Here is a 115,343-nt window from a genome sequence, read left to right on the forward strand (position 1 = left end):
GATGACCCTGACGAGGAGTCCCTCCACGGGATAATCCAAGCAGAAGGATACCGAATGGCACGAATCGGCCGGCGAGACCAAATCACGTCTCGAGTTGTTTCCACCCACTATGAAGATGAAAAGACGGACCGGGCTCAAATTGTTGCAACGACGACCAACAGCGCAGATCGACTTGATCTGGCCCGATTTAGCTTGATTGTGGTTGATGAGGCAACGCAGGCGAGTATCCCGGCAACTGCAGTCCCATTTCAGCTTGGATCAAAGTTCGTGTTGGCTGGCGACCATAAGCAGCTCCCGCCGTACCATTCTGCTGAAACCGCGTCAGATGAAGCGTTCTATCCGTCATTGTTTGAGCATATATTGGACCGATTCGGAGACGATGCGAAAACCACACTTAGAAGGCAATACCGAATGCACGAATCTATCGCCAATTTCTCTAATAAGGAGTTCTACGATGGACTTTTGCTCCATGGTGAACCGAACAGATCGGCGACTATCTCCGGGTTACAACCGCTAGTTGGAATAAATATCTCCAACCCGGAATCTGATCAAGGGAATTCACGTGAAAATCCATCCGAGGCGGAGGTAGTCGTTGCACAAGTTCAGAGATCACTGAACGCCGGAGTTGATGCAAGTGACGTTGGAGTGATCACGCCATATACTGGTCAGAAAGGTCTCGTAGAGAGTGAGCTGGCTTCAGAATTTGATGCAGATACAGCAGAGAAAATCAAGGTGCAAACCATCGACTCCTTCCAAGGAGGTCAACGAGAGGTAATCATCGTCTCTTTTACGGTGAGTAATGATCGGAACAACTCTGGGTTCTTGGCGTTTCCAAATGAGGGGCCTCGTAGATTGAACGTTGCACTCACTCGTGCAAAGAAGCGACTCGTATTAGTTGGTGATTGGGATACACTCTCCTCAATCGCTCCCCACCGCGATACTTCTACAAGTTGTGCCGATCTGTATCGTCGCCTCTTGGACTATATCCATGAGCAAGGTAGGATGGTCGGGTAGACTATCTCTGGAAACGAATACTATACATTAGTGTCATATACCGATATGGGCAGCTACATTGGCTCTTCTACTTGAAGACTCATCGTAATTAGATGCTCTAAGGTTTGGATTGAGTAGACATCAGTAGAACTAGACTGCTCTATTGCCTCTGACATCGGTTCCGCTATAGTTTGTCCGCCTTCTCGTCCCATAATCAGGTTGTAGACGAGATTCAAAATCACTTCAGACATCTGCTTACACACCTCGCTATTCACATAATAGAGATTTAACTCAGCGTCGTAATGTCGGTTCCCCAGCGATTCTGTTTGGAGTCTAAGGAAAAAGAAGCCCCATTGATCCTGTTGTACAGCTTTCATGTCGTCTATTAGGTCTTCAACCTCGGTATCCAACTGTCCGAAAAGCCCCTCTTTCCAGAGCCACTCAATATCCGAGGTCGTGACTGGTAGAACGCGAAAACCGTGCTTCAAATCATTCAGTAGCGGTCGGAATCCTCGCCAAAAATTGAGGGCGGCATTCGCAGCTGCGATATGTAGGTCGGGATCTTCAACGAAGTCTAATTCATTTGTTTCCTCGTCGTAGACTGCGGAACATCCTAAGAACTCTCGTGCGATCATCTCCTGGTCTGTTGCATCTATTTCATCGATGACCTGCTCAAACTCAATTAGATCTTCCGGCTCCTCCGCTAAGCGGCTAACTGACACCATCTCGCCGTCATCAATCTCAACTGTAAGCTCATCAAGGACACTGGCGATATCCCGTGTATAGGTGTCCTCTTTCACCATCATCCAGGGTTGCTCTGGATTCCGAGCATTCACCGCGAACAGGTGGGCATATAGATCGGATAATTGAGCTAGAATATAGAGCGAGTCCATCCCGTCGTAGCGATTGTAGGGGTTGAGTTTCTTGATTCGGTTATCCCAGTAGCCAAATGCGAAATTGCGACGCCATAAGTCTGCCAACGGGTTCTCCAAATCGAGTTTCTTCATATTGGCCTCCTTGAGGTAGCCAGAACCAAAGGATATCGAAAAGTGACGATCCAACCTCTGCCTCTTGGTGTGAATACGATCCCTTGTCAGATTTGCTATCAGGCGAATTCACATACTCCCAAAGGTATACAACCGACACGGGAACAATTATGAATTGTTATGGGAAACAGTCCTCTTGAGGATAGACCAACGTCCCTAGGTGGCTATGGGAGTATTGTCCCCTATCATGCTCCGATGACATATGATCCCCTTCGTGGTGATGAAGGAGTCGTTGTCCATTTTCCTACAGAGGGTTACGAATCTCCGGCTCAGATACTGGATCGACTGACTCGGGCATCCCAAATGATCGATGTCAGCACAGAACCGGGGAGCCTCTATTACACAGCCATCTGCAAGGATTTCTCTTGGTATGGAACCGGGGTAGAGAATCTTCAGAGCGATCTACAATCCTCTTGGGAGCTATCTGAGGCTCTGCGAGATACATTAGAGGAGCGCCACAACTCAAACCTCGAGATTCACCGGCCCTGCTTTGTGATCCTCGCTCCTACCCGCTACGGGATTTTCTGGTCTACGTTACGTGGATTCAAAGACAGAGACGAAGATGGAGAAGACTACGAAACTGTGTATGACAGCCAAGCTGGCGTCTTAATGGAAAACCCGGTGCTCTCTTGGCCTGCGTTAGAAGACCTCGTCGACTCCGATGGACCAATCCCCCTTGTCACGACGGATGTAGAGACTGCAAATCGGAGTGGCAATGATCGGCCTTTAGAAGAAGTGATTCCGGTTAATCATGAGCGGACCGGCGATGCAGATATTCTATCTGCGAAAAATCTGTATCATAGCCTAGACGGGAATTCAAGCCAGGAAATTCAAGGGGCAATCGATAGGACTGATCGTCTCACCTATCGAGTTAATGGCGGAACAATCGGATTCGAGAAAGAACAGGAATTCCGAGCAGAAGGACTGTCGTTGCTACGTCCAAATGACATCACGCTTGGAGGATGGCCAATCGTAATCGGTACACCGACTTGTAAGGCTATCTCTGACGCCTAACTATAGGTTTCGCAGAATGGGTTTCAATACTCTCTCGGAAGCTGAATTGAGGTAGCGTAACAGAGATCAGCACTAGGTTTATACCGCTCGCCCGGCTTTCTTCCAATATGAGCCTCGAAGAGACGGTTGACTACCTCGCCGAGGAACTTGACCTCGAGCGAAGTGAACACGTCCGTGAGGTCGGTCAGTCGGTCGCCGAGCTTCGCGACTGATCAGAACATTTCTCTGAAGTCCCGTTCGACGAGTCCGTCCTCCAGATACGTGATGAACTCTTGTTTCGTTGGTCCTTGACGGTCGAGTAGATCGTCCCGCTCTGCACGTTTGAGGACTGCCTGAGCGAAGTCCGTACAGTGCGATTCGTGCTGCCTAGCGTACTCCGAGAGGGCATCTCGCCAGTGCATATCCAGCTCGAACTCGGCTAATCGGATTTGGATCCCATCTTTCCGTTCGACGAGGTCGACGTCCAGCTCTTCGAGCTGCTTGAATCGGAGGTTGTTCCGACGAACAGTAATAAGCCGCTTGGAATCGACGATGTAGGGATCAACCCACTCTCGCCAGGTATCGTCGTCGACGTGCGTTCGTGGCATCTCAAAATCCAGTTCCACACTCTCGATGCAGAATTGAAGCATTGCGATGCCAGTTCGATGATTCGCATTCGGCAGCGAATGCCGGAGAATCAAATTCGACATTACTTCACCAGCGACGTTTGGAAGTGGTGCTCCCCATGACACGTGATCGAGTGCCTGTTGGATCTTTAGCGGTTCGAACTCCTTGTACAGACGGAACTCATCCGCTTCTCGAACCTCTACTGCGGCTTCGAGCAACTCTACTAACCGGAATGCTACAACTTGCCCAGCGCGAGGAAGGTCACTAATACGTTCACTTAGCCACTCCTTATCGAAGTCGATATCATGTGCTGATTCGATCTCCGAATCACCTTCGTAGAGCACATAGACCGGTGTATCAAAGGGGTACCCGATCAGCTTCGTCGACTCGTCGGATTGCTCTTGCTGAGATCGGAGCTCTGTAACTGATGCCGAGCTAAATTTGAGCGAGAAATTTTCGGCCTGCGGGTGATGATAGAAGACGAGCCGAGCCATCGTAATGTGAACTCGTGGGGGAGTAGGTAAAGCAGTCCTGTTTTTATACCGGGATCTACTGACTCGGTTCTACGACGTAGTGGATACTTTGATGTTCTCAATATATTGGCTCTCCCACTCACGCCGCGCCTCGATTTCGCGTCGTCCACGCTGGGTGACCGTATACATATTCGTTCGTTTATCGAGTTCACCCTTCTTGAGGAGTCCTTTGTCGACGAGATCGTCGAGGTTTGGATAGAGCCGGCCATGGTTGATTTCCTGTTCGTAATAATCGTCGAGCTCGGCCTTTACTGCAAGCCCGTGCGGCTCCTCGAGGCCGATGATCACGTACAAGATATCACGCTGGAAGCCTGTCAGATCGTACATTCGTCCGTTTCTCTGTTTCTACTGGGTTGAATAAGTTCTCCCTGGTGTCCAACGCGTGTCTTAAAAGTGATAGCCATAATTCTGTGTGAGGAACTTAGAACCTTTATGTGGAGGACAGGAGAACTTGGAAATGAAATGTCTGACCTGATTGTCAAAGCAGCGGTGAAGGATGCACTATCGGAACAGAACGTATCGGCGGATTTCTATGACGCCCTCAACGAGGAAGTTTCCGAACTGCTCGAGGACGCCGCTCAGCGAGCTGAAGCGAACGATCGAAAGACGGTCCAGCCACGGGATCTGTAGCGGTCTGCAGGCATATTGAGAAGCTGTGGTTTTCTGTTCAGTATGCTCTTAGACAGGAATCCATCACCTCATACAGAATTAACCAACATTCTGGAATTAGTGGGAGATGGATGTTGGTTAAACGATGAAGCTGTTCTATCTATGCCGAGGGATTGTTATCACCGTCCGGCAGAAGTCGCTCTGGAGCAGCACTCACATTCGACCGAATTGCGTCTTCGGTTATACAGGATTCTACCTAATACAGATCAAACACCTGTTACAGCCAATCTACCGGTTTGCGCTGTATCGGCGGTTCGAAGGTTTGTCACTAACGGAGGGTGCATCGTCGGGTGTTGTTACGCGACGCCAGGACTCCCCCTCCAATGGTTCTAGCGGCGTCCAGTATTCGAGCACCGGTACCAGTGTGACGATGCTTCCGATTGGCTTGAGGTCAATCTGCAGAAGCAGTCTACGGACAACCGGGCGTTCCAACAACAGGTAGAGCAGTGGAACCGCAATACCAACTACAGCCAAAATATTGCTTACGGACGTCGGAATCCCAAGGGCGCCTTCACCACCAATAACGAGGACCATTTCGAGGGTAATCCAGACTCCAAAAGCAAGGAGTGATCCTCGACCGAGGAGATCCCACACGAGCAGTGATCGACGGCCCCCCCGTCGTGCTACCCACTCGAGTTTGATTCCAAAGGCGAGGAAGACAACCGGAAACGCCACGAGCACTATCGGGAAGCCGATCGCAGGCGTTCCCGTTATTGTGAGACCAGCGCCTACAGCAGCGGCGATTATACTGCCGAACAGTACTCTCGTCACCGGTTGTTCGAGAACGCTTGGTCTGGACCTATCTGCTCCTCCTACGATGTCTATGATCGTGTGGATCCGATAGAGAGCGTATAGGCCGAAGGAGAACGGTACAACAGCCCACATCATCGTGGGGATGAAGACGTAGCTGGCGCCGGCGATAAAGACGACGCCACCGATGATCGCCAACAAATAAACGAGAAACTCGGTGGTTTGAGCGAGTCGAGAGGGCACTGGTTTGCGGTGGATCTCTTGCATCGTTATGTGGCGTCGATACTGTATGCAAACTCCACACGGGAGTCGCCTGGTGTAGTGGTCTCTTCACTCGCTTCGGGGGCTTGTCGAACCAGCAGCGTATATTGTCCTGCGGGGAGTTGAAAGGAGATCTCCGCAGCTTTCGCACAGTACACGGTTCCTCGCTCGTAGCATTCGCAATCGAACCCGTCCGTATAGTACGCAAAGTTCCGATCGTCCATCAGCACACAGTCTACAGGTGGCCCGTCCAAGACCTCCATCGAATACTGGATTTGGCCATCAGTATCCAAGTGGATAGGAATGGGCTCAGGATAGCCCGATTTTAGATTATACGTATCCGTACCGGAGTCACGGAGTGCATTGCGTCGGAGCGATCGACGCTTGTACGCAGATCCCAGGAGATACCCTGCGAGGACTCCGCGAAGTACCATGGCAATATATCTTCATTCGATTGGCTAGACGCTTAGATTTTACCCTGCCAACGAACCCATTCCTACAAGGAATAGTCGATACTTCTCTTCTTGGTATGTCTGGGAAGCGAGGTGGTTCCCATTCACACTATGCCTTGATCTCTGTAGGATCCCGGGCCCGTTTACGATAGTAGTCATAGAGATCCTCTCCCCATTTGACTACAGCCTCGTTTGAGCTGAGGATCATCGCGATATGTTCTCCCTCTCCGGTATCATTGTACGCGCCAATCGCGATCTGCTTCCCATCGTAGATCCCAATACCGAGCGTCAGTGGCTCTTCGAGACTAAAAATCTGAAAGTTGCCGTAGTTTGAATCATCTAGGAAGTACTCCATTTCTTCTTCATGGAGTCGCTCGTAGAGCGAGGAATCGACGATTGCTTCGCCCTTGAGACCCAGTTTGAGCAGTTTATCGTATGCGCTAAAGAGTGTCGGGTTGAAGATTGACGTCAACACGCGGAAGTTGTCAAGCCGCGGGTCGCAGAGTTTGAGAGCCGTTGCGAGGACGATCCCAGGTGAGTGGGGTGAGGAGACATACAGCTCTGCATCAGCAAGGGCCCGAACTGGGATATCTGTTCTAATTGGACTGAGTCGTTGAAACCAGGGTGCTTTCTCCAGCACCTGCTCGATTGTCTCGGCCAGTTCCTCGTACCGTTCTAATGTATGCTCACCGGTGGACGTGAGTCTGTGCTTACCGTCTGCCTCTTCACACCACCCTTCAGCCTCAAACATTCGCAATGCTCTCCGAACAGTGGCACGTGAGGGAGACCCGTCAGCTGTACTTGTTAGCTCGCTTGGGCGGCTAGGCTGTTCCGAAAGCGTTTGTAAGAGCGGGATGGTGTGTTTTGACCGAGTTAGCTGGGTGAGTGGCTCGCGATCGAGACCATCAGGACACGCTTCGAAGGCTTCGAGAACAATTTTTCCACCTGCTGTAAGTTCATATCCGCCAGTAACAGCCGATTTCGTTAGCCCCCAGTCCGTGAGTTGAGCGAGATGTCTCGATGCAGTCTGTCGAGTGGTTTGGCTGGAGTCTGCGATGGTCGACGCCGTCATGGGTGCCTCGTCGAGTGAACGAAGCACATCCAGAGAGGTAGAGCCAGTAAGATCACTGATGAATTCACGGACGACAATCTGTTCGTCCGTAAGCGGGTTTTTGGCCACAAGTCCGGGGTGTGTCACTCAATCTCACCCATTTGATAAGCTATCGTTCCCAATGCTATGAATATATCGCACAAATCTGGTATCGAAACGAACTGATTGGATACACGCATCTCATTCAAAATCACAAATAGTTCGTTCCTTGCGACGGTACTTTTTACAGGTATTCCCACAAAGACCGACTATCGTGAGTTCCAAACTACCACCAGCGCCATCCGGGTATCCGGTTCTCAAAAACGCCGTGCAGTTCGCTCGCGATCCGTTTGAGTTTGTGGAGCGTGCCACGTCGGAGTGTGGCGACATCTATCGGATGGACCTCCCGGCAGTTGACGATGTATTTGTCTTTGCCCACCCGGATTATTTTGACCGTGTTCTCGTTTCCGACATCGACGCGTTCGGGAAGACTGAGGACTATCAGCGGGCATTCGGCAACGGCCTCCTTTCGGTTGAGGGACAGCAGTGGAGTCACCAGCGTGAGATGCTGCAACCGCTGTTCTACCGCAAGCAAATCAAGGGCTACACGGATCAAATGGTCGCATGTACTGAGCGACGCCTCGAGACGTGGAAGGAGGGAGAAACACTGGATCTGGAGCCGGAGATGAAGAACCTCACTCTCGAGATTCTCTTTTCCACACTGTTCGGTCGTGCATTGGTTCCTGGGGAGGATCAAGATCTCCGTGACGCTGCCGACGGACTCAACGAATGGTTCACACCGTCTTCATGGATTCTGCCACCGTGGGTACCAACACCTGCCCGGCGCCGGTTCGACCAATCAACGAAGCGTCTCCGCCAGGAGGTTCGAAGGCTACTCGAGGAAGGAAGCGACCAGACAGGAGTTTCCCCATCTATTAACGAGCCAAGCGGATCGAACGTACAATCAATCCCTGAACAGACAGCAACTTCCTCGACTACGCCAGATCTGCTGACACAGCTCCAACAAGCTCGTAATAGGGAAGATGGACCGCAATTCACAACTGAGGAAATTGAAGATCAGTTGATCACGATGGTTTTTGCGGGGCACGAGACGACCGCTGCTGCCCTCGCGTTCACCTGGTACGTGCTCGCGACACAATCAGACATCCGAGAGCAATTCCAAGAGGAACTGGACACGGTTCTTGATGGAGAGCGACCTACCTACGACAATCTCCAGAACTTGGAGTTCACGGATCGGATAATCACTGAGGCACTGCGCCTCTACCCACCGATTCATACAATCCCCCGTCAGACAATGACCGATGTCGAAGTCGGCGGGTATCGAGTTCCGGAGGGACATGAGATCCACCTGTCAATTATCCACGTCCATCGGGATGAGCAGTTCTACGAGGATCCACTAGAATTCCGCCCCGAGCGATGGACCAACGAGTTTGAAGAGGAACTCCACGACTTCGCGTACGCTCCCTTTGGTGGTGGACGTCGAACCTGTATCGGTCGAGAATTCGCTCTCTTAGAAGCTAAATTGGTGCTCGCGACGATCGGGCAGAAATTCCAATTTGAATGGGATGGGAGGAAAAAAATCGATCTTGAGCCCCGCGTTACAACCCGATCTAAAGAGGGGATTCCGCTACGAATTAATCGTTGTTAGACTATATATCGACACCTAAGGCGTCTTTGAATCGGTCGTACAACCTACGAGATATTTACCACTGATTGATTACGCGTGAACGAGTCATATCTTGTTAAGTACTGAGATGACCATCTGTGAATTCGAAACCAGTTTCAAAGTAGACAGGTACCGAACTGAAACTTGGGCGTGTACTGAAGAAGCCGATGGTCAGTCCAATTACTGTATCTGGCACACTCCCTCTGAAAAGAAAACAGTGGGAGAGCTTATCGAAGCACAGAAAGCTATAAATGGCACCGACTTACGATTCCCCGACTTCTCCGGACTTAATTTCGCGGAGAGAGATCTCTCCGGATGGTCGTTTATGTATGCTGATTTTGAAGAAGCAAACCTCTCTGGGGCAGATTTGGGCGGTGCGATGTTTGATCACTCTAGTTTTGTGGGCGCAAAGTTGGAAGGGGCAGATCTAACAAATGCTCGACTGAACGCCGCTGATTTTGAGAACAGTAATTTACGTTGGGCAGATCTGCGAGGTGCTATGGTTGCATTCGCCTATTTTGGTGAAGCTGATATGAGAAATATCCAATACGATGAATTTCAATCTTGCTTCGTCTCTGGAGCAGTACTTAGTGAGGGAGTGAACCCCGATGATTTGATGAACAGACGTGTTACTGATTTACCTCATAAGGCTATTGAAACGTTTCCAGGCCCTGCTGTTGAAAATTATAGAAGGGCTGCCGGTGGAAAAGCAATCAGGAGAACGAATTTCATTTACAGCGTAGTTTTAGAAGTTTGGAAAGCTGTTACAACCCTCATTTCTGCACATTGGATATATGAGCGAACCAAAAGAAAAAATAACCAGGAAAGCTCTGAATCAGACATGGTTTCGGAGTCTCAGACGGAACTCGACGAGTTTAGCGGGGACACAGAAAGATCCGAAGAGAGTCCGTAATACTGGTGATTCGATAATGGTGCTCTATAGAACCTATCTTGAGGGTATATTCTATAATCTATACCGGTGCGTCCATCACTAGATCTCGGACATCGACACTCCGACCGTTCTTCTCCTTCCAATTTCCGCCTTTTAGCACCTCCACGATCACAGACGCAAGATAATCAAGCCCGTTTGCATCGCTAGATAAGGAGAGATCTTTTGCTTCAGCAACAGTCCACTGTTCAAGAAGCGCATCAAGTTCATCTTGCGTGCAGAACGGGTCTGACCCATATAGACTGAGATCAACCTCATTGTACTGATCGAGAAATGTGGTTATTTCTCGCTGTCGAAGAGCGTTTTTGATAGTGTCAACAGGCGGAGATCGCCCTGCGTCTTTTGCCCGATTCACCTGCCAGTATAACGTCGATACATCTCCAAATCGAACCTTCACCATACCGCGAATTGACCACCTTCAAAGTAAAATATTCCCTCTGAGGGAGGACATCCTCTGGTTAGGGGTTTCGATGTTATCTTCGTGACTGTTCACACCGTTTGACAGTGTAATCACGGGTGAGTATAACACACCTCCCGAAGGTATTCGGCAAGTGTATGCTATGAACCGGGATTCAATCATCACAAATCCACGTGCAGACACATGAAAACCCGGCAGGTCACCATCGAGGAAATCGATCAGCTGTTCCTGGAGTGGTTTGACTACATCAACGCCTCCGCACTGTACCGGCAGGCGCTTCGCGAGGAGATGGCTGTTCGTGACATTGATCCCCACGAATTTCGGGATCTCCTTGAACGTGCACAGGAGCAGGGGTACTCGTTCGAAGACGTCGCCGAGGAAACAAACCGATTGAGCGACCTCCAAGCACTCGTCGACGATACTGCTGGGACTCCTGATGGAAACGTACCCGAGACATCGACCACGGAACGCAGCGAAACACCCCAAAACGAGACGCACCAATGAGCGACAACGATCCACCAGAGACCACTGAATCGACCTTTAATCGACCAGCCATTCGCCAGACGGTCACTGCAGTGATCGTGCTGAGCATCATCGCTGTCGAGCCCGCTCTGGCTCAGGATGGAGTCGTCTGTGATGCTGAGGGACTGCCGGACATGATCTCTGGCTTCTTCCAGATCACGACGGCTCTCGGGATCGTCGGACTTGTCGTCGTCTGGCAGGCCGATTCCCTTGCCGAGATGTTCACGATGAGCCCCGAGCAAAAGAAGGGATTCAAGCGACACAAGCGAACGGCCCTCAAATCCACCGTCGTCCTGCTCGTACTCGGCCCCTTGTACACCGTCGCTGGCTCCGTGATGGGGCTTCCACTCGCCGAATGTGTTGACCTAGTTCCCTGGTAATCGGTGAACCTTCCGCTTCACTCGTCACATCAACCATGCGCCGCTCGACACTTGGCCTCGCGCTCGCTCTCACCGTCCTCGTGGGAGGTCTTGTAAGCGTTGCCAGCGCCGATCATCCGCCACGCCCCGGAAGTGACGACAGCGGTCTCAGCGAAAACGAGACGGCGACGCTCTGGTCAAAAGCTCCCAACGAGTGCCTGACCGATGCAGAGTACGAAGAACGGTATGGTGAGGAGCGGACGTCCATGCACGCCCTCGGCAACTGCACCGATATCACGTTCAAAGAGCCACCTGAGACAGCCGAACACTGGACAGCCTACGATTTCGAATCTCTCGAGGCGGGTGACAGTGAGACGTCTGTATACCCAGATAACGCGGAGCTGAATGATTCGGTGTTCATCAAGGACGCTCATGCGACTATCTTCGCTGTGCAGCCGTCCACGATGGTTCACCTCGATGACGAGGAAACGTCGCTGTACCTCGCACCGGACGGCGAGCTCCGCGGTTTCGTCGATTACCGCGTTGCGGTACCAGATGATGAGTCGGAATCCAATCAATCAGTCGAGTGGTCGGTTGTCGACCACGAAGTGAGTGAGGTCCGGGTGAAACAAGACGGAGACGTGATCGCCGAGCAGGACGGCCAGCATACTCCTCTCTTCGACTACGAACTCGCTGGCGCAGGCTCATCCACACTAACCTTCGAAGCTGAGATCGAGGTCGAACTGGAGAAGGAGATTACTGAACAAGTTGGCAACGAAACCCGGACACGATACGAGTATCCGACAGATAGCGTAACCGTCTCACAAACACTCGATGTCGACGTCTACAACCTCACCGCGTACATCTACCACGCGGAATATCCGGACGGCGATTCCGGTGTTGCTATCCATCAGACGCAACCGTGGCATGGCTACGTACTTACTGAAGACGGGGATGCAACCGTCCGAGGCGTCTGGCGGTACTACACCGCTCGCGACACAGATTGGGATTATCTCGTCCACTCGAATCGGACAGATGAGGAGGTCGTCCATTCCGACGCGCTTCCAGTGTATACGCGGGCATTCCCGTCCGAAGTTGGGCCTAGGGCTGAACCGATTCGCGACGGCCCAGAGATCCGCGAAGTGTGGGGATTCGAAAGCGAATCACCAGCACCAACGGTGCACGAAAACGTCGAAATCGGAATCGTCGACGAGCCGTACGTCCGCTCATACGGGCTTGCCGTTCGGTACGACGAGATCGACCGGGATCATCTCGAAGTTCAGGGGATCGTCCGCGGTGAATCGGCAGATATCATCGAGCCCGATGGCGGAACCGAGCGAGAAATCCGTGAGAGCAACCTCACCGTCGAAACCGTCGAAGAGAACGAGACAGAAGCAACGCTCCGTATCGAACTCCGCGATGCCGAGACCGGTACCCCAATCGCCCTTGAGAACCCGTTCGAAGACCATCCGCGTGTTGCCCCAATCGGACATGAACAGCGTTCCGGTTACATCACGATCGGTGACCAGCGAGTCGAAACCAACGCCTCGGGCGTCGCGATCGTTACGATCCGCACACCGGGAAGCTACACTGCAGAATATCATCCGGGATCGTGGCGAACACACGACCCTGCGTACGTTGGAGATCGTGCGAGTGTCGGATGGCATCCGCTGTCGACGATAAGCGGGTGGCTGACGCTGATAGTCGACGTTGTCCGATTCTCGATTCCGTTCGTGGTAGCACTGTATGCGGGCCTCAAACTTGGCTCATTCCTGCGAATTCCGGAGGATCAACACCTATGACGAGAATCAACACCGTAACCAGACGAAAAGTCCTCGGAGGTATCGTTGCCAGCTCTGTCGCTAGCCTCGGTGGCTGCGCAGCATTCGAAGAGAGTAACGAAGAGCCGGAAGACACGGAGGGGTTCGAACGAGTCACAGTCGAGGGAACGGAGATCATCCTTGAATTCGAGGAGAACCACCCGTTCGATGCGGTGACGGTTGTGCAACCCGATGGGGAACTATTCGTCGAGCGTGAATTAGCCACGGGCGTTAGCCGAGAAACAGTCGAACTCGGAGTCGATTACGTTCCTGGGGAATACGAAGTGATTGGATCTTCAGAAGGAACGGAGCAGTCATCGTCAACGATCGAGATACGGCCAGATACTCAGATTACGGGACTGTTGCTCGGGAGAAACCATCCTGATGAAATGTATGACGGTTCCAGCGAGAGAACTATTCAGACGGAGGTAATCCTCACGCTCGAGAACACGGGCAGTGGTCCGGATACTGCTTCCGGACTCGTGTTCAGTGGAGATGTTCCTAGGCCAACTCCAGATGATTACGATGAGAGCGGGATCTACGATACGGAGAGTGACCTCGGTGGACACGCCGACCAGATCGGGTTGCCACCTGGAGGATCAGTCACGATATACAGTCACTCTACTCCGTTTAATCCAGCGAGTGACAACGTGTCCTGCTCACCTGATACGGAGCGAGGAGAGTTCGAGGTGGTGATCAGAACGGCTATTCAAGATCCCAATCCATCACAACAGTACTCAGTCGCGTATAGTGGAGAAGATTTAGTCGAGTGTGATATCGAAGTCGAGGTGACCCAGTAATGGATCTCGTCGATTTCGGACGTCAATGGTTCGAGGATGCGGTCGAGACGCTTATTGAGTGGTTCCAGACTGGTCTGAGTGACGGTTACAGAGAAATCACAGAGAGCTTGTTTGGGACGCCAGTCCCGGAAACCAGTGATACCTTCGTTTTTGGACGTCCTGAGAACGAGCCTTGGGTGGCATTGTATGAATCTCTAGTCGGCGGGGAGATTATGCTGTTAGCTCTGCTTCTACTCTTGATCTGCGTTCAGGGCCGTCACACCGTCCGTATTTTTGATATCGGGAGTTCCTATGAAGCTCGGAAAACGCGCCGGAGTGCATGGACCGGAGCGTTCCTGATCGTAGTATGGTATTGGGCCGCCGTTCTCTCGCTATATCTAGTGAATGGATTCACGATCGCCCTAGTCCCCGAGATCGAGGTCCTCATGGGGGCGATGATTGACTTTCTCGAGGTTTCAGTAACAAACCCTGCTCTCGCACTACTGATGGCCGCCATCGGTGGATTTGCGATGTGGGCTCTCCAAGCGTTATTCTTCATCCGCGAAATTCTTCTGTACGTCTACTTGTATGCGATGCCGATCGGTCTTGCAGTAGCCTTTGGCGGGATTCCGGTAGTATCTCGTGTTGCCAAAGCTGTTTGCATGAAGTTCGTCCCGCTTGCCATTCTGCCACTTCCGGTTGCGATTTTCTTCAAGGGGTATGAACTCCTGTTTTCCAACGGAACCGAGTCGGCCGTCGCTCCCGATAGTGCGTTCCTGAGCTATCTTGTGGCTGCCTCACTCCCTGTCCTCTCGTTGATCATTATCTGGAAGCTGTTCAAGTACGCGAGCCCCGTCACTGCAAAGCTCATCGGAGGGACCACCAAGGCTGCAGTCGGTGTTGGGGCGATCGCTGGCGCTGCCTACGTCGCAGGGCCCTCCATCGCTGCGACGGCAGCACGATGGGGGCCAAAGGCAGCTGCAGGGCACGCAGCCGCCCAACGTCTCGGAAACCACTGGGGAGGCCCTACATACCGAGGCGACGGAGGAGCCGGAAACAGCGGTGGAGGTGGGAGCAACAGAGTAGGTGGCAGTGGAACGACCCATGATAACGTCGTGACCGATGCGTACGGCCAGCAGGGTGTACCGCAATACAGACGCACCGAAAACGATCCCGGATACTACTGACCATGGCACCAGACAACGAAGCAGCTTCGCGACGGATTATGGACGAACTGGGCGAAGAAAACCGCATCCCCATCGTTAACGTCGACGAGGGCGACGTCTACGTGTTGTTCGGCTTCCCGATCGCAGGGCTGCTCCTCGCAGGCCTCGTCGGGAGCGATACACTCGTCCTCCCGTTCGTTCTTACGGGGATCATCCTCGGTGTGGCGGCCGTATACGCGAGCCCGTCCCATCTCGCAGCATCCACGTGGCTCGCGGACGTCTATCGCTACTACTGTAAACGGCCTCGATTTACCTATAGCGCTCCCGACCACGCCACAACCGACGAAGCGACCGATACGACGCGCAACGAGGGAGGTCTCATCAACTATACCCCCTTCACGCCGGACGAACGAACACAGGACCTCACGAACATCGAACGAGCTTGGCCCGGAGCCGGGACGATTCAGCGGACGGACCGTACCATGGAGGCGTTCCTCGAGGTCGACCCGGGAAACATGGATTTCGCCATGTCGGGTGACTGGGCCCACGTTCAGGAGGTCGCCGGCGAGTTCGCGAACACGGAACTCGATTACAGTCTGAAGTTCCACGCCACAACCCGTTCATTTCCGGTAGAGGACTTGCTCACGCAGATCGATACGCGACTCGGAGACGAAGACGTCGCGAACAACCCCGTCTTCCAGGAGCTGCTCACGGAATATCGAGAACAACGGCCACGAGAACTCGAGGGAACCCAGCAGATTCGCTACTTCATTGGCGTGCAGGTGACGCCGATGGACGTCTACAACCGGTATCGAGACGAACATTCACCCGCAGAGAAGCTGACCACCCTTCCGGTCATCGGATTCCTGTTCAATCCCTTCGTCGCGAGGCGTGAGAGTCTCCGTGACGCCGAACTTCGGGCAAAAATGTTCGAGAAACTCGATCAGCGATGTCGAGCCGTCCAGAGCGAACTCGTACAGAAGGCTCCCGGCTGGTCGGCTCGACGTCTGAGTACTGTCGAGTTGTTCCTGCTCACGATGGACTTCTGGAACGGCGAGGAACATGAGTACGACGACGCAGCCAACGCCATCCGCGAACAACCAGTTATGAGCCACGAACGGAGGGATGACGATGCATAGTACGGAAGTCGGCCTTCCGCTACAGAGTCTGAACATCCCGTCGTCTACTGGTGATCTCACCGCGACCCACGCCGCGATAGTGGGCGTCGTAGTCCTGATACTCGTTATTCTCGGCGTGAAGTTCTATCGTGACCGCCTTCGAGACACCGAAGAAGAGGTCGATCTATCGGAACTCCTCGACGATGAGACGCTGGCAGATGGTGAAACCGAGCGGGAACTCCTCGATGATCTCGCCGAGCGACACAAAAGCGTGATCGCACCGGCTGCTGTCGAGTGGGAGACCCGGGCCGCCCGTGTCGGGGAACAGTGGACCTCGACGTTGTATATCGCAGATTATCCAGATTATCCAAAGGACGGCTACTTGAACGAACTGTTCGAGCTAACCGACGTCGAGTTCGATCTCACGATCCATATCACGCCCAAGAATCAGCAGCAGGCTCGTGATGAGCTCCAGCGGGTTGCTGACGACCTTCAGGTCGATGCGGATCTCGAAAATAGCGTTCGTGGCGCGTACCTGCAAGGGCGGGCTAACGAAGCCGTCGCGACCTACACGGCCGTCGAGAACGGAAGTCGCGTGTTCGATCAGGGGATGTTCATTACGGTACGGGCAGACACTAAGGACGAGCTTCGGGAGTCCGTCCGTACCGTCCGCAGTCGGCTTCGCGAGCAACCGGCCGGTCTCTCGCCGAAAACCGCAATCTGCAAACAAGACCTCGCCATTCAGGCCGCTGCACCAGTCGGTCCCAATCCCTTCGGACGGGAGGCGATCGCGCTGGGCGACGCCGTCGGAGCCGTTCTGGCGTCGCCGCACAACGCGACCATCCTCGAGGACGAGGGCGTCGAGTTCGGCGTTCACTGGCGAAACGATAGCCCGGTCGTCATCGACCCGTACGCTCGGGAGAACGGCTACGCGATGTTCACGATCGGAGATCCCGGTTCGGGCAAGAGTTTCGGTGCAAAACAGAACTTCATCCGATCGATCGAGCAGAGCAAGGATCGTATCGGTATCATCCTGGAACCACTGAACAACTGGACTGGTGTCTCCGAGGCGCTGGGCGCGAAACGCATCACGGTCGGCGGGAATATGGGGTTGAATCCGCTCGAAATCAAGCCCACGCCTGAGCACGTCCAGCGGGCGATGGGGGAAGACGCCAGTCCGTATCGAGAAAAGCTCGACAGCGTGATGAGCTTCCTGTCGAACTACTTCGCCCTCCGAGGCATTCGACTCGGCGACAAACGAACCACGCTCGAAAACGCCATCGAAACGGCGTACGCTCGCAACGGAATCACCGACGACATCGCGACGCATCACAACGAGAGCCCGACGATGCGGGACGTCCTCGATATCCTCGAGGAGATGGTCGACGAGCCAGACGAATTCGTCGTGCGAACCGACGAGGAGTCCGGAAAGATCCAGACAGATGCCACCTGGTTGATCGACCAGCTTCGACCCTTCGCGGAGGATGGCCGCTATGAGAATCTCGGACGCGGAACGGAGTTCGACATTCGCGACGAGAAGATCATCTACCTCGATCTCGCCCAGCAAGAGGGCAGTCTTGGTGACAGCACCAGCCTCGTGATGCAGCTGCTGATCACGCTGGTATATGAGCGGGCCAAGGAGGTCGACGAGGTCGTGTTTGTGATCGACGAGGCACGGTACGTTCTCCAAGAAGCCGCGAATCTAGAGTTCCTCGAAACGGTGTTCAGACATCACCGCCACCACGATCTTTCGATCCGATTGCTGACGCAGACCGTCGACGAGTTCTTCCAGCACCCGGAGGCGGAGGCAATCCTCGATCAGTGCGCCATCAAGCAGTTCCATCATCTCGACGGAATGGACGAACACTGGGCGAACGAGTTTGGGCTCAATTCGGCGCAAATGCGCTTCGTCCAGGACGCTGTCCCGGGGAACGAACGAGCAGGCTACTCCGAGGCACTCGTCGGGATCGATGGTGAATGGCGTGGAATCGAAGTTCGAGCTCTGGAGAAGGAAAAGCAGGTCATCGACTTCGACGCGACGGAACAGTCATCTCAGGACCTCCCCGGTGCTTCAGGTTCCCAACATCAGGGGGAAGCAAGCACACCAGGCGCTGAGCCAATTCCCGACCTTCAACAAAACGGGCAACAGCATGAGCGCACGCAGTCGTTGGCCACGGAAACCGACGGCGGCGATCCGGAGGCAGAGTCGCAATGACGGAGTACGTGCGAGTCACGCCGACCTCCGAGCGTCTTCGGAAAGAGAACCTCCCTGCGGCGTTCGAAAGTCTGCACAAACTGTCCAACCCGGCGACGTCGAAGCTAGCGAACCGAGTAAATCCACTAGTCGATACATCTCCGCCCACATTCGAGTTCGTCGCGATAAGCGAGGGGACGGACGAACCTGTCGAATTCTACTACGGTATCGATCAGCCGATGCATCTGGACACGCTTGAAAAGCAGCTGAAGACGATCTATCCCGACACCTTCGACATCGAGCGCGTCGATCTCACACTCACAAAGAAGCTCATTCCTCCGATGGAATTTTCGCGGGAAGCGTTCCAAGACCGACTCGAACGTGGACAGTTACTCTATCAACCAGATACCGAGGACCTCTCACCCGTTGGAGTCAGCGATGACTCACGGGAGGGGCACACCTCAGAGCGGACAGATGGAGGTGATGCAGTAGCCGACTTCGACACTGAAGAAGCGTGGTCGCCACAGAGCGAGGCTATCGAACTCGAGGATGGGGTATTCACACCCCATCCCCCGGAGCGAATCCCTATAGATGATCCCCTAACGACACTCGATCGACCCACAGAGACGGAACGTGGAACGGTATTCGCTCGGCCGACGATTGACGATCTGGAACCGGTCGGGGTGCAGTGGTACGGACAGGCAGAGCGCAAGCGGGACTGGATGACGACGATCAAACCGTACGCTAAACGCGACCCAGATCCGAACGAGTACGATGCTGAACAACAGCCGATCGCGGTGTTGATCGACCATCTGACCGAAGCGGAGCATCCCATTGCGTTCCAGGTCGTCTGGCAGCGGAAATCCGACTGGTCGGACGATGCGGCACTTCGTAAAGAAGACCTGATGGAAGGTCGCGATACCTTCGCACAGCGGTATCTCGGACCGATGTTCGAGATGGAGAACCGGCCGGATGACGACCGCAACTACCAGGTCGGAAGCGCAGCGACCAATCGCTTCGATCGGATCGAAGCCAAACACCCCAAACGGACGTTCACCGTTAATGTTCGAGCGGTTGCACTCCCGATGGAAGGGACTTTCGAGTCCCTCGATCGACGGCTCGACCAACTCAGTCGAGCGCTCGATCCGCTCGATGGACCGTTTTATGGGCTTGACAGCGAGCGTATCAGAGCGAAGGGGTTCCGCCAAGCAACGAAGCAGAAACGGGCTCGGCGTCTCTTACAGCATGTTCGAGACTCCGAGATCGTCACAGGCCGGGGGAAGCGAAAGCCGGATCTCGTCTTCAACGCCGACGAGCTGGCCAATGTTGTCGTTGTCCCCTCCTCAGAGGAATTAACCGTCGAAGGGGGTCGTGGCACCCGATCGGAACAGCGCTCGCGAAATCCACTCCCTCGCCCACATCCCGACCTAATGGACGAGTTTCGGAACGGGATGACTATCGGCTATGCGCTCGATGAAACCGGTGAACCCGAAGATGAGCCGACCTGCGTCCCGCCGTCGCTGCTGACCACACATTTTGCACGGTTCGGAACGACTGGTGCCGGGAAATCGAAAGCCAGCATCAACGATGCCCTGTCCCTGTACGACTCCACCGATGGCCCAATCATCATTATCGATCCGAAGGGCGATGGGATGTGTCAGAACTATATGCGGGCCCACGCTCGCCGGTTTGGGACGACTGACCTCGAGGAGAACGTCCTGCATTTTCCGATCCCCGAAATCCTCCCCGGCTTCGCGTTTTTCAACATCGAACCCTCTCTGAGGAGTGGCGTCAATCGTGTCGACGCAGTACAGGACAAAGCCGACCACTATGAGACCATCATCAAGATGGTCATGGGCGAAGAGCGCTACGAGCAGGCGGTCGTCGCGCCGAACTTGATCAAGTACATCATCAAAATCCTCTACGACGAGGAATACGGCCTCGAAAATGGCCTCTATCGTGAGAGCGTCAACTACTTCAGCCACAATCAGCTCGAACACATCCTCGATCAACTCTGGCAGGCAGGTCCACCAGAGGTCGATGAAGGAGCTGCTCCCCGGTCCAGGAACCCGCAGGTCGCCCAGAAAATTCACCGACAGCTCCAGCTCGATCCCAATACGTTCGCAACGATAATGGGTGGTGTGAGCAACCGCTTCGACTACATCTCTCAGGACGAGCACTTACGCCATATTTTCAATAACACGGATCCGCAGTTCGACTTCCGAGAATTGCTTGATGACCGGATGGTTATCCTCTTCGAACTCGGCGATCTGCGCGACGACGCTGCAAAGGTGATGACCGGGCTGATCATGACGATGCTCTACGACGCACTCAAACAGCGCAAACAGGACATCGAGCAGAAGCCCGATGACTACGTTGTGAATCTACTCGTCGACGAGGCCTCCAGTGTCGTCGTCTCAGACATAATGAATACACTGCTGGAGAAGGGCAGAAGCTTTCAACTCTCGGTCGGCCTCTCGCTACAGTTCCCAGAACAGCTCGAAACGGAAGGTAACCGGAAGGTCTACCTCAACGTGTTGAATGACGTCGGCAGTCCAATCGTCGGAAAGATTCACGTCGACCAGGAGATCGCTCGCGTGATGGCCCACGAGGATATGGATCCGGAAGCGTTCGCGAACCGCATTCGGTCTCTTCCCCGCGGTGAATGGATCACCCGGCTCCCGAGCCCGACGTTCGGTGAAACCGGTCCGGAACCGTTCAGTCTCGCTCCACTCCCGATTCCACCGGGGCATCTGGAAAGCGAGTATTCACTCTCGGAACGGGAGGAAACGGACTTCCAGACGACCCTCGACGCGATTCACGAACGAACACGGGACAGCTACGGAGTAGCATCGGACTCGACGACGTCGACACCAGAACACACCCCGGCCGTGGCGACCGAGGCCGACGACGACCAACCACTCGATGTCGCCATTGCACAAGCGATCCGGACGGTCCAGATTAACGCCGGCGTTCGCGACGAGAACGGTTGGGTGACCGTCTCAGCAGTCGATGACGAACTCCTAGCTCGACTCGATGAGGAAAAGCTCGAGGATCACACTGTCGAAGCCTTCCCAGACATCAGGGAGCGCTCACCGTTGATCGAGGTAGATCTGGACGCCGAGACCGCCGAAGTCGTTTGTCAACTGACCCCAGCGGGCGAAGAGGCCGCGACACCCGATACCGACTCGCCGACTGGTGGTGGCGAGAGCCACGATCGACTGTTGTTTGCCGTCGAGGAGTTGCTGGGCGAGCTCGGCTTTTCGGTGCAGGTCTTGGATCAGGACGGGAGAGATCGTCCGGATGGCTTAGCGACCCATCCCGACGTCGACCCCAGCTTCACGATCGAAATCGAAACGACGACACACACGCGTCCGGCGAAGGTACTGGCCAACCTTCGGAAAGCACAGGCCGCAGAGAAGATCCCGCTCTTCGTCGTTGACGGACGGGATGACGATGTAGACGGGCGTGACCTCGCCCGACGGGTTTCCAACATCCTTGAGGAGCCCGTCAATCGACTCAAGTCTGGTAAGACGCGGCTGTACACAACGACGGAGCACATCACCTTCAACGGTGGTGCCAGCGCGTCAGATGGTGTGACTGCCGCACGTCGAGCCACAGACAACAGCCGACAGACCCGCTGGGTTAAACAGTCGGATGAATTCGCCCTCGAAGATAGCACTGGGGAGATCCACGTCCGGGTCACAGACTTCGAGACCGTCTCCAAAGATCAGTTCCCAGCAACCTACAGTTACGACGAGTCGGCAGGGACGTACACGGTATTCCAACCAGGTGAACTGCCCGCCACCTACGATTCAAAGGACGCGTTTGAGGCCGAGTGGGTACCTATCAAGCGACCTTTCGTTCCGACGACAGACCTACCTGTTCCGGACTACACGGACAGCTCGTACGCAATTGGAATCGTCACCGAGGACGGTCAGGATCCTGACCTCCAGCTCTACGATCCGACGGAAGAGACGATCGAGAGCTGTACCGAACTCGTGGAGGGGGTTCAGAACGGCGAGCTCTATCCTGCTGGAGCGGAACCCGATCAATCAGCCAACGGAGAACCCTCGGCAGGGGAAGACGAAGAGGACGATCCGTTCGGTCTCAGTACATTCGTTCACGATGCTCTTGTCGAGTGTGACGACGGGATCGTCCCGGTCGGCGACGTCTACGATGCCTATGAACAGTTTGCGTCAGCCGGAGAGTACGACGTGAAACCGAAATCCCGATTTACGCAGGCACTTCGCGAGCACGTTGGTTTCGAGCGCGACAAGAAGTGGTTGGACGGGAAGACCCAGCGCTGTTACGTCGGGATCGAGCTTCGAGACTCCTACACGGAGGGATCAAACGATGGAGAGGCGTAGTCGTTTGACTCCTACAGAGGAGGTGGACGTCAGATGACGCTCAGTAACTCCGTCATCAGCGAGCACTACCGCCGTGCGAAACCCGTCTACGAGGCGCTGGCGACCGTCGACGACTATCCCACGATCGGCCTGAACGACTTCGTCGGGTGGTACATCAAGCGTGACCACGACGACGTCGAGGCGATCAAGGCCGGGTATCCGCAACGCGGTCGAGTCACCCGTCTCGATCGCGACTACGACGAGATCCACGGCCGTCTCGAGCGAACGCTCTATGCCGTTACCACCTACAAGACGCCAACCGCCTTCCAGCGGTGGGAACCCTGTCGATACGACGAGTCGGAAGGAATGACAGTCTGGCAGGACGAGCCCCCGACGCCTGGTTACACCGACCTCCAGGCAGTTCCAGCGTGGGGCGATATCGACCTTGCCGACGACATCAAGCCCCAGCGGGGCGACCTCGACGCCGAAACTAAGCAACTCGTCGAGGAGACCCTCGACGCCTACATCGACGAGTACGCGACACTCTACGGGACTCGGGACGCGGTGTACGCGCTAGATTCGGTGGGAGGTGTGTACGTGTTCGGTGCTCCGGAGGCCACGCTCCCGATTGCAGATCACTTCAGTGACGATCCCGACGCGCTGGAACGGGTGTTCGACGAGTTCCTTGATCGCTCGAATGCGTGGCTCCAACAAGCGGAGGCCCGGGTGAATGAGCGCGTCGACGGCGCTGGAGAGGTCATCCAGCCCGACTGGGTGAACAACAAGAACCGCCAGTACAAACCGCCACTCTCGATTCACGCTAACCACGACGCCGTCGTCACGCCCATCGCGACCGACGACGTCCGCTACGAGCTATGTCCGTTCGAGGCAGTCGATGATAAGCTCGTCGAGGAAGCGATTACCTGGGCGAACGACCTCACTCGAGTTGAGCATACGGGCTGCATTGAATCGCTAGTTGCGACGCTCTGGTCTGACCTGTATGAGGATCACGACGGGTGGCAGACAACTCTGGAGGTGTGGATCGAAGCGGAGCGAGAGCGGGAACAGGAACGCCAGCGTAAGCGCGAGGCGGCACTTCAACGGCGGCAAGAGCGGCTGGACGAACTTGACGGAACTCTCGAAGGACACCCCATCACCCCATTCAAAGAGGACGTCTACGAGGCTGTCGAGAACATCGACATCACCGAGATCGCCCGCCATTACGCGAGCGATGCCTATGATACGGATCCGAACCAGCCGCGCCCGCAGTTCGATCCGTGCTGGCGCCACAGTGAGAGCGGACAGTCCTGTTTCGTCGACGAGCAGGCCAACACTTTCGGCGATTCAAAGGTGAATGCTGGCGGTGGATCGGCGAAGTTGATGGCGCTCGCGACGGGGATTCTCTCTGACGCCGATGCAGACCTCGATGGAGAGGACTACTGGGCTGCTGTCGATGAACTGCGTAGCGCTGGCTACGACATTCCCGTATGGGTTCCAGAGGCTGGCGCAGACCGTGTCGACGGCGGCACCTACGACCAGATGCCGTTCTGGGCCGTTCGAAAAGCGGCTGTCGCCCTTGAGGTTTGTCCGGAGGATGCGTTCGTCGATCGTGAGGGTAAAGATGGAACCTACGAGGGATTCCCCGGCTACGAAACCTACAACGAGACACTCGCGGCTATCGAAGCGGCCGGTCTGAAGCACAGACGCGAACCGGTCACGCCTGATGAGGAGACTGAGGATAAGGAACAGCACAAACAGGGTATCAAGGGAATTTCAATAGATAATGAGGGGTCCTCTAACATCGATCGAGCTCACCTTCGTGAAAAGAATCGACTCCTGTTGACAAAGGTCGAACATCTCGAAGCAGAATTATCTGAGAAAACCGACCGGATCGAGGAACTGAGGGCTGAAGTCGAGCGACTTCGGTCAGAACTCATCACAGTTCGCTCGGAACGTGACCGACTAGAAGTCGCTCTCAAAGACCGCGAGTTCGAGCAAAATCCAGACCAGGGAACAGAGACTAAGACCGCAGACAGCCGATCCGCGCTAGATAGAGCGAAACAGTTCGTTTTATTCGATCGGTAGAGAGTTTAGCTCTAGTTTCACTCCCAGTCGTTAATACGATCATAGAGATAGATTCAGCTGACTCTGTTGAAATCCTAAATAAGTGATACGTTTTGCTCCGGGTGCGGTAAATACAGGCCATTTTATACTATTCGTCTACTATGGGAGACACTATGAACAGCGTTGACGTACTAAAGATCGGGATCGGTGTTCTCATTGGACTTATATTCGCAATGATCGCAAGTCAGCTAACTGGTGTTGACCTCCAGCTTCTCACTTCAGCACTTGTAATGGCTCTAATTGTTGCAGGTGTCATCCTTTATCTACTCGGGAAAATCCCAGCCACTAGTTCATAAGCACTCTTCAGCGAGCGGCTGTTTCGTACTGTATTATGTCTGAAGAAGAGGATTTGAACAGCGCCATTCATCCGGATTCCTCAGTTGTGTAGTGTGTGGGTCAGCCTCTGTTGAAGAAGGCTGGTAGATCAAATGGCCACCAGTCTCGATTTCTGATTGCTACATGAACCTGCGCGATCACACCAAGGAGCGGAAGTTCCAAGAGTGGCCCGATAACCAGCGCCAGTGGAATGAGCGGTTCATGTGGGAAGGCAACAACCGCGATGGCGAGGGCGGTCGGTGAGTTCCGCGACAGAATTGTGTTATTGAAACAGACCATCTCCTTGTACGAGAACGAGAGCACTCGTCCGACGCCGAACCCGATGCCGAGGTTAATCACATAGAAAACGATCACAGGAATGGCAAGGAGTACGAGCAGTCCGGGATTGTCCAGTATCACCTCACCCTGCGAGGCGAACATTGCCCCGATGGCGAGGCTCAAAAATATGATTTGAAGCGGGCTCAACTTCGGAAGAAACTTCCGAGTGAACCACTCGTGACCCAGTTGGCGAGTCAATCCCCACCGAGCGATCCCGCCGACCACCAGCGGAACAACGAGCACGAGAACGACGCTTTCGACCAATAGCTCCACCGGTAACGCAACCAGTTCGCCGGCGAAGACGTACAGATAGAGTGGAAGCAGTATCAACTGGAGGACGAGATTGTACGGGAGAATAGAAGTTGCCAGCGGTACATCCCCGTCGGCGATGTCGGTGAAAATGAGATACCAGTCCGTACATGGTGTCACCATCAGCATGATAAGTCCGACCCACAGGGCAGGGTGATCTCGAAGGAAGATCGCACCGAGTGCCACCGCCAACAACGGACTCCAAATGAAATTAATCAGAAGACTCGACCCGACAACTCGACGGTTCCCGAATGCTGAACGGAGTCTGGAGAGTGGAATTCCAGCGAACGCGGCAAACAGCATTACCATCAAAAACGGGAGAATCAGATGGTCTGCGATGGGAGCGACGCCAGACACCTGCCCGAGTGCGAGACCGCCAAGAATAGCGATAAGAACGAAGACAGTCTGATACCTCTCAACAAAATCCATTCCATCCCTGACTAGCCACCAGTCATCTAAGTTTGTGGTGATTCAGGTCAGAGAAATGGCCGCGATACCTCACAAATCCTGCTACGTTTGCGCCTTTTATTCAACACGACCACCAAAATATAATGGCGTGAGTGTTTCAACGATATCGAGCGTCTCTCTGTTTTATCGAAAAGGCAACCTGACACCCCCGATTCTCACCTGACACCCGACGGAACCGATCCTCATCTGAACTACAAAATCGCAAGACTGCAGCACTAGACAGCTGTTTCTCGAACAAGTGTGCTCGCCAGCAGGCTACGAAATCGGGTGTCAGGTAGCTCCGTCTGGCGATTTGCGAGCAAATTCAGCCACCTGACAGCCGGAAAATCGACCAATATACGGTGGGGGTGGCGGCACAAACCTTTGTTCGCGGCCACAGGGGCCGAGGTGCAAGGCCGCAGGCCGATCGACGAAGGGGCCACCCAACTGCCTCATCATGGAGGGTTGGAGACACACCTGGATACTGTTTTGAATGTCCGGTGATGAGTCATCATGTACGATGGTCGAGGTAGAGAGGGTATCATTGTTGAGTAAACGACGGAAACAAACCTCATCTCGGTCATTTCCAAGTGATACGTTAGCGTCCATTCGATCCGCGGTCGAGCAGGTACCAGAGTATGTCTTCCGAAACTCGACGAAGAATACGGAGATTGGGGCATTTGATGCTGAAATCGCTGAAGGATTGCCACAGTACGAATATGAAGGCGATCGCGCTGGCGGGTATAACCCCAACTGCAAACTCTGGTCGCATTTGGGATTTAATTACAGCGTTGATCTGTACCAGCCTGACGAGCGCATCGCGATCGAGGTCGAAAAAAGCGAGCGGAAAAGCATTAGCGACGATCTGCTCAAGTTCCAGAAAGGCTACCGCACCCAGAAAGACGGGCGACCGAAGATCGAATTCGGCTGCCTGGTGGTGCCAGTAAACTACCGGGGGAAAGATAACCTGTATCGCCACAGCTTGACCAAGCTGGACTTTATGAAGGGCATTCTGTTCATCGACGACGTCGCCGTCATCGGGTATCGAATTCCGACACCCGACTGAGCCGTGCTGACACGGGTTTGTTTGTTCGCGCCGAGAAGCGTGCGGCGCTCGACAGCGTGCACGGCGTGATTCACCATGGCTGATCCCGATCCTCACGACGACACGAGTACCGACTACGAACAGCTCGAGAAAGAGCTTCTCGCCCAGGACCGCGACGCCAGCGGCGTCGCCACAGCGGACGTCGACAACGCGACAGCCCGCAACCTCGTCAGTGAGCTCGTCGACGCGGACATCGTTACACCCGTTCCTGAGGCTCAAGTTCTCTTCCACGAGCCGAGTAGCACTGCTTTCGACTCCACCACCCAGTTGGCCGTCTTCCACAACGGCTGGACCGCCGCCCGCGATAGCGGCGAGGAGGACAAGTAATGCAGCAGACGCTCGTTGGCTGTTCCTTCTGTGACGCCCCGCCCGGCACCGAGGCTGGTGAGGCGCATACCTGGGGACAGGACGAGCGGGTCACCCACCCGATCTGTGTCGACTGTGCCATCCAGACGCGGCCGGATCCCGACGAACGCGATTATCACGCCTGCGACGACTGCGGACTCGTCGTCGACGCGCTCGCAGCACTCACGCGGTTCCGGGTGGAACTCGGCCACCTCGAAGGACCCCTCCAGATGTGCGCACGTTGTAGCCCCGGTGGGCCTGCCACGTACTGGACGCGCGACCTCGAGGAACATGTCGTCGCGACGCCGAGAGCAGCGCTCGACGTCGACGTGCACTGAAGCAAACTCCGCGTCGTGACTCGACGAACCCTATCCTCTATCTTGAGACAATGTGCAAATTCTGCACATATGCCGAAACGGTTATCCTCCTGTGTGCAGAACTTGCACATAGAATGAGCGCGAGCGATGACCCACGCCGAGTCCATTTCCAGTCCCCGGAGTATCTCGTCGACCGACTTGACGCGATCGCAGATCTCTTCGACAAAGATCGGACGGATCTCCTCGTCGAGGCCATCCGCGAGTACATCGAAGAGACCGCTGACAGCGAGACGTTCCAAGAGCTGGTCGCAACGAAGTACTACGACGACCAACTCGAGTTCCAGACGGTCAAGCAACTGGTCGGCGCCGAGACGGCCCAGCGACTCCGCCTCCTCAAAGCCGATCTCGAGGACGAGCCACTCGATCTCACTACCCCCGACGACGTCGACGTCTACGATGGCGACGCGATAACGGTCGACACCGCGACCGACGACGATCGATGAGCGGTCGCCGACAGCTGCGAACAGTCGTGGCCGACACCAGCGCACTGGTCAGTTTGGCCGTGCCACGCGCCGATGCAGCGTACGATACTGAAACCGCCCCGGACCCCCTTCAGTATCTGCTCACCTCGTGTGACGTGTTCGTGCCACCCGAGGTCGTCACAGAGCTCCGCGACATTACGCAGTATCAGGATATCCACGGCGCCGCAGCAACGAATGTCCTCGCGGCTCGCGACCACTACGCAGTCGAAGATCCGTACGAGCGTGACGAGACACCGGACTCGCGGCCGACGTTCGGTCTCGACGACGGCGAAACCGATGGCATCGTCCTCGCGAACGCGCTTGATGTCGACAGCTTTCTCACCGACGAGTTTGGCGGCACGAACTTCGCGCTTATTCACGCAGTACTCCAGGGGCCGCGAATTGTCCCGACGCCGCGGCTAATCTGTGATTACGCCCGAAACGGCCATATGACCCACGAGGAGGCGCGAATACTATTTAGCGCGATCAGCCCCCATCGGAGCTGGGACAACAGCCCATACGTCGCCCAGTTGGTGGCACTTCTGGAGGAGTAATCTGTCCATGAGCGGTCTGTAGAAAGGCTTCAGACTGGACCCTCTATCGACTTGTTGGATACGTCAAGCAGCTAGCTGTAGAGACGACTCCTGAAAGCCCTCGGCCGCTCGGCATCCCGCGACCGCCGCTGCGCCCCTCGTTCCTGCGGTGCTTACGGGGTCGGGGGACGACCGAGACGGCCTCGCCCTTTCTGAGTCCACCAGGATAGCGGTTGTGTTGCTAAGCAGCGTGACCGGCTTGGCAGCTGCTTCGTACCGGCCCGCCCCGCTCGCCGCGTTCCGCCCTCCGCGTCGCTCGCGACCGACCATTCCGGGCATGCGGGCGCTCTCCGCACCGCCCGCGCCCGTTCCGGGCTAAAGTGCATGTGCCCTCGACGCCAGCGCTTCACCCGTTCGGGTCCTGCGGACCTCGGCGAAGCCGACCGCGACGGACGTAGTTGCGTCGCGGCGAACGGGGAATGCGCTGGCCGCTCGCTCCGGGCGGGTCGGCGCGCGGTGCTGGATGCGTCCCATCGTGTAGGCGCTCTCGCTCGCGCCCGCCAAGGGCGAGCGCGAAGGCGCGAGCGAGAGCGCAGATGACTCTGGTTGGTGACGGTCGTGGAAAACCCGCGGTGGAGACGCGGGTGGTGGCGCGTGAGCGCCTTCGGATCAGTGAGATCCAATGTCCAGTAAGAACGCAATCGGTAATGAAATTTCGGTCGATGAACAGGCCTACAAGCAGCCCGGCGAGACGGAGCTCGACGAGGACGGGTTCGAGGTCGTCGACGAGACCCCGGAGTTCCAGCCGACGGTCGACATGGAAATCCAGGCGAAAGTGGACGCCAATCATCCAGATGGGATCGCACAGGAAGTCGACGATCGCATCTACGGTGTGACCCTCGCCCAGGAGGAGCGCATTCGGGCCCGGGAAGCCGAACTCGAACACATCAGTGCCCAGGCCGAACTCGGAACGCAAGAGGGACGGGCGAAGCGCACGCGGAAGGTCGTCACCGAGCAGGTTCGCCGGACGAGCCGGGTGACGGTCGAAGAGACGGGCCGGCAGGACGTGGAGCCAGCGCCGGATCCCCGTGAGCGCCTCTCCCAGGACGAGCTCGCGACGGTGAATCAACACGCCCAGCGGATCGTTGAAAAAGTGAACGGTGGCCCGAGTCGTGCCGCAATCGGACGGCTGCTTGGTGAACGGATCGCAGATGGTCAGTCGACGATGGACGCAGTGTTTGACACGCTCGAGAGAGTCAAGCTGATGCCCAGTATCCTCCTGGAGGTTGCCGATGTGCCCGAACTCCCAGGTGGAGAGATAAACGTCGAAGGAACAGTGATCGAGCTGTGGGAACCCAGTAGTCCAGCAATCGCCCAAGTGGGCCTCATCGCAGATGATAGCGGGAAAATCAAGTTCACCTCATGGGCGAAAAGCGACCAACCCTGGGTCAAAGAAGGTGATCGGATCCAGTTGTGGGAAGCAAAGAAGAACTGGTACCAGGGACGCTGCAGTCTCGCGTTGACCTACGACAGTCGGATCGTGTTCCCAGAGCGCGAGCGCCGGTGGTGGAAGGACTGACAAGTCGGAGCAGCCTTCTTTTTCATATGTGCCGGACCGACCCAAGCCCCGCCACCCCACCCTCCGCTCCGTGCTCGCTGCGCTGCGCGCGCAGCCACGACCGAACCGACAATTCGGGCGGTGACGCGACGGGGGGCGAAGTCAGTTTGATGGGGCAGGACAAAAGAGGCGTATACGTCTGCAAAAGCGCCCATAACGGTCCCAAGCGTTCCGGTTAGGAACAAGAGGGCAAGCAAGACCAAGATCGGCAACAGCTTGTCGGCCGTTTCAGTCTCGGAGGTGAGAGTCTTCGACCCGGATCAGTTGCAGGGACGGGAACGGTGCGAAGGGGATTTCCTCCTCCACGAGTTCATTGAGTGGGATTGCAGCCTCCCGGTCGCCCCATCTTGGGATGTACTTTTCGAGCACATCGAGTGGGGTAACTACGATGATCTCGTCGTCATCCGGGTACTTCGGAGTCTTGTCCGCCAGCGTGTCTCCGTCCTCAAATTCCCACTCGTCAGCTTCGAGTCCGGGGATGTTCACCACGACCAGAGCGATCGGCTCATCGGCCTCGGTGTCGTGGACGATGTCTCCGTAGATGAACTCGGGTTCCTCTTCGTCGCCATCTTCGCGTTGGAGGGCCAGGTCGAGGGATCGTTGCAGGGGTTCCTCGGCTCCCGGTGGTTGCCATGGCTCTTCGTCGTACCGTTCTGGTGGGGCTCCACCGCTTTTCTTGGTCATAGGTAGTTGGTGAGTTCCGATTGCCAGTTGTTGAGCGCACTTACTCGCTTCTCCACGACTTCGGGGAGTTTGTCTCGCTGCGGGGTGCCGGTCGCGTCCTTAGTCTCCTCTCGGATGTTGTAACTCCCGGAGCAGGCCACGACGGACTTCGGGAGCATCCGGAGCCACTTCGGCGAGACGCACCCGTTGACGAAGATCCCTTTCGGCTCCAGAACCTTGTCGACTCTCTTGACGTGCTTGGCGAACTCGTACTCGGAGTCATACTGCGTTGCGTCGAATCCAACCCAGCGACTGATCTCGTCGACGAGGACTCGGCACCGCTCGAAGTGCCAGTCCTCCCACCCCATGATGGACGGATAGAGGGGCATGTCGATGCCTCGTTCCTCCATCAGCTCGTGGGCGGTCAGTTGTCGTTGGACGCTCTCGTCGATTTCCTTCACGACCTCGCGCCGATTCATAGACCCATACGTGAGTCGGTCACCTGCGAACGCGCCTTGGGCGACGCCGTCAAGTTCCTCAAATCGGTCGACAACGTCGACTGTATCCCGCCCAATGATGTGCCGGTCGTTCTCGTACGTCATCAGGAAGAGATCCTGATCCGGGCTCAGGAACGCAGCACGTGGGTTGTTGACGAACCAGGAGGATCGGTGGACCTTGCACGCGACGAACGGAACGGGATCCGGATTGTGTGCGTACAGTCGCTGGTGGATGTGATGGCTCGGGTGGATCTTTGCGCCAAACTCGCGGGGAAACGGGTCGTCCTGCATGCCGTGGCTCCAGGTGCGGTTGTGTCTCGGTGGCACCTATCTGACCACTACGAACCGCACAGGGATAAATATGTTGGATATATTTTCTACAAAATGCCTTAATTGGTGTATTCAGTCAGTTGGAAAGCCACTAAGCCTATAACTCTTCCCACGTGTCGATTGTATAACGAAGGTCTTTAGCATGAACCACAGACAGAGGGAATCATGACCGAACGAGTCCATTTCATCCCGGTCGGATTCGACTTCGATCGACTCATCTACCCAATTTCGAAAGGAGAACTGGAGGCAGACCGAGTTGTTCTCATCACGCACGAGGGCGATCCAGATGATGAGGCGACGGATCGTGCTGCCGATCTGGCGAACAATATGACTACTCGGCTGGAGAACTCTTTCGAGCTGATCGATGTCGAAGTCGAGCGGGAACCCATTGATATCGAGGAGCTGTACCAGTACGAGACGCTGTATCCGGTCGCGCACGAGTACATCCTCGACGAGCTCGAAGCCGGGAATGAGGTCTTCGTCAATATCTCCTCAATGCCCCGCACGACTGCATTCGCCTTCGCCACGGCTGCTGATTCCATTATTGCCGAGTACCAGTCCGAGGTTGAGGGTATCCGGGATATGCTCCACACATACTACGTCGCTCCTGACAAGTACCTCGTCCTCGAAATGATCGATGCCTTGGAGGACGCGAAGAACCTCTTCGAGGAGATGAGCGAAGACATCCGAGTCCATCCTCAGTACACGAATATCCGAGATTTGCTCAACAAGATCGATGAGAACGGCGTGACTGAGGGTGCCCGAGATCTGGATGGGCAGATGTACGTCGAGTTCCCGTCGTCGCCTGGCAGTGACGTCGAGGAGTTCGAGGAGACCATCCTGAACTTCCTCTTCAGGAAGGATTCTATTGCGTCGACGTCGGCGCTCGCCGAACAGTTGGCCGAAGAAGAGGGAGAGAAGTACGACGAATCGTTCCGGAGCCGGGTCCAGTATAACGTCTCGAAACTCGACGAGAAGGGCTATGTGGACCGGGAAAAGGTCGGGAACCGCCTCGAAACACAGCTCTCGACGATGGGGCGGATGTGGGTGGAAACTCACCGGGGGTGAACTGGGTCCTCGCATGACGGACACTCAGCGTAGACCGCTTGGTGGCCGCCCTTCTCGTACTCGATGAGGAGCATACCTGCGGGTATCTCGGTCTCGCAGGCCGGACAGATTCCAAGGGTCGAGCGTTCAGTGGACATCGGGTAATGGAGCGCTGGAGCGTGTGACACTGGATTCCAGGCTGCAAACCGATATTGATCGCATAAGTCCAAAAAGTCGAGCCAACCGAGGTGAAAGTGGAACCTGAACTATAATCCCGAGATTGTTGGCTTCCATCATTAACCAACAATATGAACAAGAGGATCGACGATGTTGGTTAAGGGGTGACTTTTTTGCGACTCCAAGTGGGTGGAGTCGCATCGAAATTCGAACACGGTCCTGGAAAACCTATGTCGTGGACAGAAACCTATGAGACCGAAGAACAGACCGACCAGCCGACCGATGCTCGAGTACCCACTCGAACCAACGGCGAGCAACCCCCAGAAGAAGACAACGCGAGCGAATCCGTCTCCTCAATTGGATACCCACTTGAAATGACGCAGTGTCCAGTGTGTGACGGAACGGAGTTCGTCACGAAGAAATTGGTGTATGAAGAGATGGGGTACACCGAAGACGGCGAGAGAGATTACCATCAAGCCAGAGTGCGAGCAGAATTCGAACTCACCTGTCAGACCTGCGGACAGCGATATCACGAACTTCCAACACCCTGTCGGACGTTCTACTCCGAGGTTGCCGTCCTGAACGAGGATCTCAACGCCGCCTGCACACGGAAGTTCAAGAACGGAGTCGACAGGATTCTCAGCTTCCTGCGAATCCGATAGAGAACTGACTGCAGAGACGCGCTGCTGTGGTTTTTGAGCCCCTCGATGGGTGAGGGGCTCGTCGCAGTCACGAGCGCTTCAGTTGGTGATTCGTATGGCGATCAGTGACATCTACGAGACGACGTTCGACGAGGACGTACAGCCCGACGAGCAGGCAGGCCAGTGCCCCGAGTGTAACGGTCGAGTGACGACTAACACGGTCGAAACAGTGTGTGACGACTGTGGGCTAATCATCGATGAACAACCGATCGACCACGGCCCGGAGTGGCGGGACTACGGGGATGCGGATTCGAACCCGGAGCGAACCGGTGCTCCCCTCACCCCAGCCCGTCACGATCGCGGCCTCTCGACGACGATCGGCCGGAACACCGACGCGAATGGAAACACCCTGTCAGGCGACAAGCGCCGACAGCTCCACCGACTCCGTCGCGAGCAACGACGAGGACGATGGCGTTCGAAGTGGGAACAGAATCTAGCGCACGGGCTCGGTGAGGTCCGACGGATCGCAAGCTGTCTCGAGCTCGGTGAGGGCGTCCGTAATCAAGCCTGTCAACTCTTCCGGAGCGCACAGGACGAGGATCTGCTCCGAGGGCGTTCGATCGACAGTATGGCCGCCGCGAGCGTCTATGGCGCGTCGCGCTGCAACGGCCTGACCTGGACCGTCGACGATGTCGAGGAGTACGCCCGGTGTGAGTTCTCGAGCCTGCGGAATGCCTACAAGGTCCTGAACAGAGAGCTCAACCTCCCGACACCACCGATGCAGCCAGCGGCGTTCGTTGGGCGGTTCGCCTCAGCGCTAGAACTGCCAGATCGGGTTCGTCGACAAGCCGAACAGTTCGCGGAAGTGGCTGAGCGCGACGGCGCCGTGACAGGTGTGCAACCGACGGGGTTTGCAGCCGCCTGCCTGTACACAGCAGCTCAAGAGACGGGGTGTTACGTGACGCAGACGGATCTCGCGGAAGTCGCTGATACCACGCCGGTGACGGTCCGAACGCATCACAACACGCTCGTAGAGCGGTATTGTTGAGTGGTCGACCAAGCAGAACTCACAGATTCCTATTCGATGTTCTATTGCTATTCTCACCGATATTTAAATACGAAGACGGGTGAACCCGTCAGCGTGACGGGGAAATCGAATCGACAGCTCGACCGAGAGGCGTTTCAGCCCCGTGGGGAAGCCACCCACGTCCCGGATCACCATCTTGATTCGAGACACGGGGGTCACGATCGGCTCGAAAGTGAGGGCTATCCAAACGCGGACGAGTCGACGTCGAAGGCCTGCCGAGGGTGCGGGCAGCCGATTTCAGCGAATCAACGCAAGTGTGCCACCTGCCTCCGACACCATATCGAGCCAGTAGATACGGATGTCGGCGATCAAGCAGACCAGACACCCGTTCCACGGGTTATCTTCGCTGTTGTTGAAGCAGCGTGCGACTACACGGCACTCGCAAAGGGAGCAGCGGCGTGTACGCTCCTCGAACAGCGCGAAGCGAATCCTCTCGAGGACTGCCAGCTCATCGACGAGTTATCCGAACCACCAGCGACCACCCTGCGCGATACGTGGGGCGATCTTCCACCCGCAGTACGGATCGAGTCGGAGAACGGTTCGCAGCTCCTGTCTGTGGTGTTGAAGCACATCAACGGCACTGAAGAGGGTACTCATGAGGAGGATGAACAGCCGATCTCACGGCTGTACGATGAGAGCGGGCGCGTGGTCCGGGATAAGGAATCCTGGATCGACACTGCAAACGATGAGAGGTGGCTCGTCCCGGCTATTGGAGTCGAACAGCGACCGGCTGAGAATCGCACGACGCGTCGGAATATCCAGAGTTCATACAAGAGGTACATCGACTGCCATTGCTGTGAGGAAGCGACAGAGCACCGGTTCAGCGAATACGAGCATCTTCCAGACGGGGCCTGGGACGGGCAACCGATCTGGCAGTGTCAGGCCTGCGGGATAACCCGTTACGGACCTGTTCCAGAGTAACTATCGCAAACGAACAACATTACCTCGACGATCAGCTGTGGTGAGTAGTTGATCGCCCCCAGTAGGGCGCGGGGCGATCCAGTCGCGGTCGCCCTGCGAGGTGATTATTCGATGGGACATCGCGCGCTCGTTGCGTATGAACGAACCGACGGAACGTACACACTCCACTACAGCCACTGGGGCGCAGCGAACCTGAAGCTCAAAAACCAAATCTCGGCTGAATCGCCGTTCGGTGGCGAGGACACCGATTCCAAGTGGGCGAAACAACGAGCTGGCCTATGGCCTCGAGGCAGATGCCTTCGGCAGTTACCTGGCCGACGAGTGGCGACCATCGACCATCGTTGAGCCGAAACCTCGAGCTACGGGACTCTCCCTCGACGGAATCGTCGCCGATCATCTCGACTACCTGCATCACGAGGCGTTCTACGTGGTGTCGACGACGTTCGAGGTAGCCGCGTATCGGACGCTATGGTTCGGTCTTCAGTACGACTAGGAGACGATCGAACAAGACGAGACAGTCGGGAACGGCGCGCTCGCTACCGTGCGCTGGTACGACGGTGAGCCGGTCGGCGACGGCCATCTACAGGGCCAGTTCCAGGCGCTCAAGGACGTCGTCGGCGACATGATCGACAAGGGCGTCTTCACTCCGTTGACGGCGAGGCAATATCTCAAGCAGAAGCTGGCCGAGTGGATCGGCGATCGGCAGGAACTGACCATTCTCACGAACAAATGTTCGAATTCACGTGCTAACCGTAGGTAGAAGAAGTCTATCGTCTCTCGAGGCCTGCAACGAATAGTGCTAGAACGGGAACAATCTCCAGTCGACCGATCCACATCAGGAAGATCATCAGAAGTTTGGACGCGTCTGAAAAGAACAGATAGCTCCCGAATGGTCCGAGCTGACCGAATCCTGGTCCAATGTTTCCAATCGTTGCAATCGACGCGCTTACAGCCTCCAACACACTCAATTGCTCGCCGATTCGTGCGGAGTCAAGACTGATAAACACAGTAGCAAACGCGAACAGTACGATGTACAGCATCGTATAGACCATAATTCCGCGGATAGCATCTTCATCGACCACATGGCCGCCTAGGCGGACCGGTTTTACAGTATCCGGGTTCGCAGACGTGAATAATTCACGTCGAATGGTTTTCAGGACAACGAGCCAGCGAATTACCTTGATACCCCCGCCGGTAGACCCGGCAGATCCACCAATAAACATCGCGAAAAGCAACACAATCTGAGCGTGCGTGTCCCACTGAGCAAAGTCAGCGGTTGCGTACCCAGTGGAGTTCATCAAGGAGCCGATTTGAAAGGCGGCCTGTCGAAGTGAGTTCTCTGTGAACCCTTCTGTGACGCCACCAAGTTCCATTCCAGGAGCCCCACCGCGGAATAGGAGAACGAACAGTATCGTGATCAGTACCGCGATCGCGCCTGTATATACTCTGAACTCGGCATTGTTGTACATCGTCTTCGCTTCCCCATGGAACACGTGCCAGAACAATGCGAAGTTGACGCCAGCGATCACCATGAACGGAATAATCACCCACTGTACGATCGCCGCGAACGCTGCGATGCTATCCGCCTGCGGCGAGAATCCGCCAGTCGGCATCGTCGTGAACGCATGCGCGATCGCGTTGTACAAATCCATGTTTGGCGCTTGTCCAAGCAAGTGTAGGCCAAACAGGAGGACCGCAAGCAAGACAGTAAATGCAAAGTAGATGATCCACAGGGCTCGGGCCGTTTCGGCGATTCTCGGTGTGAGTTTCTGTAACTCAGGTCCCGGCGCTTCTGATTTCATAAGTTCAGCACCGTTGACCGCAAGTTCTGGAAGGATCGCGATCATGAGAACGATAATTCCCATCCCACCAAGCCACTGGGTGAGCTGTCGCCACATGAGCAGTGCATGCGAATGCTGTTCGAAGCTTATTTCGCCGAGAACAGTCGCTCCGGTCGTCGTAAACCCACTCATTGACTCGAACAGGGCGTTAATAATTGAGCCTCTCATTGCTGCGATTGAAGACGTTTGTAACCCCACGGTTGACCCCGTTCCGTACCCGGCCAACAGATAGGGGATTGCGCCAACAATGGCTGCAGCCAACCATGCTAGTGATACGAGTAGAAGTGCTTCTTGTGGCCCAAGGTCCGGATCCGGATCAAGACGTTCGAGGACTAACCCAATAGAGACTGCAATACCAATAGAGACCACAAATACCCAGATATCCTCCATGTAGACTAGAGAGACGACGAGCGGAATCAGCATCGTTATTGCGAGGTATTTTATGACGGTTCCAACGAGACTGAGGCTGGCTCGCCAGTCGATATGCCAAGTCATTTAAAAATCACTGATATGGTATATTCCACACGTACCGAGTCTCGCACGAATAATTAGCGTGTCGATTCAGACGATTGGTTACGGCCGCCACGATGAATAGACGAGATCATCTGCTGGCCGTACAAGATCTCTCTAGCTCCGGTGTGCGTAGCCCCCTACAACAACCCCACACTCAGGGCATGTGACGACACCACGATCCGATTCGAGATAGTTTGAGTCCGCACGTATCGACTCAAAATTAAAGGTTTTAGCGTCACCTTCATACTCACAGTACGGACATTTAGCCATATTGTCACAGTACAATGTAGAGTCTATATTAATTGTTGTCCCTCGATATGGACTAACACGGTTGCGAACTCTGTCTTAGGCCATTGAGATGAATTCACCGACAAAAGGCGTCTCGACAAACGCGATCACGTGATCATTGTGTCGAAATTTGGTGTCACCACGAGGTGTAATGAGCGACCCGTTTCGAGTGATCGCACCGATGACAAACGTTGCCTCGATCTCTTGAACGAGTTCATCAATACGTCGTCCAACCAGTTCGCTATCTATCCCGAGTTCAACTTCGACGACTTCTGCAAGATCGTCGTCCAGGACAGCAATGTTCTCAGCAATTTTGTCGAAGGTAAATCGAGTGATCTCTTCTGCTGTAACTCGTCGAGGATTGATGGCCACGTCAATACCGATCTGTTCAAAGAGTGCCACGTATTCACCACTGTCAACGACCGAAATGACGCGGGCGCAGCCAAGCCGTTGTGCAAGCACCGAGACGAGCAAATTTTTTTCATCCGAGTCAAGAGCAGCGACGACGATATCAGCTTGATCAACGTGTTCACGTGCGAGAAATTCGGTATCGGTCGCATCGTGTTCCATAACGTAGGTATCCGGGAGGTGCTCCGCCAACCACCGTGCCCGCTTTGAATTCTGTTCGATGAGACGAGGCGAAAGACCGCGTTTTTCTAAGAGACGAGCAGTTTGGAATCCGACTTCGCTCCCGCCAACGATGACGATTTCATCGGCTTCGTTCGGCGTCGTTTCCGGGGCGATATCGCTCGCGAAGAGTTGGACACTTTCCGGACTGCCGATGACGACAGTTCTGTCTCCGTCTTCGATTACCGTGTCACCACGAGGGAGAATCATTGACCCATCTCGGAAGACACCGACGAACGTCAATGAATCAAACCGGTCGGCCTCTTCGATCGTCTGGCCTGCAACTGGACTTTCGTCTTTGACTTCAAATTCTGCCATTTGAACGGTTCCATCGGCGAATTGGTCGACGTCGATTGCCGCAGGTAGCCCAATAACCCGGACGATATCCTGGGCAGTGAGGAGATCCGTACAGACCATGAAATCGACGCCGAAAGCGGAGTTATCTCGCTCCCATGTCCAGAGATATTCAGTGCTTTTTGTTCGAGCGACAGTAAATGGATCACCGAGTGTTTTAGCGGTTCCACATGCCACGAGATTCGTGAGATCATCGTCAGTACAGGCAATGACCATATCAGACGCCGCCACATTTGCAGCCTCCTGCGTCGAAAGGCTGGTTCCATCGCCACCGAGCGTGAGTACATCTAGTCCGTATTTTAACTGTTCTGCACGCTCAGGGTCGATATCGATTATGGTGACATCGTGATCCGGCGAAAGGTTCTCAGCAATAGTTGTTCCGACCTCACCAGCTCCGATGACGACCACGTGCATATAGATACAAACTCACCTGTGCCTCAAGTTGGTTTCTGTTGAGATGGGGTCACGCTGACAGTAAAGAGATAATCAACATCAGGCCAGCGATCCCGATAACTCCGATTCCGAAACAGATACAATAAATACCTGCTCGTCTGTTTCGATCATCCTGTATAAAAAGTAGGACTGGAACAGCATTTGTCACAGCGGTATACGATAAATCCTCCCGATTATCCGAAATCCAGGCCGCCATCCTGATGTAGGCAGTACCGATGGAGATGATCAGATAGCCAAGCACTCCGGTAACAGTGATGAGTACTGGATCCGATGTGAATGGAGTCGATAAAAACGAATTGTCTATGCTGAGGACAATGGCGACGAACTTGAATAATAGATACGCGTTGGATCCCACGAGAACGTAAATGAATCGCTGGATACGAGTCCGGAGGATCTCCCCTCGAATTTCGAGTTCGCGTTCTAAATTCATCGACACTACCGAAATTTGATTCCTTCAGTCCGCACGGCCTCCGAGACGCTCAATGATCGCTTCCCGAAGGGTGCGGGTCGTCGTCTGTTCTCCCCGAGCCATTATGACGGTGCCATCCGATTGGTCGACGATAGCCTGAGGAATAGTTCCGTACAGTGCTTGTGCAACGAAGCTCTGTCCTGTCGCTCCGACACAGACAGTATCCACCTCAGCAACCGATTCGAGGAGTGTCTCACGTACATCCTCGGAGACACGTACATCCATGACGTATTCGTCCTGTTCCAGACCAGCAGCCGAAGCGATATTTTGAATTATCTCCGCACCTGCTTCCTCGGGATCAATTTTTTCTCCTTCCGGTGTTTCACCCGGATCGGTCGGCTGAACATTGAGCAAGCGTAGTTGGGCGCCGAACGCGCGTGCTAATTCCGCAGCTCGCCTCGCAGCCACCGGAGCATTCATTCCTTCACCAGCAAGTGCAACGATCTCTGTTACGTCGCTTGGGTCGCGAACAAGCGTTACCTCACAGGGAGCACGCTCAAGTAACGGGTCAAGCGTCGATCCGAAAACAAACTCTCGTCGAGATCGAGGTCCACCCCAGCCGAGTAAAACGTGATCGGCGTCTTCTTCGTCGATAACGCCAAGCAATACTTCTGCCGTGTTGCGTCCGATGATCGCTCGAGTTCGAACGGCTACACCGAGATCCTCGCCAGCTTCTCTTGCATTCTGAAGGAGTTCGCGCTGTCGGTCAACACGTTCTTCTTCCATTGCAGCTTCCTGTGCGAGGGATGTTTGAGGAGGCACCTCGTTGACGTTCACTGCGACGATCTCCGCGTGTTCACCATCACTCCCGGCTGCGCTTGCCGCAGCATATCGGAGCAAGGTTCGTTGGGTTTCGGGGTTGGCGACTGGAACAACGACGGTATATCGTTCCTCTTCATGTTCCTGGGAATCCGTTTCGGTCGGGGCCACAGCTTCACCAAGAAGACTTTCTACTTCGGAACGGTCCCTCGCATAGCCGACGTACCAGAGAACACCTACTCCGACGATTCCGACACCAATCCCCTGAACGATAGGGGCCATCTGGATCATCACACCGATACAAGTAATGAATCCGAGAATGGGTACGATAGGATAGAGGAGATTCGGAATTCGGAAATCAGGCTCGTAATTTTCAGGATTCGCGCGACGAAGAACGACGACTGCCACGTGGACAAGTGCATACGTGATCAAAAACATGAATGCGGCGACGTCGGCGAGGGTGCTGATCGGGAGCGGGCCAGCAATCAGAAGAAGAATAACGGCACCCGTAGCGAGTATCGCCCGGTATGGTGTACGATATGCACCGTGAATTTGGTTGAGCCAATCGGAAAGGATGCGATCACGTCCCATCGCGAAATTGACCCGAGCAGCCGATAGAATCGAAGCATTTGCAGAGGATACGGTCGCGAGAATGGCTCCGACGATCATCACGCCTGAAGCGATCCACGAAAGCGAAATAGAGTATCCGAACGCTCCGACAGACCCATAAGCTTCTACGGAAGCGCCGGCGACATCCGCGACCGGTACTGGCGAGTCTTCAATGATATCAATAGGGAGTATCCCAGTTGAGACAAGCATTACGAGGACGTAGAGGATTGTCGGTGTGACGACCGCAGCAATCATCGATAGCGGGAGGTTCCGGCCAGGAGACTTGATCTCCTCGGCGGATGTCGCAATGACCTCGAAGCCGATGAACGTCACAAATACCGTTCCAGCAGTGAGCCCAACCGCCCCCCATCCCTCCGGCGTAAACGGCGTGAGCAAATCAGGGTTAAGTGCGGTGAGTCCGACGGCGATGAAGCCCCCAATAAGCACCAATAGCGCTATCACGATAACGTTCTGTAACGATCCAGTCTCCTTTACGCCACGATAGTTGATGGCTACGAGGAGCGACGCCATCAGGAGGGCAGCTGCGATAACTGGAATCGCATCTGAGGGAGCACTTAGTAGATACTGACCGAATCCAAGCATGTAGAAGGCTGTTGCGAACATCAACCCGCCCCACATTCCCCAGCCGACAATGGTACCGAACAACCCACCGAGTGCTTGATTGACGTAGTAGTAGCTCCCACCAGCTTTCGGCATCCCTGTCGCAAGCTCGGATAGTGACAGAGCAGCCAGCAACGCGACCGATCCCCCAATCATAAATGAGACCATCGCCGCAGGACCAGCACGTCCAGCGACGATACCGGGAAGGACGAAAATCCCGGCACCGATCATCGTCCCAAGCCCGAGCGTGTACGCCTCAAGAAAACCGAGGTCGCGAGCGAGTTCTTGGTCGTTCATGTTGTGGTGATAGGGAGATCAATAGTACTGACTTTGCGTGGCCCAATTTCTGAGAGATATATTTCTGCTTGCGTAGTTGCTTTCATATGCCCTGTTTGGTGCAAGCACGCAAATAACCGTACTGATTCTAACCTATCAGTCAAGACTGCGAGCTTACCACCTAGTGATGCAATCGTGCCCGCGGAGATGCGCGACAAGCAATTAACGGGGCGTGAAATTGCGTTGTGCGAAATATCGGTGTATATATATTGCTTGAGGCTACATTTGAGATGTGAACAAACCCTTGGATACACAGACGGACAAACCCGGGCAGAGAAGAACTCTCAACAGCACATACAGCAGGGATGAGTTATGACCGACAACTTGCTACGGCGAATTATCGTCCCGATCGCAAATGAGGAAGATACGAAAGCAACGTGTGAAGCGTTGCGCCCCCACATCGATGAAACGGTCGAACTGGTGAACGTTCTCTATGTCATCGAGCAAACAAAGGGGTACATGGATCCCGCGTCACCGGAAGCGTTGAAGCAGAAGGCTCGCGAGTGGTTTATGATCGCTGAGACCTCCCTCAACGCGGGAGAAGCGTTTCAAACGGAGCTTCGTGCTGGAACCGACATTGTCGACGAAATCGTTGCGAGCGCGAGCGACCACGATGCCACTGCGATCGTCTTCAAACCTCGGCAGTCGTCAGGGCTGCTTTCCCACCTATTCTCACGTGGTTTGAAAGATGAATTGCTTTCAGAGAGTCCATGTCCGGTGATTTCGCTCCCTGAGACTGACGAAGACGAGCTGACAGAGGTGTCGAAGTAATGTACCTGATTATTGTTGGAGCAGGGAAGATTGGATCGAACCTGATCGAGATGGCTACTGGTGACGGTAACGACGTTGTCGTTGTCGAACAGGACGAGGAAGTCGCAAACGAGATCTCCAGTAGGTACGATTGTCTCGTGCTCAACGCTGACGCGACCGAGAGTAACATCCTGGAAGACGCTGGTATTGAGCGTGCAGATGCGATCATCAGTACGACGAACATCGATGCGGTAAACACGATGGTGATGCTGCTCGCCCGTGAGTACGAGGTTCCATCACTCGTCAGTGTGGTCCATGATCCTGCTCACATCCCAATCTTCGATAAAATCGGCGTGAATATCGTCGAGAATCCACAGCAACTGATTGCTGATCACCTGTATCATTCGGTTCGTTATCCCGGCATCAAGGACTTCATGACACTAAGTGAAGATTCCGAATTTATCGAAATCGAACCAGCAGACGGATCTGCAATCACCCAACAGCGTCTTTCGGAAGCCAGGGCAGAGGGTCTTCTCCCAGAGGATGTCCTCGTTGCCGCAATTAAACGTGGCGAGGATGTGTTGACTCCAAAAGGAGACACAGTGCTCTCGTCAGGCGATCTCGTGACGGTGCTGGTCAACGATACGTCTGTTGACGAGGTTCTCTCCACGTTCGGCCACAGTTCAAATGGTAGTTAATCGAATACAATGAGTACTCTTCCGACTGTTGCACGTGACGTGGGGCGGATTCTCCAGGTCGTCTCGCTTATGCTCGTCGTTTCGATAGTCGTCGCTGGAATTAACGCCGAATTTTATGCGATGCCTGCCTTCGCCATCTCCGCAGTCATCATGGCTGGCGTGGGAACGGCGTTGGCTCGCTGGTTCCGTGACGCTCCCTCACCTGGAAAGGTCGAAGCGATGATCACGGCCGCCAGCGCGTGGGGAGTACTCGCATTTTTAGGTTCGTTGCCGTTTTTATTAATCGCCTGGACAATCTACATTAATCCCTATCCAGCCTGGATGAACACGCCAGCCGTTGACTCGACGACCGACGTGTTCCGGGACCCGCTCAACGGGATCTTCGAGAGCATTAGTGGGTACACCAGCACCGGGCTAACAATGGCCAGTGTCGAGGATGACCTACCGAGGTCGCTCCACTGGTGGCGATCATTTACCGAGTGGATCGGTGGCGTTGGCGTTATTGTGTTGACGGTCGCCATTCTCGCACGGCCGGGTAGTGGATCGCTGACGCTGTTCGAATCCGAAGCCCGAGAAAAGAAAAGTAAGGTCATGCCAAGCGTGGTGTCGACGGTCAAGGAAATCTGGAAGATTTATCTTGGGTTGACGGTCGCCGCAATCGCGCTGCTGCTGGCGGTGGGAATGCCCCTGTGGCCAGCGATTAACCATGCCATGACTGGGATCGCAACTGGTGGATTCTCTGTCCATGGGGCCTCTATCGGTGAGTACAACGCACTCATCCAGTACGCAGTCATCCCGATCATGGTTGCCGGAAGTATCGCGTTCCCGATCCATTACCTAATCTTGAAAGGAGAGGTCGAGAACTTTTACAAGGATCTCCAGACCCGATGGATCTTCATCTGGTTCACTATCGGGTCACTGGCACTGACTGCGTTGCTGCTCACGGGCGGCGACGCGTCGGGACAGTTTACGACTCTTGAGCAGCACTTCCGGGCAGGTCTGTTCCAGTTCGTCTCGGCGACTTCGAACACCGGGTTCGGAACGGTAGCAATCGGCGGGGGAACCGAACGAGCGATGTCCGCCGGTGCCACCTTCCTCATCTGTCTGGGGATGTTGACCGGCGCTGCCGCCGGTTCGACCGTTGGTGGACTCAAGCTGATCCGTGTTGCGACCTTGTTGAAAGGGACGCTCTGGCAGGTCCGCGGTGTCTTTTCGCCCGACAGTGCAATCCGACAGTTGAAGCTCGGCGAACGGACGCTCGACGAACAGCAGGCTGAGCGCGAGTATACTGAAGCGACAGTGGTGTTCGTCCTCTGGATCATCTTCCTCATCATCGGGGTTGCAGTTATGCTGTGGGCGCTGTCGCCGGATCACCCGGTCGAGTACGTTATCTTCGATGTGATGAGCGCACAGAGCAACGTCGGCCTCGATGCTGGTATTACCGGCCCCGATATGCCAGATGTAGCAAAGTGGATGCTCATCGTTAATATGTGGGTCGGCCGACTCGAGATCATTCCAGTCGCAGTGCTTCTGGGTGCTGTCTTCAGACGACTCGATCTCTACACATAGTAGTACACGGAAGAAAACCATGACGGAGAAGAACACCGAACCGAACCCATCGAGTACACTACCACCGGCGGTTGTAGAAGCGATTGATCATTTGGATGAAGCAGAACTCCGCGCTGTCATCGATTATGCACAGCAGCGGTACGAGGTCATTCATCCAGACGTGAGCGAGCAGATCGAGCCTGGTCCGGGAGAGGAGATCGTCCGGATCGAAGAAAAGCCAACATACACACTCGTAGTGAAACGTCAACCGTGTGGAAAGGACTGTGATGATTGTCCTCACGGACCGTTCTTGTACCACGTGCGGGAAGAACCACAGCTGGAAGGTGGAACGAAACTGCGGTGGCGATATCTCGGTATGCCGGCCGATTCCTGACCAGCTACATGTTGACATACAAAAAGGTCATGAATTTACGCTTGCGGCTTCTACAGGGGACTATATTGGAGGCACAATAGATGACCACAGAAATGAACAAAGGCATCCGCCTCGATAAGATTGACCAACAAACGGTCTACTGGCTGATGACCGATGCGCGAGGGGTCTCGGCACCGGATATTGCAGATGGATTGAACGTTTCAGCAGGAACGATTCGAAACCGGATCAATCAGCTCGAGGAAAATGGAATCATTCGTGGATACTCTGCCGATATTGATTTTCAGCGAGCGGAAGGTCGCTTGGTGAATCTTTATATTTGTACCATTCCGGTCGCAGAACGGGAGCCCCTCGCCCACGATGTCCGGTCGATTCCCGGCGTTATCAACGTTCGAGAGTTGATGAGTGGCAAGCGAAACCTCCACGTTAAAGCGGTCGGTGAGAATGTAGAATCTCTGCAGCGTATTTCTCATGCTCTTGCAGAGATGGGAATCGAGATCGAGGAAGAACACATCATTCGAAGTGAGTCTGATCTACCATATATTCCGTTCGGACCAGACGGAGAACAACAACCACGAGGCCCAACTGATTTCATTAGTCTCGCCGGTAATGCTAATGTCATTGAAATCACGATAGCTGAAGACGCACCTGTCGTAAAGAAATCAATTCAACAATCAGTCGAAGACGGCGTCTTAGCGGATGAAATCCTCATTATATCTATCGAGCGTGGTGATCGAATACTAACACCACAGGGTCAAACAGTGTTACAAGCGGACGATATCGTGACATTACTCACACGTGGAGTTGACACTGAAGAGGCACTTGTAGCTTTTAAAAATTCAAAACAGTCGATCGAATCAGAGACACTGTAGCCCCGACGTGTATTATATTCGAATATTCAATAGATACGGCACTCGATAATAGAGACGGTGGTTTCGGCGATTCAGGAGTTTATTATCATTCATTTATACTTCAAAATATCACTTTATTTTCGGAACAGAAGTTTCTCAACCAGCGGCTCGAGAAACGTCGTTCGGCGAGATTTCTTCGAATGAACGAGCAGGACTGGCTGTTCGAGACGCGTCACGATTCGATCCGTCGCAGGGGTGAACAGCAGATCCGGTAATAGTCGGTGGGTTTCCGTCGAGAGCATGACGATGTCGGCGCTCTCGAGTTCCATCGAGAGTACACCGATGTCATCGTCGCTTCGAACGACAGTTCCATCGACCGCCACTGTACACTGATTATCGAGTTCGTTGTGATAATCTTGGATCGTCTGGATAGTTGAATCGGGGGCGCTTGACGATACTGTAAAAATGAATCGGAGACGCGCCTCGGCGACAGAGGCGATGGCATCTCCGAGTTCGACTTTTAGTGGGTCGTTGAACGGGCTCCGGTCAGTAACGATGGCGATCTCCTCAACCGCATCCAGCTTCCCCGATTGGACGAACACGACGTCACACGGAGCATGCTCGAGGATCCAATCGCTATCTCGACCGAACAGGGTTCGAAGCCTGCTCACCGGGTCAGACCGAGTGAGCAAGAGATCAACATCGTATCGCTCTGCATAGTTGATAACCGCCTGTTTCGTGTCATGACTAACGATCTCACCGACCTCCACGGTCACATCGAGATCGCGAACCAGTTCACCCGTCCGTTCTTCGAACTCGATATCCGCTGTCGACTGTTCCGTCGCGTACTCCAGCGGATACTGGTCGGGGACCTCGTCGAAGCGAACGACGCGGAGGCGACTGTCTCGGGCTTGTGCGATCGGGGCAGCGACTTGTAGGAGTCGGTTCTCTTCGAGTCGTCCCACGTCACGGCGGAGCGCGATCAACACCTCTTTGCCGTCGCTCTCTCCGAGTTTCGTTTCCGTCTCCTGTAGATACTGCCGGCCCGCCTCTCGGCGAACGGCATCCACGGCGAGTCCCTCACGGTCGATAGCGTCACGGACGTAATAAAAGTACCAAAGCGTGCCGAAAATCATGATTCCAACGGCACCGACCAGTGGAAGGAGATCCATCTGAGTGATAATAAAGACACCCGAAACCACGCCGAAAAGGGGGATCCACGGATACCCCGGCATGACGAACTCGGGGTCGTACCATTCGAGTTCGCTCTCACGGAAGGCGATTAACGCCACACAGACCAACGTATAAACAGTGATCTGGAACGCGCTAGCCATCTTGGCAATATCCTCGACGGGTAGAGTTGCGATGATAAACAACATTACCCCACCTGTAACGAGAATCGAAGTGACCGGTGTTCGGAAACGTGGGTGAACGTATTCAAATCGCTCTGGTAACAGGTCGTCCCGACTCATCGCCAACGGGTACCGCGATGCTGTGAGGATACCGGCGTTGGCCGTCGAAAGCAGCGCAAGGATTGCCGCCAGCGAAATGATGGCGATTCCAACAAATCCGAAAAGCGGATCGACCGCCACGGCCATCGGGATTTCAGTCCCCGTGAGCGTCTCAGCGTCGACGATGCCGACTAGTACGTAGACGATGAGTACATACAGTAGTCCGGTAATGAAAAGCGAAAGCAGCAGTCCGAGCGGGAGATTCCGACCGGGATTCTTGATTTCCTCGGCAACGCTTGCGACTTTCGTGACACCCGCGTACGAGACGATGACAAGCGCGATTGCGCTCACAATTCCATCATATCCCTCTGCGAAGAAGGACTGATAGGCACTACCGTCGACCTGTGTGATCGTGAGTGCGATAAAGACGACGAGGATCGACACCATCACAACCACCATAATCGATTGCAAGCCACCGGTCTGCTTCACCCCAACCAGATTGACTCCAATAAGAATCGCTGCGAGCGTAAGGGCGGCTGCGGTGAGGTTCGGTAACCAGATCAACAGTTCGAGATAGAACATTCCACCGACAAGGGCGAGTGCACCCTTGAATAGCAGCGTAAGCCACGTCCCGATCCCGGCGATTGTTCCGACGGCAGGCCCCATCCCTCGTTCGATAAATACATAGTCACCTCCAGCCTCCGGCATTGCCGTCCCCAACTCGGAGATGGCGAGTGCGGCAGGAATCACGAGGATTCCTGCGATCAGAAACGCGAGAATGACTGATGGTCCAGCCTCCGCCATCGCCAGTCCCGGAAGAATGAAAATCCCACTACCGATCATTGCCCCCATACTGATGGCGATGACAGCAACAAGACCGAGATCCCGCTCGAGATCTTTGGGCATCTTGGTGACCCTTTCAACAGGAACGACATGATACTTCTGAAATCTTTGAGAATGCACTGCATATCAATTTAGCTATCTACAAAGTTCGTTGAGAGATTTTACCCCCACACGAACAATTATCCCCAATTATATGGACAAATATAAAATACAATGGTCTAGGATCCCGTTGGTGAACCAGTGGAGTCAAACGATTGGTCGAAGCTTCATTGCGTGTGACGATTAGGGAGTATTCAGTTCAGATAATCAAAAAAGTCGCCAGCTATAACCGTTAATTAGCACAAATTTACTCAGTAATAGTGATGGCACCTTTCCAACTACAGATACAAGGAGGATACTAAATTGGCATAAGGTTTTAAATATATCAACTATTTAGAGCCCAATCTCCGTCTATGATTTGGTATTCTCATCGAGAGATAGAAACTCGGATTCGAATGTATTGCAGGATTCGCGATTACCGATCACAACGATAATGTCTCCAGACTGAAATTCTGTCGAAGGGGTAGGGTTGGAAAATAATTCGTCTTCTCGCTGAATCGCAACGACTGTTACTCCGGACTTTTTCCGGAGGTTTGAACTCTCAAGCGTATTACCGTCGAGGAAAGAATTCTTTGGTACATCATACCATTCGATTATCATTTCATCAGATAGCATCGTGCCAATGTCTGTAGATGGTTCAGGTTGGAAATATGCACCTTCCAAAATCGTCCCAACCGTTCGGGCAAGCTTATCGGAGAGGGCGAACAAGCGTTTTGAATCCTCTTGGGCTGAATCTCTTCGATAAACATCCCGTCTGCCTGTGTTGTGGGTAATAATAATGAGCGTAGATCCATCTTCAAGATCTATCTCGTGTTTCTTGCCGACCCCCGGAAGGTCAGACTCTTGTATTCCCATTCTCAGAAATCAGAAGCCCATATAATTTAAAAATGGCTGTCGTAAGCCCGTGACAATACAAATAGGATTATGATCAGGGTATAAAGGTTATTTAAGTGGCGAAGCAAATCGACCAATCATATATATCAGCTTTTTAGGAAGGTGAGTTTTTCGGGGGCAAAAGGACTGAGCCCCCATAGGCTCATGATTTGATGACCGAAGAACCAGCCGATGATCCATTCCACGATTGCGAGTTGAATCCCGACGCTATCCTCGGGACGCGAACCTTCGAAGATGTCCTGTTCACCGACGACACGGAGACACCGGTAAACGTGTTAACCGGGGAGACACCAGCGCATTCACGAGCAACCGTCGAGGAAGCGAAAGGATTCGCGTCGAGTATCGACACCGACACGCCCCAAATCGCGCTCCCAGCCTCGGTCGAGACGCAGATCGAAACCCAGAGCAAGCCCTACACCGCAGCCGCGTTCTTCCACTTCAAAGCGACCGGTTCGCTTGAGCTTCACCGGGCCTACCACGCCGCCTACGACTCAGACGTGTTCATCGTCGACTTCGAAGCGAACTACGAATCCGGAGACCTGACCATCACTGTCAAACGAGCAGACGAGCCCTGAGAATCCACCGCAGAGCAGGTTTTTTCGAGCGCCGGCGATGGGTGCCGGCGCATCAACTGAGCAGCAACGAGCAAACCCGGATCGTCGGCGTCTCAAAGTGATCAAGATGCACATGGTGATATACGCCCTCGTAGAGGCATCGACAAAGGACGAGGCATTGGCTACAGGAAAGACAGTATTCGACCGCCTGGTTGGTGCAGACGCGCACTCCTGCGCCGTGTTCGACTATTACGTCACGTTCGAAGAAGAGGATACGTCCGTCGCTGGTAAGGCGCGGTGGGGCGATCTCCCGACTGCAGTCCCCGTCGACACCGACGATGGGGAGGAGTTACTCGATCGGGGCTGGGAAGCAACGAAGGAGGAATTCGAGCGCAATCTCGAACGGGTGAGGGAGGCACTCGACGAGTTCTCTAACGAGGAAATCATGCGCGACGAAGATCTCGCTCGGCATGCGTTCCACCAAGTGGGCGCATACGACGGGCCGACGGTGTTCTTGTACACCGAGCACGCGAGCGGTATCCGTCATCGCGGGCAGCTGGATCGAATCCTCGAGAAAAGCGAGAACCCCTGGATCGTGCCTGCGGACGTCCACTTCTAACAATGCCCCGAATCACCAACTGGCGGCGTGAGAGCCGTACGCCGGCGCTTAGGTATCGGAACACCGAAACCGGCGCTCGAGCTATCCTGCATCGAGCCCTTGACTCCTACCGCTACAAATGGCGTGGAGCGATCCTCGTCGATGGCTACCCGGTCTGGTCGAGAGGGTACGAGACGAAGGAGGCGACCACGTTCCGGGATGCGCTTCGGGACAGGCCAGCGCCCGAGCTAAGCTGCCCGGAGTGTCTGAACGAGGCTATCGTTATCGGTGGGAAAGCGGCTGACGGCGCAAAAGTCCAGCGCTGGTACGAGTGTCGGAACTGTGGATACGAAGCCCCCTCACAAATCGTGTACGGGGCCGAGCGCTGACTGTACGAACACGCGCTTGGAGTTGTTTTTTCGATCGGGCAAGAGAAATTGACCCGATCAAGCCGGGTCAGTCCACCAATGAGTCTCGAAGTACTCGACCGACACAGTGAGGCACTGTTCGAGTTCCTCTGGTGTCCCGTTTGCGGGCACGAGGTATTCACCAACATTCCCTTCGAAGGGGTGTTTTGCAAGAACTGCAACACGCGGGTCGAATTCCAAGAACCCATAGAAGATCGTGGGTACGAAGATGCCGTGATCGCGTGCTTCGACACGGACACGACCTGGAACCTCCACGTCGACGAGAAGCTCCGTCACGATCTGCCAGATGGGTCGGCGCGAGTAAAGATTCTCGGCGCACCGGGCGCCTACGAGGTCGACTGGTGGAGTCCTGGGCCGGACGAAGAGTGGGAGCCGGTCAAACGTGGTGAGTTCGACGACATTGAGGAGCCAGAAGCGGTGTCACATCTGGCGTAGCGGAATTCGATTCCTCAGCGATTGTGAGATCATTGTTGTTGCGCCGGCGATGGATGCCGGCGCACACGCGCCGGAGAGTATCGATGTCAACACGGAGTCAACTCCGATTCGTCCAACGGAGCGAGACGACAGGTGAACAGTCTGAAACTAACCGCATCGCACAGATCTACCGACACTCGGACGGCTATCCCGACAGCGTCCTTCGAGAGCTCGTTCAACTGAAGAAACTGCTCGACGAAACACGAACAGAGCGCGGGCCAGCGTACGCCGCGGCTCAGTTCCTGTTTCTCGACACGCTTTCGACGATGACCCTGTACGTCGATGAGGGGCGTGACCGGAGCATTCACGCCGATCAGCCCTCGGATCTCCTCGAGCCGGCCAACATGGAGCATCTAGATCAGCCGCTGTTCCTGCTCGGCCACGGCGTTGAGAACCCGGCAGACGGTATCCACGGTGACGAAGAGTACCTCTACGTCGTCGAGCTCCCGACCCGGAATCCGTTCGAGGAGCCGGCCGAGTGGACAGTCAAAGTGAGCGGCCACACCGCATTCCCCAGATGGGATGGCCCGACCGAGGAGGCCTTCGAGCAGGCCAGCTGGCAGTTCCACGGATCGTTGGAGAACGCACTCGCAGAGTTGGTCGCTGAGCCCGCGTGAGTGTGTAGCCGGTCTAGATGATGCCGACGAGCATGAGCAGGCCTATGGTGACCAGGAGCGTCGCGACCACGCTTCCCCCGGCCAGTAGTTTGTTCTCCATGGCCTTCTCGTGAAGCGGCATCGCGGCGTATTCCTCGCGGAACGCCTCGAGGTTGTCCTCGTCGTAGAAATACTTCGTCTTCAGTGCAAACCGCTCGGTGACCGCACACCCCGTACAGACCGGCTCTCGCTCCAGCCGTTCGGTCTTGGTGTGGCTGTCGCAGGCAATCGCCCCGCAGTTGGGACAATAAGTGTACGTCTCGTCGACGTCGCTCGTATCGCAGTGAACGCAGCGATGGATTCCGTCCTCGGCGGTCACCCGCGAGGGCCCCGCTGCGTAGTATTCGTAGGAGTAAGTGTACTCCAGGATGTCGGTTGTGTGTCGAACCTCGGGGAGGTATACCGGCTCGATCGACTGCACTGAGATATCCGAACGGTTCGGTTCGCAGGTCTTGTTGTACGTGACGTTGTTGTCGCCGGTGTAGGTCACCGTCGTCGTGTGGTACTCCCGCAGCCGGTCGACGGCCCACTCCTTATACTCGGTCTGTGTCTGCCCGAACCGACGCTCCTCGACGCCGTCGAACACCTCCTCGAACTGACTCGGGTCGAGCTCCACCGTCGCATGAAGATTCTCGGTGACCAGCGTCGCGGCATCGTCGTCAGCCACTTTCGGCTGCCCTCGTTCAGCGTGGACGACGAATCGCGTTCGATCGTTTATTCGATGGATGACGCCGACAGAGGTCTCGAAGACGGCATTCGTGTCGGCGGTGACCGCGACTACCGGGCGAAACGTCACCTCGGAGTGCGGCACCGGCAGGTCGGCAGCCTCGATATTCTCGATGTCACGGAACGCTTCCCGGACGGGCCCGTCGACGTCCGTAGCCAGGTCGTATGGTCGGAGTGTTTCGTCACAGAGGATCTCGATACGGCCGTTATAGAGGTCGAGGCCGATCCCGTCGGCGATCTCACGGAGATCCTCACCGTCGAGCAGCTCGATGGGATGGGGATCATCGTTCTGCTGGAGTCGCTCAGCGTACTCTTGAGCAGGGTTCGTGAATCGACCTGTCGTGGCGACCATGCCGCGTTTGGGGCCGTCGAAGTTGAAGGTGGCGATCGCGGAGTGGAGCTTCTGGACGACCGGTCGTCCGACCGTCCCGGTGTGCTTACACTCAACGACGATGCCACGGCGAGTGCCGTCGACGACCTCCTCCATGATGACGTCCCGACCCTCGTCAGCTATCCGCTCGGCCTGGCGGACGTTCTCGTAGCCGAGGTTGCGGAACACGTCCTCCATTACGTCCTCAAACTCGAACCCCGAGAGATCATCCAGTACAGCCATCCCGATATAATTGGAATGTAATTTGCTACTACCAAATATGTTGCCGAACTCGAGGCCGAGAGACGGTGTTGTGACCGTCAGCTTCGCGACCCCCTAGCGTCTCAGTAGGTCGTTCCATTTCTGTTTCTATTTGTACGGCGGTTCCACGGTGGCAACAACACGGACGTCGGACTCCTCATAGGCCGGCTCGTAGATCGTTTCGTTCCCGGTCAGGGATTCTGACACCCAGCGAGCGCCGCGGACATATTCCCAGAGAATCTCTCCTGTCGTACGCTCGTATCGAAGCCACTGCCGCTCGTCGTCGCCCATCCCGTGATAGATGACGACGTCGAACGTGCCATCATCCCAGAGGCGGATCTTGCACGTTCGAGGCGCTGGCAGTTCCTCCGCCGCGAGGGCACGCATACGGTCAACGAGTGGTGCGAGCGGTTCCATGGGTGGGATACCATCGGGGTTCATAATTGTGCTGTCCCGTCCTCCCGCAGCCGCGCGGGAGCAGCGGTCAGCACGCTGAACGAAAGTGGTCACGTCCGTACCGAGCGATCAATGATCAACAGCTGCACTCGGGACTGCGAGAAAACGTGACAACGTCTACTGGAGCGTATTCAATCAAAAGCTTACCGACCGGTTTACTCGGGCTGTTTTTTGGACCCCCGAGAGGGGTGCGGGGGTCATCGACCCTCCCGAGAGACATCGATGAACGCGAACGCACCACCAACACCCTCAGAAGGAGTACAGTCAGAACAGCTCGCTCAGAACTACCGAAAGACAGTCGAATACGTCGGCTTTCGTGTTGACGGCAACACCGTCGTCCTGAACCTCTCAGATCACCGGCGGCTCTCCCTCGATCGGAGCCTCCAACTCGTCAACCACAGTCCGGGTGGCTTCGAGTGGGGATATACCGGAAGCGGGCCCGCACAGCTCGCCTGTGCGCTCCTCCTCGACTATTACGACGACGAGCAGTTCGTTCGAGAGCATTACATCGAATTCCGGAATCAGGTGGTCAGTCATCTAGAGTGTGCCGGACCCGCGGAGTGCTGGCACCTCACCGGGGAGGAGATCAACGCCGCGCTCAGAGCTATCACCGACGACGTCGTCCCCGTTCCGGACGGTGGTCTGCCGGCGCCGTCGTTGCCTGCGAACTGGCGGACTGTTTCCCGACCCGATCGACGAGTGTTCCAGCGGAATGATCGCGACCACTACATCGTACTCGGAGAGGGCGTCGGCGAGTGGCTCATCATCCTGTGTAGCCAGGGAGATCGAGCCTATCCGGCGCCGTTGGCGAGTCGGACGGTCACCGTCGACGGCGACGTCGAACAGGCCATCTGCGGTCTCGCCGCGGAGAGTAACGAGCTTCTCGAGCCGCCGGAGGGAGAGCACTGATGGAGACACTACGGCTGTCGCGAGCGACCTACCAGCTCGTCGAGCGAGGTGTCGATGCTCTCGAAAAGGTCGGTCGCGAACTGGAGCGATATAACGACCGCCAGGAGAGGGATCGGGACCAGACCACCGACGACATCCAATCATAACGTGAGCACGCTCTCCAGATCAGGCGTTAGTTAACAAGATGTTGTTTTTGCGCCCTGCAGAGGGGCGCAGGGCGCGAGACGATGCAGTCGCGGATCGACGAGCGTTCCTGCTTCGAGGTGACCGAAATGAAAGACCCAGAAATCAGAACCATCTTCGCTGGCGTCGACGGGCGTACCGACACCGAACTTCCCGAGTGGTATCGACAGCGTCGCGGGGGGACAGACACCGTGACGTTCGCGGAGGCGATCCGAGATCTCCCCCAGGCCGTCGAGACCACTGTGGCGTACCAGAACCCCTTCACCGACGAATGGGTTGAAACGGAGCGTTTCAACGCGCTCGTCGAGCCAAGTCGCGCTCGCTCGCAGTCGCGAGAAGAAGTCACCGAGACGGACCCGTTGTTTCACATCCCGACTGACTCGTACTCGATCATCAACCCGGTCGACGTCTACGGCCCGCTAGAAGAGGTCCTTCGCGAGGAAACCATCGATGGAGCTCCGCTGGGCGACGTGATGTTCGGGGAGATTCGACGCTACCGAGGCGGGGGTGAGGTCCACATGGACATCATGTTCGACGGCCTCGAGGTCCGCCTCCCCGGCCGATCGGATCCGATCACGATGGGTGTCACGTCGGGCTACGACTTCTTCGGCGAGCACGCGGTCTACGTGGAGGGTTTCGCTCAGGACGGCTACTGTTCGAACACGATGCGCTCGCTCACCGACAAGGAGGTCATCAAGCACGTCGGCGACGTGGGGAACTTCCGGACGTGGTGGGAGGAGATCCTCGCACAGGTCGAACTCGTCGCCGACGATCTCTTCGAGTTCATCCGGGACGCCCAAGACATCGACCTCGATTTCTCGGAGCTTCCGTTCACCGTTACGGAGTTCTACAGCCTGCTGGGCTTCCCTGACTACTTGGCCGAGCGCGCCGCGAGCGATGCGGAAGCAAATTCGACCTCACCCTTCGAGATCGACATGTGGACGCTGCATTCCGGTGCCACATACGCGCTCACCCACTTCTTCCAAGGCAAAGAAGGCGCGTCCCTCGATCAGTACGTCCGCACGGCTAACGACATCCTGTTCAATCCAGAGGGGACGATCGAGCGCGTCGAACGAGCCTACGAAGAGCAGCTGGAAGCGGACGGTGACGACGGATCGCAGGCGTCACTCGCCGGCGAGCGGGCGCTCGCGAGTATCGAACGCGTCAGCGACGACCTACAGGACAAGGTCGACCAATTTGAGGAGCGTGAGGATGCGCTCCGTGAACGGTTCCAAGACGCGATGGCCTGATTCTGCGACAGTAATGTAGTCGTCTGTTCTGTCTTTCTCGCCCTCGAGAGGTGGAGGCTACAGAGATGGAGCAGTCTACGATTAGCGACGGAAGTGACGACGAATTCCCGCCTGAGAAGCGTCTCGAAGCACCGAATTATCGATTGGTCGAGGCCGGTATCGCGACGATCCCCGATATGGAGACACTCCGAGAGTGTGTTGCCTACGAGAACGCCCATCAGAATCGGACACAGATTCTGCGACGGCTCAAGTGGAAGGCTGAAGAGTTGCGTGAAGATGCGGAGTAAGCTCCCGTCCTTAACCAACAATCTGCAAGTGGGTATTCCAATTGTTGGTTAGCGTATTATAGCCCCTGTTTTTCAGGCCCCTAAAAGGGCGCGGGGCGGCCAGCAGCGGCCCCACTGGTTCAGCCATGTCCCTCGATCTGAGTATTAACACCGGCACGGCTAGCGAAATCGCTGCCGCCAGACAAGCAGACTTCGTGGCGTTCTTGCATCGAGCGCCCTTCGTTGTCGACGCTCTAGCCCTCGGCTTCCTTCCCGGCTTTCGCGAGGATTGTGGGTATCAGGAGACCCAGTATCAGAACCTAAACCTCCCAGTCGGAATGCTCGACAACGACTTTCGAAATCCCGATCTGGATCGATTCGTCGATCGGTTCTTCGAGCACGAGCCACAGGTCGGCGTCATCGGCGACATCTACGAACCTGCTGACGTCGACGACCACGTCGCTGCCGCTCGCGAGATTCAGGGTAGCTACCCCGGGGCCGAACTCATCATCGTCCCGAAGTGGCAAGCGGTGATCGACGAGATTCCCGAGGACATCGTTCTTGGGTATTCGCGTGGCTACGCTGACCGGTTGGCGCACGAGTTCTCCGATCCGACAGACTGGCGCGGCCGTCGTGTCCACATCCTCGGTGGGAACCCACCCAAACAGTTCGACGTTATCCAGCAGCTGACCCGACCGACGCTCACGGACGACCCGCCGGCCGACATCGTTGGCGTCGACTGGAACGGGGTTCATCGAGGCGCGCAGTTCGGCGAGTTCTGGACGGCGAACGGCTGGGACGACAGCGGTCGCGACGCCGATCACGTCACCGTTCGGAAGACGGTGCGCCATAGTCTCGCCCGAATCCGTGATTTCTGGAAGTCCCATGGTATCTGGCCTGAATCGACACCGCAAGACGACGGGTTGAACGTTGAGTACGAGGGACCAAAACCAGCTGATCTTGAGCAGGCCGCCTGCACTGAGTGCGGGACGAACGTCTGGCGAACCCGTCGTGGCCCCTATGTCGCCGAATACGATACCGGGGCAGTCTGTGGATACTGTAGCTACGAGTGCTACTTTTCACACCGCCATCGAAACAACCTCAAGGAAATCGCCGGCGAACAGAGCGTCTACATCCCACCAGCGTAACGCAGCGTTCTGTTTTTCGAGCCCCGGGAGAGGGCGGAGGCTCGTTCGTGAGTCTTCTCCAGAGGTGAATTCCCGTGAGTCAGCAACAAACTGCAGACGACGTTTCAGTCGATGAGATTCCAATCGATATCTCGAACACCCAATCCGGGGAAATCGAGCCAGCCGAAGTGCCCGCGGAAATCGAGTCGATTACCCATGGTCTAGCGAGCGAGCGGCCGCCGACAAACCCACTGGTCGTTCTCAAGGCGGCTCGCTGGTGGTACATTCATGGTAAGGGCGGATCGGATCCCGCATTCCGGTGGGCCATCAAATGGACGCGTCATCTGGCGACCGAGACGCCTAGTGACGTCGAACGGTTCGACGAGTTCCTCGAGTACCTGGTCACGCTCGGCTTCGCTGACGAAACCCACGAACTCCGGTAACCGAGAGGGCGGTTTTTTGTACGCCCCGAAGGCGTGCGGCGCGTTCTGAACTGCCGCAGTCGCAGTAAACTCGATTTGGTGAACATAATGGCTACAACCAGTGACTCGTCGGTCTCCTTCGAAGAGACCGACACGCGATCGGACGAGATGAACAGTACCATCGAACAGTGGATTGACGACCTCGTCGACGGCGTCGACGACGCGCAAGCCAGCGCGGAGTTCCAGGAGTGGCTCGATGTTCAGAGTCGCTTCCATGACTACTCGTATCGAAACACGCTCCTGATCAAACACCAGTGTCCCGAGGCGACCCGCGTGGCGGGCTACCGAACCTGGCAGGAGGAGTTCGAGCGGCACGTGAAGGAAGGTGAGTCGGCCATCTGGATCTGGGCACCGATCATCACGAAACAGTGCCCTGAGTGCGAGAACTCGCCGAACTATCACGAGAAAAGCGACTGCGACTACGACGAGACGCCCCCCAAGGAGTGGTCGAAGGGCCTGGTCGGGTTTAAGCCCGCCCCGGTGTTCGACGTCTCCCAGACCGAGGGCGAACCGCTCCCCGAACTCGAGACTGAAGCAACCGGTGACGCCGGCGACCTCGTCAACCGGCTGACCGATATCGCGGATGAACTCGGTGTGACGGTTCGGATCGTTCCTGAAGACGAGTGGACGCACGGTGAAGCGAAGGGGATCTGCAAACAGCTCAGTCTCGTCGATATGCAGCCGCGTGTCGAGGTTCGCGCCCGGGAGAACGATGCCGACCTCGTCCGAACGCTGATTCACGAGTACGCGCACGCCCTGCTCCACTTCGACATCGACGACGACACCGAACGGTCGAAACGTGAAGTCGAGGCCGAGGCGGTAGCCTACGTCGTCGGGCGCTACTGTGGGCTCGACACCAGTGGGTCGGCGTTCTACCTGGCTGCGTGGGAGTCGGACGATCCCGAGGTCGTTCGGGAGCGGCTCGGGCGGATCAGTCGGACGGCAAAAGAACTCATCGACGTCCTCCAAAACGAACTCTCGTCCTAACTCAGTTAACCAACGTAGGAGAGGCCTCTACCACTCTGTTGGTTAAGTTTTTCAGCGCCCGCGGAGGGGCGGAGGCGCAATCTGACCTCCGTCGAATCATGACTGATCGCTATCTCACGATGGTCCTCGAGGAAGCCGAGCACGTTGCCGAGCAGCATGACCAGGTCGCTCGAACGGCGGACAACCAAGCCCACGAGTATCTTCGATACGCCGTCCTCCGAGTGCTCGAAGGACAGGCAGGCCACCTACCGACGAACTGGACGTCGATAGACGGCGTCACTGTCGGCTACGGCAGCGACGAAGCGATGTGCGACAGCTGGGGCTCCAGCGAAGACTGGTGGGAGACCGTCCCGCCACAAGAAGCGTGTACCCGCTTCCGAGTGTTCTTTCCGGACGACCACCAGACGGTTCCACGGACGATTGTCGACGTGATGGCCGCGCTTGGTGCCTGGCGGGTTTGGACTGGCAGCGCAGCCGCGTGCGGGTCCTACGACCATCGCGATCGTCGCGAAGTCCACTACCTTTGGCCGGAAGGGCATTCGGTCGAGGACATTCTCCACGAGCGGCTCAGTGGCCCTGCGGAAGCCGTCGCCACGGACGGTGGACGAACGGGCGACGTCCGCGACCGGCTGGTCGTCGACGATGGCCCACAGTCACAGGACGACCTCGAGCCACGGACCCAGCGCGCCGTCAATGAAGCGATGGACGTCTCGCTGCTTTCGAAAGGTGGTCGATACGAGGTGCAGTCCGCGTCTGGACGTTGGTACGAAGTCGACGTCATCAGCGAGTCATGTACCTGTCCCGACTGGCAGCAGCGAACACCCGAGGGGGGCTGCAAGCACATGCGTCGAGTGGAACACGAGATCAAACGGGGACGTGTTCCCCGCCCAGATGGTCGCCTTCCTTCTGACTAGAGGTGGAGACCGGTCTACTCCACCGGACTGACTGTGTCGCCTTCTTGGCGTACTCGGTCGTATTCTACGAGATACGCGATCCTGTCCCGGACTTCATCGATGTCTATTCCAAGATCAGCTGCCAGTTCGTCAACGGTCATCGGTTCATCGAGTGCCTGGAGGACTTCGAGCCCGCGGTAGTATCGGTTCGTCAGCTCTTGGATGCGGTCCTCGATCGGTGTGGTCACCCCGTATCGCTCGTCGAGTTCGATCAGAGCCTCGTTCGCGAAGGTGGCAAACTGGTCGTCGCCGAGCCGGTCGATCTGCGCTTCGAGTTCATCTCGGACGACGTCGTATTCGAGGCCAGCCTGCACGAGCATATTCATGTCCTCGATGTCGTCATCGCGACCTGCGATCATCTTAAACAGGAAGATATCTTCGTTACTGACCAGTCGAACCGTCAGTCGATCCAGGTTGAGGAACGGCTCGCTGCGCTCTTGCATACCGTCGGTCAGCACAAGTTTGTTTGCGACCTGTTGGTTGAAGATGTCGAGACGACACCCATCGTCGTTCTCGACGCAACTGGTCGCACCCAGCGCCCGGTAATCGGCCTCCAGCGATTGCACCTCCGAATATCCGAGGTCCATTAGGACGGCCCACAGCTGGCTGTACGCGTCGCCGTCCGTGACGACAAGGTCGATATCCTTCGTCGCCCCCTTGAGGTCGCGCAGCGACATCGCGCCGCCACCGATCAGGTAAACCGTGAGCGGGTCAGACAGGCCATCTGAGATTCGCTGAAACTCGTTCTCGATGTATTTGCGGCCGAATGTTGGTCTCATTTGGGTAGTGGCACCTCGTAGTCTGCTGCCAGCTTCTGGAACTCGGACCACTCGGGGAGGCGGTCGACCTCGATCCCTCCCTGCGTCTCGAGGTACCGGAGCAGGGCGTCGATTTCGTCTTCGAGGCCGTATTTCACCGCTTGCTCTCGAAGATCGTTCTCGTCGATGTCGACGCTGGTGAGTAACAGGAGGCAGTACGAGCGGTGGCGGCTGTCGTCGTCAATCAGCAGCGTGTGACAGCAGAGTTCCGCCGGCGAGATTTTCGCTGCGTCTTCGGAGTAGAGGTAGTAGCGGTGGCGGGTCAACAGAAACTGGAGGTCAAACGCCGCGAACCGAGCGAGGCCGGTTTCGTGGAAGTTCTCCGCGTCAACCTCCGTCTCGGTCTGCGCGAGAAATTCGTCGTGATCCTCCCAGAGAATCGTGCCATTCGGGGCGACCGCTTCGAGACTCTGTCGGTGAAGATGGTGCGTCAGTTCGCGTGCGAATTCATTGAGTCGGTCGAAGTCGGCGTTGAAGTCGTAGCGGCTGTCGTCCGTGCCGACGAGACCACGGTCGCGAAGTCGCTTTAAAACTCGGTTGACCGTGTTGCGGTAGTTGTTGCTTTTGTCGGCGATTTCGGAGACGGTTCGCGGCTGATCGAGGTAGTAGAGTACCTCGAAGGCCTTGCCGGTCAACAGCTCAGGGAAGTCGATGTGGGAGTGCTGGCGGACGAGGTCCTGGTAGACTTCGACGGCCCGGCTATCAGAGGGAACGACCCGCTTTCGGCGACCGTCGCGTTCCGTGTAGACGAGGCTTTTCTCGACGAGATCCGTGACAGCCCGGGAGAGATAGCTCTCGCTGTGGTCAAGCTTCGTCGCGATCTCGGAGATCGTGTCGCCGCGTTCGACGGTAGCGAGAACCTCGAGTTCGATGCGCCGAAGCATGGTGTAACATAGTACGAAACTTGTATATAAAGAAGTTGCGATTAATGTTACAGACCGCGGATTCGGGTCGACGCTACTAACTTAACCAACAAAACTATGGGTTGTCGGCCCTTGTTGGTTAACACGAGGCAACAGCCGATGTCTTTCGAACCACCGACCCCGCCGACGAACCTCCCAACGGATTTGGTCAATACGCTCAACGAGTCCACTCCGGATCGCCTCCGGGACATTGCCACGTACGCCGAAGAGCTAGCCGAACACAAGGAACGCAAGGCTCGTCTCGAGGAAGAGACAACGGAGGACGAGATCGAAAAGCGACCTGGCGACCTCCCAGACGACGTTCCAACGAAGGCAACAATCACGATCAAAGAGATCAACGACAATCGCTACTACTACTGGCAGTGGCGGGAGGGCGAAAAAATAAAATCGAAGTACAAGGGGCCGGTCAATCCAGACGAGTGAACTCGATTAGGGAGCCCTTTTCCGTCGTTTCTCTACAACATTCTCATCGATGGAACTGTCAACGAGAAAATCGTAGGCCACACCCCCCGTTTTCGAGTTGTAAATGGGAGAATGCAGTAGGATAGCACATCATATCCAAAGGGACGTCGAATCCTTAGCTCCCCACCCCCCGTTTTCGAGTAGTAACGAGAAATTCCGGTGAATGACACTCCCCATTTTCGAGTTGTAACCCATCCCAGAGCTCTAACACCCCCCGTTTTCGAGTAGTAAGTGTGGGGAGAATCAGGGCAAGATTAGTTCTTGCTGCGGAACTGCTTCAGCCGCTCGCGGACAACCGCACTGATAGTCGCATCTTCGTGATCTAGATCTTCGAACCGCGAATCCTCACGAATCGTCTCCATGATCGTTTCCGGATCTTCAGAGAGGGAGAAATACATATGCACTCCTCGGCCTCGGCCCTTGCCTCGGCGCTCGTAGTCCAACACACCGTACGTACTCTGCTCTGTGACGTGGTTTACGAACGTCTCTCGACTGTACTGATCCGCACCCATCGTATCAGCGATGAATTGGTACGTTTTGAACGTAGGTCCAGCGGGTATCCACTCAGGATGTTCTCTTGCGTAATGGGCTGTAGCCGCCACAGCGTAGATGGAGAGTTTCTTTTGAGTCGAGATCCCGCTAATGTGTCGGAGTTTTCGATTTTCGGTGTATTTCTCCTGGGCTTCACGGACATCGGTCTCGGTAACCGTGCCAGCACCACGTCGCTCGGCTAATTCGCCAGCCCACCTGAGGAGATCAATCGCTTTCCGCGCATCTCCGTGCGTTTGGGAGCCGAACGCGGCAACAAGCGGAATGACGTCATCAGCAAGTGATTCTGGCCTGAAGGCGTCCCGCCGGTTTTGGAGAATACTACGGAGCTGCGTCGCATCGTAATCGTCGAAGAAAATATCATCTGGATTGTATGAGCTCTGTGCGCGGCTGTTGAGATCCTTCATGAAATCGGCATAGTTCGTGATAGTCGTAAGTGAGATCGGACCATCAAAGTCGGCGAGTTTTCGAGCCCGTGAAAGCTGGTAGATAAGAGAATTGTACTCTGCCTCCTGATACGGTCCTTCAAGCATATCGATCTCATCGAGGATGAAGATGACACCGTCGTAGTACTCGCGCATTAGTTCATACAGTCGCTCGAGCTTCTGATCCGTTGAGACGCCGGTTTGGGGGACACCAGGATCAACGCCGAGATCGTCGGCAGCAGCTCTAACTAACCGATAAACAGCCCGATCTGCAGTCTTCGGCCCCTCACAGTTGATAGAGAGAACCCCGAAGGTCTTGCCTTGTGATTCACACAGCTCGACGATCTGTTTACAGACCGCATGAATAATGAGTGACTTCCCAGTTCCAGATGGGCCGCTCAGGAGCATATCCGGGATGCCTTCGTTCTGGAGCACTGGTTTTAGATTGTCGACGACGCGACCTAGCTGGTCATCACGACCGACGATACGATCCTCGTCGATGATGGTATCTGACCGGACGAGGTCTTTGTTCGCGAAGACTCCACCGGATGACTCAGTTTGTAGCCGATCTCGAATTGAGATGCCGCCACTGTCGCCGTTCGTAGCTTCTTGAGACGAATCAGTGGGATCCGAGTTCTTCTCGAACGTCATTTGTGACGTATCGGGGGAATCTGCATCCTGGCCCGTCGGTTCAAGATTTTCAGAATCAACAGAAGAGGAATCATGATCCTTCTCATCTTCTGGATGATCCGATTCTGCTCTACGTCCCTCTCGTCCCATTATGAAACCCCTCGAACTCCGGGTATAAAAATGTAGACCCTTGTGGAGTTGTAACCGGTCGAAATCAGACGATCTAACTACCACAGTCGTGCATTCTCGAAGTGAACCAGATACCGTCTTCGGAATCTATCACCCTCCGTTGTCGAGTTGTAACGGATCCTCGAGGATCTTCCTCATCGGAATCCATTCGTGACAGACTCCCCGTTTTCGAGTTGTAAGTATTTGAGAAACGGTAACATGTCTGGCACGGTTCTCCCACCCTCCCCATTTTCGAGTTGTAAGTGCAAGTGGATCGAATCAAGTATGAAGATAAAATCTACATAATTTGGATTTTGTGAATGATGTTCTGGGTGATAGGATTCGTCTCACACCCTCCGTTTTCGAGTAGTAAGAACCAAGATTGTTGAGAAGGGACCACGCTTGCGGCACCAGTTCACGAGTGACAGTAATACCGGCCTACAAACACGATAATCATAGAGCCGGTTTGTTGATCTCGAATGTTCTACCCCCTCCCCCCTTTTTCGAGTTGTAAGTCGCTGGGGCACAGGCCACTCAACAGGGGAAGGAATGAAAGCCGAGAAATTGAAAATGGACGGAGAGGCTCTGAAACATCAAGGTACACGAGAAAAGACCACGAACGAGATTAGAGAGTCCGCGTTCCCTCAAAGATCTCGATCATCTAGCCAAGCTAGATGATCTATTTTCCTATGATCTAGTACGGATATGGTTAGCAAACATATAACATAAACTTTCCCATTTCAATGTGTATATTGCAGAACCAGGTTTTCAGGCCTTCTATTTCGCGAATCCGGTACAATCGGCTGTTCGATTACCTCTTTTGCTGTTTACCCCTCCCACCGTCACGAGTTTACAACTCGAAAAAGGGGGGAGGGGGTTCGTCAGGTCCATTCCGTGATACCGACTACACGTGTTCCATTGAGCTTTCGTCGAATGGCCTTGCGATCCCAACCAAGAGGAGAAAGTATGCTTTCGACAGCTCTGACGAGCTGCGTCTCGTAGTATGAGGCGTCGTAGGTCTCGACTCCTTCGTGAGCGAGGGCAACACGATTCCGCGAAGACTTCTTATCGTCAATGACTACGTACTCAATATCCTGTCCTGGATGGACCGTAAGGTCCTGGTCGCGGGCACGTTTCAGTGCCGCCACGTTCCGTGTGTTCTGCGTATAGGATTCGAGTGGTTTGGAAACCCGATTCCGTTCGACGAGCTCCTTTACCGGGACCTCTTCCGCGTGAAGTCTCTCGATTGCCTTCTCGAGACGACGAAGAATAACCTCTGGAGAACGAGTTGTGTCGAATTTTTCGAGACATGACCGCTGGACGTCCTCGATGAACGGTGGTGTCGATCGCTGGCGGGCCTCGATACCTCTAATTTTGAATTCCTCATCGCCGGCGACCTTCCCGAAGTACTTCGTCAGCGCGCCGGCGTCGTTCTCGCGTTGCGGGACGAACGCGACCCAGTCGTATTGGGCCTCGTGTTCGAGGCGAATCTCGACGCACTCGGTGATCTCCGTCGCGAGCGCCTCGAGGTCCTCGCGGTCATCGTCGTCGATGTCGGGGTGCGGGGTCACCCAGATTGAATCGACGATGCCGTGGACGACGCGCCAGCCGCCGGCTTCCAGCCGTTGTTTCGCCGTCAGCAGAATCTCGCGAGCGAACGCGTTTATCGCCTCGTGGCACTCGATGCGGCCGAATTTCGCGTTGCTAAACCCTTGATAGCCGAAGCACGCGACGAGGATCCACTTCAGTGCTCCCGACCGCCCCTCGAGTTCCGCCAGCCGGTCGTCGTCGGGGTCGTCTCGATCCTTCTCGCGACGGATGACCGCCTTGATCTCGTCGCGAGCGTCGATGATCGGCTGCAGCACGTCGACGAGGTAGCCCCGGTTCTCGCAGATCGAGTACCCGAGGCCGGGGACGTCGTCGCGGTCGCTGTGGCAGTTACACCGGATGACGTCCGGTGAGACGTTTCGCGTACAGATGATGTTCGGGTAGAGGCTTGAGAAGTCGAGTTCGTGGACGTTCTCGTGGAGTCCGACCTCGGGGGCAAAGATGAACCCGCCACGGTCGGCGTCGTGGAGCGTCCCCATCGACTTGTAGAACTCGTGGCGCCAGGAGTTCCACGGCACGAGGACACCGCGGTCGTGGGCCTCGCAGATCTGGATCGCGGTGAGCACGTTCCCGATCGACGCCCACGCGAGCTCCTGGACGGGCTTTTTCGACCGTGAGACGAGGTCGAGGACGCCGTCAAGGTTCGTCTCCCCGTAGAAGAACGTGTTCGACTCGTCGATGATCGCGCGGCCGGGTACGTTGTACCGCGCCGGTGAGTGGCCGACGCGGCCGTAGCTCGAGTACGTAGACAGGCTTGCGAGCTGCTGGTAGTGGACGTCCGGCCACCGACTCAGCGAGAAGTCGTCGACGCTAGCGTCCGTCGCCATCTCGTGCAGGGTCGGGACGATCTCGCTCGTCGAGCAGACCAAGACGTCCGGATCGTATTCTTCGAGCGCCCTCTGGACGGCGGTCAGGATATCCGTCGGCGAGCCAGTGACGGTGTCGCCGGCGACGGACAGCTCCCCATAGACGTCGTTGCTCGTTTCGGTCACCGGGACGCTGAGCCGGAGCGTCGACAGCGCACTCGTCGGCGTCGGATCGACACCGGTCTCCAGACAGTACCGGAACTCTCGCGAAAAGTCGACGTTGAAACAGGCGAGATCCCCGACTGGATATTCCGACAGCTGGCGTGCCTGCCGGGCGAGCGGGGTGACGCGGTCGATGTGGGCGATGTCGACGGCGAGGATTGGTTCATTGTCTCGTCGAAAGCCAGGCCGTTGCGCAACCATCTCGGTCGCGACGACGTCCGGGTGCTGGTCGTACACCGACTGGAGTGTCGTGAGATCGAGGTCGGCGTCAGGCTCGCGAGCCCCGACGTAGAACCGTGGCGTGTAGTCGTCGCACTGGGTCGCGACGGCGCCGTGGACGGTCGCGTCCCACTCGAGGACACGACCATTATCGAGGAAATCGATGGTAAACGGCATCTGGTATTCAGATCCTCCAACATCCGATAGAACGTCTGAGGACTGGATAAACCGTAGCGTGTCGCTTCCGAATTTCAAGAAAGGAGCGCCAAGGACCTAGAAGGCAGCGTATTCTGTGCTCATCGTCGTGGTTCTCCGGTTTCCGGATGATTTCCGGAACGCGTCATTCGCGATTAACTAACGCCTCTGACTGCTCAATGCATATGTTGGTTAAAAACACGTAACGGCCTCGATCTCTGATGCTGGAAACTCGAGAGCAGGACGCAGAACCGGCACTCAAACAAGCTGTTGAACCGGAATAGCTGGCAAAACCGTACAAAAAAGTCACAAGCCAAACCAGCAACTGACTTTCAACGACCTCTAAGAGAAGTCAAGTTGCTTCTGCGTCCTCCGGCTCAACTATTTCCTTATGGTATTCTAAGAACTGTTCAGCATGTTCTTTAAGATCTTCCTCATCCATATACTCCTCAAGATCGAACAACGGCTTGTTCCGAACGATTTCTTGAACAGTGAACCTTAGAGATTGGAAATTCGATTCTGAAATTGATCTCTCCTCAATCGGATTTTCATCTTCGAACTCAGGATGGTAGATACAATAAATTCCGAGGAAGCAGTAGAACTCTGTGATCTCATTATCTAAGAACACTGGACGTCCGTGTGACCCTTGAATAACGTCGTGTTCTTGCGTTTCCCACTTCGTCCACCGAGGAGGATTCCGATTAGAGTTCTGTATGGCAAAATATATGTCACTCACATCACCCATATCACGGAAAAAGCGTTTGAGCTTCCTATCGTAGATCTTCTCGAACTCTTCCTTATGCCGGGTATTTTGCTTCGCTACTGAATAGGAGAGAGATGCAGCGCTGAACAGCAGCTGGTTGATCTCGCTTTGTATCTCGCTGCCGATCTCTAACCGGATTTGCTCTCTGGATATGCTAGGAATCTCCCAGATACGGATGAAAGTACGGGCGTCCTTGACATCCAACGCGTACTTCAACATTTTATGAATCTCTTCTAACAGTGTGAATGAGTAACTTTCCTCCCGCATTCGGTTGACATCGAAGGAGTCGAAATTATCGCAGTCTTTCTGAACAGCGTCTGTGAAAACCATATTTAGAGATTGGGCAATCTCGTCGATGATGCCTACGACGAACACTTCTGGAAGTTCGGACTTCCTAGAACACAGTTCGAATACAAAGCTAGAATAAATGTAAATGAAGTTTCGAAATGGCGGTTGTAGGTTGTTTTGCAATGAATAGCGGGTAACTGAATTGAGTGCCGTAGCTGTTTCCAAAGCCTGCTCCCGGTCTCGCTCCTGCAAACACTCACTGAACACGCTGATGAAAATCCTCTCTAAATTATAGAAGGGTGATTCCAATTCGAAGTACCGTCCATATTTGAATAGGGAATCTTGTTGCTCCAATTCAGTCAGTACATGCATTACCACGTCTCCGTAATTCGCCATGAACTCCGAAAACGAGCCAAACTCTCCATTCCGAACCGTCTTAACGCCTTTTCTCTCGAGGTAATCCACAAACTCGTACGGGTCTTCCAAGTAGGAAGACCACGGCGGGGAAGAGGTAGTCAATATACACTGGTCAAGTCCTTTCTCAACACTCTCTAAATCGATGTCGGTCAAGTCCTGAGATGTGTCGACGATAACAGAGTAATGCTCTGCGTCTTGATTGAGTCGTATTTCCGATCTCACTGTTGTTTCTTCACCAACAATACTGGACTCTCCTTCTGCCTCTTGTAGAATCTCAAAAAGCTGGTTCAGAGCATCCGCATATTGACGAGGCTTGATGTCAGATACGTATCGTTTCTTGTCTAAGTCGTCAATCGTAACGCAATCGCTTTCAGAGGGACCGAATCCATATCTGAAGTCCACCAAATCAATTTCATCGGATAACTGGTCCTCGATTACCTTGTTCGACTGGTAGACCTTTGCATCGTTCTCGACTTTCCGAGTGATGTGTTTTTTTAGTAATGAGTAAGCATACTCGTCTGGTGATGTGTCTAAAACCAGCCTGAGAATGGAATAGTAGACTGCAAGAATCCCCAGTACCGTGATTACGAAGTAGGAAACTGCATAGTCCGCTCCAATTACAGCTGGTAAATGATTCGAATAGAGATAGGAGAACCCAATTGCAACGGTGCCGAGTAGCGAGAAATACAGAACCGGCTTTACGAAAGATTTCTCGACGAAGCGCTCCAGGACGCTATCAACGTGGTTGCTTCTGGTGACGAAGTCCATCAGGAATACAATCACAACAAAACTGAGTCCGACTATTGCTGCGTGAACCTGCCAGACCATATCCACAGGCCCCCATGAAATACTTCCGAAGAAGGTGTTAATAACAAATCCAAGTCCAGCAGTCAACCCCAGCAGAATAACCATAGTCGAGCCGGTTCTCCAAGTGTCGAAGAATGAAGTTACTGTCCGCTTCAAATTCGAATGTCCCCTCCACCAGCCGTGTTCTCGTGCTGCTTGAATCCTCAAAGATTCAGGAGAGGGATATACCCCTTTCCACAGAATCAGTTTACGAACAGCGAATATCGATGCACCCAAAAGGATAGCACCTGAGAGGCCGTAGACTACGTATTCAAGATACGGTACATAATCCATTTGTCAAAGAGAAATAATCGTACCTTCTAATCAGTTCTGGTAGCCCTAATCATCCTTCTGGCCTCATAGCCTAGGGGCTCGATTATTCTCGCACCCCATTTGAGACAATCTCACCGATTGTCAGCTGGTCGTTGACTGCGAAGTCAGTCGTCTCGATATCGAACGGTATAGTACCGATTATCATCGGTCTTCCGAGTCGTGATTGTCATGGCGTGACTTCCTTTTATGGCCTCTTTTGCTCGTTGCGACCGCGGCCTCCAGTTCCTCGAGGCGTTCCTCGTGGTCGTCGAGTCGGGCCTCCTGTTCGAGATCGATGCTGAGTAGCGCCGGCAGCAGCGGATTCTGGTGGTTCAACAGGCCGCTCGCGTCGGCGTGCTCGCGGGCGTACTCGAACAGCCGGTCGAATCGGGGCTGATCGCGACGCCGCAGTGCCCGCCGGAACTCCGCCCAGCGCTCTTCGATGGCCCGCAGCGCATCTCGGTACGTCGGGTTTGTGCGCCCCATCGCTATCGGCCTCCTGTCCCGGTTGCGGTCCACGCATCGAGCAGGGGATCCGCGGTGGCCGCCACTGTCTCACCGTCAGCGGTGACGCCTGTCCCGACACCCTCCGGGGTCGGCGTCGACGGCGCCGTCGTCGTCGATTCCACGCCGACCTGCGTGGCGCGTGCCGCAAGCAGCTGCCGCCAGTACGCGAACGTCGTCTGGTAGTACGCGCCGTCGTCGACGGGATAGACGAGCGTCTCGAAGTCCTCGCTGACGACCCGTGGTCCCATTCGGGTCTGCTCGCACTCCAGGTGGTGATCGGCGACCGTCGCGACCGGCTCGGTAAATTCGTTTAGTTCGTTTCGAGTAACGAGCACCGGGATGTCGTACCCATCGGCGTAGGTTGCCAACCGGGCGAGGGTTCGGGCTTGGAGGGTTTTCGCGTGGGTCTCGCCGAGGGTATCGTCGGCACGGTACTGGGCGTCGACGGCCGGCGCGACGATGAGGGCGGGCGTGTGAGGAGACGTATCCTCGTCGCGCCCCATCGACTTTCCACCGCACGGTCCGGTATCGGCGGTGGATTCCTGGATGGACTGGTTCACCGCAGTCGGGAGATTACAGACGGCGCCGTAATGCTGGTAGGCGGTGAACCCGCGTGCAATGTGGATCCGGTTGAGCAACCGCTGGCTGGGCGCGATCTGCGCGAGCGTGGTTGTTGTCGCGTGGCCCTTCGCGTCAACCCAGAAGGCGGGCCCGTCGTGCAGGAGGAGGTGGTCGAGCACGAGCGACTGCAGGATTGGGACGCCGCGACCTCCCTCGACGTCGAGCAGCGTGATGCCGTCGTCGAGTGACGGCAACAGCATCTCGTCCGTAGCCGGATCGGCCTGGTCAGCAAGGGACCGATTGCGGTCAGCGCCCCGAGTTGACTGGTCCACTGCCAATCGGTTCGACGTTGAGTGTTCTCCCATACTCCACTAGAGGCCTACTTTCCCGATAAGCCGCGGCGTGTCGCTTCCGCGTTTCAAGGAAGGGCAGGAAGGTATGTATAACCGGACTCAGGCAACGGATTTCTGCAATCGTTCGACCGTTTCCGAGAACGTTTCCAGAGAGGAAGGCGGACAGCATCGTCAGATTAACCAACAGTCCGGGGGATCACAGCTCAATTGTTGGTTAAGACTCTCTGAACCCATGGTGATATCGCCCTCACGTAATTCTGCTGACGGCCCCGCATATCCCCCGAGCCTACGATCTGATGTGATCGGCGATTGTTCTCAGCGCAGTTACATCGTCGATATTGTACTGTTTGAGTCGCTCCCAGTCTGGTTCTTCGCCGTCGAGGAGATATCGCGTGTACTTGCTCCCTACCACAAATCCATCGACGGTCGGGTCTTGATATTCAAAGCCGAGTACGCTCGCTACGACGTCCAATTTATGCCGATTGAAGGGCCCGAAGAGTTCCTGTTGGGCAGTTATTCCGAGGTCGTGTGCTCGCTCCAGATGATCGATCCCCTCAGTGATGCCGTGTTCGTCGAATCTTCGACTGAGACACTGTTCGTCGAAGTAGTTCCCTCCGTAGTAGATGATTGGCTCGGTGCTATGATCAGTAAGGTACTCAGACAGCTCCTGAAGGAGTGCTGACTCGTCGTCCGGATCGAAGAATTGTCGGTACGTATCGTTCTGGTAACTGTAGGTGCCGACCAGCCAGATCCGATCCTGCTGAAGATCCGTTTCTATGTCTAAGAGGAGAGGCTCCGTATCGTGAAGGTCGTCGAAGGCGGACTTGTTTAGAATCACGACCTCATCGTTATCAAAAGCCTGTCGATGAGCAATCCACCGGTCCACGTGCCATGACGAGGCTCCAGGGAGGGCTTCGAGTTCGGCACGCCGTTCTTCGGTAATCCCATCTGGGCTAGTGATCCCTAACTCACTGAACTGTTCCACTCGGTTTCTCCCGACCTGGACGAGATCAGTCAGCCGGCTCCCTAGCAGATGGCGAGTGTCGTAGAACCCGTACTCGATAGACTCGTTCGAGGCGTCGATGGTGATGAGTGCGTACCTTCCTGGGTCGTCTACTCCGTCGTGGGACGCAATATTGATCACCGTGCCGTACTCGAGGGTTTCAGCTCTGCCTCCGAATTGATGGCAATGACCGCAGACGGTGACTGGAGGCTGGATGTCGTCTATGAAGCTCCTGACGGCCTTCGACCCGATATGTTGTTGCCCGAATCGCTTCCCGATATCGAGAATGCCGAAGGGAGGGGTGTGAGTGACAAGAAACGGGGTTCTGTCTTCACAAGCGGTGCGTTGTTCGGAAAGGTGCTGTTGGACGTCCTCCTCGGTGTACGTGATGAGACCAGGTCCCTGGGTCGATCCTTCCTGGCCGATGAATACGAGGTCCTCGAAGGTGTATGGTGTCCTGTGGAGGTCGGTGGTAAATTCCGCATCGAACTGCGGGCCGGTTGACGGGGGGAAGTCGTCGTTTCCTCGGACATAGAGCGATTGTTGGTGCTTCGTGAGGCGAGCAAGTTCTGCAAGATGATCTGTGTCAGCATCGGCGTTTTTGAAACGTGAGAGGTCGTCGCCGGCATATAGTAATAAATCTGGAGTTGGTTCTACAGTTTCGAGAATGGTGTAGAGATCGTCAATAGGTTGAGAGCGCCAGTCAGATACGGCGAGTATGTGGGTCATTTTGTATGGGCGTAGTTAGTGTGGCCTCTTCTATCGTTTGTTTAGGTGTACAGTTTGTCATTAGGAGATTCTCCGCCCCGTTGTAGTTAACCAACAATTCAGGCTCATCGGGGGCAATATGTTGGTTAACGTCGAGATTCCTGTGCGATTACGTTGAAGATGCTTCCCTCCGAACTCCTCGGTATGTGTGGCCGGAACTCGCTCTTCATCGACCAAGCAGACCTCGAGGCCCGCTTCGATGCCGAGGTCGTTGCGGACGGCGGGTACACACCCCGATACAACATCGCGCCTGGCGACGACCTCCACATCGTCACGAACGAGGCTTTCGACGAGATTGACGCCTACCACTGGGGACTGATTCCGTTCTGGGCGGACGAACCCGAGGAGGGCATCATCAACGCTCGCTCCGAGACTGCCGAGGAGAAACGCGTCTTCGAGCGGGCGTGGGAATCACGTCCCTGCCTCGTCCCTTCGTCAGGGTTCTACGAGTGGAAATCGCCGAATGGCGGGTCGAAACAGCCCTATCGGATTTACCGGGAGGACGACCCCGCATTCGCGATGGCCGGGCTCTGGGACGTCTGGGAGGGCGACGATGAGACGATCTCGTGCGTCACGATTCTCACGACGGAGCCGAACGACTTGATGAACTCAATCCACGACCGGATGCCGGTCGTCCTCCCGCAGGACGCGGAATGTGACTGGCTCGCCGCAGACCCGGACACCCGCAAGGAACTGTGCCAGCCGTACCCGAAGGACGATCTAGACGCTTACGAGATCTCGACGAGAGTTAACAACCCTGGCAACAACGATCCCCAGGTCATCGAGCCGCTGGATCACGAGCAATCGGGTCTCGGTGAGTTCAGTTCGGGATAGCTGACGGCGTCACGGTCACTGCATCGGCGACGCAGCTGCCGAGTCGACGAGCGAGTATTCCCGATCCCGACTTGTGCCCTCCGCATCGAGGAGGTTGTACTGCTCCATTTTCGACAGGTACGTTCGGATGGTCCGTTTCGTCCGTGGGTCGTCGACCTCCTCGGTATAGCGCTCGTGGATCTCGCTCGGCCCGACCGGGCCATGCTCGCGAACAATCTCGTACACGACCCGCTGGTGTGGGGTGAGTGAATCGAGGCTCTTCTGCTTGATCTGGGCGCGAGCATCCTCGGCGGCGTCTAGGAGGATGTCGTCGGTGATACGCTCGTGGTTCTCGCGATCGGCCTTGCCGGCGGCCGTTCGGAGGATGCCGATCGCGAGGCGGGCGTCGCCGGCGGCTGCGTCGGCGATCCGATAGAGCTGGTCGTCGGTGATGACGTCCTCGTCGAGCCCCCACTTAGCTCGGGCACTCAGGATGTCGTACAGCTGCTCGTTGTGGTACTTGTCCATCCGGACGTGTTCACTCGAACGGAGCCGACTCACGAGCCGGTCGTCGACGCGGCTGAACAGCTCCTCTTCCTTGTTCGCGATGCAGATGATCGCGAACTGCGGGAGGCTGTGGAGGTCGTAGATGACGCTGGGGTCCTCCAGTTGATCGACCTCGTCGAGGATGACGACCGTTCGCGGGCCGTCGTGCTGTTGGAGGCGGTCGACGAGTTCGTCGTGCGGCGTCGACTGCCGGTGGATGTCGATGGTGGCGCCGAGGTCGTCGAGGATCTGGTAGAGCGTCCGGAACCGGGTGTAGTTGCGCCAGCAGTTGACGTAGGTGGTATCGACGTCGAGGACTTCTTCTCGGAGTCGTTCGGTGACGAACTTCGAGATGCAGGTCTTACCGGCGCCGCTGGGTCCGGTGACGATAGCTGTGTCGGCTGGTTCTCCGTTCGTGATGGGCTCGAGAACGCTGGAGAGATGGTTGACTTCGGCGTCGCGATGCTCTACTTCCCGAGGGACGAACCCGGCACGGAGTACGCGAGCATCGCGGATCATCTGTCTCTGAGAGATTGATTTCGGGTCAGGTTACAAAAGCCTGACCGGGTTGTTTCCGGAAACGGCCCAATTTATCCTATTCTGCCTATTGAAATCCCCACGCTGTACCGTGATTCGTTTTGTGGAAACTTCGTATTTCCGGGAATTTCCGGAATCGGCTCACGGGCGGGATCGTGTGACGCCGGGATCCTGCCAGTCATCAGCGTCGTGTTCCTCCCAGGGGATGAATATATACCCTTGTCAGCACGGCTTTGGCAGTTCAGCTCGTCCATCAGGTTGTTCCAGCGTTCTTCGATCGTATTGCCGGACTGCTCTTGGAGTTTCTGGTGCCGCTCGCTTCCGTACTCGCCAAAGACATCCTCATATCCTTCTCCTCGGAGTAGTCGAACGAGTGTCGTGATACGGAGGGCTCGGTCCTCGCTTATGTCAAACTCATCTTCTAGCAGCATACACATCCTGCCAGCCCAATCAGATGCGCCCATACTCCCTCTTGTCGTCAGTATAATAGATGTTCGTGGGCCCAGACTAGAAGCAGTCAGGACATTCCCATACATACCCTCGACTCCTGCGTCGGTCGCTTTTTGGCATTTGAAGAGACTCACAGAGGCCGCAGGTCTTGAATTCAGACTCGGGAATTAGTTCTATGAGCTCCCCCTTCCAGATCCGAATTTCAGCCGTCTTGATGTTGTTTCGTTCGTTCTCTACCGTGGAACTGTTCCGGTTGAATTCCCACTCTCGATTTTCGTTACGGCGCCATTCAGCCAATATTCGGAAAATCTCGTCTGGTTCGTCCACGCCGTCAAGATCATCCTGGCAGTCCTCCACGACATCTCGCCGAATTTTCGGTTCCACCTTGTCCCAGACCGCGGGTGTGCTTCCATCTCCTTCGTGCCGCTCTTCCTGTCGTTTTTGCTCCTCTTCCAGCTCCTCGATTCTGGCATCAAGAGACTCCCGTATCGGGGCGAGATCGGGGATACTCATACGAAGATACCACGACTGGAACGTCATAATATTCTGGTGCTGTACCGCTTCTGGCTGGTTTAAACAGGTGTTGCGGACCGCCTGATTCTATCGTGTTCAGCTATTCACGATCAGCGATTCAGCCCGAATTGACACTATTCTCTGGGAATCAGGTGTCGTTTGATTTCTCTGGAGCAATGATTGCAGAGTGCCGCTGGCATCGGGAGTGTATCTGGGGAGAATTGCCGGGTGTCGCCTGAACGGGCTTCATGACCACAGACGGTCGTCCCAGTTTCATTCCGTACGAGGTGGTACTTCGCCTTCCCAGATTGGCGGAGCGAGAATGCAGATTCGTCTTCTGTGGGATAATCGTCGTCTACAATATCTTCGACCGTTGCCGAGGAGATCCAGTATCTGCTGAGATCCGTCCACCAGGTGTTTGAGCATCGAATTTGCTGGCGGAAGAGCTGCCGGTAATCAACCGTGAACCGTTGCGAATCCTGCTGAATGAGGTCATCGGTGTGGAACTCGAGCGTCCGTGGGGATCGCTCCCCCCTGTTTGATTCAGGTTCCAACTCGATGGTCCATTCCGTTTTGACGTACGCTCCTCCGGTGTATTCGACAGTGTCTGCGCTTACAGACTTGGTACGGTCACGAAGCCAACGAACGGTCGGTGGACGGAGGTTCTCAGTGAGTTGCTCTGAGAAGATGTCGTGTAGCAGTTCATCCGTGGCGAGTGCGTCTTGGAGGGCGGTTCCGAGCTCGTGAGGTGCCGTCTGGTTCGTATAGTTCTCTGCCTGTGCGATGAGTGTCTCTTGAGCTTCGGCAATCCCATCGATGGTCAACCAGAATCCGTACGGTTCGTGACCATCGGTGAGCACTTCGCCATCGGTGAGCCGAACCAGCATCGGCCGGATATGGTCAGGTGCCGGAAACAGATGTAACTGGTATTGGTCGGTGACCGGGACTACTGGATAGGGGAACTCTTCTCTAGAGGGTACTACCCTCTCTTTACGGGGTATGGAGAAGTCTCCCAAGTCTGCTAGCGGGACGTGCCTCGGCATACACTCCGGAATACGATTCCAGTACGTCCCATATCGGTGGTCGCGAGGACCGCGATTAATTTGCATTGTGAGTAGACCGATCATCCCCAGTCACTTAGTATTCGGGGGGTAGTGGGGGGAGGGGCTATAGAAGAACTACCACATTATAAATCGGGAACTTAGACTAAGTAAAGGTTATAACATTCCCACTAGGTGATGTGACTATCCAGATGACTCAGAAGACAATTGGACAGAACACCGGCCAATCGGGGCGGGTGAATCTGTCGGGGCCCGAACTCGATAAGTTCGATTCGGAGGTTGGGGACGCTATCAAGGTCGATGTCGCCGAGTCGAAGGGGATCGCTAAGGCGATCATCGAGAACAGCACGGAGTGTGAATTCGTAATCGTCTCCAAACCAGAAGCTGATTCCTCACCCACGGAGGAAATCGATGAGTAGTGAGTACCCCTCTCTCTTCGAGAGCTGCCAGCCCCGAGACGATGTCTTAGACGGCTCGCTCCAGGAGGAACAGTTCGCTGCGAAACTCTCGACTGTCGTCCACAACCCTGAAAAGGCAGCACCAGTCTATCGAGACCCCGACTCGTTCTACGATATGACCTATCCCACGGAGGGTCTCCGCACGCTGCTCTCCAATCTCACGGGGCGTTTCTTGGCAACGACAGAGTACGATCCGGGATCATATACCTCGAGTATTCTCTGTCTCGACACGCGATTCGGTGGTGGGAAAACGCACGACCTCATCGCGTCGTACCATCTTGCTGAGAACCCTGCCGATATTGACGATCTCTCCCACTACCTGCTGGACGGTGATGAGGAACTTGCGGCTGATTACCAGAATGCAGTAGGCGAGGGCCTCGACATCGCAACGGGGGTCTTCATTGGAACGAAGGCTGATAGCAAGGATGCCCGCCATTCCGACGATGACCCGAATGCGCCGAACACTCGCACGATGTGGGGGGAGCTCGCGTACCAGCTCTACGGGCTTGAGGGCTACGAGTATCTCAAGGACTACGATCAAGACCAGGACGCACCCGGTGAGGGGACGCTCTCGAAACTCTTCGCTCAGTACGACCAGCCGGCTCTCATTCTGATTGACGAAATCGCCGACTACATGAACAAGGCCGCGGGCACGCCTGTCGGCGACAAAACACTCGCCGATCAGACGCTTTCGTTCATGATGGCGCTCCTCGAAGCGGCTGCCGAATCGGAGCACGTCACGGTCGTCTACTCCATCGCGGATACGGCGTTTGGTGAGCAGGCTGACCGAGTTCGTGATGGCGTCCGTGATCACATAGAGGAGGTCAACGAGATCGGCCGGCGGCAGCACAAGACGGTCACGCCGACCGACGAAAACGAGATCGGACAGGTCCTCCAGCACCGACTCTTCTCGGAAGTCCCAGAAAACGCCGCGCGCGAAGCCGCTGACTCATACTTCCAATTCTATGACCAGGAAGACCGGCAGTATCCACAGGAAGCCACCGACGCTGGTTACGTGGATGTTCTTGCTCGCGAATACCCCTTCCATCCCTCCTTAATCGACGCTCTCACGGACAAGATCGATACGATCCCTCGATTCCAGCGCACGCGTGACGCCCTCCGCTTACTTGCTCGAGCCGTCTACTACCTCTGGAATCATCAGCCCGACAGTTACGACCGCCACTGGATTCGGATTTACGACCTCACAGTCGCTGATGACGATCCTGGCGGTGGGATTCAGACGATCCTTCGTGAGCGCCTATTCGAATTCGTCGATCTCGGTCCCGCAGTGACCGCCGACATCTACGACGACGATGGTACTGCGCACGCCCAGCTTGAGGACCGAAAATGGACCGAAAACAGCCTTCCGCCCCTCGGAACACATCTGACAACGACAGTTCTCTGGCACAGCCTCGCATATGGTGAACAGGCTGCTGGCCTAACTCACGCCGATTTGAACCTCGCCATCGGCCATCCCGATCTGAACTTCGACGACTACGATGCCGCACTATCCGCACTCCGGGGCGATGATATGGACGTCGCATGTTACTTCCTCTACGAGGAAGAGCGCCTCCGGTTCAAGCAAGAACCAAACCTGATCCGAATCATCGACCAGCGGATCGAGTCTACCCCCGAAGCGAGTGCCCATTCACGTTTCCAGAACCGTCTCACTTCGAAGGAAATTGGGGATGGTGGCTTCCAGCCGGTGGAGTTCCCTGAATCGCCGGCTGACTTACCGGATACACCGGATACGCCGAAGCTCGCGGTGATGCATCCGGACACCGCTGCTGTCGAAGACGGCAGCGATACGCCGCCGAACCGGGTAACTCAGCTCTACAAGCAGCAAGCCGCAAAACATGACGGAGAGACTGAGACGCGAATCTACAAGAACTACGCTCTGTTCCTCGCCCCCGACGGTGATCGAATGAATGCTGCAATCGACGAAGCTCGGCGTCTTGAGGCTATAGAGGCCCTGCTTGATAGCCCTGAGCAGAAAGCCGACTTATCCTCAGAACAAATCGAGGAGCTCCGAGAACGGAGTGACGAGGCACAACTGATGCTCGGAGAGCTCGTTCGGAACGTCTACCGGCACCTCTACTACCCTGACCGGGACGGGCTCACCCACATCATCATCGGCGCGACCGAATCCAACGGCGGGACGACACTGGTCGATGCTGTCCAGACAACGCTCGAGGAAAAGATCGTAAAACGCGACGCCGGTGCTCGTGGGTCCGCTCACGTCCAACAGAAACTCTGGCAGCAGACCCAGGACGCTATGTCCACCGAAGCGCTGGTCAACCAATACGCGAAGAAGCCGGGGCTGGACTACCTCTTCAGCACGAAACCGATTCGAGAGACCGTCTCCTCACTCGTTAGTGACCACGGGTACGCATACTGGGATGGTGAGTCTGGTACTGCATACTGGGCCGGGGCGACAGAGCCGTCGACGTGGCCACACCCGGAACCGTTCGCGGAATCCCCCGATGTCGAGACCTCGATTCGGGACAGCGATGTCCAGATCGGGAGTGCCTTCGTCGTCTACCGAGATGTCGACGCGCTCGTCGACGACCACCTCGACGAAATCGACCGGCCAGAACAGACGGTTGCCACTTGTGCCGAGTGTGGGGCGGAGGTTGAAAACTCAGAAGGCAGCGAACCCTACTACTGTGAGGAACACCAGTCCGATACGACCTGTAGTTCCTGCGGCAAAGAGGTCGCTAGCGAGCAGCTGCTGGACGAACGCGGCCGATGCCAGGAGTGCCAGCCCGACGAGTCCTGGGAGGCGAGTAAGAAGATGATGTCCGCTTCGCGGGCGTTCTCGGAAGTCCGTCGAGATGCGGAATCGAAGGCCGGGACTGACCGAACGCCGCTGATCGAAGAAGTGACTATCCAAGTCGGTGGAGAGGATCCCTTCCAGGCGGCCAAGTTCGTCAGTCAGCGTCCCGGATTCAAAGCCCGTGGGGACGCGGTGACGGTCCGAATGCAGTACGAAACCCGGACTGACGACGGGACGTACAGCGCAGAATTCACAGGCTCACCGAGCCGATTCCGGGACGTGATCGACCAGCCCGGCTCGTTCGGCGATGATCGAGAGACCATCCAGTTCCGCTTCCAGTTTGACGAGCCCGAACCAATTACTGACGAGGGTGACGACCTCCTCGCTGCCCTCGATAATGACCTCGATGCGGGCAACATCGACGTCCGAGTCGAAGGGCGTGGCCCGATCCGGGCGAGTTCGGAGGTGACGGTCTGATGGCGAGTCCCGGTTCGGAATTTGAGACCTCACCCGCTGAGGGAACAGATGAGGATCGGCTGGTCCGCTACGGGACGAGTATGTTCGGTGGCCGCCCAACGTTCACGCTCGTCCGACGAGAGACAGACGGTGGCGGAGAGTGGACGCTCCACGAACTACTCCCTCGCGAACAGGCTGAAGCCCGCCGTGATCGCCTGGAGCGGGATGGCCGTTCGTTGAGTATCACACCAGTGGAGGATCTCGTCTCGGACGTCGCTGGCGACGACCTCCTTTCCAAGCTCGATGGTTGGACGTGGGATGAATGGGCCGGCGCAAAGGTCGCACGGCTTGACCCGACCCGCGTCCGTGCGCTCCAGGATGTCGTCCGGGAAGCGATCGAGGGCACGCCAGGAAATTCATCAGAAGTTCTCACTGGGGGGGCTGGATTCGTGTTCCTACCCGAGACGGCAGGTGTGCGGCTTGCTGTTGCCTTCCGTGGCGTGAAGCCAATCCAGCGTATCGACCGGATGCGTTCGCTGGCTCGAGGCGTTGCACGGATGAGCGATGAGGAGTGTTATTACTGGTACGCAAAGTGTCGGTCTCCGTCGAGTCCGAACGGCGAAAAGGCCCTTCGAGTGTTGCTGACGGACCATGTCAAATAGAAAAATGACTGAGAATAATTCTAATTCAGACGGTATTGAGGGACAGAATCTTGCAATAGAGGGAAAACTACCACTAAAAGCCGTAGGGATAGAGAATTTGAAGGAGGCAAACCCCAAACATATGCCTCCTCACCGGTACCTTCACCCTTGGTTCGCTCGCCGTCCTACTCCTGCAGCTAGGTTAGCGACTTTGGCCTCTATCCTCCCTGAAGGTGTTGATTCTGACCAAATACTCAGCTGGATTCAAATCGGCCCCAAAGAGGGGATTGAAGGAGACATCTCGGAATACGTTGAGAAAAAGAAAGCCAGTGAGGGGGATAGAAGTGGTTCTCTGGGTGATCATTATGGCTATCCTCGCCCATTTACACAATCACCGAATAAAAAAGAGAGACGTGAGATCCATGAAATACTGGAAGAGACATGGGGTGGTGAACTTCCAACCGTATTAGACCCGTGTGCGGGTGGAGGTGTAATTCCATACGAGGCTATCAGATATGGTTTACCGACTAAGGCTAACGAGCTAAACCCGGTTCCTTCGGTAATCCTACAGGTATTATTGAATTACGCACCAAGAGTTGGGTCACTCAAGGACGACCTGGAGCAATGGAGCCAACGTATTGATGAGCTTGCGGAAGAGCGACTGGAACAATACTTCCCCTCAGAAGGAGAGCATGACTCCGTTGATTCTTATGTCTGCGCTCATGTCGTTACCTGTCCCGATTGTGGGACAGACATACCGTTAGTTTCGAAATGGTCCATTCGCACCCGACGGAGTGCAGATACGGTTATCTCTGTTCCTGAAGTGGATGACGATGGCTCGATTGAGTACGACTGTATCATTGAGCCGACGGAAGAGGAACTAGACGGATTTGATCATAAACAGGGGGCAGTTTCTCGAGGTGGTGATGCTGAGTGTCTAAATTGTGGGATTGTCACCGAATCGGAGGATATCGTAGATATGCATCAAGACGGGGAGTTCAGTTATGATATTATCTGTGTCCGTTATATGGACTCCTCTGGCAACTACAGCTTCCGAGCACCTAATGAAGCTGATTATCAAGCTTTAGAGAGCGCTGAAGAACGTATTGAGTCTGATTTTGATCTTGCGTCCTTCTTGACTACTCCTCTCCCAGAAGGCGAAAAGACCCGGGAACCACGAGAACATGGGATTCATGAATGGAGAGATATGTTCACTCCACGCCAGCTGGTTTCTCACTACGAGTATTATAGGGCGTTTGAAGATAGGAAAGACGAAATTCAAGAGGAGCATCCGGAAGATGAGGCAGAGGCGCTTCTGACTGTTCTCTCCTTAGTCCCGGGTAAACTCGTTGACTATAATTCCCGCTTTTCACCGTGGCATACTGGGAAAGGATATCCCTCGAACGCAATGGGGGGCAAACACTTGTCCCTTGCTAAATCGTTTGCAGATATCAATATGTCAGTCGGAGGTATGGGTAGCTACCAATCTGCTATTAGGAAAATAATTGAGTCTTATGAAGAACTAGTATCTTATCTTCCAGATGATGCTTCTCCCGCGGAACTATCTACGGGGGATGCTGCGAATCTACCTTATCCGGATAACGAGATCGAGGCAGTTGTGATAGACCCTCCCTATTATAGCAGTATTATGTACGCTGAATTATCGGATATGTTCTACGTCTGGATGAAGGAATATTTGGACGACGTCTATCCTGACCAGTTCCAGTCAGATCTCACAAACAAGGATGACGAAGCGGTCGCGAATCCCAGCCGATTTGAAGGTATTGCAGGCGGCTCTGATTCTAAGCGAGAACTAGCAAATAATGAATATGAGCAGAAAATGAGTGAGATATTCTCAGAATTATACCGCGTTCTCGAGCCTGGTGGAGTAATGACCGTGATGTTCACTCATAAAGAAACAGATGCTTGGGACACTCTCACTAAATCCTTAATCAACTCTGGATTCACAATAACATCAACACACCCAATTTCTAGTGAAATGCCGGCTAGAATCGACACTCAGGATAGCGGATCGGCTGATAGTACTCTGTTACTTACTGGACGGAAGACTACCGAGGGCTCATCCCCACTTGATAGCGATGTACCGACCCTTTGGAGCGATGTGCGCGCCGACACAAGATTGGCCGCGAAAGACGCTGCACGAGACCTTCTTGATTCCGGCCTCTCTCTCACAAAGACTGATGTTATCATTTCTGCATTCGGGCCAACTCTAAAAGTGTACGCTGATGCCTATCCTGTTGTTGATGATCAAGATGAACCAGTACCACCGCGGCGTGCATTAGAGGAAGCGCGTGAAGCGGTGACACAGATTCTTGTCGATGAGTATCTGGAGGGGGAAGGTCTCGGTGAATTGGACGACATTACAGAGTGGTATGTCCTCTCGTGGCTTGTTCACGAGTCAGATACATTCAACTACGACGAGGGGCACCAATTAGGACTCGGGATTGGGGTTGATATCGACGATATCAAGCGATCAACCAAACTCTGGCGAAAGCGCCGAGGAGACATCAAATTGCGCGGTTACGACGATAGAGTTCAGAATATAACTCTCGCAAAAGAGGACCGTTCTAGCCGGAAACCAGTCGATCCAGATGCTATTTCATTCACAATTGCACTGGATGCGGTTCACGCGGCGATGCATGTTTACGAGAAGCAAGGTGAAGACGTTGCAATTGATTGGCTCAAAGAACGGAATTTCGATACGGATGCGCCGTTCAAAGCCACTCTAAAAGCACTCTTGCAGGTACTCCCGCAAGATCACTCTGAATGGGAAGCTGCTCGCGACCTCGCCTTAGGCCGGACCCATGACGCACTTGGTCTGGAATTCACCCCCACTGATTTCACTGACTCCTCGGAAAACACCCTAGAACAGAGCGAACTCGGTGACCACGCCTAATTCCAAACTCTTTCAGTATGACTAATCTACGTGATCGCGAGTGGCAGTCCATCTACGAGAGCAAACCGGAACAGGTGCGAGCCCACTTAGTCAAGGACTTCTACGAGCCCGCACTGGAACGCAGCCAGCAATACGACCGGATCGCGGGATACTTCTCCAGTACGGCACTCGCGGCTGCTGCCAACGGCATTCACGCCCTCGTCGAGAATGATGGTGAAATGCGTCTCATCGTTGGCACCGAACTTTACGAGTCAGACCGTCCGGTTCTAGAGACGCTAACCGACCGCCTTGAGGAAAACCTCGAGGACCTTGATGATGAACGCCTGGATGCGAATCTACGTATTCTCGCGCGTCTCCTCCGCGAGGGCCGGATCCACATCAAGGTCGCCTATCCACGCTCTCCCTCTCACGACTGGGAGATCTTCCATCCGAAAGTTGGACTCTTTCACGATAGCGACGGAAACACGATTTCGTTCGAAGGTAGCGTCAACGAGACGGTCGGCGGCTGGGCTCGCAACTACGAGCGGTTCAAAGTTCATCGGTCGTGGGTTCCTGAACAGGCGGACTACGTCGCCGGCGACGAGGAGACCTTCGAGCGGCTGTGGAGAGATGAACACCCCTTCGTCGAAGTGTATGATCTCCCCGATGCAATCGAAGAGGACATCATCGATTGGAAAGCCCCCGACACCGAGAGCGATCTCCAGGAAGCGATTCAGATCGCGAACGGTACAGCCCCGCCGACGGAGCGCGACAAAGCGAACATCATTCAGGATGGACCGTTCTCGCCGGGGGGACTCGCACTGGCCGAGGAAGCGAGCACGATCACGCCGTGGCCCCATCAACGAGTTGTCTCGGACACACTCGTCAATACGTATCCACAGAGCTTCTTGCTGTGTGACGAGGTGGGACTCGGGAAGACGATCGAGGCCGGTCTTACACTCTCCCGGCTTGGACTTACCGGTGAGCTTGAAACCGGGCTGTTGCTGGTTCCGGCGAGTCTGCAGCGGCAGTGGCAGGAAGAGCTCTGGGAGAAGTTCAACATCAACGCCGTCCGATTCGACCGGGACACAGCGGGCGATCACGTATTCCGGGACGTCCGCGGCCGCGACCACTATCCACCATCGGCAACGGACCTCGACCTCACCGGAGAGAGCGAATGGGCGGACAGCCCCATCTGGCGGTTCCTCTACGAACAACAGTCGACTGACGCCGATGCATCGTCGCCACTGGATGGGCCGACGGTCGTCATTATGTCCTGGCACACGGCTCGTCTCGACGACCGGTGGGATCAGGTCGCTCCCTTAGACCGGATATCCGACCGGTCTCGGAACGTCATCCCGGCAAGCTGTCGCGGACGCGACCACGATACGGAAGACCGGATGGGCGTGTGGGACGCCGTCATTGTTGACGAGGCGCACAACGCCCGGCGTGGCAGTAATTTCTACGCTCTTCTCGAACAGCTTCGCGATTATACCCACGCCTACTACCTCCTGACTGCTACCCCGATGCAATTGCACTCTGGCGAACTCTACGATCTGATGCAGTTGCTGGATCTTCCGGGTGGTTGGGATAACCGGGATACCTTCATGGAGTTCTTCGAAACCCGTGACGGGCTGTCGCAGGCCCTCAACGAGGTTCTCGACAACCCTAGTTCAGAGTCCGACGAAGCGGAGGCTTCCTGGGACACGCAAGCCACGCTCGATGGAATGGAACACCAAGACCGGCTCCCGACGGACCGACCATTCTCCTCAAAAGTCTTCCAGCACCTTGCAGACGAACTCGAGATCAATGAGGACGGACAGGACTGTGCCATTGCCAAAGAGTGTGTGCTGACCGCGTGCCGGCTCGCACGCGCCTATGGAGACGCCTACGACGGCTATCTTGCTCACGTCGACGACGCGATGGTAGACTACGATATCGACCGCTTCGAGGCGAGCGAGGATACGAAACTCAAACGGCTCCTCTATCCAGAAGACGCCGACGAGTGGTTGATGGCGTCCCGCAGCGACCGACAGGACGCACTTGACGAACTTTCCCCGGGCGGTTGGCGAGTCATCCGCGATGTTCTCGCGGAGTCCACACCCGTTGACGCGCTCATCCATCGGAATACACGGGATACACTCCGGAAGTACGAGGCGGTCGGTCTCCTCGATACGACCGTTCCGAACCGAAATCCCGAACAACGGAAAATCGAACTCACCGAGGAGACACGGGCGGTCTACGACCAGATCGACGAGTACACACGTGAATTCTACAAGCGAGCCCAACAGACTGACGAAGCCCAAACACGCGCCATCGGGTTCGTGATGACCACGTACCGGCAGCGACTCACGTCGAGTGTCTATGCGATCAGTCAGAGCCTGAGACACCGGCTTGAGACACTCCGGGCGCAACGAACCGTGCTTGCCGGTCGGGAGCGCGCTCGTGACCGGGACTACGGTGATGCGGAGCAGGTCGTCCTCGAAACGCTACAAAACGCTGATCTCGACGACGGGGACGTTCTGGATGAACTCGATGCTAGTAGCGACGACCTAGACCTCTCTGAACTCATCCCGAGCGTGACTGAAGAGGGGAAACAGCTTATCGAGGAAGAAATCGAGGCCCTGGAAGCGTTCGTCAACGACTTAGACTTGGTTGATACAGACCCGAAGATTCAGCAGCTGTACAACGACCTCGACGAGCTGGACCGGGCTGGCCACAACCGGGTGATTGTCTTCACGCAGTACGCGGACACAATGGACTTCATCCGGGACAGTCTCGCGGACCTTCTTGGAGCGACAATCGCAACGTACTCCGGTCGTGGCGGCGAGCTGTACGACCCCGATTCTGAAACGTGGGAGCACGTCGGGAAAGAGCGCGTGAAGCGTGAATTCTCACGTGATGATGGGCAGGTCGATATCCTCGTCTGTACCGACTCCGCGAGTGAGGGGCTAAACCTCCAGGAGTGTGGGGCGCTCATCAACTACGACCTGCCGTGGAACCCGATGCGAGTTGAACAGCGTATCGGTCGGATTGACCGTATCGGCCAACGATTCGACGAGATTCGTATTCTCAACTACAGCTACGAGGATACGGTTGAGACGGACATCTATGACCGCCTTGACGACCGGATTGGCCTCTTCGAAAACGTCGTCGGTGAGATGCAACCCATACTCTCCGGCGTCAGCCAACAGATTCGAGATGCGACCTTGAACGCCGACAGCGCTGACGACCAGTCTGCGGTCGAATCAGCTGACCGCGAGTTTTCTGAAGAACTCGAAGAACGCGATCAGGGCGATCGCGTCGATGTTGGAGAGTCACTCGAGGACGTCGACGACCTCGTCGCTCAGGATGTCGTCGACGAAGCAAAACTTGATGCGTGGCAGTCCTACAGTCACCCGGATCTCGTCGATGTCGGGGAGGAGGAATACGAGTATCAACCTCCGTTCGAGACACCGAGCCTCCAGTCAGTGTTGGTCGATAACGACGCTCTTGCCGAGGCCGGTGTCGAATTCACCCCAATTCACGAGATTGACTTCGAGTACGATGACGGGGATTTCGACTTTGCGGACAGTACGTACCGCCTCTCAGTAGGTGACGCACCGATTGAGGTCCCACCCGGGGATGGGGAACAGACCATTGCACAGGCTATTGCGACTGCTGCTGATGAAGTGGCGGTGACGTTCTCGGCTGTGTGTGCTGACGAGTTCCCATCGGTTCAGCATCTTGCGCCAGGTCATCCCCTTCTCGGGCAGATCCTCACAGTACTGCAGGATGTGAGTGAGGAGCCGTCGCGATTCCAACAGCGAATCGTGACCCGGCCAGATCAAGACCAGAAGCCAGTAGTTTGTGCGTGGGGGCGGGACGGCGTGTTTACCCGGATTGCAGGCGATGGGACAGTAGCTGAAAATGGACCGATGGATTCCCTTCCGACGTGGTGTGATCAATTCCTCGATAACCGAGAGAAGTCAACAAAGCAGCCACAGTAGCTGGGTAGTTTTGTAAGTATGGACTTCCCAGATGACCAATAGATGCCAAACACTGCTCTCGAAGCAAATCTCCGCGCTATCGGAGACGGTGCGAGACTGGAACAGTTAGCTGTTGACTTGCTTGGTCGAGAAGGATACGACGTCGATCCAACCGGCGTGAGGGGTCCGGATGGCGGGAGGGATGCACTTCTTGAGCGTTCGGGAAAATTTGGCGTGCTCCACTGTAGCGTGACCTCGAGTAATATTGAGGAGAAGATTCGATCAGATGCAAATTCAGCTGCTGATTACCCAGCGGAGTTCGATTTCTTCATATTTGCTACCACCACGGAGATTGCCGGCGTCAAACGTGACCGATTAGAGAACGAATTGGCGGATACGTACGGCTGGCGCGTCCACATCAAGGATTTTGCCCGATTGAGAAAAGATCTGATGGATGTCGACAACCACGATCTCGCCCAAGAACATCTCCATGTTGACCCTCAGAATGCTCTCGACGATCCAGAACAAGATATCGACGAATTATATGAGGCTCAACTCGCCCGATTACGGGATCGACAGCCACGCCACGGTGAATTAGTAGATGAAGAACCGATTGTGGCTGTCCATGTCATTCCCGTTGAGTCGGTTTCGGATCCTCCTGGAATGATCGCAACCGATCTCCCTGACCCACCAAAATACCGGTCACGGTCGGCTGGCTCCGAAGGTTTCGGTGATTTCGCAATTACCGCTCCGTATACGGAGCTGTCTGAAGGGAAATTTTCTGAGTACGTCTGTTTAGACGGTAATGGGTGGGTAGAAGCTGTAACAACCAAGCTGACTATGGAGCGGAACGGGAGGCACGGGATAGCGTGGTTCATCGATAAAGAGATCGTCTCCCTAATCGACCGCCTTCGGGAAATGTACCAGACTGCGGGCATCTACCCGCCGTTGTACGTATATATCACGATAATCGATGCAGCGAACTATCCGATTGAAAAACCACAACGAGTTGTCGGCCCAGACACCACCCGTCCGATCAGCGAGAATGTCTTCCAATTGAAGCGGGTGAAGATTGAATATTGGGACTCTAATATCGCGTTGGCCCTCCGCGAACCACTCTATCAGCTTTGGAACCGTATTGGCTGGCGAAACGGTTCGATACACTACTCGAAAAACAAGGATGGTACATTTGAGTGGGATCCATATCAGTCATAATCTAACCTGTTGATCAGGTAATGAACGAAATCAATCACCTCGGGAGGTTCTAACTGAAAAGATTCCTCTGCGTCTGGGACAGAATTATGTCACGGGAATTACTTTGCTTTTTGTATGGCTAATGGCTGTGATTTTCTTACCAGTCCATCCTTCGACGCACTTCAGTCTGAGGTATTTGGCTGGGTCGATGCGCAAGCAGGTGGTCACCCCGCTAGTATCCTCTACATTGAGAATAATGATCACCGAACGGACGAAATCGCTGACGCGTGGGCTGAGAATTACGAGCCGCTCCGGCTTCGGGTAACCGATCTCAATACTGTCGTCGGGGAATGCTACGAGCGGATCGCTGACCCGAGCTCTCTTCTGGATGCGCTGACTCGGCGCCGGTTAATCGATCGAGCGCTTCGAACTGTCGCTGACCGTGGTCTCTTGGACGATGCGCATCTCTACCGAGACCACTTCACCGATCTCATTACGGAACTGGAGGGAGAGGGCTACCACTCACCTGGAGCGGTTCGAACTCTCGTCGAGGATTCCCAGTTATCACCTGGAACCGCTGATCTGGTCGCGACCGTGTATGAGGAGTTCTACGAGCTCCGCCGAGAAGGTGTCGGGGATGACGTGTACACCCTTAGTGAGGCGTACCGGACGGTCCTCGATAGCGGAGCTTCCCTTACGGAGATCTTCCCTCACGTCGACGTCGTCGTAATTTCTGGATTCTACGACCTGTCCCACCACGAGAAGGGTTTTCTTCAGCGACTAGCCACCGCGTTCCCCGTCTATATCTCGCTCCCCCTGGCCGATACGGAAACGCCGGCCGACGGCGCAAACCAGATCACTGCTGACGCGATGGAGACGTACCAGGCAATTGCTGGCCCACCGACCGCTGTCACTCCCGATTCTCCGAGTTCACTCATCGACGCTGCTGGTAAGCTCTATACGCCAACTCCAGGAGTTGACGAGGATACGGCTCCTCCCGATCAGCTTCAATGGTACAGCGCCCCCACACCAGATCGAGAGGTTAGACAAGTTGCTCGAAGGGTGCGGAAACAGCTCGCGGACGGCGCCGACCCTAACGACATCCTGGTTGTCATTCCGGGTCTAATCTCGTATCAGGAGCAAGTCGCCGACGTATTCGAGGCCGCTGGTATCCAGTCGGTCGGGTTTGCGAACAAGCTGCTGTATCAGACGTATGCTGGGCGGGCAATGCTCGATCTGGTTGAACTCTGTGTCGACGACCCACGCACAGATACGGTAGCTCGTCTCGCGACGAACCCGCTCGTGACTCTTGGAGGTGCCACCGACGACGTTGATCGGTCCGCTGTTGCTGACCTTGCCCGCCGTCTTCCGACAGTCGATACTGACCGACTTCTCGAGGAACTCGACGATGCCTCCGCTGAGGTGTTGGAGAACCTTTTCCAGGTCGCCGACGATGCTGAGGTCGCGGAGGCCGACGACGTCGTTGAAGCCGTGCGAACTGTGTTCGAAACCGTCGACCTCTCTGAAAACGTCGACTCTATCGAAGAAGATGCGGCGTCATTCGATGCCCGAATGGAAGTCGCGTCCTACAATCGGGTCGAGAGGGTGCTTGACGCCGTCGAATTCGTGGCTGAGCGCTTTGGGATGGACGAGCCAATCGACGAAGTGGCCGATGCACTTGAGAAGGTGCGGGTCCCCCCACCGAGTCAATCTACACAGGAGGTCGTCGAGATCGTTGGTCCACGCGATGCCTACATGCAGTCCTATTCGCACCTGTATTTCGTCGGGTTGACCGAGCAGGACTTCCCCGTCGAGAATGATCGACCGCTCTTTTTCGAGCGACTGTTCGACGACATTCCTGACCTCTCGTTCACCGATGATCGAGCCGAGGCCCGCTACCAGTTTGCTACCTTGCTCTCAGGTGCGGAGAGCGTCTACATTACGACCCCCGAGACATCATTTGATGACGATGACCTGCTTGAGTCGTCGATTCTCGATGAACTCGCTCGAGTAACTGGCCTTGAGCCAACGCCTGATGATCTTGGGAATGCCGTTCCCGAAGACGTCCAGCGTGCCCTTCGTCATCACCGAGATAGGGAGGCACGGGAGGAAGCCGTTATGCACGCTGCTGACTCCGGAGTATTCTCGCGACAGCAGGCCGAGCGCGTCATGGCGGGTGCGAGGTGCGCTGAAAGTCGGGCTGACGCCGGACTAACCGCCCACGACGCACAGCTTGACCCCGAGTTGGTCTCGGAACTCCACGGTGAACGTGGGCCGTACAGCCCGACGCAGCTGAAAGATAACGCTCAGTGTGGGTACGCCTACTACATGAAACGGATCCTTGGTATCGAAGCGCCGGACGAGTTCCATCTCGAGCCTCAGAAAGTTGATCTTGGGAGCCTCGTCCACGATATCTTCGAGGAGTTCTATCGCGGGCTCCAGGATGACCACGGCGATCCAGTTGACCTCAGTGAATATGACCGGGGAGTCCTCGAAGAACAGCTGTTAGAGCAGACACGAGATAGCCTTGCGGACTCCGATATCGACTTCGACGACGTGTTCTATAAACGGTGGCTGGAGCAGCTCCTTGCTGGGCTCGCGACGCCCGACGTGAACGAGTACTTCGGTGACGGGCGACCTCATCAGGGAATCGATCAGGGACTCTTCGTCCGGTTCCTTGATGCGGAGCACGACGACAACGATGATATTCCGGCATGGTTTGAGGTGCCGATGGACTTCTCCGATTCGGAAGAGGGCGAGATCACGGTGACGACACCGGATGGAAGAGAGATATCCGTCGGTGGATTCATCGACCGCGTGAGTCTTCGCGAACAGGACGATGGTACCATCGATGGATTGGTTCACGACTACAAGACGAGCGACCCGGACACCATTCAGACAATCGACGGTATCGAATTTCAGCTTCCTCTCTATACCCTTGCGACCCGAGCTGAACTAGCAGCCCAATACGGAGATACACTTGGCAGTGTGGACGGAGAATTCTATGTAACGGAGCCGCCGACGGAGGTTACCCGGAAGTGGAGTCTTCGATACTACCTTGAACGGAACGATGGAACTAACGAGGACTATGAGCGATTCCTCACAGAAACTGTCCCGTCGCGGGTTGGCGAGATAGCTGAGGGTATCGAGAATGGTGCCTTCCAAACGACCACGCTTTCGCCGAAAGAAGCCGGCTGTCACTACTGTGACTATCGGGACATCTGCGATGTTCGACACCACCAACGTCAAGAGATAATCCAAGAGATGGATCGCTCCGGTTCGTCCGGTTATATCCCACAGAGGGCGCGAGATGGGTCGTTCCTGGATACGCTCGGGGGTGCGGACGAATGACGGGGATCGACGATACGCCGGCGTCGACGTACGACGAAGATGAGGAGGAGCTTTCCCCGACAACTGAACAGGAGGAAGCTCTGGAACTCGATCAGAATATCGCGATTACCGCTGGGGCAGGCACTGGAAAGACGACGACCTTGACTCTCCGTTACCTCGAGATGTTGGAGTCAGATCCCGGCATCGGGCCCGAGAACATCGCGACGATCACGTTTACGAACGATGCCGCGAATGAGATGCAGGAGCGTATCCGGGAAGAAGTAGCTGAGCGTCTCAGTGAGGCCCCGGAATCAGACGAGTACGACTACAGTCGATGGCGCAGCATCAAGGACGAATTAGAAAACGGATATATTCACACCATCCACGGGTTCTGTTCTCGGCTGCTCCGTGAGTACGTCGTCGAAGCCCCGGTCCAACCCGAGTTTGACACGCTGGACGAGGCTGATTCCAAGGTGTTGATGCAGGAGGTGGTCCGGGAGACTATCGACGCTCGTTGGGGGGCGAATGAGGACATTCGTCGTCTCGCTCGTCTCTGGAATCGGGATTCGCTCGAGCAGGTCCTCGTCGGTCTGCTTGAGAGCCGGCCGAGGAGTACCGAATGGGCGACTCGCTGGGAGGGATCGACAGTAGATGAATACCTCGATCACATCTGGTCGACCTTCTATCCCATAGATAGGGGTACAGCGGAAGAACTACTCAAAGAAGAATCCGTACAGGAGGCTCTCCATACGATCTGCGGACTTCACGATGAAGAGTTAGAGATTGATCCTGACGACAAGGGAATGCAGTTTATGCAGGATGTGACTCGTGTCGTGCGAGACACGGGAGTTCATACCAACGATGCAGAAGGATACCATTGGCAACGGGCACTCGATTCTCTCTGCGATCACCTGACTTCTAACAGTGGTGAACGATACACTGGACGACAACGGTTCCGCTACAGAGGATCCAAGAGCAATTGGAGCGCTCACGAGGAAGAGCAAGAGCAGCTTGATGCTGCTGTCTCCGCTCTACTTGATGGCCTCAACCCCGAGGAGAGGGATTTCATCGGCGGTCTCGATACCGAATGGAACAGTAGTCACTACGTCCTGAGCCTTGCTCGGCTCTACTCCACCGTTCTGGACGAATATAGACAGACGAAATCGGAACAGAATGCTCTCGACTATCACGACCTCATCCAGACCTGCATCGACTTCCTGAACGCGGACGACCGTCTCTGCGAGCAAGTTCAGTCACAGTTCGAGTACGTAATGGTCGACGAGATGCAGGATACTGACCTGCTCCAGTGGGAGTTAATCAAACTATTGACTGCCGGTGACACCGATGATTTTGATGCTCAGAACGTCTTCCTGGTCGGCGACGAGAAGCAGAGCATCTACCGATTCCGCGGCGCCGACGTGACCACCTTCGGTTCGGCTCGTGAGGACCTCGCTGCGGCTAATCCGGACGATGTCGAGACCACCAAGCAGCTCAGAGGCAATTTCCGCACGATTCAGGAGACGCGAGAGTTCCTGAACGCGCTCTTCGACGAGGTATTCGAGCCGATGGATGACGAGTACCGCGACTACGAAGCCAAGCCTCAGGCACTTACGGATGAACGCCGGCAGGGACGCGATGTTACCGGTTCGGTCGAGTACCTGCTCGTGCCTGACGAGGACGTCCCGGAACTCCACGATACCGACTACCTGAACCAAACGCCTCGATTCGCTGGGCACGGCGAACGAGAGGCTCACGCGCTTGCTAGCCGTCTCACCTCGTTCCTGGACGATCCACCGGAAATCTACGATGACGACGAGGAATGTCTTAGACCTGCGAAACCCGAGGACATCACCATCCTGTTGCGCGCTCGCACCCGGCTCAAGGAGCACGAACGGGCGCTGGATGAATGCGGGATTCCGTATACTGTCGTGTCGGGTACTGGGTTCTGGGACGCCCCCGAGATCACAGGCTTAGTCAATCTGTTCACGTTCTTCGAGAACCCGGAGGACGACATCGCTCTCTACGGTGTCCTCCGGTCGCCACTGTTTGGCTTTCCTGATGAGGATCTTGCGCGACTCCACTCCGAGGATCAGCCACTCTGGGCCGCTCTCCAGACAGCTGAGGACGACCTCGGAGACGCTGCCCGGCTCTTGGACGAGTGGAGACAGATCGCAGCTGTCACCGACGATGTAACGGCTGACACGACTGTTCCGTGGGGTACGTTGCTCTCTCGGATTATCGACGATACCGGATTTATCGCTAGTGTCGGGGCAGATGAACGCCCGCGACAGGCGGCAGTGAATATAAACAAGTTCCGCGAACAGGTTCGCGCCTGGGAAGAAGGTGGCGTCAAGACGGTCTCGGAACTTCTCACGCGAATCGACCGTCGGAAGGAGATTGAATCCCACGCTGACGAGGCGACTATTCCCGAAGATGCCGACGGCGTCCAGATTCGGACAATCCACTCGGCGAAAGGGCTTGAGTTCCCTATCGTCGCAATACCAGAAGTGGGCACCGAATTCAACTTCCAGGGGGACGTCGACGACTACGGGAAAGTCTATCTCGACGAGCTTGACGTCGGGGATGGCGAGTCAGAACCGGTGCTTGGTCTGAAAGCTCCGTCAGCCGATGATCCCTATGAGCACCAGAACACGCTCGCTCGGACGCGGCTTCAAGAGGAGGTCAGGATGCAGGAGCGAGCCGAACTGAAGCGTCTCCTCTACGTCGCAGCGACGCGAACTCGTGACCACCTGCTCTTCAGCGGCGTTCACTCTATCGACGCTGATGAGGAGGATGGCTTAGGGTTAGGTGACCCGAATGACGCCGCGGATGCACGATACTGGCGTGATTGGCTCCAACCAATTCTCTTGGAAGACGAGGACGGTGATGCAGGACACATCTTGAGCCAGCTCTCCGTCGGAGCAGAACATACGACCACTATCAGTGGGAGTGAATACACAGTTCGAGTTCCAACCGCTCCTGTCCACGATTGGGACGCGTCAGCGGCAACTGAGCGCGACTACCCCCAAATCGACATTCCTGCTCCAGAGGTATCCACTCCCCCGACGTCGATTACGGCAACCAATTTTGCGAAGGCACTCTCTCCGGATGATGCAGCAGTCTATACCGACGAACTTGAGGAGGATGCCGCGAGTCTCGAAACGGATGGTCTTCAGGCCAACCATCTGGGCACGATCGTCCACAAACTCTGTGAGCTACGACCTGATCGAGACCGGTGGCGCTCCATCGCGGCTCGGCTAGGTTCTGCTTTGGATGATACGGTGACTGATGGGGATTTGGATCGGATCGAAGAGTATACTGAGCGCTGCCTACAGTTCCGTGATGACGTCGTCGACGACGAGTCGCCGACGACTATTCACGAGGAACTCTCGGTTGTGACGCGATTGGAGGCCGGCCGAATCGTCGGCGATATCGACCTGCTCTTGGTCACTCCAGACAGCTACCACGTTATCGACTACAAGACGAACGACACCTCTCAACGATCAGTCGACGACCTCGCAGAGAAGTACTGGCCCCAGCTCGAAGTGTATGTAGCTGCCCTCCACCAGAACGACGATTCCCGAATCGTTCACACCACGCTGTACTTTGCCGACGCTGATGAGCATCGGACCACGACCCACGACATGCTTTCGTTGGATATTCTTGGTGAAGACCTGAATACACAGCTTGAGGGATTAACGCAGTCCGACGGCGCCGCAGTCCGAGAAGAATCGAGCAATTTCTGAGCCAGTCCAGGCTCACTAACGCTATTCCTGCTCTGGAACCCCTCTACGCCCAATTCCTATTCTCAACCCTCGGAATTTAAAGCGAAAACTTATATCACTCGACAAGGCGTACACACGTAATAGCGTATGACTCGATGGCGAGCGAAGCGCCGGTACGAGGCAAACCGGCGGTTCGGCGAGCGTGCAGATGAGGCGCTTGTAGCCATCTCTATCCTCAAAGCCAAGCGTGACGGCATCGACCTCGAGCAGAGTGGGGACGACTTGCGAGCAAAACTCGAATCGGGCCGCCACCTACTTGAGCAAATTCGCGACGCGCTCGATGAAGATCCCGACGCTGATCCGTACGAATTAGCCATCGCTGAGCAGATTCAGGAGAATGCGATTACTGCAAGCTCCCGGTTGGTCGGCGATTTCGAGGACCTGATTGAGGTCATGGAAGCCGCTGAAGAGACTCTCACCTATCAACAGGGTCTTGACGATGTCCGTGAACAGTTGAAGGAGATCTCGGAGACTGCGAACCGCACTTCTCGAGATAGTATCAATCGTATGCGGGGTACTCTTGCCGACGGAACTCGCTGAGTCCCAGGTCGCGTATCTTCGGGGCAAATTCGAGGCCGCCCGCGAGGTCTTGGATACTCCCGATACTCGGATACCTGCGACAGATTCGATACACAGCTCCGTCGAAGATGGATTCGATAATATCGAGGAAACGCGTTTTCTCTACGAGCGTGCATACGATCAAGAACCGGATGCAGAAGCGACCCACGAACTGTATGAAGAGTACCTAGAGGCCATCGATACAGTTGCCCTGGAACTCCAGGTTTTGGAGGTTGAACTTGTATACTTAGATCTGCATCAGTATCAACGCCACTCGGTAACATCTGGTCGTCTCAACCACGCGTCATCCCTCTCGTCGGAACTCGCGGACGCATTTGGAATGGATATAACCGTCCTCCCGGTAATCTGGGATGGATTTGCGATTGATCCTCTCGATGAGAATCTCCCTGCTACCGGTGATTTGAGCCAAATTTATGTTCTCATCCTCCCCAGAACTCAGAGCGATCCAGAGTTCTATGCGCCCATAATTGCCCACGAGCTGGCTCACGCAGCCTTGGACCGTCAGGAAGACCTGAAGGCGGATTTCTATAATGTTCTGAGAGACGTTCAGCGGCGAACTCGTCAAGAGATCGATGATGAGACCCACTTTGCACGCTCTTGGCGGACTTGGTTCGAGGAACTGTTTTGTGACGCTTGTGGAGTATTAACCTTCGGACCGGCCTATCTCTCCTCGCTAGCCAGGCATCTTTACCACCCGAATCCGTACTATATCGAGAGCGATACCGACAGAGATCTCCATCCACCACCTGCACTTCGATTTGATCTCGTGATGGACCTCTCTGAGGAGTTCTTCCCTGACCTTCTGGATGGGATTCGTGACGACCGTATCGCGTTCGAGCGCCATCTCGATGCACTAGAACACAGTCGACCGCGAATCTACGACACCTACGACTACGGTGAGCTCAGGACGTTCATCACCCAAGAGGTCCCGGCATCGGTCGATCATGATCTCGAGGCACTCGTCGACGACATCACAGCGGGTGTGACTCCCGATGACCAGCCGGAGCGGTCTCACCGGTTAGCCGCAAACCAATATTGGCTGGATACCTATCCACCTTAGAACGGCGGGTAGGTGAGGCGCGAGACTCGGTCGTGACTGAGACGACTATTCATTCTCCGCGTGAGGTACACCGTGAGAGGGTCTTTGATCCCCTTTGAAGGAGCGCCCCAGTTCAGTTCCGAGAGATAGAACGCATCTCGCCCGACTGAGTACATGTCGAAATTTCCCTCTTCAACGGAAATCTCACAGAGAATCGGCTGCGGGGTCCCTTCGCCTAGTCGGGGTGCATCGGTCGTGACGATCAGAACGGTCTCGTCATCCAGCTGAGCATACGAACCCATATCCGGCATTCCGTCGTCGTCGTAGATACGATAGGTGGGAGAATGTTGGACGTCGACGCCTACCCATTCGAATGACTCAGTCACGTAGTTATTTGATTTCAGATACTCTACCCCCTCTTTGAGGCCTGCAATCTCATCGTCGCCGAGGTACCCGTTTCGGTGAATCGTGAGGGAACTCAATCGATCGAACCCAGAGCGAGGATCGTTGACCGCACCCTGAACGGCCCGAATCAGAATCTGCTTCGCCATTCCCTGATTCGTTACCGTACTTCGGCCGGTCGGATTCGTCTCCTCTGTTTGATAGAGAATCTGGTTGTCAGTGCCCGAGACTACTACTCCACTAGCAACCGTTCGGTCACGACCTGTTACGCTAAGCCCGAGGTAGGCGTCTGTATCGAGCTGATTCTCGATGCTGAATGGAATCACCCCCAGCTTAACCCCTAACCCGACTGCCGTGTTCGAAATGACATCGGCCTCGTGTCCCGACCGCTGGGCGCTTCGCAGATTCGTTGCGGTTAACGATTGGAGCGGCTTCCCGTCCAGTATCTCGATCAATTTGTGGTAGACATCTTCGTCGTATTCGGGGAGATACCCAAAGCCAGCGTCGACATCCTCAAGCGAGCGTTGCCATTCTTCGACCTCTCGCGGGTCCTCGTAGTTGACTCTTCCAGGCCGATCCGAGAGGATGAGTCCAAGGTGTTCCTCAACATATTCTCGCACCTGCTGATAGGCACTGAGCGCTTCGTCTTCCGTCCCCTCTGGGAAGAGGACAGCCACACTGAAATCCTGGTCAAACGTGCGTCGAGGGCCGACTTCCTCGAGATACCCCTGCTTTGCTGGGTTCCAGTATTCTTGGGTGAGCTCGCTGCCGTTAAAGCTGATGTTCGGCCGCCCAATTGCCATCTCCGTTGAAGGGTCGTCGCCAAACGTCAGTACCGGATAACCGTATGCGCTGATCCCGTCGCGTACCGGGGATGGGCTAATGTCGGTCTGGATAGAGCCGATACTGATGTCGCCGATCAGCTCACGGAAATCTTCGACTTTCTGCCATCGCTCTTGAGGCCCGAACGTCGCTCGTTGGCTGATTTCGTCCGGGCGATCTTCAGACGGTGCAAACAGGAGTAACGACGGGGCAGCTGGATACCAATCACTATTGCCGTACTGGATTTTGACGGTCGGTTCAGATGGATCGATTCTGTCGGCATATTCTTTCCCATGCCGGCTCTCGATTTCGTCTAGTGTCTCGTTGTCGAACCGACCAGGTGGAATCTCGGAGACTGTCGTGTTCTCAAAGACTCCCGTGACAGTGCAAGAAGCCCGATCCGAGGTTTGGTAAATGAATGTACGACCGACGAGTTCGTCGTTTACTCGATCTATCCCCCAGGCAGGATCATTTAGATAGTCAGCTAGCGTCCGTGATCCGAATGCACCTAACGTCGGATCTAATGTGATGAGAGGTCGGTCGTGATGACTAATTCGCACTTCGACGCCGGGATGGACGTCGTACCCTTCGATACGCGCCTCTCGATCCTCGTGATAGAACGTGTTCTTCGTCGAGTCGTACCAGTAATCGTCCGTCTCGAGATCGTCCTTCAGTTCATCGATAAGCGCTTCCTGTAGAACCTTGAAATCACTCCACTCAGAGAAATCGAGATCAGATTCATGTGCGAATTCCAGCTCCGCTCCGTCCGCTGATTGAATCGTTCCGTAATCCCGCTCGGCGCCGATTACTGCGATATAATGTCGACCGCCCTGGTTGTACCAACGTGCTCTTCCACCTACATTCCTCTCGAGGATTGTGGCGTGGGCATTGAGGAGGGAGTAGTTATCGTTGGGCTGGGGATCGATATCATAGAGGTCCGCGGTTACTGACGGCACGTCGATCTCAAACGAATTGATGAACCGACCCATTGTCTTCTGTTCCCTGTTGACAGGATATAATACCCCGCGGTTCTCCGTTGAGCTCCTACTGATTGAGGTGAGAAAGTCGAGCTAATCATGGCACGAAGTACTTATGGATCCCCTCCGGACGCAACGTATGGGCCTGTTTGAGACCCTCTTTAGCTCATCCACCGGTGATTCTGTCCCGCAGGCACAGCAGCCAGGTCAACACGAAATTTTCCCAGAGGAGAAATATACCGTCGCTTACGCTGTAGCTGCCCGGCCTGAGGAACTTCAAGCGTTGGAACAACTTCTGGAAGCTGACCAGAACTCTCCCACTGCTTTAGAAGCAGAGCCCTTCCTTCGGGATATAATTGAGGATATGGAGCATGACCGAGACTATTCTCTTCGCCTTCGCACCTCCGGGGAGGAGCTCGTAGACGATATCCGTGAACTCATAGAGCATTGGGACAATCAGGTAGATGAGCAGATAGGGACGATTTGGTGGCCTATTGGAGCAGATACGACGTTCAGGTTGTACCTCCATTATTTGGAACTCCGTGCTGATGCGGAGGACGACCAATTTTCGTTCCCGGAGTCCGCTGGTCAGGTTCATACTCTCGTCCAGCGTGGTCTTAGTGCAATGGACGATGATGACGACTCGAATCTCGCTGTAGTCCACAAGCGAGACATTCCATGGGAAGAACCAGCTGAGGACAGCTGATCCAGTTCGCTCCTTTGCAAAGAGACCAATTAATTGTATCCAGTATCAAACCCAGTTATGGTAGAAATCTCAGACTCCCTGTGTTCGCTTTTCACTGCGAAAATTAAGGAGGAGGATGGCACATTCGTCATCAAGATTCCTCCGAATGAGATCAAGCACGGGGCGCTGACCGGTGATGAAACGTACCGCATCGCTCTCCTTGATTCCTCCTCCGAAGCTGAATCAACATCTCCACAGGCCCCACGGCATCCCGCCTCTCAGGGGAGCACGAGCCATGATTCATCTGGTCCTCCTGTTGATGAGGGAGAAGTGCGCGACGTGACAATCGAAACCGTCGGTGATCAAGGAGACGGTATTGCGAAAGTCGAACGGGGGTACGTCGTGATCGTTCCCGGCGCTCAGCCCGGCGACGAGCCAACAGTCGAAATCGAACAAGTTCAGGAGAATGTCGCGTTTGCGAGCATCGTCGATAATGATCCGCGGGCGGTCTAACTGTTCTCTCTGAGCCAGCTTCCTTCTCGGTAAACCATCGGTGTGAGGGGGCTCCGTTCGAGTTTGTCTGATGGAGGTGATTTTGAAAGTCACGTTACGCCCTCTCCGTTCGTTCACGATGGCACAACCTTCCAAAGCCGAAATTCAATCTATGACAAAAGAACCGATTGAGGTACTCGACGACCTGGCCGACCAGGTCGCCGATGAGTTCGAGGCGTATAGACAGCCGGACGAGTTCAAGGATGTCTCGCTCGTGATTGAGAATAGTGACGAGGAGTATCCGACGCTGATCGTCCACGTCGATAGGGAGGATGCGGAGTCCCTTGCCGACCGTATTGATGAGTTCCTCCGCGAGCACGGTGCTCGTACTGAACGGGAACGACATTCAGATACGGACGTCCGCGTGTTAACGACGGTCGACTGACACTCCCCTCCAATTTTTTTGATCGACTGTAAACACCCTTGTAGAGGGCCGCATATTTGCTTCCGATAAACGAGATCCCGACCACTTCAGCTCAGGTGATCAATCTGCGCAGACAGATACTCTTGAAGGGCAGTGACCGTTTCTTCTGAGACAGCTGAGGCCCCGAAGTCACTCCGAAAACCGTGTTTGAGCTCGTCGCTCTCTAAGATTTCCAGTCCACGCTCAAGTTGCTCCTGGAGCGCATCGTCGTCCCCTCGCCGTAGGTGGGGTGTGACAGCATCAAGGTCGATCTCTTCTGCCACTGCTAGGACGTCCCGAAGATCCGTTTCCCTGCCGCTGTGGAGCTTTGCCGCCACGAGGACTGCCCCATCGATGACTCTGGCCGTCGTCGTCACTGTACCCCCGCTCACCTCCTGTTGGTGGCTGTGGTCGTACAGGTGGTCGAACGACCACTGTGCCTCCGTCTGGCGACACCCGAGTCCGTTTACCAGAAGATCGAAGCCGATCGGCTGCTGCGGCGTGAGCCGCTTCTCGTACTCGATTACTTCGGTGTCGTAGAACCATTTCTTGGCGTGGCTGTCCGTTTCCTCGAAGTCCCGATATTCGAGGAACTCGGCGAAGTCCGTCTTGGAGTCCGATGCGACGACGATATCGAGGTCCGTGGAGAAGCGAGCATTGAACGCTGAGACCGCGTACCCGCCGACAAGGACGTAATCGTGGCCCTCTTGGGTGAGTTCCTCGAGCAGTTCGATGAGCGCGTCACTTCGGTTGTTGAAGCTCATGGCTGTGCGCGTTCGGTCTCTTGATACGTGACGCCGAGGTCGAGGTCCTCGTACATCCGGTCGAGCATCGCCAGCGCCGACTGGAACTGGGCATAGTTCTCGCGCATATACTCGATCGTCTCGGTTCTCGGGATGACCGGGTACCCTTCGACGTGCTCAATGTCGAGTGACGCGCGTGGCTCGAGGACGATCTGCAGCGGTCCGTCCAGCTCGTCTCGGGGCTGTCGCTCGAATGCGGTGGGAAGGTCGAAGGACTCAAAGAACGCCTCCCAGGCGTCGACGTTCCGCTCACGGACGGCCAGGAACAGCGGATAGTCATCCGGATTCCGCCCAACTTGGTAGCCGCCTTGGGTCCACACGTAGACGGCGTCGATCCGCGTGAACGCAAACGGCCAGTCGCCGAATTGTGGGATGACGTAGGACTCCTCGATGGTGGGTGGGCTGACGCTGGCGCTGGCAGCGACGAGCTCACGCGCTGCGTCGCGTACGCGCTCGTCGACGACAGTGAGGCCGTCGTCATAGGTGACGTAGCCCGCGTCTTCGAGCCGATTGACGGCCTGTCTCACCGTCTCGTACGGTGTATGGAGGTGTTGAGCGACACGGCGGATGGAGTCGCCGCCCTCGGTGGCGAGGATGATCTGCGCCGCCGTGTCGTCGAGAACCTCGTACATCTGACGATTACCAGTAATCCGGTAACAGTTAAAAGCCTTACTGGACTTCCGGTTAGAGTGATTCCGACTGAGCTGGACCACTCCGGTTTCTCATAATGAATGGCTAGACTATGTCGATATCTCACGCTTTCTGCATAATTTGGATAATGTAAACAATGTAGGTTGCATGTATTGCGCTCATTGGCGCTTGCTGGAGGTAGCGATAATTGTGATAGATTTGAACGAATTGTAGATAATGCAGATTATGTAGATTTCGTGTAGTTGGTAAAGATCGGGGCGAATGAAGATTGGGTGGACAATCCACATAATGCGCAAAATGTAGGTTGTGTGGATAGCGCACCCAATTTGTCTGACGCAGAATTATGGTGGGTGAGCTTCATTTGCCGCGTATGAGCAGGACAAAACCCACATTATCAACGATACGTGCGCAATCTTCAATATCTACACAATGCAAACTGCCTACAAAATGTGCAAAATCCACCTTTTGCGGGGTGCTGACCCATGAGTGCTGACGAGTTTGAAGGGCTTCCCGGAGCAGCAGTCTCGTTGCTTAAGGGCGGCGTAGGAAAATCCACGATCGCACTCAACATCGCTGACCGACTCGCTGCTCGCGGCCATGAGACGGTACTACTGGATCTGGATAAGGACGGGCACATGACGACCCAGCTTGGGTACGACGATGCGTACGACCGAAATGCTAACCTCGGTGACGCCCTCATCGATGGTGAAGATCCCGAAGAACTGCTTATTGAGACGGACTTCGGTGTTCACCTCCTCCCGTCGAGCAACGAGCTCGAGAACGTTGAGACGAGGCTGAAGGACGAACGGTTCGCAGACGTGAAGCTTCGGAGGAACGTCGTCGATCCGCTCATCCAAAACGGATACGACTACGTGATAATCGATGCCGCAGGCGGCCGTGGGAAACTCTCCGATAATGCCCTCATCGCCGTCCAGCGCGTCATAATCCCGTTGATCCCACGTGCTGGGTCGATTAACGGCCTCAACAAGATGATTGAACGCCAGATTTCTCCAATTCGGCAGAATATCGGGTTAGATATTCTCGCAGTTACCCCAAATATGATTCGAGAAACAATGGGGCAACGCAACGAGCACCGGACTCTCGTTGAAAATCTTAACCGAGAGTTCGGTTCGTTCGTCCCTGAGTACGCTCGTGTGGACCCGGAAATCTTCGATGCCCTCGATGACTCGGGACGCACCATCGAGAGTATTCCGAAGCCAGGAATTCGCGAACGAACCGCGATCTCTCGCGCTTTCAAGCAAGGAATGCCCGTCTCGGAGTTCGACGAAGATTGTGACCAGATCCCGAATTTCGACCACTTAGCGGATCTCGTGGAGGAACAAAGCCATGCCTAATGAGGACGATCGTTTCGGGGACGTCGCTGAACAGCTCAAACAGACGGAAGAAGGAGTAGAATCGGACGACGACGAACGTACTGATACCGAGGATGAACCGCAAGCGGAGGAGGAGATAACTACTGAAGACACAGAGTGGGGGACTGAGTCCGTACCTGATCAGGATGAGGAGGATGTGGACGAATCCACTGGTGGACCGGCCTTCTCCTTTGACGAGACCGATATGCACGGCTTCTATGTCCGGGATGAGACGTGGAATGGCGTTACTCGGATGCGATCTTCGGTAACTGCCGCGTGCTCAATGTTTGATGTCCCCGAGTTTGAGGGAAGAGAGTTCCAAGATGCGTGTCTCCGGGTGATTGCAGATCTCGGTGACGAGGTTGCTCTCCAGATACTCCGAGAACGTGGTATCGAAGCTGATGAGGACCGTGTTCAGGAAATTGTGGAGATGCTGAGTGAGCAGGCCACAAACGACTAATCTTGAATCCGACCGATTTTCCCATTATTTGGATATCGGATATATTGTACACAATGTAGATAATGTAAATGTCCATCCGCTTGCTGTCCTGCGATTATTCTCTGCACTGGATACCGACAGTGGTTCCCCTGATTCCAACAAAGTAGGGTAGATATCGGTTGGTTCCCACTCGGTTTCGAGATACGAACGGCAAAATAGGCGGTCGAGCTTCTACCAGATACAGAGAACTACCAGAACAGCAAGAAGAATCGGCGATTCAGACGAGTGCCGGACAGCGCCGCCGCTCACGAGTTAGCAAACCGAAGGAAGGCGCGGCGTCAGTGCGGCGGTGGCTTCGACCCGAGACCGAACATGCCCTCCGCGACCGCCAGGAACCGGCTAGCCGTCACGAGCGGCGTGTAGTCGGGATCGTCTTCGACGGATAGCTTCACCAGAAGGTCAACCAGCCGCCAGCAGTTGCACAGCGTACACGCGAACATGAACCCGAAGAACCGGAGAACCGGGTCTTTACTGCCCGAACGCGGCAGGAAGTGACCGACCTTCTTGTAGCCGTTCTCGATCCCCCACCGGTTGCCGTAATTACGAACCATCCGCGCAGCGGCGTGTATCTGCTCTTCCTCCGGAATCGTGTCCCGGTTCCGTCCACCGCGCTTGTTCGCCAGCGGGTGGTTCGTCTCGAAGACGACATACTGCTCAGCACCGTCGATGTCGTCCTCGCTGAGCCCTTCTTCCTCTTCCTGCTCGCGGATGTCGTCCACGAGAGAGTCGAACGGGGACTGGTCGGGAAGTTCGTCACCACCGGCCTCTTGGAAGTCGGAGAGGAGTTCCTGGCGAAGCTCGGACGGGCCGTCATCCTCGTCTTCGTCCTCTTCGTCGGCGAGCACGTGCGGGACGTAGATCGTTTTCCGCGTCGGCATTCCGGGGCGGTCTTCCTCTTCGACGATTCGGACGGTCTCGCGGTTGTCCCACATCTCGCGCATCCGCTTCTTGTCGTCCGTGTCGCGGCTCTTCTTGTTGAGGTAGTACGTGGAGTGTTTCTCCGCCGAGTTCTTCGCTGCTTCCGAGTCGAACCCGGCGTCCATCATCACGATCTCCGGGTCGTGGAGCAGGTCGTTCGCCGTCGCCATCAGTTCGTCCACGATCTCCCCCTTGGTCATGCCGCGCTTCACCGGGATCGCATCGAGGATCAGCGGCACGTCGAGGCCGACGACCTGGACGGTCGCCCACTGGAAGTAGTGTTGTGTGCGCGTGTCGTTGTCGTTCTTATAGCCGAGAATCCAGTCTTCGGCGTTGCTCCCGTCGGCGTTCCGTTCGACCTCGCCCGTCCACGGGTGCCCCTTCGTCTGGTCGATAGCGACCTTCATCTTCCCGACCAGTTCGCCCTCGCGGCGAGCCTCCTTGATGAGGTCGCGGGTCACCTCCTGGTGCAGCTCGCGTACCTCCTCGATGGTGAACTTCTTGAGTTCCCGCCGGTGGGTCGAAGCGTACTGCACGCGCTCGTGGCCGGACTTCGCCATCATGTTCCCGAGACCGGATTCGGGGAACACGTCGTCGCTGCTCGTGGCGAGATAGGCGTGGCCATCGAAGAAGTTCGCTTCCGGAATCTGCCAGTTGTGGTGACGCTTCAGATGCCAGTGCCGGAGTACCATCGGGCGTGCGTGATCCCACACGTCGGCGGTTTTCTCGATGGTCAGATCACGAACGGTCGGGTGATCTTCAGTTGGTTCTTCAGTCTCTATATTTTCCTCGGGCAGGAACACATCCTTCGGCGCGGGGAAGCCGTTCTCGCGGCAGTAATCGACGAGGCGCTCGGCGATGACGGTGACCGCGCCTCGATGTCGGTCGGTGAACGTCTCTTCCCACACGTCGCGCAGCTGCGTGTAGCTCGGTGGGTCTCCCGGATCGCCCTTGACCGGCCCTTCGTCAAAGAAGCCGAGCATCTGCGGGAGATCTCGCTCTTTGGCGAGTTGCTCCGCAGTCCGTTTGATTGACCACCCGTTGACCTCGCGGTAGATGTGACCGAGTATCCACGATTCGATGGGCGTGTAGTTGTGATGCCACTCCGCGCGTTCATCCGGAATTTCCCCAGAGAATTTCAAGAGTGGAGCGATATCATCGATTTGCGGTTCGGATCGGTACGGGAGAGGGCCGCGAAAGCATACCTCGATAGGGCCGTCAATGTGGATGGTTTCGGAGAAATCTATCTCAATTCTGTCTTCTCCGAAGTCCTCCGTCCCGGTTCCAGACACAGTATCGAGCGACTAGTATTCAAACCGGACTTAAAAGAATACCGACTGGTGCACATGCGATGGGAAAGACAACTCGAAACATTTGGGTTCCCCGACTCTAACCACCTGCATCTTCAAATATTTCGATAGTGGGTTTTGACCAGAGTGGGTTTGTTGAAATCCCATTCTTCAGATATATTTTTAACTGAAACAGCTGATTGATGAGATCTGCATATTGACTGAAGAAGGTTCACTCAATGGGTGGAACTATATGCCTCAGAAGCATCCCTCTGAGCATGGTTGCCCGTGAGAATAAGGTATTCTACGTATTTGGAGCGTCAGCCCTCGTCATATTCTTGGCCCTCGTAGGTTTCACTGAGTACCCATCATGGGTTAACACTGTAGTTCTCTTTGTAGTCGGAATATTTGTTCCTCTACTCGTCAACGACCTCCTTGATGATCGGGAATCATAGGGGATACCCCACTGCGGTAACCAAATAGAAAATGAATGCCTGTTGATAAAAATATTCCATATTAAACGGTACGTGCTTGACCAGTACTGAGGGATTGGGGTGTAGAACTATCAACCGCTAATGATTTCAACAAAGCCTTAAATTCGTATTGTTCGATTAGACGGGTAATGACAGACTGGGAGCGTGTGAGACGGAAACTTGAAGAGGCGGGCTATTCTGGATTCGAGTTCGATAGCGGCGACACGGCTGTGTCGGGGCTGTCCGGTGAGTGGGTGTCCGGTAAAATCCCACGCGAGGAAGGATTGAAACACGAGAACCAAACACGTTGGATACGAATTCTCGACGCATTATCATGGGACGGTGGTGCCGTGGATGCTGCTCCAGAAAACGCCCCGGAAAGCATACGCAACATCGCCACTGAACACGGGTTGGAAGTCGTGATATTCACCGTCTCTGCCGAGGAGGCGCGTATCGCACTTTGTGACCCCTCAAAACATGATCTGTAACGGTGTGTTCGCAAATCCACCTACCGGTTGTTTCACCTATCGAGCCAGATCCAGTACCTCACAAAGCATCGTCAGCTAACCTGACTTGAGTCACCTGTTCTGTCGAAATGAATCGTCAGTAGCGATTGATCGACGCTGTTCGAAGCCAGAGCTGTCGCTGTCGGCGGCGCTCAGCCGCCGACGCGACAGCGTTGCCACTCACGAGAAGGCGTACTCGGTCAGTGACTACCGGTGGAACCGGTCGTCTGGTGGTCGATTTGCGGGGACGGCCCGACGCACCGCGAGGGCCGTCCACGCAGCCCGTCGGACCATATTGACGAATTCCTTGTACGGCCACCACCAGAGGCGACGCCCGCCACGGCGGGGCGTCGCCACATATTCGTAGTGAAGATACCGCCACGCGTTCTGTAACAACAAACTTACCACAACGAACAGCAGTCTCACCGTCGCATCTCGTGTCGTTGTCGTCGCTATCGCTTGCTCGGACAAGCGATAGCTCGACTCGATACCGAACCGTTTCGCGTAGTGGTATCGAGCGTCGCGTGGTGTCTCGATGAACGGCGCGTCAGCGGCGTAGCCGTGACGCGCCACACCGTGGTCGTCATACTTCCCGTTCAGGTACGTACAATCGATGTAGACGGGAAACTCGACGGTCCAGCTGTGACCGTCGAGTTTCCCTGTCAGATCATGCTGAATGACACGACTCCACCCTTCCGAGAGCTCTTGCTGAATCGTCTTCCCCCATCGGATGATCGGGATTACGTACGCGTAGTTATGCGCTTGAAGCAGCGTGAGGCACTTGCTGTCGTAGAATCCGCGATCAAGATAGACGGCCTTGACCTCGGTGTCAAGGCCGTCAAGGACACCGAAGAACTCAGCGAGGACGCTGCTGGCGGTGTCGCCGTCTTCGAGACGGCGCACCGCCAGCGTGTAGCGTTTGTTCTTCACACGCGCGTAGAGTGTGGCGTAGGCGTGGAACGCGGTGGTTCCACGCTTGGCTTCCGAGTGATAGAGGTTCTCCGTGTCGTCTTCATTACCGTAGTAGGGCCGCAGGTGGAGGTCTGCGCAGACCTCCACCTGCTCGGGGAGCAGTTCAACGATATTTCGTCGAAGGAGCGTGTTAGCGACTCGTTCGAGCCGTTCCGGCTCGAACTTCGTCCGGAGATGGTAGAGGATCGTGTTGGCAGCGGGGCCGTTCTGACTCGACGCACAGAGCGTCGAGATCGAGGTCCCGTCGGCGGTTGCGCCGACGAGGACCTCGTGGATGTCCTCTGTATCGATTTCAGCGTTGTTGGCGAGGTTCAGAGTAACTTCCTCGTCAAGCTGGTTGACGAGGAAGTTAAGGAGTTGGTCTTCGTGGAGTTCACTGTCTGCTTGCTGGGTCGTAGACACACCTTCAGCAAGCAGACGTTCTAACTAAGCGGCTTTGTGAAGTACTGAGATCTGTTCCAACCGCCCTCAATAGTATAATCGACTGCTAACTGTAGAAAGTAGGTCTATTACGGCTATCTGTTCAAACTCATGTACGAACAGGGGAGCGGTCAATTCAACACCATTCATTTTCTTCCCGCCCATATGGTATCATATGACGGAAAGTGACGAACAGTTCCGAAGTGTCCTCGATCATCGATATAGTACGCTCCGGTATCTCGCTGATTCCCCGGCTTCCAAGCCCAAATTAGTTGACGGATTAGAAACCTCTCGATCTACTGTTGATCGTGCGATTAATGACTTGGTTGAAATTGGGTGTGTTACGTCCGAGAATGGGGAATACAGGCCAACGACAGCCGGGCATCTTGCGATGCGCGAGCACAGGCGATATCGAGAGACGACCCACGCAGTCTCCGAAACCACTGACTTTATTAATCATCTCCCACCGGACACTGGTCTCGATACTAGCCTTCTTGAACAAGCGACGGTCACGATGTCCAAGGAACACGCCCCTGAGCAGGCACTCACACCAACGATAGATATTTTTGAGCGGGCGACACATATGCGAGGGCTTGCTCCAGTAGTCCTGAACTTCTACCCGAATCTAATATCGAATCAACTCGCAGAGAGTGACCTCACAGTCGAAATCATCGCCGAAACGGATGTCGTCACAACACTACCTGATATCCCAAACACGGGCGATGTATCATTGAGCGATGCCGAAGGTCTCTCTCTTTACGAGACGGACAGTGATCTTCCGTATGCACTCTGGCTGATGGAAACGCCAACTGAGACGTACGCAGGAATTACGGTGTATGATTCCGGTGGCCCTGCTGGCGTGCTTATTAATGACACGGATGCTGCGGTTCAGTGGACAGAGACACAGTACGAGCAATTCCGGGAGAGCGCCCAATTAACCTCTGCATCAGAACTCTAACTCGGCAAGCGGTTGTCTCACCGTTTGGCGGTGATTTCTTCGCTCCCCGAACATCTGCTTGATGTATGATGTTATGTTGTACGAGCCCGTATCCAAACGTAGATATGACCACCCGCATTGCATCACTTTACGAGAGCAAGATTCTCCGAACTGTCGTTGGCACTACTGCCGTACTTGTCGTGCTCGTACGATTCACGGAGATGACGCTCCGGACAGTTGCCCCGATAGTGTTCATGTTCACGGCAGTGATGGCACACGACGCTCTTGACGAGGCGTACGACCTCCCTGAGGGGGCGAACTGGCTCTTCTACGGAGGTTCCCTTGTCATTGCAGGCCTCTATCTGACCGTCGTTGATCTCGCTCCGTGGGTCGGTGGAGTGGTGGCCCTTGCCGGTCTCTGGTTCGTCTTCGATGGCGCGACAACGATCCGATATGGCGCGTCTCAGACGACGCACGAGTATGTGTCTGACCTTGAGGACGAGATGGGTGAAACGATGCTCCGCATGCAGACGTTGAACGTGGTGTATCAGGCTCTGAAAGAAGCCTCTGTGGCTCAAAGAACCGAAGAGCTTGCGACCGACCTCAACCTTACAGAATCACGCGTCGAACGTGCCCTGGAATTTCTGGAAAGCGAGGGGCGTATCGAGCAAATAGGGAATCAATATCGTGTGGAACCGCCCCGGTGGGGGCGGGTGACTCCCATTGTCCAATTCCTTGTCTGGTTCCCACGTCGGGTTGTCCGCCCGTTTCACCGGGTAACTACGAAAGTATAGCCCCGCTGGACTCTTCGGCCCTCCTCTCCGCAAGAGACCCGTAGTCTGTCTGAACGGAAATTAAATTCAGTAAACATTTGCTTGACCGACTGATGGTGAATTCACCGCTCATCGAACAACTACATGATTCTTGCTATTAGAGGGAGTCATAGAGCAGTTCATACACCAACGGTGTTAACCACAGACCAAGTAGATGACAAGCCAGCAGAGAATTAGCTTGTTTGTTTATCGCGGTTCGTTTGTAATCTTGGATACATCCAAACCCAGATGGCCACCAGAAACACACAGCTGAATAGCCAGACAGGGTCAGTAAATTTGTCACGAAGAAACACAGAGGGCGTTTGTCCGAGTATAAATGCCCCAAGAGCGCCGACAGCTACGAGGCCTGTCACAAATACACTAATGAAAATAATTGTGTCACGTCTAAATGACGGCTTCATACTCTCCGAATGGTCTCTACGAGTATACACTTTCGGTACATTCGCAAGTCTACTTATCAGCATATTCAGTCCGTTCTACAATAAAAACTACCTTGCGAATCGTTCTATGACTCCCTCATAAACGGCTATTCGGATTGGAACCCGAGGGCCGACGAGTTACATGGGGAGCTGTAGCGACTGACTACATCATATAATTTTCCGTATATTAGTTTTGGGGGGGTAATGCCACGTCTACCGGCGTTCGAGACCATGGCAATCCAAGCGATAATCAACTACTTCATTGGAATCAGGTTCCCATTTTAGTATAGCACCATACGATTTATAACAGGATCTAAGTCCGTAGATACGGGGATAGAGACCTCCTAACGTGGAAATACTGGCTATGAGACTTTCCAAACTACTGGTCCTGATTATGCCCGTAATCACGACCACTTTGAAGTACCCCGACGCCGTCGGGTAAGCACGAATGCTGCAACCACCTCACGACGGCGCTTCCCCCGGGGTAGAGGACCCGAGACCGGGCCTGCAGGACGGTGGAGGGCCGGTAAATGCCTGATCGAGTGCTTTCGACGCCGCTCGACGATAGCTTCGAGCGTTACCTCCAGGACAAGGGGAAAGGCCGTGGTGGGGACGGTGGGAACTATCGACGCAACGCCGCCCGCGAACTCGAACGATTTGCTGAGTGGGCCGCCGGCGACCGCGGGGGCGACGACTGGACCGGAATCGTCTCCGACGACGTCGACCGCGACCCCACCTTCGAGGACCTCGACGAACGCGTGTTCCGGGAGTATGCCCGACATCTTGCCGGCGATCGAGGACTCAAACAGAACACTGTACAAACCTATTATCGCTATATCTCTGCGTGGTGCGGGTGGTGTGTCAACGAAGGATATCTCGAAGCACACTACGCGCAGCGGGCGAGTGCGATGGCGCCGCTACCGGAGGACGACGGCCGAAAGCCCGGTGACCAGCAGGCCTGGATGTCCGAACAGCGCCACGCCCTCACCTGCCACGTCGACGAACGGGCCCGCGATGCCATCGAGGCGTACACGACACTCCCGGAGGATACTGGCCCCCTCGACAAGCAGCGAGCACGCTACGCGGCGCTGAAGGCCGCTCGTGACCGAGCTCTGGTGTTCGTACTCGCGTACACCGCCGTACGCGTCGGTGAACTCCTCCGGGACCCAAACGACCCGCGCCGGCGTGGCGTCCGCTGGGAGGACCTCTCGCTTGAGGACGGGAGTATGGACGTCTACCGGAAGAAACAGCAGTGGGACGCCGCCAGCCTCCCCGACCCGGTCATCTCGCCGCTGCGGAGCTACCGCCAGCTGATGGACCCACCGACGGAGCGCTGGCCGGTGTTTCCTACGTTCGACCAGCGAACGCTCGCGGAGCTTGTCCAGAAAGAGCTGGCCGAACGAGGGGAACGCCCAGAAGCAATTACTGAACGCCGTGAGGAGTACGCTCGCGACCTACTGCTGGCGCTCGATGAGGATATTCGGCCGCCATCGATCACGACGGACGGCGCACGGTCGATTCTCCAACGGCTTTCGGAGGCCGCCGAAATCGACATTGCCCATCCGAAACACGATTATCTTGCCCCGCACGGTGGTCGCCGAGGGATGGGTGAGGTGCTTGTCCGCGCGTTCGGATACACGGTCGCAGCCCGGTATCTCGATAACTCGGAGGAGATGGTTCGGGAGCGGTATTCACACATCGAGGCCGGAGAACTCGGTGACGTTGCAACAGAGGCGCTCTCTGAGATTGATTCCATCTAAAGCTACGACAGCAAGATTTAGCAGAGTGCCGAATAATGAGTAACTAAGCCATAAATGCCGGACTTCTATGTAGGGTGTGTAACGCAGTGTCTCTCCGAAACTGAGCTTCTCGTAATGCGGCGTAATGGGACTGAGGAATTGGTTGAAAATATTGTCCCGCACGAAACGGATTATGATTCGGTTGAATTAGGAGACGTCGTAAAAATAGAGGAACGACCTTCTCATGAGGACCGGGCAGTTGATATCTACTCCCGTACCGGTTTTTCCTCGGGTAATATCGCCGCTGTGGTTGAGGACGTCTTCAATGGAACTGCTATCGTTCGCACAAATAACGGACTCTCTACAGTAACCCGCGTTCCTAGTCATGTGAGTGCCGGTGAAACGATAGCGGTTACTGCGGGATGGACATACCACGATCGCCTTTCAGACAGTCCGCCAGATATTGACGATCTTCTTCCTGAGTCAGAAACGAGCGATGACTATGAGTGGCGTTACGACGACGATATTTCTGTCACGCTTGAGGATATCGGAGGCTTAGACCACGTCAAACGGGCCATCCGAGAACAGATCATTCAGCC

General features: G+C 55.4%; 99 protein-coding genes and 1 pseudogene (1 of these 100 running past the window's edge). 67 read left to right on the forward strand and 33 right to left on the reverse strand.

The genetic code is table 11. The features are described 5' to 3' along the window. A partial coding sequence (locus RH858_RS10375) for a DEAD/DEAH box helicase (protein WP_310561766.1) occupies positions 1 to 1,014 on the forward strand: 1,014 nt, incomplete at its 5' end. 53 nt (positions 1,015 to 1,067) lie between these two features. Here the strand turns inward: RH858_RS10375 and RH858_RS10380 are convergent. Next, positions 1,068 to 2,000 carry a hypothetical protein gene (locus tag RH858_RS10380; RefSeq protein WP_310561767.1) on the reverse strand — a complete coding sequence of 311 codons (933 nt, stop codon included), beginning with the start codon at positions 1,998 to 2,000 and terminating at the stop codon, positions 1,068 to 1,070. A gap of 342 nt (positions 2,001 to 2,342) precedes the next feature. On the opposite strand from RH858_RS10380, the gene RH858_RS10385 reads away from it, so the two are divergent. Next, entirely contained in the window at positions 2,343 to 3,053 is a 711-nt protein-coding gene (locus RH858_RS10385) for a hypothetical protein (RefSeq protein WP_310561768.1), read from the forward strand. 212 nt (positions 3,054 to 3,265) lie between these two features. On the opposite strand, the gene RH858_RS10390 is transcribed toward RH858_RS10385, so the two are convergent. Next, positions 3,266 to 4,153: a hypothetical protein gene (locus RH858_RS10390; RefSeq protein WP_310561769.1), complete on the reverse strand. Its 888-nt coding sequence runs from the start codon at positions 4,151 to 4,153 to the stop codon at positions 3,266 to 3,268. Positions 4,154 to 4,222: 69 nt separating this feature from the next. Further along, complete coding sequence (locus RH858_RS10395) at positions 4,223 to 4,519, reverse strand: PadR family transcriptional regulator (RefSeq protein ID WP_310561770.1); 297 nt, start codon at positions 4,517 to 4,519, stop codon at positions 4,223 to 4,225. A gap of 135 nt (positions 4,520 to 4,654) precedes the next feature. Between RH858_RS10395 and RH858_RS10400 the strand changes: the two genes are divergently transcribed. Beyond that, on the forward strand, positions 4,655 to 4,822 hold the full coding sequence (locus RH858_RS10400; RefSeq protein WP_181692619.1) for a DUF1931 domain-containing protein: 168 nt from the start codon (positions 4,655 to 4,657) through the stop codon (positions 4,820 to 4,822). A gap of 267 nt (positions 4,823 to 5,089) precedes the next feature. Here RH858_RS10400 and RH858_RS10405 read toward each other — a convergent pair whose 3' ends face one another. Further along, on the reverse strand, positions 5,090 to 5,878 hold the full coding sequence (locus RH858_RS10405) for a hypothetical protein (RefSeq protein WP_310561771.1): 789 nt from the start codon (positions 5,876 to 5,878) through the stop codon (positions 5,090 to 5,092). Positions 5,879 to 6,433: 555 nt separating this feature from the next. Beyond that, positions 6,434 to 7,075 carry a transcriptional regulator FilR1 domain-containing protein gene (locus RH858_RS10410; protein ID WP_310561772.1) on the reverse strand — a complete coding sequence of 214 codons (642 nt, stop codon included), beginning with the start codon at positions 7,073 to 7,075 and terminating at the stop codon, positions 6,434 to 6,436. A 613-nt stretch (positions 7,076 to 7,688) separates the two neighbouring features. Between RH858_RS10410 and RH858_RS10415 the strand changes: the two genes are divergently transcribed. Together RH858_RS10415 and RH858_RS10420 are read left to right on the forward strand one after the other, a co-directional pair. Continuing rightward, a complete protein-coding gene (locus RH858_RS10415) occupies positions 7,689 to 9,083 on the forward strand; it encodes a cytochrome P450 (RefSeq protein ID WP_310561773.1) in 1,395 nt (464 codons plus the stop codon). Positions 9,084 to 9,189: 106 nt separating this feature from the next. After that, positions 9,190 to 10,014 carry a pentapeptide repeat-containing protein gene (locus RH858_RS10420; RefSeq protein WP_310561774.1) on the forward strand — a complete coding sequence of 275 codons (825 nt, stop codon included), beginning with the start codon at positions 9,190 to 9,192 and terminating at the stop codon, positions 10,012 to 10,014. 58 nt (positions 10,015 to 10,072) lie between these two features. On the opposite strand, the gene RH858_RS10425 is transcribed toward RH858_RS10420, so the two are convergent. After that, positions 10,073 to 10,450 carry a hypothetical protein gene (locus tag RH858_RS10425; RefSeq protein WP_310561775.1) on the reverse strand — a complete coding sequence of 126 codons (378 nt, stop codon included), beginning with the start codon at positions 10,448 to 10,450 and terminating at the stop codon, positions 10,073 to 10,075. Between the two features lie 201 nt (positions 10,451 to 10,651). Between RH858_RS10425 and RH858_RS10430 the strand changes: the two genes are divergently transcribed. From RH858_RS10430 to RH858_RS10475, 10 genes are all read left to right on the forward strand, one after another. Beyond that, positions 10,652 to 10,972, forward strand: coding sequence for a hypothetical protein (locus RH858_RS10430; protein ID WP_310561776.1), 321 nt, complete (start codon positions 10,652 to 10,654; stop codon positions 10,970 to 10,972). Continuing rightward, complete coding sequence (locus RH858_RS10435; protein WP_220132518.1) at positions 10,969 to 11,370, forward strand: hypothetical protein; 402 nt, start codon at positions 10,969 to 10,971, stop codon at positions 11,368 to 11,370. The genes RH858_RS10430 and RH858_RS10435 overlap by 4 nt, the downstream gene beginning before the upstream one ends. Before the next feature lie 35 nt (positions 11,371 to 11,405). Continuing rightward, positions 11,406 to 13,151: a hypothetical protein gene (locus RH858_RS10440; protein ID WP_310561777.1), complete on the forward strand. Its 1,746-nt coding sequence runs from the start codon at positions 11,406 to 11,408 to the stop codon at positions 13,149 to 13,151. Beyond that, positions 13,148 to 13,969 carry a hypothetical protein gene (locus RH858_RS10445; RefSeq protein WP_310561778.1) on the forward strand — a complete coding sequence of 274 codons (822 nt, stop codon included), beginning with the start codon at positions 13,148 to 13,150 and terminating at the stop codon, positions 13,967 to 13,969. Before RH858_RS10440 ends, RH858_RS10445 begins: the two co-directional genes overlap by 4 nt. Continuing rightward, positions 13,969 to 15,135: a hypothetical protein gene (locus RH858_RS10450; RefSeq protein WP_310561779.1), complete on the forward strand. Its 1,167-nt coding sequence runs from the start codon at positions 13,969 to 13,971 to the stop codon at positions 15,133 to 15,135. The genes RH858_RS10445 and RH858_RS10450 overlap by 1 nt, the downstream gene beginning before the upstream one ends. A 2-nt stretch (positions 15,136 to 15,137) precedes the next feature. Then, positions 15,138 to 16,253 carry a hypothetical protein gene (locus RH858_RS10455; protein ID WP_181692611.1) on the forward strand — a complete coding sequence of 372 codons (1,116 nt, stop codon included), beginning with the start codon at positions 15,138 to 15,140 and terminating at the stop codon, positions 16,251 to 16,253. Next, positions 16,246 to 18,447 (forward strand): transferase, encoded by a 2,202-nt coding sequence (locus RH858_RS10460; RefSeq protein WP_255479224.1) that lies wholly within the window; start codon positions 16,246 to 16,248, stop codon positions 18,445 to 18,447. Before RH858_RS10455 ends, RH858_RS10460 begins: the two co-directional genes overlap by 8 nt. Then, positions 18,444 to 22,796 (forward strand): primase-like DNA-binding domain-containing protein, encoded by a 4,353-nt coding sequence (locus RH858_RS10465; RefSeq protein ID WP_310561780.1) that lies wholly within the window; start codon positions 18,444 to 18,446, stop codon positions 22,794 to 22,796. Before RH858_RS10460 ends, RH858_RS10465 begins: the two co-directional genes overlap by 4 nt. Before the next feature lie 33 nt (positions 22,797 to 22,829). Then, entirely contained in the window at positions 22,830 to 24,860 is a 2,031-nt protein-coding gene (locus tag RH858_RS10470; protein ID WP_310561781.1) for a hypothetical protein, read from the forward strand. Positions 24,861 to 25,012: 152 nt separating this feature from the next. After that, a complete protein-coding gene (locus RH858_RS10475) occupies positions 25,013 to 25,195 on the forward strand; it encodes a hypothetical protein (protein ID WP_310561782.1) in 183 nt (60 codons plus the stop codon). A 100-nt stretch (positions 25,196 to 25,295) separates the two neighbouring features. On the opposite strand, the gene RH858_RS10480 is transcribed toward RH858_RS10475, so the two are convergent. Then, the gene (locus RH858_RS10480) at positions 25,296 to 26,291 is read right to left on the reverse strand and encodes a bile acid:sodium symporter (protein ID WP_310561783.1); all 996 of its coding nucleotides are present in this window, start codon (positions 26,289 to 26,291) and stop codon (positions 25,296 to 25,298) included. A gap of 538 nt (positions 26,292 to 26,829) precedes the next feature. Between RH858_RS10480 and RH858_RS10485 the strand changes: the two genes are divergently transcribed. From RH858_RS10485 to RH858_RS10510, 6 genes are all read left to right on the forward strand, one after another. Further along, positions 26,830 to 27,375 (forward strand): hypothetical protein, encoded by a 546-nt coding sequence (locus RH858_RS10485; protein WP_310561784.1) that lies wholly within the window; start codon positions 26,830 to 26,832, stop codon positions 27,373 to 27,375. A 75-nt stretch (positions 27,376 to 27,450) separates the two neighbouring features. Further along, a complete protein-coding gene (locus RH858_RS10490; protein ID WP_310561785.1) occupies positions 27,451 to 27,741 on the forward strand; it encodes a hypothetical protein in 291 nt (96 codons plus the stop codon). After that, on the forward strand, positions 27,741 to 28,097 hold the full coding sequence (locus RH858_RS10495) for a hypothetical protein (RefSeq protein ID WP_310561786.1): 357 nt from the start codon (positions 27,741 to 27,743) through the stop codon (positions 28,095 to 28,097). The genes RH858_RS10490 and RH858_RS10495 overlap by 1 nt, the downstream gene beginning before the upstream one ends. Positions 28,098 to 28,210: 113 nt before the next feature. Next, on the forward strand, positions 28,211 to 28,579 hold the full coding sequence (locus RH858_RS10500) for a hypothetical protein (protein WP_310561787.1): 369 nt from the start codon (positions 28,211 to 28,213) through the stop codon (positions 28,577 to 28,579). Then, entirely contained in the window at positions 28,576 to 29,151 is a 576-nt protein-coding gene (locus RH858_RS10505) for a hypothetical protein (protein ID WP_310561788.1), read from the forward strand. The genes RH858_RS10500 and RH858_RS10505 overlap by 4 nt, the downstream gene beginning before the upstream one ends. A gap of 661 nt (positions 29,152 to 29,812) precedes the next feature. Continuing rightward, entirely contained in the window at positions 29,813 to 30,709 is an 897-nt protein-coding gene (locus tag RH858_RS10510) for a DNA-binding protein (protein WP_310561789.1), read from the forward strand. A 267-nt stretch (positions 30,710 to 30,976) separates the two neighbouring features. Here RH858_RS10510 and RH858_RS10515 read toward each other — a convergent pair whose 3' ends face one another. After that, a complete protein-coding gene (locus RH858_RS10515) occupies positions 30,977 to 31,432 on the reverse strand; it encodes a hypothetical protein (RefSeq protein ID WP_310561790.1) in 456 nt (151 codons plus the stop codon). After that, entirely contained in the window at positions 31,429 to 32,235 is an 807-nt protein-coding gene (locus RH858_RS10520; protein ID WP_310561791.1) for a hypothetical protein, read from the reverse strand. Before RH858_RS10520 ends, RH858_RS10515 begins: the two co-directional genes overlap by 4 nt. Before the next feature lie 168 nt (positions 32,236 to 32,403). Here RH858_RS10520 and RH858_RS10525 point away from each other — a divergent pair, with 168 nt between their 5' ends. The 5 genes and pseudogenes from RH858_RS10525 to RH858_RS10545 all read left to right on the forward strand — a co-directional run bounded on the left by RH858_RS10525 (position 32,404) and on the right by RH858_RS10545 (position 36,871). Next, complete coding sequence (locus RH858_RS10525; protein ID WP_310561792.1) at positions 32,404 to 33,306, forward strand: DUF6293 family protein; 903 nt, start codon at positions 32,404 to 32,406, stop codon at positions 33,304 to 33,306. Positions 33,307 to 33,692: 386 nt separating this feature from the next. Beyond that, complete coding sequence (locus tag RH858_RS10530; RefSeq protein ID WP_310561793.1) at positions 33,693 to 34,124, forward strand: hypothetical protein; 432 nt, start codon at positions 33,693 to 33,695, stop codon at positions 34,122 to 34,124. A 94-nt stretch (positions 34,125 to 34,218) separates the two neighbouring features. Continuing rightward, on the forward strand, positions 34,219 to 35,151 hold the full coding sequence (locus RH858_RS10535) for a transcription initiation factor IIB family protein (protein ID WP_310561794.1): 933 nt from the start codon (positions 34,219 to 34,221) through the stop codon (positions 35,149 to 35,151). A gap of 93 nt (positions 35,152 to 35,244) precedes the next feature. Continuing rightward, a complete protein-coding gene (locus RH858_RS10540) occupies positions 35,245 to 36,111 on the forward strand; it encodes a hypothetical protein (protein WP_310561795.1) in 867 nt (288 codons plus the stop codon). Positions 36,112 to 36,222: 111 nt separating this feature from the next. Further along, positions 36,223 to 36,871, forward strand: a pseudogene (locus RH858_RS10545) (DUF6735 family protein). Positions 36,872 to 36,878: 7 nt separating this feature from the next. Here the strand turns inward: RH858_RS10545 and RH858_RS10550 are convergent. From RH858_RS10550 to RH858_RS10560, 3 genes are all read right to left on the reverse strand, one after another. Further along, a complete protein-coding gene (locus RH858_RS10550; protein WP_310561796.1) occupies positions 36,879 to 38,447 on the reverse strand; it encodes a TrkH family potassium uptake protein in 1,569 nt (522 codons plus the stop codon). A gap of 363 nt (positions 38,448 to 38,810) precedes the next feature. Then, a complete protein-coding gene (gene trkA, locus RH858_RS10555) occupies positions 38,811 to 40,148 on the reverse strand; it encodes a Trk system potassium transporter TrkA (RefSeq protein WP_310561797.1) in 1,338 nt (445 codons plus the stop codon). Between the two features lie 493 nt (positions 40,149 to 40,641). After that, positions 40,642 to 42,942: an amino acid permease gene (locus RH858_RS10560; protein ID WP_310561798.1), complete on the reverse strand. Its 2,301-nt coding sequence runs from the start codon at positions 42,940 to 42,942 to the stop codon at positions 40,642 to 40,644. Positions 42,943 to 43,293: 351 nt separating this feature from the next. On the opposite strand from RH858_RS10560, the gene RH858_RS10565 reads away from it, so the two are divergent. The 5 genes from RH858_RS10565 to RH858_RS10585 all read left to right on the forward strand — a co-directional run bounded on the left by RH858_RS10565 (position 43,294) and on the right by RH858_RS10585 (position 47,240). Beyond that, positions 43,294 to 43,752 (forward strand): universal stress protein, encoded by a 459-nt coding sequence (locus RH858_RS10565; protein WP_310561799.1) that lies wholly within the window; start codon positions 43,294 to 43,296, stop codon positions 43,750 to 43,752. Continuing rightward, positions 43,752 to 44,429 carry a TrkA family potassium uptake protein gene (locus RH858_RS10570; protein WP_310561800.1) on the forward strand — a complete coding sequence of 226 codons (678 nt, stop codon included), beginning with the start codon at positions 43,752 to 43,754 and terminating at the stop codon, positions 44,427 to 44,429. The genes RH858_RS10565 and RH858_RS10570 overlap by 1 nt, the downstream gene beginning before the upstream one ends. Before the next feature lie 39 nt (positions 44,430 to 44,468). Further along, a complete protein-coding gene (locus RH858_RS10575) occupies positions 44,469 to 45,998 on the forward strand; it encodes a TrkH family potassium uptake protein (RefSeq protein ID WP_310561801.1) in 1,530 nt (509 codons plus the stop codon). 19 nt (positions 45,999 to 46,017) lie between these two features. Next, a complete protein-coding gene (locus RH858_RS10580) occupies positions 46,018 to 46,371 on the forward strand; it encodes a hypothetical protein (protein ID WP_310561802.1) in 354 nt (117 codons plus the stop codon). Between the two features lie 80 nt (positions 46,372 to 46,451). Beyond that, entirely contained in the window at positions 46,452 to 47,240 is a 789-nt protein-coding gene (locus tag RH858_RS10585; RefSeq protein WP_310561803.1) for a TrkA C-terminal domain-containing protein, read from the forward strand. 113 nt (positions 47,241 to 47,353) lie between these two features. Here RH858_RS10585 and RH858_RS10590 read toward each other — a convergent pair whose 3' ends face one another. Further along, on the reverse strand, positions 47,354 to 49,576 hold the full coding sequence (locus RH858_RS10590; RefSeq protein WP_310561804.1) for a universal stress protein: 2,223 nt from the start codon (positions 49,574 to 49,576) through the stop codon (positions 47,354 to 47,356). A 387-nt stretch (positions 49,577 to 49,963) separates the two neighbouring features. Next, entirely contained in the window at positions 49,964 to 50,467 is a 504-nt protein-coding gene (locus RH858_RS10595; RefSeq protein ID WP_310561805.1) for a TrkA C-terminal domain-containing protein, read from the reverse strand. Positions 50,468 to 50,658: 191 nt separating this feature from the next. Between RH858_RS10595 and RH858_RS10600 the strand changes: the two genes are divergently transcribed. The 5 genes from RH858_RS10600 (at position 50,659) to RH858_RS10620 (ending at position 53,177) form a co-directional block, all read left to right on the forward strand. Then, the gene (locus RH858_RS10600; RefSeq protein WP_310561806.1) at positions 50,659 to 51,081 is read left to right on the forward strand and encodes a hypothetical protein; all 423 of its coding nucleotides are present in this window, start codon (positions 50,659 to 50,661) and stop codon (positions 51,079 to 51,081) included. 106 nt (positions 51,082 to 51,187) lie between these two features. Beyond that, the gene (locus RH858_RS10605) at positions 51,188 to 51,679 is read left to right on the forward strand and encodes a hypothetical protein (RefSeq protein WP_310561857.1); all 492 of its coding nucleotides are present in this window, start codon (positions 51,188 to 51,190) and stop codon (positions 51,677 to 51,679) included. Between the two features lie 2 nt (positions 51,680 to 51,681). Next, complete coding sequence (locus RH858_RS10610; RefSeq protein ID WP_310561807.1) at positions 51,682 to 52,047, forward strand: hypothetical protein; 366 nt, start codon at positions 51,682 to 51,684, stop codon at positions 52,045 to 52,047. Between the two features lie 78 nt (positions 52,048 to 52,125). Beyond that, a complete protein-coding gene (locus tag RH858_RS10615) occupies positions 52,126 to 52,521 on the forward strand; it encodes a hypothetical protein (protein ID WP_310561808.1) in 396 nt (131 codons plus the stop codon). An 83-nt stretch (positions 52,522 to 52,604) separates the two neighbouring features. Next, positions 52,605 to 53,177 carry a hypothetical protein gene (locus RH858_RS10620; protein ID WP_310561809.1) on the forward strand — a complete coding sequence of 191 codons (573 nt, stop codon included), beginning with the start codon at positions 52,605 to 52,607 and terminating at the stop codon, positions 53,175 to 53,177. Between the two features lie 13 nt (positions 53,178 to 53,190). Here the strand turns inward: RH858_RS10620 and RH858_RS10625 are convergent, their stop codons facing one another. Together RH858_RS10625 and RH858_RS10630 are read right to left on the reverse strand one after the other, a co-directional pair. After that, a complete protein-coding gene (locus RH858_RS10625; protein WP_310561810.1) occupies positions 53,191 to 54,555 on the reverse strand; it encodes a restriction endonuclease in 1,365 nt (454 codons plus the stop codon). A gap of 126 nt (positions 54,556 to 54,681) precedes the next feature. After that, positions 54,682 to 54,990, reverse strand: coding sequence for a hypothetical protein (locus RH858_RS10630; protein WP_310561811.1), 309 nt, complete (start codon positions 54,988 to 54,990; stop codon positions 54,682 to 54,684). A 261-nt stretch (positions 54,991 to 55,251) separates the two neighbouring features. Between RH858_RS10630 and RH858_RS10635 the strand changes: the two genes are divergently transcribed. The 8 genes from RH858_RS10635 (at position 55,252) to RH858_RS10670 (ending at position 61,147) form a co-directional block, all read left to right on the forward strand. Further along, complete coding sequence (locus tag RH858_RS10635) at positions 55,252 to 55,938, forward strand: DUF6166 domain-containing protein (protein WP_310561812.1); 687 nt, start codon at positions 55,252 to 55,254, stop codon at positions 55,936 to 55,938. Beyond that, entirely contained in the window at positions 55,938 to 56,084 is a 147-nt protein-coding gene (locus tag RH858_RS10640; protein ID WP_181692659.1) for a hypothetical protein, read from the forward strand. Before RH858_RS10635 ends, RH858_RS10640 begins: the two co-directional genes overlap by 1 nt. Positions 56,085 to 56,312: 228 nt before the next feature. Further along, positions 56,313 to 57,371: a hypothetical protein gene (locus RH858_RS10645; protein WP_310561858.1), complete on the forward strand. Its 1,059-nt coding sequence runs from the start codon at positions 56,313 to 56,315 to the stop codon at positions 57,369 to 57,371. A 65-nt stretch (positions 57,372 to 57,436) separates the two neighbouring features. Further along, positions 57,437 to 57,658, forward strand: a complete 222-nt coding sequence (locus tag RH858_RS10650; protein ID WP_310561813.1) for a hypothetical protein — start codon at positions 57,437 to 57,439, stop codon at positions 57,656 to 57,658. A 125-nt stretch (positions 57,659 to 57,783) separates the two neighbouring features. Further along, positions 57,784 to 58,785: a DUF6610 family protein gene (locus RH858_RS10655; RefSeq protein ID WP_310561814.1), complete on the forward strand. Its 1,002-nt coding sequence runs from the start codon at positions 57,784 to 57,786 to the stop codon at positions 58,783 to 58,785. Positions 58,786 to 58,859: 74 nt separating this feature from the next. Continuing rightward, complete coding sequence (locus RH858_RS10660; RefSeq protein WP_310561815.1) at positions 58,860 to 59,207, forward strand: hypothetical protein; 348 nt, start codon at positions 58,860 to 58,862, stop codon at positions 59,205 to 59,207. An 87-nt stretch (positions 59,208 to 59,294) separates the two neighbouring features. Next, entirely contained in the window at positions 59,295 to 60,233 is a 939-nt protein-coding gene (locus RH858_RS10665) for an ArdC-like ssDNA-binding domain-containing protein (RefSeq protein ID WP_310561816.1), read from the forward strand. Between the two features lie 98 nt (positions 60,234 to 60,331). Further along, positions 60,332 to 61,147 (forward strand): hypothetical protein, encoded by an 816-nt coding sequence (locus RH858_RS10670; RefSeq protein ID WP_310561817.1) that lies wholly within the window; start codon positions 60,332 to 60,334, stop codon positions 61,145 to 61,147. Positions 61,148 to 61,161: 14 nt separating this feature from the next. Here the strand turns inward: RH858_RS10670 and RH858_RS10675 are convergent, their stop codons facing one another. Then, entirely contained in the window at positions 61,162 to 61,965 is an 804-nt protein-coding gene (locus RH858_RS10675) for a DUF6036 family nucleotidyltransferase (protein ID WP_310561818.1), read from the reverse strand. After that, on the reverse strand, positions 61,962 to 62,888 hold the full coding sequence (locus RH858_RS10680; protein ID WP_310561819.1) for a MarR family transcriptional regulator: 927 nt from the start codon (positions 62,886 to 62,888) through the stop codon (positions 61,962 to 61,964). Before RH858_RS10680 ends, RH858_RS10675 begins: the two co-directional genes overlap by 4 nt. Positions 62,889 to 63,026: 138 nt before the next feature. Between RH858_RS10680 and RH858_RS10685 the strand changes: the two genes are divergently transcribed. Then, positions 63,027 to 63,350, forward strand: a complete 324-nt coding sequence (locus RH858_RS10685; protein WP_310561820.1) for a hypothetical protein — start codon at positions 63,027 to 63,029, stop codon at positions 63,348 to 63,350. 293 nt (positions 63,351 to 63,643) lie between these two features. Here the strand turns inward: RH858_RS10685 and RH858_RS10690 are convergent, their stop codons facing one another. The 6 genes from RH858_RS10690 to RH858_RS10715 form a co-directional block, all read right to left on the reverse strand. Then, positions 63,644 to 65,143, reverse strand: a complete 1,500-nt coding sequence (locus tag RH858_RS10690) for an AAA family ATPase (RefSeq protein WP_310561821.1) — start codon at positions 65,141 to 65,143, stop codon at positions 63,644 to 63,646. Between the two features lie 899 nt (positions 65,144 to 66,042). Beyond that, the gene (locus RH858_RS10695) at positions 66,043 to 68,193 is read right to left on the reverse strand and encodes a type B DNA-directed DNA polymerase (RefSeq protein ID WP_310561822.1); all 2,151 of its coding nucleotides are present in this window, start codon (positions 68,191 to 68,193) and stop codon (positions 66,043 to 66,045) included. Positions 68,194 to 68,563: 370 nt separating this feature from the next. Then, positions 68,564 to 70,819 carry a hypothetical protein gene (locus tag RH858_RS10700; RefSeq protein ID WP_310561823.1) on the reverse strand — a complete coding sequence of 752 codons (2,256 nt, stop codon included), beginning with the start codon at positions 70,817 to 70,819 and terminating at the stop codon, positions 68,564 to 68,566. 180 nt (positions 70,820 to 70,999) lie between these two features. Next, the gene (locus RH858_RS10705) at positions 71,000 to 71,323 is read right to left on the reverse strand and encodes a hypothetical protein (protein ID WP_310561824.1); all 324 of its coding nucleotides are present in this window, start codon (positions 71,321 to 71,323) and stop codon (positions 71,000 to 71,002) included. Positions 71,324 to 71,325: 2 nt separating this feature from the next. Next, the gene (locus RH858_RS10710) at positions 71,326 to 72,165 is read right to left on the reverse strand and encodes a hypothetical protein (RefSeq protein WP_310561859.1); all 840 of its coding nucleotides are present in this window, start codon (positions 72,163 to 72,165) and stop codon (positions 71,326 to 71,328) included. A gap of 379 nt (positions 72,166 to 72,544) precedes the next feature. Further along, a complete protein-coding gene (locus RH858_RS10715) occupies positions 72,545 to 73,990 on the reverse strand; it encodes a ribonuclease H-like domain-containing protein (RefSeq protein WP_310561825.1) in 1,446 nt (481 codons plus the stop codon). Between the two features lie 183 nt (positions 73,991 to 74,173). Here RH858_RS10715 and RH858_RS10720 point away from each other — a divergent pair, with 183 nt between their 5' ends. Further along, entirely contained in the window at positions 74,174 to 74,863 is a 690-nt protein-coding gene (locus tag RH858_RS10720; protein WP_310561826.1) for an SOS response-associated peptidase, read from the forward strand. Positions 74,864 to 74,878: 15 nt separating this feature from the next. Here the strand turns inward: RH858_RS10720 and RH858_RS10725 are convergent, their stop codons facing one another. From RH858_RS10725 to RH858_RS10740, 4 genes are all read right to left on the reverse strand, one after another. Then, the gene (locus RH858_RS10725; RefSeq protein WP_310561827.1) at positions 74,879 to 75,907 is read right to left on the reverse strand and encodes an orc1/cdc6 family replication initiation protein; all 1,029 of its coding nucleotides are present in this window, start codon (positions 75,905 to 75,907) and stop codon (positions 74,879 to 74,881) included. A 71-nt stretch (positions 75,908 to 75,978) separates the two neighbouring features. Continuing rightward, entirely contained in the window at positions 75,979 to 76,356 is a 378-nt protein-coding gene (locus tag RH858_RS10730) for a hypothetical protein (protein WP_310561828.1), read from the reverse strand. Between the two features lie 76 nt (positions 76,357 to 76,432). Further along, complete coding sequence (locus RH858_RS10735) at positions 76,433 to 76,888, reverse strand: hypothetical protein (RefSeq protein WP_310561829.1); 456 nt, start codon at positions 76,886 to 76,888, stop codon at positions 76,433 to 76,435. Between the two features lie 134 nt (positions 76,889 to 77,022). Next, positions 77,023 to 77,931 (reverse strand): hypothetical protein, encoded by a 909-nt coding sequence (locus RH858_RS10740; RefSeq protein WP_310561830.1) that lies wholly within the window; start codon positions 77,929 to 77,931, stop codon positions 77,023 to 77,025. Positions 77,932 to 78,140: 209 nt separating this feature from the next. On the opposite strand from RH858_RS10740, the gene RH858_RS10745 reads away from it, so the two are divergent. The 10 genes from RH858_RS10745 (at position 78,141) to RH858_RS10790 (ending at position 99,092) form a co-directional block, all read left to right on the forward strand. Next, the gene (locus RH858_RS10745; protein ID WP_310561831.1) at positions 78,141 to 78,368 is read left to right on the forward strand and encodes a hypothetical protein; all 228 of its coding nucleotides are present in this window, start codon (positions 78,141 to 78,143) and stop codon (positions 78,366 to 78,368) included. Then, positions 78,361 to 81,660 carry a DUF499 domain-containing protein gene (locus RH858_RS10750; protein WP_310561832.1) on the forward strand — a complete coding sequence of 1,100 codons (3,300 nt, stop codon included), beginning with the start codon at positions 78,361 to 78,363 and terminating at the stop codon, positions 81,658 to 81,660. The genes RH858_RS10745 and RH858_RS10750 overlap by 8 nt, the downstream gene beginning before the upstream one ends. 230 nt (positions 81,661 to 81,890) lie before the next feature. Beyond that, entirely contained in the window at positions 81,891 to 82,301 is a 411-nt protein-coding gene (locus RH858_RS10755; RefSeq protein ID WP_310561833.1) for a hypothetical protein, read from the forward strand. Beyond that, complete coding sequence (locus RH858_RS10760; RefSeq protein WP_310561834.1) at positions 82,291 to 85,197, forward strand: DUF1156 domain-containing protein; 2,907 nt, start codon at positions 82,291 to 82,293, stop codon at positions 85,195 to 85,197. The genes RH858_RS10755 and RH858_RS10760 overlap by 11 nt, the downstream gene beginning before the upstream one ends. Before the next feature lie 17 nt (positions 85,198 to 85,214). Next, positions 85,215 to 89,165: a helicase-related protein gene (locus RH858_RS10765; protein ID WP_310561835.1), complete on the forward strand. Its 3,951-nt coding sequence runs from the start codon at positions 85,215 to 85,217 to the stop codon at positions 89,163 to 89,165. Positions 89,166 to 89,207: 42 nt separating this feature from the next. Next, the gene (locus RH858_RS10770; protein ID WP_310561836.1) at positions 89,208 to 90,359 is read left to right on the forward strand and encodes a hypothetical protein; all 1,152 of its coding nucleotides are present in this window, start codon (positions 89,208 to 89,210) and stop codon (positions 90,357 to 90,359) included. A gap of 114 nt (positions 90,360 to 90,473) precedes the next feature. Continuing rightward, a complete protein-coding gene (locus tag RH858_RS10775; RefSeq protein ID WP_310561837.1) occupies positions 90,474 to 93,689 on the forward strand; it encodes a PD-(D/E)XK nuclease family protein in 3,216 nt (1,071 codons plus the stop codon). Further along, on the forward strand, positions 93,686 to 97,414 hold the full coding sequence (locus tag RH858_RS10780; protein ID WP_310561838.1) for a UvrD-helicase domain-containing protein: 3,729 nt from the start codon (positions 93,686 to 93,688) through the stop codon (positions 97,412 to 97,414). Before RH858_RS10775 ends, RH858_RS10780 begins: the two co-directional genes overlap by 4 nt. A 126-nt stretch (positions 97,415 to 97,540) precedes the next feature. Next, entirely contained in the window at positions 97,541 to 97,993 is a 453-nt protein-coding gene (locus RH858_RS10785) for a hypothetical protein (protein WP_310561839.1), read from the forward strand. Continuing rightward, a complete protein-coding gene (locus RH858_RS10790; protein WP_310561840.1) occupies positions 97,974 to 99,092 on the forward strand; it encodes a hypothetical protein in 1,119 nt (372 codons plus the stop codon). The genes RH858_RS10785 and RH858_RS10790 overlap by 20 nt, the downstream gene beginning before the upstream one ends. Here the strand turns inward: RH858_RS10790 and RH858_RS10795 are convergent. After that, a complete protein-coding gene (locus RH858_RS10795; RefSeq protein ID WP_310561841.1) occupies positions 99,089 to 101,284 on the reverse strand; it encodes a hypothetical protein in 2,196 nt (731 codons plus the stop codon). The two genes, RH858_RS10790 and RH858_RS10795, sit on opposite strands and share 4 nt — an antisense overlap. 127 nt (positions 101,285 to 101,411) lie before the next feature. On the opposite strand from RH858_RS10795, the gene RH858_RS10800 reads away from it, so the two are divergent. From RH858_RS10800 to RH858_RS10810, 3 genes are all read left to right on the forward strand, one after another. After that, positions 101,412 to 101,978 (forward strand): hypothetical protein, encoded by a 567-nt coding sequence (locus tag RH858_RS10800; RefSeq protein ID WP_310561842.1) that lies wholly within the window; start codon positions 101,412 to 101,414, stop codon positions 101,976 to 101,978. A gap of 57 nt (positions 101,979 to 102,035) precedes the next feature. After that, the gene (locus RH858_RS10805; RefSeq protein ID WP_310561843.1) at positions 102,036 to 102,470 is read left to right on the forward strand and encodes a TRAM domain-containing protein; all 435 of its coding nucleotides are present in this window, start codon (positions 102,036 to 102,038) and stop codon (positions 102,468 to 102,470) included. 151 nt (positions 102,471 to 102,621) lie between these two features. Continuing rightward, positions 102,622 to 102,894, forward strand: a complete 273-nt coding sequence (locus tag RH858_RS10810) for a hypothetical protein (protein WP_310561844.1) — start codon at positions 102,622 to 102,624, stop codon at positions 102,892 to 102,894. 86 nt (positions 102,895 to 102,980) lie between these two features. On the opposite strand, the gene RH858_RS10815 is transcribed toward RH858_RS10810, so the two are convergent. Next, positions 102,981 to 103,676, reverse strand: a complete 696-nt coding sequence (locus RH858_RS10815) for a hypothetical protein (RefSeq protein WP_310561845.1) — start codon at positions 103,674 to 103,676, stop codon at positions 102,981 to 102,983. Beyond that, positions 103,673 to 104,347, reverse strand: coding sequence for a helix-turn-helix domain-containing protein (locus tag RH858_RS10820; protein WP_310561846.1), 675 nt, complete (start codon positions 104,345 to 104,347; stop codon positions 103,673 to 103,675). The genes RH858_RS10815 and RH858_RS10820 overlap by 4 nt, the downstream gene beginning before the upstream one ends. Before the next feature lie 501 nt (positions 104,348 to 104,848). Here RH858_RS10820 and RH858_RS10825 point away from each other — a divergent pair. Together RH858_RS10825 and RH858_RS10830 are read left to right on the forward strand one after the other, a co-directional pair. Beyond that, positions 104,849 to 105,721 carry a ParA family protein gene (locus tag RH858_RS10825; protein ID WP_310561847.1) on the forward strand — a complete coding sequence of 291 codons (873 nt, stop codon included), beginning with the start codon at positions 104,849 to 104,851 and terminating at the stop codon, positions 105,719 to 105,721. Further along, positions 105,714 to 106,199, forward strand: coding sequence for a hypothetical protein (locus tag RH858_RS10830; protein ID WP_310561848.1), 486 nt, complete (start codon positions 105,714 to 105,716; stop codon positions 106,197 to 106,199). The genes RH858_RS10825 and RH858_RS10830 overlap by 8 nt, the downstream gene beginning before the upstream one ends. A gap of 317 nt (positions 106,200 to 106,516) precedes the next feature. Here RH858_RS10830 and RH858_RS10835 read toward each other — a convergent pair whose 3' ends face one another. Further along, on the reverse strand, positions 106,517 to 108,298 hold the full coding sequence (locus RH858_RS10835) for a hypothetical protein (RefSeq protein WP_250597553.1): 1,782 nt from the start codon (positions 108,296 to 108,298) through the stop codon (positions 106,517 to 106,519). A gap of 425 nt (positions 108,299 to 108,723) precedes the next feature. On the opposite strand from RH858_RS10835, the gene RH858_RS10840 reads away from it, so the two are divergent. Beyond that, a complete protein-coding gene (locus tag RH858_RS10840) occupies positions 108,724 to 108,900 on the forward strand; it encodes a hypothetical protein (RefSeq protein ID WP_250597555.1) in 177 nt (58 codons plus the stop codon). Positions 108,901 to 109,067: 167 nt separating this feature from the next. Beyond that, positions 109,068 to 109,406 (forward strand): hypothetical protein, encoded by a 339-nt coding sequence (locus tag RH858_RS10845; protein WP_250597557.1) that lies wholly within the window; start codon positions 109,068 to 109,070, stop codon positions 109,404 to 109,406. Positions 109,407 to 109,631: 225 nt separating this feature from the next. Here RH858_RS10845 and RH858_RS10850 read toward each other — a convergent pair whose 3' ends face one another. Next, positions 109,632 to 110,798, reverse strand: coding sequence for an ISH3 family transposase (locus RH858_RS10850; protein WP_112080531.1), 1,167 nt, complete (start codon positions 110,796 to 110,798; stop codon positions 109,632 to 109,634). Positions 110,799 to 110,991: 193 nt separating this feature from the next. Here RH858_RS10850 and RH858_RS10855 point away from each other — a divergent pair, with 193 nt between their 5' ends. The 4 genes from RH858_RS10855 to RH858_RS10870 form a co-directional block, all read left to right on the forward strand. Further along, positions 110,992 to 111,774, forward strand: a complete 783-nt coding sequence (locus RH858_RS10855) for a hypothetical protein (protein WP_310561849.1) — start codon at positions 110,992 to 110,994, stop codon at positions 111,772 to 111,774. Positions 111,775 to 111,878: 104 nt separating this feature from the next. Further along, positions 111,879 to 112,547: a hypothetical protein gene (locus RH858_RS10860; RefSeq protein ID WP_250597561.1), complete on the forward strand. Its 669-nt coding sequence runs from the start codon at positions 111,879 to 111,881 to the stop codon at positions 112,545 to 112,547. 988 nt (positions 112,548 to 113,535) lie between these two features. Beyond that, positions 113,536 to 114,765 (forward strand): phage integrase SAM-like domain-containing protein, encoded by a 1,230-nt coding sequence (locus RH858_RS10865; RefSeq protein ID WP_310561850.1) that lies wholly within the window; start codon positions 113,536 to 113,538, stop codon positions 114,763 to 114,765. Between the two features lie 54 nt (positions 114,766 to 114,819). After that, positions 114,820 to 115,343 carry the 5' end (the start) of an AAA family ATPase gene (locus RH858_RS10870; protein WP_310561851.1) on the forward strand. 694 nt of this gene lie beyond the right edge of the window, so the window shows 524 of its 1,218 coding nt (coding positions 1-524); its start codon is at positions 114,820 to 114,822; its stop codon lies off the right edge, out of view.

Origin of the sequence: Halalkaliarchaeum sp. AArc-GB (assembly GCF_031432225.1) — an archaeon.
Taxonomy (GTDB): domain Archaea; phylum Halobacteriota; class Halobacteria; order Halobacteriales; family Haloferacaceae; genus Halalkaliarchaeum.

Bases quoted from the DNA above. Each gene is read 5' to 3' on its own strand.
- RH858_RS10380 (WP_310561767.1), bottom strand. From the start codon at position 2,000: ATGAAGAAACTCGATTTGGAGAACCCGTTGGCAGACTTATGGCGTCGC.
- RH858_RS10385 (WP_310561768.1), top strand. From the start codon at position 2,343: ATGATCGATGTCAGCACAGAACCGGGGAGCCTCTATTACACAGCCATC.
- RH858_RS10390 (WP_310561769.1), bottom strand. From the start codon at position 4,153: ATGGCTCGGCTCGTCTTCTATCATCACCCGCAGGCCGAAAATTTCTCG.
- RH858_RS10395 (WP_310561770.1), bottom strand. From the start codon at position 4,519: ATGTACGATCTGACAGGCTTCCAGCGTGATATCTTGTACGTGATCATC.
- RH858_RS10400 (WP_181692619.1), top strand. From the start codon at position 4,655: ATGTCTGACCTGATTGTCAAAGCAGCGGTGAAGGATGCACTATCGGAA.
- RH858_RS10405 (WP_310561771.1), bottom strand. From the start codon at position 5,878: ATGCAAGAGATCCACCGCAAACCAGTGCCCTCTCGACTCGCTCAAACC.
- RH858_RS10410 (WP_310561772.1), bottom strand. From the start codon at position 7,075: ATGTTTGAGGCTGAAGGGTGGTGTGAAGAGGCAGACGGTAAGCACAGA.
- RH858_RS10420 (WP_310561774.1), top strand. From the start codon at position 9,190: ATGACCATCTGTGAATTCGAAACCAGTTTCAAAGTAGACAGGTACCGA.
- RH858_RS10425 (WP_310561775.1), bottom strand. From the start codon at position 10,450: ATGGTGAAGGTTCGATTTGGAGATGTATCGACGTTATACTGGCAGGTG.
- RH858_RS10430 (WP_310561776.1), top strand. From the start codon at position 10,652: ATGAAAACCCGGCAGGTCACCATCGAGGAAATCGATCAGCTGTTCCTG.
- RH858_RS10435 (WP_220132518.1), top strand. From the start codon at position 10,969: ATGAGCGACAACGATCCACCAGAGACCACTGAATCGACCTTTAATCGA.
- RH858_RS10440 (WP_310561777.1), top strand. From the start codon at position 11,406: ATGCGCCGCTCGACACTTGGCCTCGCGCTCGCTCTCACCGTCCTCGTG.
- RH858_RS10445 (WP_310561778.1), top strand. From the start codon at position 13,148: ATGACGAGAATCAACACCGTAACCAGACGAAAAGTCCTCGGAGGTATC.
- RH858_RS10450 (WP_310561779.1), top strand. From the start codon at position 13,969: ATGGATCTCGTCGATTTCGGACGTCAATGGTTCGAGGATGCGGTCGAG.
- RH858_RS10455 (WP_181692611.1), top strand. From the start codon at position 15,138: ATGGCACCAGACAACGAAGCAGCTTCGCGACGGATTATGGACGAACTG.
- RH858_RS10460 (WP_255479224.1), top strand. From the start codon at position 16,246: ATGCATAGTACGGAAGTCGGCCTTCCGCTACAGAGTCTGAACATCCCG.
- RH858_RS10465 (WP_310561780.1), top strand. From the start codon at position 18,444: ATGACGGAGTACGTGCGAGTCACGCCGACCTCCGAGCGTCTTCGGAAA.
- RH858_RS10470 (WP_310561781.1), top strand. From the start codon at position 22,830: ATGACGCTCAGTAACTCCGTCATCAGCGAGCACTACCGCCGTGCGAAA.
- RH858_RS10475 (WP_310561782.1), top strand. From the start codon at position 25,013: ATGAACAGCGTTGACGTACTAAAGATCGGGATCGGTGTTCTCATTGGA.
- RH858_RS10480 (WP_310561783.1), bottom strand. From the start codon at position 26,291: ATGGATTTTGTTGAGAGGTATCAGACTGTCTTCGTTCTTATCGCTATT.
- RH858_RS10485 (WP_310561784.1), top strand. From the start codon at position 26,830: ATGGTCGAGGTAGAGAGGGTATCATTGTTGAGTAAACGACGGAAACAA.
- RH858_RS10490 (WP_310561785.1), top strand. From the start codon at position 27,451: ATGGCTGATCCCGATCCTCACGACGACACGAGTACCGACTACGAACAG.
- RH858_RS10495 (WP_310561786.1), top strand. From the start codon at position 27,741: ATGCAGCAGACGCTCGTTGGCTGTTCCTTCTGTGACGCCCCGCCCGGC.
- RH858_RS10500 (WP_310561787.1), top strand. From the start codon at position 28,211: ATGAGCGCGAGCGATGACCCACGCCGAGTCCATTTCCAGTCCCCGGAG.
- RH858_RS10505 (WP_310561788.1), top strand. From the start codon at position 28,576: ATGAGCGGTCGCCGACAGCTGCGAACAGTCGTGGCCGACACCAGCGCA.
- RH858_RS10510 (WP_310561789.1), top strand. From the start codon at position 29,813: ATGTCCAGTAAGAACGCAATCGGTAATGAAATTTCGGTCGATGAACAG.
- RH858_RS10515 (WP_310561790.1), bottom strand. From the start codon at position 31,432: ATGACCAAGAAAAGCGGTGGAGCCCCACCAGAACGGTACGACGAAGAG.
- RH858_RS10525 (WP_310561792.1), top strand. From the start codon at position 32,404: ATGACCGAACGAGTCCATTTCATCCCGGTCGGATTCGACTTCGATCGA.
- RH858_RS10530 (WP_310561793.1), top strand. From the start codon at position 33,693: ATGTCGTGGACAGAAACCTATGAGACCGAAGAACAGACCGACCAGCCG.
- RH858_RS10535 (WP_310561794.1), top strand. From the start codon at position 34,219: ATGGCGATCAGTGACATCTACGAGACGACGTTCGACGAGGACGTACAG.
- RH858_RS10550 (WP_310561796.1), bottom strand. From the start codon at position 38,447: ATGACTTGGCATATCGACTGGCGAGCCAGCCTCAGTCTCGTTGGAACC.
- trkA (WP_310561797.1), bottom strand. From the start codon at position 40,148: ATGCACGTGGTCGTCATCGGAGCTGGTGAGGTCGGAACAACTATTGCT.
- RH858_RS10560 (WP_310561798.1), bottom strand. From the start codon at position 42,942: ATGAACGACCAAGAACTCGCTCGCGACCTCGGTTTTCTTGAGGCGTAC.
- RH858_RS10565 (WP_310561799.1), top strand. From the start codon at position 43,294: ATGACCGACAACTTGCTACGGCGAATTATCGTCCCGATCGCAAATGAG.
- RH858_RS10570 (WP_310561800.1), top strand. From the start codon at position 43,752: ATGTACCTGATTATTGTTGGAGCAGGGAAGATTGGATCGAACCTGATC.
- RH858_RS10580 (WP_310561802.1), top strand. From the start codon at position 46,018: ATGACGGAGAAGAACACCGAACCGAACCCATCGAGTACACTACCACCG.
- RH858_RS10585 (WP_310561803.1), top strand. From the start codon at position 46,452: ATGACCACAGAAATGAACAAAGGCATCCGCCTCGATAAGATTGACCAA.
- RH858_RS10590 (WP_310561804.1), bottom strand. From the start codon at position 49,576: ATGCCCAAAGATCTCGAGCGGGATCTCGGTCTTGTTGCTGTCATCGCC.
- RH858_RS10595 (WP_310561805.1), bottom strand. From the start codon at position 50,467: ATGGGAATACAAGAGTCTGACCTTCCGGGGGTCGGCAAGAAACACGAG.
- RH858_RS10600 (WP_310561806.1), top strand. From the start codon at position 50,659: ATGACCGAAGAACCAGCCGATGATCCATTCCACGATTGCGAGTTGAAT.
- RH858_RS10605 (WP_310561857.1), top strand. From the start codon at position 51,188: ATGCACATGGTGATATACGCCCTCGTAGAGGCATCGACAAAGGACGAG.
- RH858_RS10610 (WP_310561807.1), top strand. From the start codon at position 51,682: ATGCCCCGAATCACCAACTGGCGGCGTGAGAGCCGTACGCCGGCGCTT.
- RH858_RS10615 (WP_310561808.1), top strand. From the start codon at position 52,126: ATGAGTCTCGAAGTACTCGACCGACACAGTGAGGCACTGTTCGAGTTC.
- RH858_RS10620 (WP_310561809.1), top strand. From the start codon at position 52,605: ATGTCAACACGGAGTCAACTCCGATTCGTCCAACGGAGCGAGACGACA.
- RH858_RS10625 (WP_310561810.1), bottom strand. From the start codon at position 54,555: ATGGCTGTACTGGATGATCTCTCGGGGTTCGAGTTTGAGGACGTAATG.
- RH858_RS10630 (WP_310561811.1), bottom strand. From the start codon at position 54,990: ATGGAACCGCTCGCACCACTCGTTGACCGTATGCGTGCCCTCGCGGCG.
- RH858_RS10635 (WP_310561812.1), top strand. From the start codon at position 55,252: ATGAACGCGAACGCACCACCAACACCCTCAGAAGGAGTACAGTCAGAA.
- RH858_RS10640 (WP_181692659.1), top strand. From the start codon at position 55,938: ATGGAGACACTACGGCTGTCGCGAGCGACCTACCAGCTCGTCGAGCGA.
- RH858_RS10650 (WP_310561813.1), top strand. From the start codon at position 57,437: ATGGAGCAGTCTACGATTAGCGACGGAAGTGACGACGAATTCCCGCCT.
- RH858_RS10655 (WP_310561814.1), top strand. From the start codon at position 57,784: ATGTCCCTCGATCTGAGTATTAACACCGGCACGGCTAGCGAAATCGCT.
- RH858_RS10665 (WP_310561816.1), top strand. From the start codon at position 59,295: ATGGCTACAACCAGTGACTCGTCGGTCTCCTTCGAAGAGACCGACACG.
- RH858_RS10670 (WP_310561817.1), top strand. From the start codon at position 60,332: ATGACTGATCGCTATCTCACGATGGTCCTCGAGGAAGCCGAGCACGTT.
- RH858_RS10675 (WP_310561818.1), bottom strand. From the start codon at position 61,965: ATGAGACCAACATTCGGCCGCAAATACATCGAGAACGAGTTTCAGCGA.
- RH858_RS10680 (WP_310561819.1), bottom strand. From the start codon at position 62,888: ATGCTTCGGCGCATCGAACTCGAGGTTCTCGCTACCGTCGAACGCGGC.
- RH858_RS10685 (WP_310561820.1), top strand. From the start codon at position 63,027: ATGTCTTTCGAACCACCGACCCCGCCGACGAACCTCCCAACGGATTTG.
- RH858_RS10690 (WP_310561821.1), bottom strand. From the start codon at position 65,143: ATGGGACGAGAGGGACGTAGAGCAGAATCGGATCATCCAGAAGATGAG.
- RH858_RS10695 (WP_310561822.1), bottom strand. From the start codon at position 68,193: ATGCCGTTTACCATCGATTTCCTCGATAATGGTCGTGTCCTCGAGTGG.
- RH858_RS10700 (WP_310561823.1), bottom strand. From the start codon at position 70,819: ATGGATTATGTACCGTATCTTGAATACGTAGTCTACGGCCTCTCAGGT.
- RH858_RS10705 (WP_310561824.1), bottom strand. From the start codon at position 71,323: ATGGGGCGCACAAACCCGACGTACCGAGATGCGCTGCGGGCCATCGAA.
- RH858_RS10710 (WP_310561859.1), bottom strand. From the start codon at position 72,165: ATGCTGTTGCCGTCACTCGACGACGGCATCACGCTGCTCGACGTCGAG.
- RH858_RS10715 (WP_310561825.1), bottom strand. From the start codon at position 73,990: ATGACCCACATACTCGCCGTATCTGACTGGCGCTCTCAACCTATTGAC.
- RH858_RS10720 (WP_310561826.1), top strand. From the start codon at position 74,174: ATGTGTGGCCGGAACTCGCTCTTCATCGACCAAGCAGACCTCGAGGCC.
- RH858_RS10725 (WP_310561827.1), bottom strand. From the start codon at position 75,907: ATGATCCGCGATGCTCGCGTACTCCGTGCCGGGTTCGTCCCTCGGGAA.
- RH858_RS10730 (WP_310561828.1), bottom strand. From the start codon at position 76,356: ATGCTGCTAGAAGATGAGTTTGACATAAGCGAGGACCGAGCCCTCCGT.
- RH858_RS10735 (WP_310561829.1), bottom strand. From the start codon at position 76,888: ATGAGTATCCCCGATCTCGCCCCGATACGGGAGTCTCTTGATGCCAGA.
- RH858_RS10740 (WP_310561830.1), bottom strand. From the start codon at position 77,931: ATGCCGAGGCACGTCCCGCTAGCAGACTTGGGAGACTTCTCCATACCC.
- RH858_RS10745 (WP_310561831.1), top strand. From the start codon at position 78,141: ATGACTCAGAAGACAATTGGACAGAACACCGGCCAATCGGGGCGGGTG.
- RH858_RS10750 (WP_310561832.1), top strand. From the start codon at position 78,361: ATGAGTAGTGAGTACCCCTCTCTCTTCGAGAGCTGCCAGCCCCGAGAC.
- RH858_RS10760 (WP_310561834.1), top strand. From the start codon at position 82,291: ATGTCAAATAGAAAAATGACTGAGAATAATTCTAATTCAGACGGTATT.
- RH858_RS10765 (WP_310561835.1), top strand. From the start codon at position 85,215: ATGACTAATCTACGTGATCGCGAGTGGCAGTCCATCTACGAGAGCAAA.
- RH858_RS10770 (WP_310561836.1), top strand. From the start codon at position 89,208: ATGCCAAACACTGCTCTCGAAGCAAATCTCCGCGCTATCGGAGACGGT.
- RH858_RS10775 (WP_310561837.1), top strand. From the start codon at position 90,474: ATGGCTAATGGCTGTGATTTTCTTACCAGTCCATCCTTCGACGCACTT.
- RH858_RS10780 (WP_310561838.1), top strand. From the start codon at position 93,686: ATGACGGGGATCGACGATACGCCGGCGTCGACGTACGACGAAGATGAG.
- RH858_RS10785 (WP_310561839.1), top strand. From the start codon at position 97,541: ATGACTCGATGGCGAGCGAAGCGCCGGTACGAGGCAAACCGGCGGTTC.
- RH858_RS10795 (WP_310561841.1), bottom strand. From the start codon at position 101,284: ATGGGTCGGTTCATCAATTCGTTTGAGATCGACGTGCCGTCAGTAACC.
- RH858_RS10800 (WP_310561842.1), top strand. From the start codon at position 101,412: ATGGGCCTGTTTGAGACCCTCTTTAGCTCATCCACCGGTGATTCTGTC.
- RH858_RS10805 (WP_310561843.1), top strand. From the start codon at position 102,036: ATGGTAGAAATCTCAGACTCCCTGTGTTCGCTTTTCACTGCGAAAATT.
- RH858_RS10810 (WP_310561844.1), top strand. From the start codon at position 102,622: ATGACAAAAGAACCGATTGAGGTACTCGACGACCTGGCCGACCAGGTC.
- RH858_RS10815 (WP_310561845.1), bottom strand. From the start codon at position 103,676: ATGAGCTTCAACAACCGAAGTGACGCGCTCATCGAACTGCTCGAGGAA.
- RH858_RS10820 (WP_310561846.1), bottom strand. From the start codon at position 104,347: ATGTACGAGGTTCTCGACGACACGGCGGCGCAGATCATCCTCGCCACC.
- RH858_RS10825 (WP_310561847.1), top strand. From the start codon at position 104,849: ATGAGTGCTGACGAGTTTGAAGGGCTTCCCGGAGCAGCAGTCTCGTTG.
- RH858_RS10830 (WP_310561848.1), top strand. From the start codon at position 105,714: ATGCCTAATGAGGACGATCGTTTCGGGGACGTCGCTGAACAGCTCAAA.
- RH858_RS10840 (WP_250597555.1), top strand. From the start codon at position 108,724: ATGGTTGCCCGTGAGAATAAGGTATTCTACGTATTTGGAGCGTCAGCC.
- RH858_RS10845 (WP_250597557.1), top strand. From the start codon at position 109,068: ATGACAGACTGGGAGCGTGTGAGACGGAAACTTGAAGAGGCGGGCTAT.
- RH858_RS10855 (WP_310561849.1), top strand. From the start codon at position 110,992: ATGACGGAAAGTGACGAACAGTTCCGAAGTGTCCTCGATCATCGATAT.
- RH858_RS10860 (WP_250597561.1), top strand. From the start codon at position 111,879: ATGACCACCCGCATTGCATCACTTTACGAGAGCAAGATTCTCCGAACT.
- RH858_RS10865 (WP_310561850.1), top strand. From the start codon at position 113,536: ATGCCTGATCGAGTGCTTTCGACGCCGCTCGACGATAGCTTCGAGCGT.